Origin of the sequence: Ornithinimicrobium sp. F0845 (assembly GCF_023015765.1) — a bacterium.
Lineage (GTDB): Bacteria > Actinomycetota > Actinomycetes > Actinomycetales > Dermatophilaceae > Ornithinicoccus.
In genome coordinates, this window is the sequence record NZ_JALKAL010000007.1 from 114213 (window position 1) to 227213 (window position 113001).

Sequence of the window (113001 nt, forward strand, 5' to 3'; positions counted from 1 at the left end):
CGGCCCTCGACGGGGTCGTCGACAAGCTCCGGGCCGGGGCACATGTCGCCGACATCGGCTGCGGCCACGGGTCGTCCACCGTGCTGATGGCGCACGCATTCCCGCAGTCCCGGTTCATCGGCTACGACTACCACCCGGAGTCGATCGCCATCGCCCGGCAGCGGGCCCAGGACGCGGGGGTCGCGGACCGGGTGCGGTTCGCGGTCGCCACCGCCCAGTCGCTCCCCAGCGGGGACTTCGACCTGATCACCATGTTTGACTGTCTCCACGACATGGGTGACCCCGTGGGTGCCGCCGAGCAGGTGCACCAGGCGCTGCAGCCGGACGGGACCTGGATGGTGGTCGAGCCGATGGCCGGTGAGCACGTCGAGGACAACCTCAACCCGGTCGGCCGGGCCTACTACGGCTTCTCGACCCTGCTGTGCACCCCCGCCTCGCTCTCCCAGGACGTCGGGCTGGCCCTCGGCACCCAGGCCGGACCGGCCAGGATCCGCGACGTCGCGACAGCCGCCGGCTTCACCCGGTTCGGCACGGTCGCCCAGACCCCGTTCAACCGGGTCATGGAGATCCGCCGTTGACCCTCCTCACCGTCCCGGACCGGGCGCATACTGGGCAGATGGGCCGGAGCGACCCGAGTCCTCCCTGGCCGCCGGACCGCACCGGGACCGCGGTGCGGGACGGCGTCCGGATCCCGTATGCCGTGCACGGCGAGTCCCGCACGCCGACCGTCGTGCTGCTGCCGACCTGGTCGATCGTCCCGTCCCGGATCTGGAAGCACCAGGTGCCCACCCTGGCCCGCGACTTCCGGGTCGTGACGATTGAGGGACGGGGCAGTCCCAACGGTGACCAGCCGCGTGGGCCGGACGCCTATCTCGCCACGGAGATGGCCGCCGACGTGCTGGCGGTGATGGACGAGGTGGAGGTCACGCAGGCCGTCCTCGTGGGGTTCTCCATGGGTGGCCCGTGGGCCGCCCGGCTCGCCGCCGAGCAGCCCGAGCGGGTGAGCGGCCTGGTCCTGCTGGCCTCGTCCGGCGGCGGGATCAGGGACGAGGTCCGCGCCGACCCCTTCGACGCACGTCACCCGGACCCGCAGGGATGGGAGAAGTACAACCTGCACCACTGGACGGAGGGAGGCTGGCACGACTTCGTCCGATTCTTCTTCGACCGGATGTTCCCCGAGCCGCACTCGACGAAGCCGCTCGAGGACGCGATCCGGTGGGCCGACGGCGCCGACCCGCTGCGGATGGTGGACACCATCCTGGCCCTCCAGCGTGACGGCGGCGCAGCCGTGATGGAGGAGCTGTGTCGCCGGGTGCAGTGCCCGACCCTGGTGGTCGAGGGCCGGGTGGACCGGATCCGGCCGTGGCGCAACGGCGAGCGCCTGGCCGCGTGGACCGGCGGGCGACTGGTGGTCGCCGAGGGCAGCGGGCACGCGCCGCACGTGCGGGACCCGGTCATGATCAACCGGCTGCTCAAGGAGTTCGTGCTGAGCACGGACACCTCCAGCACAGGCACGTCCAGCACGGGCACCTCCAGCACCGGCACGTCCAGCACGGACACCTCCAGCACCGGCACGTCCAGCACAGGCACGACGCGCACCTGGGTGCGGGCCCGCAGCAGACCGCGCCGAGCGCTCTACCTGTCCTCCCCGATCGGTCTGGGGCACTGCCGCCGCGACCTGGCCGTGGCCGGCGAGCTGCGGCGGCACCATCCTGACCTGGAGATCGGCTGGCTCACCCAGGAACCAGTGACCCGTGTGCTGCGGGACGCCGGCGAGCGGGTGCACCCGGCGTGCGCATGGCTGGCCAACGAGTCCTCGCACATCGAGGAGGAGTCCGGCGAGCACGACCTGCACGCGTTCCAGGCGATCCGGCGGATGGACGAGATCATGGTCAACAACTTCATGGTCTTCGCGGACGTCGTGGAGGAGGGCAGCTACGACCTGGTGGTGGGCGACGAGGCGTGGGACGTGGACTACTTCCTGCACGAGAACCCCGAGCTCAAGCGGTTCAGCTTCGCCTGGATGACGGACTTCGTGGGGTGGGTGCCGATGCCCGACGGTGGCGCGGAAGAGGAGGCGCTGACGACGGACTACAACGCCGAGATGATCGAGCAGCGGGCGCGCTATAGGCGGGTGCGGGACGCGTCGGTCTTCGTCGGCTCGGCGGAGGACGTCGTGGACCTGCCGTTCGGGCCGGGGCTGCCGGGCATCCGCGCGTGGACCAAGGAGAACTTCGACTTCGCCGGCTACGTCACCGGGTTCGTGCCGCCGACCGAGGCCGAGCGGGCCGCGACCAGGCGACGCCTGCGCGTGGGTGAGGACGACCTGCTCTGTGTGGTCACCGTCGGCGGGTCGGGTGTCGGCGGGTCGCTGCTGCGGCGGGTCCTGGACGCCGTCCCGGCCGCCCGCCGTCTGGTCCCCGACCTGCACTTCCTCGTGGTGACCGGTCCTCGGCTCGACCCTGCCAGCCTGCCGCGGCGGCGGGGCGTGACCTACCGCGGCTACCTGCCCGACCTCTACCGTGAGCTCGCGGCGTGCGACCTGGCCGTGGTGCAGGGCGGGCTCACCACCTGCATGGAGCTGGCGGCCGCGGACCGGCCCTTCCTGTATGTCCCCCTGCAGCACCACTTCGAGCAGAACGTCCACGTCCGGCACCGCCTCGAGCGCTACGGCGCCGGGACCTGCGTGGAGTATGCCGACGCCTCCGACCCCGACCACCTCGCCGAGGCGATGGCCAAGGAGCTGCGGCGTGAGACGCGCGGGCTGGCCGTGGAGACCGATGGCGCCGCTCGCGCCGCATTGCTCCTGGCTCAGCTGCTGTGATGCTGGCCGGCACTGACCCGGTCCTCGGCCACGGCCTCGCGCTGGTCAAAGGGCGCTCTCCGGGGACGTGACATCGGTGCACCGTATGCACCAGAGTCGCTGGTGGTGCACACGCTGCACCAGGGTTGCCGCTGGTGCAGACGCTGCACCAGGGTTGCCGCTGGTGCACACGCTGCACCAAAGTTGCCGTTGGTGCACGCGGCGCACCAGTGTCACGTCCCCGGCAGGCCCGTGCTCTGCGCCGTCTCAGACGGTCGGTCCCGGCGCTCCGAGTCAGGCGGGACGCAACTTGCTGCTCGACGGACGTCGAGTCCGCATCACGCAAACGGGTCGATGACTGCGGCGTCCAGGGCAGCCACATCGGCCTCCACGGCCCGCGGGGCAGGCCCGTTCCACACACGGGCCAGGGCGGACCCAGTCACCCACTGACGGCGGTGGGCCGGGGACAACCCTGCCACTGGTCGACCCGCGACGGTCACGGTGAAAGACTCCCCTGCCTCGACCCGCCGCAGCACCTCTCCCACCTGGTTACGGAGAACCTTCTGCGGGATCACGTCCATGACACATGACGGTAGCGCTTCTGCCACCGACGTGCCTGGGCGTGCCATCTCGTCGACACGCCGCAACGCTGCCGGAAGGCAGGACAAGTGGGCACCCGCAGGCCACCCGCGGAGGTGCGTGACGGCATACTCTCGGCATGCACCCCCGCAACGAAGAGGTCCGCGCCGCGCTGCTGGAGGCCGGTGTCGACTCCCCGATCGTCGTGCTCGACGTGCACGCCCGCACCGCCGCGCTGGCCGCCGACCAGCTGGGTTGTGAGGTCGCCGCGATCGCCAACAGCCTGGTGCTGCTGGCTGACGGCGAGCCGCTGCTGGTGATGTCCAGCGGCGCCGCGCGCATCGACCCGGCCGTCGTCGCCGAGGCGGCCGGGGTGTCGGAGGTGACGATGGCCAAGGCCCCGGACGTGCGGGCGGCGACCGGCCAGGCGATCGGTGGAGTCGCGCCGACCGGCCACCCGAGCCGGCTGCGGGCGCTGGTCGACGAGGACCTGCGGGCGCACGACACGATCTGGGCGGCCGGCGGCACCCCGGACACGGTCGTCGAGCTGACCTTCGACCAGCTGGTGTCAGTCACCGGTGGCACCGTGGTGCGGGTCCGCTGAGATGGCTGGCGTCACGGTCCGGCAGGTGACGTCGGCGGATCTGCCGCACCTGGAGGAGCGCTGGCCGGTGCCCGGTGACGTCCACGCCGCTCACCTGCGTGCCCAGGAGCATGCCGCGGCGACCTTCCTCGTCGCGTGGTCCGGCGACGAGCCGCTCGGGTCGGCGAAGGTCCAGTGGGGAGGGCCGGTGGGGGCCGCGGCTCGCGACGCCTATCCGGAGGCGGTGGAGGTCAACCACCTGCAGGTGCGCGAGGAGCACCGCGGTCGCGGCGTGGGCACGGCGATCATCGCGGCCGCGGAGGAGCTGTGCCTCGCGCGTGGTCGACGCCAGGTGGCCGTGGGCGTCGGGCTCGAGAACGACGGCGCGGCGCGGCTCTACGAGCGGCTGGGCTACCGGCGGACCGGGGCGGTGGACACCAGTGAGTACGACTGGGTCGACGCCGACGGCACCGTCCACCACGAGGTGGAGCAGGACGAGCTGCTGGTCCGAGCACTCTGACCGTCACCCCCACGTCCTCGTCGAGCTCCCCGAGCGGAGGTGTCGACGTAGTCGATCACCGCCTCTGCTCCGCCACGAGGTCGCTCACGCTCCCGGCGACCTCGACGGGCGGCGGCCTTCGCCCGTGACGGCGTCCGGGTGACACGCGGCCTGCTGCGACGAGCCGCTCGAGCGACTGCCTGCTGATGGCGCTGTGCATTCGACCTAGCGTAGCCACGATTCACCACTCCGGACACGGTCGTCGACGGAATGTCCCTCGAAGTGTCTCGGACGGCAACCTCCGACGGGGCCGTTGTCCACAGCGATGCTTGGTGGGCCGTCGTGACGCACAGACCCGCGGCGGGTCCCGTGCCGAGTGGCCACGTTGTCAGCCCCGGCTCATAGGGTCAGGGTCATGACCTTGTTCGTGCACCGCGCGGTGAGCACCGACGTGCTCGCCGACGGCCTCGCCGAGCTCCTGTCGACGCCGCTGGAGGACCCGTTCGCGCAGGAGGTCGTCGCGGTGCCCGCCAAGGGCGTCGAGCGGTGGCTGGCCCAGCGCCTGTCGCACCGGCTGGGCGCCGGCGCGGGACGCGGCGACGGGGTCTGCGCGGGGGTGCGTTTCCTCAACCCGCACTCCCTGGTCTCCCTGGTGCTGGGCATCGAGCGGGACGACCCGTGGCACCCCGAGCAGGTGGCCTGGCCCGTGCTCCAGGCGATCGACGAGTCCCTCCAGGAGAGCTGGGCCAGCGCCCTGGCCATCCACCTCGGGGCGGCGGGCGAGGCCGAAGAGACCGAGCGCGGGCTCCGCCGCGGACGGCGTTATGCCGTGGCCCGCAGGCTGGCAGGACTCTTCTCCTCGTATGCCGTGCAGCGGCCCGCCCTCATCGCCGACTGGCGCGCGGGAGGCGCCGGGGACGGCCTGGGCGCGATTCTGCCCGACGACCTGGCCTGGCAGCCCCACCTGTGGCGGGCCGTGCTCGAGCTCGTCGACGCCACGCCGCCCGACGTCCGGCACCAGCAGGTGGTGGCGGCGCTGCGCGGCGGTGGCGACCCCGCGGGGCTCGAGCTGCCCGGCCGCCTCTCGCTGTTCGGCCACACCCGCATCGCGGCCAGCGAGATCGAGGTGATCGCCGCGCTCGGCGAGCACCGCGACGTGCACCTCTGGCTGCCGCAGGCCTCCCCGGCCGCCTGGGACGCCCTGTCGGGGGTCGTCGCCGAGGGCCCGGTCCTGCGCGCAGACGACCCGTCCGTGGACCACGTCAACCACCCCCTGCTGGCCTCCCTGGGCCGGGACGCCCGCGAGCTGCAACGCTCCCTCGCTCCCACCGGTGCGCGTGATGCCCGCCTGGGCGCGCTCCTGCCCGCGCCCGGCACGCCCGGGCCCGCCCCCGGTGACTCGGCACCTGGGTCGCTGCTCCAGTGGCTGCAGTATGACGTGGCGCGTGACTACGTCCCCACCGCCGCCGAGGCCGCGGGCCGGGTCCTGGCGGTGGGCGACGACTCCGTCCAGGTGCACGCCTGCCACGGCCGCGGCCGACAGGTGCAGGTGCTGCGTGACGTGCTCAGCGCCCTGCTGCAGGACGACCCCGACCTCGAGCCGCGCGACATCCTCGTCATGTGCCCGGACATCGACGCCTACGCCCCGCTGGTCCACGCCGGCTTCGGGCTGGGCGAGGTGGTGCGCGAGGAGTCCGGCGACGGGCACCCGGCCCACCGGCTGCGGGTGATGCTCGCGGACCGGGCCCCACGGCATACGAACCCCCTGCTCGCGCTGGCCGCCCGCCTGGTGGAGCTCGCGGGTGGACGGTTGACGGCGAGCGAGGTGCTCGACCTGGCCCGCTCTGAGCCGGTCCGGCGACGCTTCGGCCTGGACGACGACAGCCTGGACCGGATCGCCGGGTGGGTCGAGGACGTGGCGGTCCGGTGGGGGCTGGACGCCGAGCACCGGGCGACCTACGACCTGGGGAGGTTCCCGCAGAACACCTGGCGCACCGGGCTGGACCGGGTCCTCACCGGCGCCGCCCTGGACGGCAGGGACCTCACGCACCTCGGGCAGACCGTGGCGCTGGACGACCTGGACAGTGGCGACATCGATCTCGCCGGGCGGCTCGCCGAGTTGGTGGAGCGACTCGGCTCGACCCTCACCGCGCTGCACGGCTGCCGGCAGGCGGGCGACTGGAGCCGCACGCTGCGGGCCGGCGTACTGGGGCTGGCCACCACCACCGCCACGGACGCCTGGCAGGTGACCCAGCTGGAGCGCGAGCTGGCCCGGATCGAGGCGTCCGCGCGACGCGGCACCAGCTCCACCGAGTTGGCGCTCTCCGATGTCCGCGCCCTTCTCGAGGAGCACGTCACGGGCCGGGCCACCCGCACCAGCTTCCGCACCGGCACGCTGACGGTCTGCACGATGGTGCCGATGCGTTCCGTGCCGCACAAGGTGGTGGCCCTCGTCGGGATGGACGACGGCATCTTCCCGCGCACCACCACCCCGGACGGCGACGACGCCCTGGCCCGCACGCCCGTGACCGGCGAGCGTGACACCCGCGCCGAGGACCGGCAGCTGCTCCTCGACGCGGTCATGGCCGCCAGGCAGACGCTGGTCATCACCTACACCGGCGCTGACGAGCACAGCGGGGCCGAGCGCCCGCCGGCCGTGCCGCTGGGTGAGCTGCTGGACACCCTGGCGGAGACTGCCCAACGTCCCGCCGGTGCGCCCCCGCTCGTGCGCCGGCACCCGTTGCAGCCCTACGACGCCCGCAACCTCGGGGCCACCGTCCCCGGTGAGCCCGCCCTCCTGCCCGGTGACCAGCCGTTCAGCTTCGACCCCGCCGCGCTCGCCGGCGGCCGGGCGCACCAGGCGCGGCGCGCGGAGCCCCCTGCGGTGTCCGAGCCCGCGTCCGAGCCCGTGTCCGCCGCCCTGCTGCCCGAGCCCCTGCCCCCGCTGGCAGCTCGGGACCTCGCGCTCGAGGACCTCCAGCGATTCCTGGCCCAACCGGCCCAGGCCTTCCTGCGCCAGCGCCTCGGTCTGCTCCTCCCGGACGAGCCGGAGGAGCCCTCCGAGGGCATCCCGATCGATCTGGACGGGCTGGAGAGGTGGCAGATCGGGGACCGGATGCTGCGGGCGGTGCTCGACGGCACGCCGCCCGAGCGCGCACGGCAGCACGAGCTCTGGCGCGGGAGCGTGCCGCCCGGCGAGCTCGGCCGCGCGGTGCTGGACGAGATCTCCGGCCACGTCCGGGGCATCCACCTCGCCTCGCTCGCCCTCCACGACGGGCCCGCCTCGAGCATCGACATCGACGTCGAGTTGCCCGACGGCCGGCGTCTCATCGGGACCGTCCCCGGGCTCTACGCGTCGGCTCGCTGCGTCGTCACCAGCACCTACTCCTCGATCAAGGCCAAGCAGCGGCTGCGTTCATGGGTCACGGTGCTGGCGCTGGCCGCTGCCGGCCACGAGGACGCCACCAGCCACGTCGTCGGTCAACTCAGACGTGGCCGCAAGCCCGGCGTCGGCCACTACACCCACGGTCCCGTCCCGCAGGACATCGCGCTCACGCTGCTGGGGCAGCTCGTCGACCTGTACGACCGGGGCATGACCGCACCCCTGCCGCTCGGCGTGCAGACCGCCTGCGCGTTCGCCGAGTCCTTCCACGCAAGTGGCGACGAGCGCAGTGCGCTCTTCGACGCCGAGAAGTCGTGGAAGAGCAGCACCGGCGCCTTCTCCTTCACGGGCGAGCAGGACAACCCCGCCTTCGTGCGGGTCCTTGGGGCCGGGGCGAGGCTGGCCGACGTCGCGGGCACGCCGGCCGAGGACGAGCGGTGGGTCAAGGGACTCAGCACCCGGTTCGGGCAGCTGGCGTTCCGGGTCTGGCAGCCGCTGATCGCCACGGACGTGGAGCGGAGGGAGTGGGTGTGATCCAGGAACGCACGGTGGGCGACTTCTCGATCACCGACCCGCTGCCCTCCGGGACGGTGCTGCTCGAGGCGTCGGCCGGCACCGGCAAGACGTGGACCATCGCCGCCCTCGTCGCGCGCTACGTCGCCGAGGGCCACGCCCTGCTCACCGAGATGCTCATCATCACCTTCGGACGGGCCGCCAGCCAGGAGCTGCGCGCCAGGGTGCGGGAGCAGCTGGTCGAGCTGGAGCGGGCGCTGCACCACCCCGGGAAGTCAGCCGCGGGGAGCGGCCCCCTGCTCGACCTGCTGCTGGACGTCGACGACGTCGAACGCAGCCTGCGGCTCGGTCGGGTCCGCCGCGCGCTGACCTCCTTCGACGAGGCGACGATCGCCACCACCCACCAGTTCTGCCACCAGGTGCTGCGCTCGCTCGGGGTGGCGGGCACCTCCGACGCCTCCGCCCACCTGGTCGAGGACCTCGACGACCTGCTGGTGGAGGTCGTGGACGACCTCTACCTGCGCGGTTTCGTGGGCTCACGTGAGGAGCCCTTCTTCACCCGCAAGGAGGCCCTCGGCATCGCCCGCGCCGCGGTGGAGGACATCCACTCCCAGCTGCGGCCCGACCCGGACACCGGTGACCGTTCCTCCCCACCGGTGCGGCGTGCGGTCTTCGCCCAACGGGTGCGCGACGAGCTCGACCGGCGCAAGCGCCGGCTGCAGGTGATGCACTACAACGACCTCCTCACCCAGCTCGCTGGCGCCCTCCAGGATGCCGACTCCCTGGCCGCGCAGCGGATGCGCAGCCGGTGGCGGGTCGTGCTGGTCGACGAGTTCCAGGACACCGACCCGATCCAGTGGGAGGTCCTGGACCAGGCCTTCCGTGGCCACGCGACGATGGTGCTGATCGGCGACCCCAAGCAGGCGATCTACGCCTTCCGCGGCGGCGACGTCGTCACCTACCTGCGCGCCGAGGCGCACGCCGGCGAGCGCCGGACGCTGCCCACCAACTACCGCAGCGACGCACCGGTGGTCGACGCGCTCCAGGCGACCCTGCGCGGGGCCGCCCTCGGCGACGAGCAGATCACCGTCGTGCCGGTCAGGGCACACCACAGCGGCTCGCGACTCGCGGGACTGCCCCACCCCGGAGCCGTCCGGTTGCGGCAGGTCCTGAAGAAGGAGCACCTGCGCAACAGCACCACGATCGGCCCGACCCGCACCCACGTGTCGCGCGACCTGGCACTCGACATCGCCGCGCTCCTGGCCTCCGGCGCCACCTTCGACGAGCGCGCGCAGGATGCCGCCGGCGCGCCGCTGCCGCCCCGGCCGATCCAGGCCCGGGACGTCGCGGTCCTGACCTACGCCAGCCGTGACCTGCTCAACGCCCAGGCCGAGCTGCGGCGGGTCGGCATTCACGCGGTCAGCGCCGGTGGCGCCAGCGTACTGCGCAGCGAAGCGGCTCAGGAGTGGCTTGCCCTGCTCGACGCGATGGCCGCACCGCACCGCTCGATGCTCACCCGGGCCGCCGCCCTGACCAACCTGGTGGGTCTGACCGCCGCAGAGCTGGACAACGGCGGTGACGACCTGGACGACGAGCTCGCCGCCCGGATGCGCCGCCTCGCCGACGTCTACGCCAAGCAGGGGGCGGCCGCCGTGCTGGAGTCCCTCACCATCGGCGGCCTGCCTGCCCGGGTGCTGGGACAGGTCGGCGGCGAGCGTCAGCTCACCGACCTGCAGCACGTCGGCGAGCTGCTGCACGAGACCAGCCAACAGTCCTCCGGCGGCGGCCGACTGGGCCTGGCGACTCTCATCGAGTGGTTGCGGGCCCAGATGGCCGACGACGCGCCCCTGGTCTCCGGGGCACGCAGCCGGCGCCTGGACTCCGACGCCGCCGCCGTGCAGCTCGTGACGATCCACGCCAGCAAGGGTCTGCAGTACCCCATCGTCTACTGCCCCGCCCTGTTCGACCGCTGGGTCAGCAAGACACCGACCATCCCGCTGTTCCACGAGGACGGCGAGGAGCGGCTCCGCTGCCGCGACGTGGGCGGTGAGGACCCGGCCAACCCGGGGTGGGCCGAGTCCGTGGCCCGCCACAAGGCCGAGGACGCCGGCGAGGCCCTGCGCCTGCTCTACGTCGCCGTCACCCGCGCCCAGTCCCAGGTCGTGCTGTGGTGGTCACCCACCAACAACACCGGCAACTCCGCCCTGCACCGACTGCTGTTCGGCCGCGAGCCGGGCGGCGAGCCCCGGGTCCCCGACAGCGTCCCGGTCCCGCGCAACGACGCGGAGGCCTCCGCTCGTCTGCAGGAGTGGGCCGACCGGGGGGCCTTCACGCTCGAGCTGGCCGACCACGCCACCGCGACACCGGCCCCGCCCGCCGCCACCCGGCCCCACCTGTCCATCCGCGCACTGGACCGGGCCATCGACACGACCTGGCGGCGCACGTCCTACACCTCACTGTCCACCCCACGGGACACCGAGGGGCACGAGCTCACTGGCGGGGTCGGCAGCGAGCCCGAGGTCGCGCCCCGCGACGACGAGCCGGACACACCTCAGCCGGCTGCGGCCGTCGAGCCCGCACTCCCCGGCCTGGCAGCGGTCATCCCGGGCACCGACGTGCCCAGCCCGATGGCGGATCTGCCGGTCGGGGCGACCTTCGGCTCGCTGGTCCACGGCGTGCTCGAACACGCCGACCCGCAGGCGCCCGACCTGCGCGCCGAGTTCCTCGAGCACATCCACGAACAACGCGTGTGGTGGCCCGTCGACCTCGATCCGGAAGAGCTCGCCGACGCCCTGGTCGCCGTCTGTGACAGTCCGCTCGGGCCGCTCGCAGGCGATGCGACCCTGCGTCAGATCGGGCGACCGGACCGGCTGTGCGAGCTCGACTTCGAGCTGCCGCTGGGCGGCGGCGACGTGCGCGCCCGTCCCTCCGGCGCACGGCTGGGTGATCTCGCTCCGCTGCTGCGCGAACACCTGCCGCCGGGCGACGCCGTCCGCGCCTGGGCCGAGGTGCTCGACGCACAACCGGCACTGGCGGACCAGGACCTGCGCGGCTACCTGACCGGGTCGGTCGACGTGGTCCTGCGCACCGGCGGCCGCTACCTGGTGGTGGACTACAAGACGAACTGGCTCGGACCGTTCGGTGACCCGGAGCAGCCACTGACTGCCGCGTCCTACCGGCCGGAGGCGCTGGTCGAGGCGATGGGCCACTCCTCCTACCCGCTGCAGGCCCTGCTGTATGCCGTGGTCGCTCACCGGTTCCTGCGCTGGCGGGTCCGGGACTACACCCCGCGACGGCACCTCGGCGGGGTGCTCTACCTCTATGTGCGCGGGATGTGTGGGCCGCGGACTCCCGAGATCGACGGCAACCCGTGTGGTGTCTTCTCCTGGAAGCCACCGGTCGCGCTGGTGGAGGCGGTCTCCGACCTGCTGGACGGTGCCGAGGAGGGAGCGGCATGACCGAGACGACAACAGGGCCGAGTGGCTCACCCGGCCCGACCGGCGTTGCCCCGCTCGAGCTGTTCGAGGCCACCGACGAGCACGACCGCCGGATCGCGCGCGGGGCCAGTGGGGTGCTCGGGCAGCTCAACGCGGCGTGCCTGCTGACGTCCGCGGATCTGCACGTCGCCCGCACCCTCGCGCGGGCGGCAGGCGGGATCGAGGAGTCCTCGGTCGACGCCGCGCTGGTGGCTGCGGCCCTGGCGACCCGCGCCGTGCGCACCGGCTCGGTGGCCGTGGACCTGTCCCAGCTGGACCCCGCGCTGCGCACCCTGGACGAGCCGCCCGACCTGCCCTGGGCGGACTCCGCAGACTGGACCCGCCAGCTCCTGGACAGCTCCCTGGTCCGTCAGGGCGCCCTCGTCGTCGAGCACGGACTGGTCTATCTGCAGCGCTACCACCACCAGGAGGTCCAGGTCGTGCACGACCTGGTGACCCGGGCGGCGCAGCCACCACCGGTGCTGGACACCGAGCGCCTCGAGACCGCCCTGGCTCGCGTCTTCCCGCAGGGTTGGGAGGAACAGCGCGAGGCCGCGCGGGTGGCCACGGCCTCGTGGACAAGCGTCATCACCGGCGGACCGGGCACCGGCAAGACGAGCACGGTGGCAGGAGTGCTCGCGCTGCTCGCCGAGCAGGCCGGCACCGACCAGCTGCTGCGGGTTGGGCTGGCTGCTCCGACCGGCAAGGCCGCCGCCCGGATGCAGGAGGCCGTCGCCGAGGCACTGCAGGACATCCTGGCGCGCACCGACGACCCGGCCGCCCGCGCGGCCATCGAGCCGCTCCGCGACGTCACCGCGGTCACCCTGCACCGGCTCCTGGGGTACCGCCCAGGCTCCTCCACGCGCTTCCGCCACGACCGCGAGCACCACCTCCCGCACGACGTCGTCCTCATCGACGAGACCTCGATGGTGTCACTGACCCACATGGCTCGGTTGCTCGAGGCGTTGCGCCCGACCGCCCGGCTGATCCTGGTCGGCGACCCGAACCAGCTCGTCTCGATCGATGCCGGGGCGGTGCTGGCCGACCTGGTGGCCGGGGACGTCGAGGTCAAAGCCGTCGAGGACTCCCGGCCAGGTTCTGGGACCCCAGCCGGTTCCGGGACCAGAGCCGGTGCCGCTCCCCCGCGTCCGGTGACCGTGGCCCGGCTGCGCACCTCGCACCGCTTCGGCGAAGAGATCGGCACCCTCGCGGAGGCGCTGCGGGTGGGCGACGCGGACGCAGTCCTGGACGCCCTGCGCTCCGGCCACGGGAGCGACGGCCAGGTGACCTGGGTCGAGGATCCCGACCCCACGGCATACTTGCGGCCGTTGCTGACCCGACACGCCCTGGGCGTCTACCGCGCGGCCCAGGCGGGCCAGAGCCTGGAAGCCCTCGACCTGCTGGCCGCACACCGGCTGTTGTGCGCCCACCGCGAGGGACCGTGGGGTGTGCGGACCTGGAACCGGGCGGTCGAGGGCTGGCTCACCGAGGAGACCGGCGACGGGCTCTACGACCCGATGTATGTCGGGCGGCCGCTGCTGGTGACGGCCAACGACTACGCGACCGGCGTGTTCAACGGGGACACGGGGGTGGTCGTGGCCATCCGTCGGGAGGACGGACACAGTGGTCGGGTCGCGGTGGTGCGGGGCAGCGAGGGTGACCAGACCTTCGGGACCAGCCGCCTGGGCGACGTCGAGACGATGCATGCCATGACCGTGCACAAGGCGCAGGGCAGCCAGGCAGAGGAGATCACCGTGCTGCTGCCGCCGGAGGAGTCTCCTCTGCTGACACGCGAGCTCTTCTACACCGCCGTGACCCGGGCGCGGACCCGCGTGCGGGTGGTCGGCAGCGAGACCGCGGTCCGGGCTGCGGTCGGACGTCGGGTCCAGCGGGCCAGTGGGCTCCGACAGCGGCTGGCAGAGGTCACCGGCAGGTAGTGCGGTCTGGGGCGGTGTCGACCTGACGGTCACCCTCGCGGTCCGCTCAGCGGTCGCAGGGCCCGGTCCGGTCAGCGTCCGCAGTGCGCGGTACCCGTCAGCGGCCGTAGCGGTCCTTGAGGTCCCGGATCTGGTCCCGCAGCTGCTGCTCCTGGGCGCGCTCCTCCTCGGTCGGCTCCGTCCCCCCGAGGCCGACGGTCACCTCGTCCAGGAAGTTGTCGACCTCTTCCATGTCGTAGCCGCCGCGCCGGGTCGCGAAGCGCGCCCCGAGGATGTCGGGCACCGGGGCGCCAGTCGCCAGCGCGGTGAACAGTTGGTCCACGAAGGCGTCGACGTCGTCCGTGGCGTAGCCGGCTTTGAGGAAGCCGGCCGTGCGGAAGGTGGGGCGTCCTGCGGGATCGGTCATGGTCCTCTACTCCGTCGTCGTGTGGTCGTCGGTCAGACCGTGGTCGTCCGGGACGCCGACGGCCAGGGGCTCGAGCCGATAGCGGAGCTCGTCGCCGCTGACCTCGGTCACCACGACCCGCACCCGGTCCACGGGCTGGCCGAAGGCGTCCTCGTCGACGAGTTCGACCGTGCACACCGCCACGGTGCCAACGGTCGCCTCGACACCGGTGGGGCAGGTGACCGACTGCACCTCGATGCCCTGGGTGGCCAGGCCGTCGCGGACGCTCTGCTGCACGTCCGCCGCCGACACCTCGCCCCCGGCGCAGCCGCCCAGCAGCAGCGCGGCAGCCGCCACCACAGCACTGATCAGCCCGCGCTTCCGGCGCACGATGCCTCCTCCTGGCTTCCCTGACCTCGCCAACAGGGTAGGCCAGCCCAGGTCATCGGCGACAGCCGTCGCGGTCGGGGTGTCTCGGCGTCACACGGTCCCGGGGTGACTCGGCATCACAGGGTCGCGCTGGACCAGACGTTGCCGGACTCCGCGACGAGGTCGACGCCCTCGACGCCGGGGTCGGCGATCACCCAGCTGTTGGGCCGGTCCGCGTCCAGGGTCCACTGGCCCGCGTCCTGCGTGCTGCCGTCCAGCAGCCGCAGCCGGCACAGATAGCTGCGCCCCGGCTCGCCCGAGGCGATGTCCACGACCAGCATCGGCTCACCGTGGCTCCAGCTGCGGGAGACCGTCCCGACGCGGGCACCGTCCGCAGTCATCAGCGCTGCGCCGGAGGACACCTCGGGCCCTATCGACCCAGGGCTCTCGGTCGGTGCCTGCCGATCGGCCGTCGACGGCTGCTCGGTCGCGGGTGCTCCCCCGAGCCCGTCCCCGAGCGCCAGGGTCAGGCCCGACCCCGCCCCAAGGCCGATCACGGCGGCGGCCGCGACCCCCGCCCAGGGCGGCACCCGGCGGGAGCGGGGTGTGGGCACCTGCTTGGCCTGACCACCGACCAGCCCAACGGGCCGCGGACCCGCCGGTTCCCCACCGCTCATGCCGAGCCGGTCGAGCACGGCTGCGGTGAACCCGGTGCCGGGCTCCGCGCGGGGCACCGCGGGCAGGGTCGCCTCGACGGCGACGGACAGCGCGTCGAGGTCGGTGCGGCAGGCGGGGCAGTCCGCGACGTGCGCCACCACCGCGTCCCGTTGGGGCCCGGTGAGGTGCCCGAGAGCCAGGTCGACGAGCACCTCGGGGGCTGGGTGGTCGGTGTAGGGCCCGGCGTGCTCGGTCACGGGATCACCTCCTCCGGGTCGCTGCCAGCGTAGGCCGCGCGCAGGCGTTGCAGACCGTCCCGGATCCGGGTCTTGGCCGTGCCGAGCGGGATCTGCTCACGCTCACTGACCTCCCGTGCGGTGCAGCCGCCGACCACCGCGAGCACGACGGCGCGCGCCTGGCTCGGGGAGAGCTGGTGCAGCCGCTGGACCGCCCGCTCAGTCTCGAGGCGGTGGGCGGTGGTCTCAGCGAGGTCCGGCGAGCCGAGCGTGTCTTCCACGAGCTGGTCGAGGAACTCGCCGTCCGTGGGCACCGGGCGCCGGGCTCGGACGGCGTCGATCGCTGTGTTCCGGGTGATGGTGAGCAGCCAGGTGAGCACCGAGGCCCGCCGGATGTCGTAGCTGTCAGCAGCACGCCATGCCTTCACGAACACCTCCTGACTCACGTCCTCCGCCAACCCGGGGTCCCGGGTGATGCTCAGCGCCAGGCCGAACACGGCGCCCTGGAACCGCCGCACGAACGCGTCGGCCGCCTGGGGGTCGGCCAGCGCCAGCCCCGCGAGCAGCGAGGCATCGGCCGCCCGGTCGGCTCTCGGAAGGCGCGGCATGTCAGGGGATACGGGCGCACGACCCGGAGGGATTGGCCAATCTCCACGGCCACCCGGGGCCGTACCACCCTCCACGACAACTCCTATGACTGGAGGAACCATGAACCGCACACGCACGATGTTGCCCGCGACGGCGCTCATCGCCGCGACGGCGCTGGCCGCCTGCGGGAGCGACGACCCAGACCAGTCTGGCACCAATGCCACACCACCGGCCGAAACCACCACCGAGGAGATGACCGACGACGCGACGACGACGGAGGACATGACCGACGACGCGACGACGACCGAGGACACCGACGAGTCCACCGCCACCGACGACATGTCCGGGGAGACCGGCGGCGAGGCGATGGGTCCCGGGCCCGTGGTCGCGACGGCCGACACCGACCTGGGGACGATCCTGGTCGACGGCGAGGGGATGACCCTCTACCTGTTCACCCAGGACAGCCCGAACACCTCGGTGTGCTTCGACGACTGCCTCGCGGCCTGGCCCATCCTCGAGGGCGAGCCAACCGCCGGCGAGGGCACGGACGACAGCCTGCTCGGCTCGTTCGAGCGCGAGGACGGCACCGTCCAGGCGACGTATGACGGGTGGCCGCTGTACTACTTCGCCCAGGACCAGGCACCGGGTGACGTCACCGGCCAGGCCGTCAACGACGTCTGGTGGGTCATTGACGCCGACGGTGCGGCCATCACCGAGGCACCTCAGAGCGGTGGTCTGGGCTACTGACCAAGATCGCCCTGCCGAGCCCGGGCTCTGCCGCACGTGGGCCGTCGCCGTGGCTAGCCGGTGCTAGTCCGTGGCTGGGCGGGTGCGCTCGCGGCTGGCCTCACACCGCGGCCAGCCCAGCCGCGGGCGCCGTCCGGGCCGCCCGCCGAGCCGGCAGCACCGAGGCGAGCAGTCCCGCCGCGACCGCGACCGTGAGGATGACGACCAGTTCGGTCAGCGGGAACGCCAGGACCGTGCCCGTCCCGTCCGGTATGAGCGTCCGAACCCCGAACCAGGCGTAGGTGACGCCCAGCCCGATACCGAGCAGGGCGCTGACCACAGCGAGCAACACTCCTTCGACGGTCAGCATGCCGCGCAGCTGCGAGCGGGTCAGGCCGAGCGCACGGAGCAGCGCGTTCTCCCGGGTGCGCTCCAGCACCGACAGCGCCAGCGTGTTGGCGATCCCGACGACGGCGATCAGCACGGCCACCGCGAGCAGTCCGGTGGTCACCAGCACCAGGATGTCCAGCGCGTTGGAGAGCTCCTGGCGGGCCGCGGCGCCGCCATCGACCCACGCACCGTTGTCCACCGCCTGCCGGATGTCGGCGACCACGCCCCCGATGTCGGCGTCGTCGGTGAGCCGGATCAGCATGCCGGCCTCCACCGCCTGGGCATCCAGGGCCGCCAGGTCATCGACCGGCAGGACGATCTCGCCCAGCCCGAGCGTCACGATGGTGGCCTCCCGGCTCCCGTCCGGCCCGTTCACCGTGACCGTGTCACCCTCCTGCAGGGGACTGCCCTCCAGGTAGTCCTCCGGCAGACCGATCGTGCCCGGAGACAACGCCTGCACCGCCGTGGCGTCCCGCAGGGCCGGCGCGACGGCCACCGGATCGAGCCCGTAGGCCGGGCCTTCGATCTGCCAGCTGCCGTCCGGAGCCTCCAGCTCCAGCCAGCCCGCACGGAAGGGCACCGACACGGCCACACCGTCCAGCGCGGCCACCGTGGCGGTCAGGGAACGATCGAGCGGTTGCGCGACCATCCGTTCACCAGACGCGTCGAAGGGGTTGCCGCTCGGTTCGTCGGAGGATGTGCCGCTCAGTTCGTCGGCGGAGTTGCCACTCGGTTCGTCGGAGGACGTGCCGGTCGGTTCGTCGGACGGGTTGCCGGTCAGCTCGAAGGAGGGAAAGACCATCACGTCGGCGGGATACTGCCGGTCGATCTCGTCCTCGGCCGTGCGCTCCGCGGAGGCGGCCCCGACCGAGGTCATCGTGATCAGGGTGACACCGATCAGCAGCGCGGCGCTGGTTGCGGCCGCGCGGGCCGGGTTGGCGACAGAGTTGCCCACCGCCAGTCGGGACGGGGTCCCCCGCAGCACCGAGCCGAGGGCGCGGATCCCGGCCGGGACGAAGAACACGGCGGCCACCAGCACCCCGACGAAGCTGAGCAGGCCCGCGGCCACGCCGATCACCACGTCGTGCGAGGTGGCGGCCAGCACGAGCCCGGCGCCGCCGGCCCCCAGCAGCAGCACCGACAGGACGATCCGCACCAGGCCCGGGCGAGACGCCACGGCCGGTGCGCTCGCCGGCTGCAGCGCAGCCATCGGAGCGATGCGGGTCGCGCGGCGGGTGGGCCACCACGCGGCCGTCAGGGTGACGGCGACCCCGACAGCCCACGGCACGAGCAGGGAGACCGCTTCGAGTCCCGGGCGGAGGGTGATCGGCGTGCCCAGGTTCACCTCGCCCAGCAGCGAGGCCGTCGTCCAGGTGAGGCCGACGGCGAACAGCACGCCAGCCGTGGCCGCTGCGACACCCAGCAGCCCGGCCTCGGTCAGCACCGTGCGCCGCACCTGGGACCGGGTGGCCCCGACGCACCGCAACAGCGCCAGCTCCCGGGTGCGTTGGGCCAGCACGATCGCGAAGGTGTTGGCGATCACCAGTGCGCTGGTGGCCACCGCGACGGCACCGAAGCCGAGCAGCACGGGCCCCAGGACATCCAGACCGCCCGTGGCCTGACTCACCAGCAGGTCAGCCGCCTCCGTGCCGGTCAGCACCTCGACGCCCGGTACGATCGACTCGATCGTGGCACGCGCCGTGGCCTCGTCCGCCCCGGCGACATCGAGGGTGACCAAGGTCAGCGTCAGGTCCGGCTCCCACGTCCGCAACTGGCTCTCGTCGACGACCAGCACGTCCTGCCAGGTGAACCGGGGGGAGTTGCCGACGTCGAGGATGCCCACGACGGAGAGCGGCTCGACCGCCGCCGAGTCCCCCTCCACGAGGTAACGCTCGAACGCCACCTCGTCCCCCACGTCCAGGCCGCTCTCCGGAGGCACGGCCACCTGCCCCGGGTGCTCGGGCAGCACGCCCTCGACAAGCTCGACCCCGGGGCCGCGCGGTGCGGTGGTGGCCATCGCAGGCTCCCCGTCGGTCGTGCCGAGCACCTCCGCACCCACCTGTTCCACGACCAACCCGTCGGCACCACGCAGCTCGTCGAGCTCGGCGAAGCCGACCGAGCCCTCGGTGGGCAACAGGACCAGGTCGCGGTGGACCACGTCCCCGGCGACGGCCTCCCCGACACCACGCTCCATGGCGTCCAGCGCCAGCATCGTGGTGGCCACGAACGCCACGCTGAGCATGATTGCCAGTGCGGTCGCGCCGAGCCGTCGGGCGTGCCCCCGCAACCCGGCGAGCGCCAGTCCCCCGGTCCTCATGCCAGCGCCCCCAGCACCGTCTCGACGGTGGGGTCGAGGATCTCCCCGGACACCTGGCCGTCGGCCAGCAGGATGACCCGGTCGGCGTAGCCCGCCGCGACCGGGTCGTGGGTGACCATGACGACCGACTGGCCCCACTCGTCGACACTGCGCCGCAGGAGGGTCAGCACCTCCGCACCGGTGGTCGAGTCGAGGGCGCCGGTCGGCTCGTCGGCGAAGATCACGTCCGGCCGGGTCACCAGCGCCCGGGCCAGCGCCACGCGCTGCTGCTGACCGCCGGACAGCTCACCGGGTCGGTGGCTGAGCCGGTCCTCCAGGCCGAGCCCGGTCACCACCTGCCGCAGCCACGCCGGGTCCCCCTGCGACCCGGCGAGCTGCAGCGGCAGGCGGATGTTCTGCTCCGCCGTCAGGGTGGGCAGGAGGTTGAACGCCTGGAAGACGAAACCCACCCGCGAGCGGCGCAACCGGGTCAGGGCGGTGTCCGTCAGCCGGGTCAGCTCGGCGTCGCCGAGGAACACCCGTCCGCTCGTCGGGGTGTCCAGCCCGGCCAGCAGGTGCATCAGCGTGGACTTGCCCGAGCCGCTGGGCCCCATGATCGCGGTGAACCGGCCGGCCTCGATGCCCACGGACACCCCGTCGAGGGCACGCACCGCCGTCTCCCCGTGGCCGTAGGTCTTGGTGAGGTCGATGGCGCTCGCGGCCAGCGTGGTCCCCGGGTTCTGCGCCCGCTGAGTCGTCGTCTGAGTCATGACCGGAACGCTACGGACCGAGGGTGACCCGGCGCATCGGACCGCGGGCTGGACCGCAGGTCAGGTGCGGTGCGTCGGCAGGTGCACCCCCGTCATACTGCAGTATGACGACGGCTGGCCCCGCCGTCACAGTCCTGGGCGGACGGTCTTGCGACGGTGGTCACCGGGTTCGTCTACGGCGCGGAGTCCCAACTGGCTGGGAGTAGCCTTCGACCGTGGCATCGCGTGGCCGGTCGGCGATCTATGCACGCCGTCGCAAACGGCGGATGGCGAAGGTCGTGCAGGACCTGACGGACGGGCAGTGGGCGGCGCTCCTGGCCGCCTGGGACGGCTGCGCCTACTGCGGCGTGAGCGACGCCCGACTGCAGAAGGACTGCATGCTGCCAATCTCCCGGGGAGGGCGCTACACGGTCACCAACGTCGTGCCGGCGTGCGGTGGGTGCAACGCCAGCAAGTGCAACACTGAGGTCACCGTGTGGATGCGACGGAAAGGGCTGGATGAGCGCACCTTCCTGACGCGCCAGGTCCAGATCGCGGAAGCAGTCACCACTCCGGGGCACTGACGATGACCCCGGGCGTCACACGAGCCTCAGCCGTGTAGTTGCACTGCCCACTGCTGCACCAGACCGGCTGCCGCCTCGGGGCGGTCGAGATGGGCATTGTGGCCGGCGCCGTGCAGGGCTGTGTATGTGGCGTTCGGGTAGCTCCGGGCAGCGAGACGGAACTGGTCTTCATAGCCAACGATGTGGTCCTGGCGCCCAGTCAGGATCAGTGTGTGTCCGGAGAAGGGCGCTACGTCGTTGACCTCGTCGGAGTCGTCGTTCAGGAAGTACCGCTGTGCCAGGCGCGCCATCGCATCGGTGTCGGCGGCCCGGATGCCCGGCAGTGCGAACCGCCGGAACAACTCCCAGCTCTCGCGTGTCTGCATGGCTGCCATCGCGGTGAAGTCGGCGTGGTCCTCAGCGGATAGGGACGCCAGCAGCTCATCGTCGCTCCCGATCACCCTGAAGGCCGGCAGGGTCCGAAGCGACACATCAGGGTTGACGACTGGCGCGATCAAGGCGACCCCGATCAACTGATCCGGGAACGCGGTCTGCACGGCTCTGGCGAGAAGCCCACCGAGCGAGTTCGCGAGAAGAGCGAACCGTCGGTCCGCGACGAGGCTGCGGACCTGACCGATGAGCCACTCAGCCAACTCGGGTAGCCCGGCGACTCCGGCCAACCGCGGCGTCCGTCCGAATCCAGCAAGGTCGAGGTAGGTGCGTTCCAGCCCGCCAGCGGCGTCTAGCGCAGGGTCCAGGGCGAGCAGGAGTCGATGATCAACCCCGTTGCCGTGCACCGCAATCAGCGGCACCCCGGAACCCCGCCTCACGACGTGCGCCTGAGGCAGAGTGGCCGGACCAGGAGCAGGCATGGGCAGACCCTACTGTGAGCGCAGAACGTCTACCGCTGATGGTCCATGCGGCAGATCATGTTGCCCGTGAACGTGAACCACGACGTTGTGCCCGCCGCTGTCGAGCTTGGCGTCACAAGTGTGCAGCGGACTTTCGAGCGCTTCGGCCAGGGCGAGGTAGGCGGCGGCGTAGCTCCTGTACTGGTGATGCAGATCCCAGATACGTCCGGCCAGGGGCGCCGCCTCGTCGCCGGACAGTGCGTCCAGTTGCCCCTCCTCCACGTCCCGACCGACCAGCGCCTCGACCATCGCCGAGGCGTCGACGACGATTATCGGCGGGACTGCGCAAGGGCATCGAGGATGTCAGCGCTCGTGGGCCCTTCGCTGCGATCCAGCCGTCGGAGACGTTCCACGATCTCAGTGTTGGTGGGTCGCGACGCGCTGCGCCCGAGTTCAGCCGCGACATAGGCAGAGAGTGACTTGCCCTCTGCCGCTGCACGCTTCTTGAGGGTGGCCATCACCTCGACGGGAACGTCGCGCACGTAGAGTGTGGTCATCGATTTGACGCTGGCAGTTTGCAAGCGAGCGGGCCGAGATAGAGCTCCTGAAGTGAGGTGATCTGCATGGCAACAGCGAACATCAACGACATCGAGAAAGTGCTGGACAACCTTGACCCGGCAACGGTCCAAGCTCGCGACGCCGTTCACTTCCGCCGGATCATCGCGGCAAAGGAAGGAGTGGCTCAGGCCGAGCGCGAACTGCACGATGCCGTTCGTGCAGCACGCGAAGCCGGTGACTCCTGGTTGAGTATCGGTCTAGCGCTCGGCGTCACGAAGCAGGCCGCACAGAAGCGCTTCGGCCGCTAATCGTGTGCCACGTCGCGGCACGCCGCGTGTGAACGATTCGTCGGTTGCTGCTCGCCGACGTGGCCGCGCCCTCGTGCCCTGACCGACCTGCAGCTCAGGACACCAGGCCGGTCTCGTAGGCCGTGATGACCATGTGCACCCGGTCGCGGAGCCCCAGCTTGTGCAGGATCCGGCCGATGTGGGTCTTGACGGTGGCCTCGGCCAGGAACAGCTCGGCTGCGATCTCACTGTTGGACAGACCCCGGGCGACGGCGAGGAGGACCTCGCGCTCCCGGTCGGTGAGGGGCTCGAGGCGCGCCGCCGCGTCCGCGGCATCAGGCTCGTCCGCGCCACCGGGAAGGTGCTCGGCGAACTGGTCCAGCATCCGCCTCGTGGTGCTCGGCGCCACGACCGCGTCCCCGTCGTGCACCGCGCGGATCGCGGCGAGCAGCTCGGCCGGCCCGGCGTCCTTGAGCAGGAAGCCGGCGGCACCGGCCTTGAGCGCGGAGAAGGCGTACTCATCGAGGTCGAAGGTGGTCAGCACGAGCACCTTCGGCCGGTCGCCCACCGCGGACAGCCGCCGGGTGGCCTCGACGCCGTCCATGCGCGGCATCCGGATGTCCATCAGCACCACGTCAGGACGCGTCGCGGGCACGGCGGCGAGCGCCGCCGCACCGTCACCGGCCTCGCCCACGACCGTCATGTCGTCCTGAGCGTCCAACACCATCCGAAAGCCCGCCCGCACCAGCTCCTGGTCGTCAGCCAGGAACACCCGGATCGGCGCCTCGTCCATCGACTGCTCAGTCACTCCTGGCTCCTTCCGGGGCACTCTCGGTCACAGGCACCGGGTCCGCGTCGACGACCGGCACCGAGGCGCTGACCTCGAAGCCACCTCCAGCTCGTGGGCCCGCGTGCAGTGTGCCACCGAGGAACTCCACCCGCTCCCGCATCCCGATGATGCCGTTGCCCTGACCGTCGGGCACCGCGGCGCCCCGCCCGTCGTCGGTGACCCGCACGAGCAGCACCGCGGGGGTGCGCAGCACGTCGACCGTGACGCTGGCGTCCGGTCCGGCGTGCTTGAGCACGTTGGTCAGCGACTCCTGCACGACGCGGTAGGCCGCCAGGTCCACCTCCCGCGGCAACCGGTCGACCGCACCGCGCACCGCGAGCGCCACCGGCACCCCGGAGTCGCGCACGCGCTGCACCAGCCCCTCGAGGTTGTTCAGGCCCTGGGTGGGCTCGAACTCGGCGGCACTGCCACGGTCCCGCAGCACGCCCACCAGCCGGCGGGTGTCGGTCAGCGCCTCCCGGGCCGTGGTCGCCAGGGTCTCCAGGGTCTGCGCCGCCCGCTCCAGGGCGACCACGTCGCCGCCGGTGCCGCGGTCGAGGGCGGTGCGCGCGGCATACGCCCCGCCGTCGGCCTGGACGACCACCACCGAGAGGGAGTGGGCCACGATGTCGTGCATCTCCCGCGCGATCGTCGCGCGCTCGCCCTGGGCGGCGAGGGCGGCCCGCTGCGCCTGGTCCCGGGCCAGCGCCTCGTTCTGCTCACGGAGCCGCGCCACGACCGCCCGGCGCCGACGCACCACATCCCCGAGCACCCAGGCCACCGCGACCGACATCCACATGAACAGCAGCGTCGGCAGGAGCGTGACCAGCACGGACACCCCGTCGGGCTGGTACCTCATCTCGCGGACAAGCATCCAGTCGCCCACTCCCAGCACGGACCCGCAGAGCCCCGCAACGCCCACCGCCAGGGACTGCCAGCGCTCCTGCCCGTAGGCGGCGGTGGCGTAGACGATCGCCAGGGCCGAGACGTTGGAGATGAGCGGCAGATCGAGGGTGATCACCTGCAGCAGGCAGGCGGCGGCGATGACCATCGCGGCCGCGAACGGCTCGGTGCGCCGCCACGCGAGCGGCAGCACCTGCGCGGTGACCAGGAAGAGGGTCCAACCGTCGGCCGAGCCCCCCAGGACCAGAAAGGCGAGCCACGCCATCCCGGCCAGCACCGCATCCACCACGAACGGGGATCGGCTGGTCCAGTCCAGGGCACGCCGGATCAGTCGCATCCCCCGAGAGTATGGCGAAGGGCCGGGTCAGCGCGTCAGCCACCGGTCGCAGGTCGGTCCAGCGATGCTACGACCAGGGTCGTAGTCAGGCGGAGGAGTTCGCGAGCTGCAGCGACCCGAGGCGCCGCGGTCGTCACCATCGAAGGCGTAGACAAGGACCTTCGTGTCCAGGACTGTCTTCAACCGCGTTCATGGATCTCGTCGCGCGTCCACGCGCGACCCCCTGTGGCCTGCCCGTGGTCAGTCGCGCCAGGCAGACTGTGGCCATGGGCGAGCGACTGGTCACCGATGCCGAGCGACGCGCACGTCTCGGGCGTCGGCACGCTCTTGCTCCGCGGCACCGAGTTGCCACACCCGAGGACGCCACGAGGACCATGACGGTGCTGCACGCCACGGAGGCCCCGACGGTCTACCTGTCGGTGGCGGCGCGCAGCGATGCGACGGTCGGGGCCGTGGATCGGGCGCTGTATGACGATCGCTCGCTGGTCCGCCAGCTCGCCATGCGCAGGACACTCTTCGTCTTCCCCAGGGACCTGCTGCCGGCGGTCTGGGGTTCGGCCGCCGCCCGGGTGGCTGACATCGAGCGTCGCAAGATCGCGCGCAACGTCGAGGACGACGGTCGGACCGAGGACGGTCTCGTCTGGTTGGACGCGCGGGCCACGGAGATCGAGTCCCTGCTGCACGAGCGGGGCACCCTGTCTGCCAGGCAGATCCGGGAGGCGCTGCCGGAGCTGGACGGCAAGGTCGCGACGTCGACGACCAGTCCCTGGGGCGGCCCGACGCCGGTCGCACCGCGGGTGCTCACCATGCTCGGTGCCTCCGCGCTGCTCGTGCGCGGCCGCAACGCGGGGCACTGGCGGGTCAACCGGCCGACCTGGACCGTCATGGACGACTGGCTGGGTGCGGTGCCCGAGGCCCTGCCCGCCCGCGAGGGGTATGCAGAACTGGTCCGTCGGTGGCTGCGGACGTTCGGCCCGGGCACCGAGACGGATCTCGTGTGGTGGCTGGGGTCCACCAAGACGGCCGTCCGGCACGCGCTGGCGGACGTGGGTGCGGTGGAGGTGGACCTGGAGGACGGCTCCCCGGGCTGGCTGCTCCCCGACGACCTGGACGCCGAGCCGGCGCTCGACCCGTGGGCAGCCCTGCTGCCGACTCTGGACCCGACGACCATGGGGTGGAAGCAGCGGGACTTCTACCTAGACCCGGACCACACGCCATACCTCTTCGACAGCAACGGCAACGCCGGCACCACGGTGTGGTGGGAGGGCCGGATCGTCGGCTGCTGGGTGCAGGACCCGGACGGCGTCGTGGTCCCGGTGCTGCGCGAGGACGTCGGGGCCGACGGCGACGCCGCGATCGCGACCGAGGCGGACCGGCTCACCCGGTGGCTCGACGGCCAGGTGGTCAGCAGCGTCTATGCCTCGGCGCAGATGAAGCAGGCACGCCTGCCCTAGCGATGGGCAGACTGTGTCCGCGCACGAAATCGCGCATCGAGCCTGGCAGCGCGTTGACGCAGACGACGACCCGAGGCATCAGGTCAGCCCCAATCTGTGCGCCTCTGCTCCCAGATCATCCGCCACCACGACCGCACGATCCGCTGTTGAGCAGCTGGTTCCCCATCATCAGCGGTCACCACTCGTGATCCGGATGGGGTCCCGGGCTGAAGGGGTCCGACTCGGGGCCGTACCACTCGCTCGTGTCCACGCGGTAGTAGCCCGTATCCCGGAAGTTGGCAAGCCACCGCCGCGCGTCCCTGGCCAGGTTGCTTTCGAGCCGGTCGCCCAGATCCCGCCGCTCAATCTCCCTCGCCAGGTCGTCCCGCAGATCGACGGTGCCCGTGGCCTCACCCAGCCGGATCACCAGGCCCGCGATCGCCAGGAGCTCCTCGTCCTCGAGACCGGGTATGCCGCGGCGCACCTCAGGCGCAGGAAGGTGGTTGACGACGGGACGCGGAGGAGGCGTGGCTGCCAGGTGGTGCTCCCAGTCGTAGTCATCGTCCTCTGTCAGCACCCGGTGGAGGTGCGCGGTGATGCGATCCTCCGGGACACCGCGCTGGTCCAGGGGCAGGAGCCGTTTGGCCCGCAGCAGCACGGCTCGCTCCTTGCGCTCCAGCGCCTCGGCGAGCTCGGTGATCGAGGCACCCTCGCGACACCGGCCCACGAGAAGCTCGTAGTCCTCCGTGGTCCACGGCTCGCCACTGCGGCTCGGCGTCGGCGCTGCCGGACGATGCCGGCGGTTCGGTCCCGGAAATTGATGAAGACTCACCCCGCGACTGTGCCGCAGACGCCCGGACCTGCGCAGGAGTTGTCCACGGACCCCGGCCGCCGGCTCGGGTGCCCGCGGTCAACGGGAGTGAGGGGTCGACCGCGAGCGAGGGGCCGACGTGGCCCACGTGAGTGAGAGGACGACGCGAGTGAAAGGCCGACGCGGGTGAGAGTCTGGGGTCATGTCGCGTGCTCCGGTCGTGGTGCTGGCCCCCGACTCGTTCAAGGGATCGCTCACAGCGGCCCAGGTGCGCGGGGCCCTGGCCGAGGGGCTCCTAGCCGCCGCGCCCGATGTGCACGTGGTGGAGATGGCGGTCGCCGACGGGGGTGAGGGCACCGTGACCGCGGTCGTGGAGCACGGCTGGCAGCCGATCAGCGCGACGGTCTCCGGCCCATGGGGCGACCCGGTCCCAGCGACCTGGGCCCGACAACCCGACACCTCCACGGCGCTGGTCGAGCTGGCCGAGGCCTCGGGCATCGCGCTGGCCCCCGCGCTCGTGCCGTCCCGCCCCGCCGACGGGCCGACGAGAGCCCTGACCGCCTCGACCCGCGGGACCGGCGAACTGGTCATCTCAGCCCTCGACCACGGGTGCCGGCGCATCGTCCTCGGACTCGGCGGCAGCGCCACCAACGACGGCGGCGCGGGGATGCTGGCTGCCCTGGGGGTCCGGCTGCTCGGGCCCGACGGTCAGCCGGTCCCCGACGGCGTCGAGGGACTGGAGTCCCTCGCGGAGGTCGACCTGTCGGGACTGGACGCGCGACTGACGGAGACCGAGGTGGTGCTGGCCAACGACGTCGACAACCCGCTGCTCGGCGAGCTTGGTGCAGCGGTGGTCTTCGCGCCGCAGAAGGGGGCGGACGAGCAGACCGTCGCGCGCATCGACGCGGCGCTGGCCCGCTGGGCCCACCTCCTGGACGCGGCACTGGGCACGAGCCCCAACTCGCGCGTCACCACCCCCGGCGCGGGTGCCGCGGGTGGGACGGGGTATGCCGTGCTCGCCGCCCTGGGCGCGGGGCAGGTCCCGGGCGTGGAGCTCCTGCTGGACCTCGTCGGGATGGACACCGCGCTCGCGGGCGCAGACCTCGTCGTCACCGGGGAGGGGCGGCTGGACGAGCAGACGCTGTCCGGCAAGGCGCCCATGGGGGTGCTCGCCCGGGCGAGGGCACACGGCATACGGACTGTCGCGGTGGCGGGCCACTGCGCCCTGTCACCTGCGGTCGCCCGGGAGGTCGGCTTCACCGCGGTCCACGCGCTGACCGACATCGAGCCGGACGTCGAGCGGTGCCTCGCCGAGCCGGGGCCGCTGCTGGGGCGGATCGGGGCGACGCTGGCCGACCACCTGCCGTGATGGCAGGCCTTCGTGGGGTGCCTCAGACCTGCAGCGTCTTCACGATCGGGACGCCGATGCGGTAGGGGATGTGCAGGTAGCTCGGAGCGCTCACCACGGCCAGGTCGGCCCGGGTGCCGACCCGGACCACGCCGATGTCCTCGCGACGGAGTGACTGTGCCGCCACGACCGTGGCGGCGCGCACCGCCTCGGCCGGGGTCATCCCCATCTCCCGGACCGCGAGCGCGATCATCAGCGGCATCGAGGAGGAGTTGCAGGTGCCCGGGTTGCAGTCGGTGGCCAGCGCCACGGTGACCCCGGCGTCGATCAGCGCCCGCGCGTCCGGATAGGGCGACCGCGTCGAGAACTCCACGCCGGGCAGCAGCGTCGCCACGGTGTCCGACCCGGACAGCGCCTCCACGTCGGCGTCGGACAGGAAGGTGCAGTGGTCGACGCTGGCGGCCCCGAGCTCCACGGCCAGCTGCACGCCCGGGCCGTGACCGAGCTGGTTGCCGTGGACCCGCAGACCCAGCCCGGCGTCCTGACCGGCCTCGAGGATCGCGCGAGCCTCCTCGCCCGTGAACGCGTGCGGGGAGTTCGGCTCGCAGAAGACGTCGACCCATCGCGCGTACGGCGCTGCGGCGTCCATCATCTCGCCTGCCACCAGGTCGACGTAACCGGCGCGGTCGTGCCGCCACTCCGGCGGGACCACGTGCCCACCCAGGAAGGTGGTCTCTTCGGTGACCTCGTGCGCCAGCCGCAGGTGGCGCACCTCCTCCTCGACCTCCAGGCCGTAGCCGCTCTTGATCTCGACCGTCGTGGTGCCCTGGGAGCGCATCTCGTCGATCCGTGCCGTCAGCAGCGACCGCAGCTCACCGTCGGAGGCATCGCGCGTCGCCTCGACCGTGGTGGCGATGCCTCCCCCGTCGTAGCCCTCGCCCGTCATGCGCGCGGCGAACTCGGCGGACCGGTCGCCGGCATAGACCAGGTGGGAGTGGCTGTCGACGAAGCCCGGCAGGAGGGTCTGCCCGCCCAGGTCGAAGGACCAGTCGGCCTCGGGAGCGCTGACCGCGGGGCCGATCCACCGGATGGTCGTGGGCGAGTCCTCGAACTCCGCCCCCACGACGACCGCGGCATCACGCAGTATGCCGAGGCGCTGGCTCTGGTCAGCGCCCTCCAGGGTCTCGTCGCAGGTGACCAGTTCGCTGATGCCGGTGATGAGTATCGCCATGGCCGTTAGTTAAGCACCCTGCCGCCATGGCATTGCCAGTCCTGAAGCTCGAGTCGTCGCTCGCCGAGAAGAGCTCCATACTCACGACCTGGCCCCAGCACTCACGATCAGGGGCGGGTAGTCGTCGATGGTCGCGAAGACGCGCCTCAGGTGGTCAAGGCCGGTTGACGTAGCGACGAGTGTGATCAGAGCGCTCGCCGACGGCGTGGAGTGTCCCCGCGATGAGTAAGTCCCGATCTCGCGCCATGAGTGCCGTCACGGGGCGTCGAAGAAGATGCGCCCGTCGTTCAGGTCGATAACAACCGGGCCGGTGCACAGTGTGGTGTCTATCTGCACGGTCCAGTGCGTCCCATCCTCCGATCGCCAGACTGACACCTGCGGTGCGCCGCTGACCTCGCTCATGAGATGTAGTTGGCGGAATGCCCTGACAGACACTGGTCCGGCTGGTCCACAGTTGCACTTCTACGCGCCGCTCATGCTCGCGTCCATCCTGACACTCCCTTGATCTCTAACAGGGTCACCATGCCTGCCTGTTGCAGAGCGTTGACTATGCGAGCAGGGTTCGACACGCCGGTGACGGCGAACATGTTCACTGGCCCCGCGCCATAGATCTGTTCGCACAGGTACGCGATGAACCGTGCCGCCTCGTGGTCTGTCTCGGCCACCGTCTCAAGAAAGCTCCACCCCCGCCTGGGGACAAACAGCTCAGATTCGGGGTGGAAGGCGCGCCAGGCGGTCAAGGAAGCTCTGAACGGGTCTATAGATCCCGGCGCCTCGCGCGTCTGGTACGGAACCTCGGACCAAGCATGACGGCCACGGTGCTCCTCGCGATCGCGGGCCCTCCGTTGAGTGCGCTCCCGGTCGGCGGCCTCCTGCTCCGCCGCTTCACGCTGACCCATGATCGCCGCGTGCTCGTCCATGGCCTCCCTGAGCCCCGGCACCAAAATGCCGGCGCCGGTCATAGGGCAGTCATCGAGGAGAGACCACGCTTCAGTTGAGTGACTTCTCACGCCCAAGGCGACATCCTGGTCGATCAGGAGGGCCCAGCCGCGCACTGCTTGTTCTCGGCCTGCTCCCGTTCCAGCGTGGGGCCCGTAGAGCCACGTGACTTGGTCGACTGACTGTCTGTACAAGGCATCACGATCCGTCCATGATGCGTCGGTCAGGGAGCTGAGTTGCACCTCGATGGTGTGCGAGAGCCCGTCCACAAAGACCTGCAAATCCGCACGTCCACCCCGGTCGAAGGTGTGTTCGATGCGCGCGGTGAGGCCTTGATTCTTCAGCCAGGCAACCAAAGCGTTCTGGTAGTGAAGGTGCTCGTAGGAGCGCCCTGCGTACTCGGGGCGTTGTCGGTGCCTGCAGGAGACGTCGCTCTGGGCGTGCGCGAAGTAGGGACGGCGAACTTCGCCTGCCTTCAGCAGCAATGGGCCCCCGCAACCCCCCGAATGGGTCGAACATCAGAACACGTTTCGGTGCTTCTGGCGCAGGGCTCGCGCGGCAGTCGCATCTGCGGTGACTCTCACGACTTCGGTGCCCCCGGGGCTATCGCAGACCGCGACGCATAGTCGAGGCCGTTGCTGTGCCTCGGGGGTCGCGTGGACCGCTAGCACATGTTGCAAGCTGCGTGTAGAAATTGCGCCGTGGACAGCGGGAAGCTCCATGGCCGGACCAGAGTGACGACACCGACAATGGCGATGCTTGCCTCCTCCGACCCGCATCGTCGGTGTCCCCCGCTCGTCCGCCAGCGCAATCAAGCATGGGAGTTGGCGCATGCCAGAGGCACTGACCGACGTTTCACGGTTTCGGGACCTGTGGACAAGTCCTGTGACTGTCGGCCCTTGGAGGGCACTGCGGGGCCTCTGAGGTATCCAGCGCGGCCGACCTGCCCGCCGCATCGGCGCTGCGGATCAGCCACTTCCCGCACCCGCACACCTGACGCTACCCCCCGCTCATCCCGCGCCACCAGACACGGCCGGGCCCGGCAGGGGCCAGCGAGCGTCGCCGTGTCGGAGCCGTCAAGGTAGTGTCGACAACCGACACCCCGACGGACCCAGGAGCCCATCTGGTTGCCCGAAGCCTACCCGCACCGATCGAGAGGCCGGGCGCTCGACCGGTGAAGTCGGCTTCCACACCGGAAAACCCCCGCTCGCCAACAAACATCCTCAAGGAGTCTCGCAGCCCTCTCAGGCCCCCAAGAGGATGCCGGACCGAGCCCCGAGGCAGTCAGGCGAGCGCGCAGGCCCCGTAACGCGACGTCATGGGCAGGCTGATCTGCAACACGCTGTGATCGATCCCGAATCACTCTATTGATGCCCTCGCCGCCACCCGAATTCGCGTTCGGGCAAAAGGCTGCCCAGTAGGGCGTCGCTGATAGGAGGTGCGGACGCTGACGTACGACTTCAAGCGCGAGGTGCTCGGCGGCGACTACGACGCAGCCCACCCTGTACGGAACTGGCTGCTGTACAAGCTGTCCGGCCGGGACTGCGACAGGATTGCCCTGGCCGCCCAACTGGCCTAGGTGCAGGCCACCGGGTTCCTCGCCTCGGCTGACTCGATGCACTCCTTCTGGACGACGTACAAAACTGCACTCAAACTCTGGTACGGCGAGACCTTGGGTTCAAGGAGTGGTTGCAACACCTCTGAGTTAGGGAGTGTTGTGATGGCACGGTTGAATCGTCCGAATCTGCCTACCGATCGGGCGAGGCGTCCGCGGTTGCCCACGGAGGTGGAGTACCGGTTCTGGGACTGGATCCGTCAGGGGTTCAGTGTCGGGGAAGCGGCGGCGCTGGTGTCGGTGAGTCAGCAGAGCGGGCACCGGTGGATGCGGGAACGTGGTGGTGTGCGACCACGTCAGCCGGTTAAGCCTCAGCGGTGTTTGTCCTTCGCCGAGCGAGAGGAGATCGCGCTGCTGCATGCTCAGGGGCACTCGGCGCGCGAGATCGGTCGCCGGCTGGGCCGTGACGGCAGCACGATCAGTCGGGAGCTGGCCCGGGCCAAGCAACGGCTCGGGCCGGGGACCCGGCGGGTGGCCCGGTACAAGGCCACGGTCGGGCAGGCCGATGCCGACGCCAAGAAGCGCCGGCCGAAGGCTGCGAAACTGGCGACGAACCTGCGGTTGCGGCGCGAGGTCAAAGCCAGGCTGGGACGGAACCACAGCCCCGAACAGATCGCCGCCCGGCTGAAGGTCGACTTCCCCGACGATCCGGAGATGTGGGTGTCTCACGAAGCGATCTACCAGGCGCTGTATGTGCAGGGCCGCGGCGCGCTCAACCGCGAGCTGACCAGGCATCTTCGTACCGGGCGGGCCATGCGTAAACCACGCCGCAAGACCGACCAGCGCTCCGGGCGCATCCCGGGGATGGTCAATATCGCCGACCGTCCCAAGTCGGTTGAGGACCGTGCCGTCCCCGGGGACTGGGAGGGCGACCTCATCCAGGGCTCGACCACCAGTACCCCTAACCAGACACGCCCGAGGGTGGGGCCAAATCAAACCAGCACAGTGGGGCCAAGTGGACTTGTCATTCTCACTTCAGAAACACCGACAACCAACAACGCCGGATACGGTGGTCCTGCACCCGCCAACACCGGCGGGCCACAGCCAAGGCGCCAAAGGTGCCCGCTCAACTCTGATGAGCCGGATTGCCACGCGGGGATGTGTCAATCGCGGCGATAGGACCCACCTCGACGCGCGTTCACGCACCAGTGGGCCTGGCGCGAGGCTCTGACAGGACGTGCAGGTGGAACTACGGGGAGTCGGTGCGGCAGTCCATGCAAGTTTCGCGCGCCACAGACAAGGGCCGTTCGCGAGGATCTTTGCGTGTCGGATGGGCACAGAGGGCACTTAGGTTGCGCTCTTGGTGGCAGCCTCAAGGGGAATCTTCAACGTGGCAGCCAAACCTTTGAACGATAGGGACGCGGCCGGCGGCAAGGCACCCACGTGCCTCTCTCGATGCTTCCAGGAGTCCTTGAGCGCAGTGCGAAGGACCGTGAAGCACTCTGATATTGGGACCGGTGGAACCGACCACTTATCAGCAAATTTTCTTTGACGTCCAAAGAAGGCGGCTGCCTTCGCCGATAGGTCCATCTGCCGACTCATCGTCTCAATTGCCCGGACAGCCAATTCGTACAACTCGACCTTCGATGGTTCCGTCAGAGTGAGTAGGTTCCCACCTATATTGGCCAAGGCTAACTCGGCGTGCTGAGATGAGGGTGCGGGAGTGTTCGTAAGATCGCTCAGGGAGATCGCCGATAGCCAGATTGCCACGTGTCGATTCCCCAAGGTTCCCTCAGAAGACGCCCATTCGTAGTAGAACGCCCTGAAATGATGCGGCTTGCCTTCGTAAGTGGCCAGATTCAGGCACGCTCGTTCGCAGATGAAGGAAGCTTCTTGGGCCCGCTCGTCTATGCGCAAGACGTGAGCCAGATTGTGCACGTAAGCCAAAATGTGGGGATCTTCTTCGACGGCCGCCCGAGCGGTAGCGATGGCAATGCTTGAATTCGTTGTTTCAAATCGTCTACACAGATATGTGAACCGTTCGTAGCCGGCAATGAACTCGCGACGGCCGACCTGAATCGCACTGCGAGTGATGGATCCGTATACCTCGGGAAGGTCCGCACCAAACTCCTCCGCAATGTCCACGACTGCTTGGGCGATGAGTGCGTGACGCGTCCACACCAGATCTTGCTTAGATGCAATGACGGCCTCGTCACTCAGGGGCATGATCACCGAGGATCGCACCTCCCCACCAGATACACCTAGCACGTTCGCTAGGATGTTCGGAGTCAACTCGACCTCGGCAAAGTGCGCAGCTGAAATGTGGAGCAGGGCCGTCGCCAGACTACCTTTGCCCACTCTCCTGCCCGCTAGAGAGCGCAGGAGCGTGCGCATTCGGTCCATTAGAAGTTCCCCGAAGCGAACGTGAAGCATGCCTCCGAAGAAGGCGCCCTCATCGGTCGTGGCCTGTTCTCGAGTGGCCTCGAGGAGCTTGGCAACGCGCTCACCTTGCACAACATTTGCAAGTGTCCCAAGTCCCACATCGCCCTGAGATGCCCACGCGTTGACGATAAGCTTTGCGTCCTCCTCGTCCAATCCTCTCAGCACCACCTGGCGAAATCCAACAACAGTCCGCCAAGGAAAGGTGGCCCCTCCAACAGCGGCCCAGTCCACAGTGCGGCTGGCCACCACAAAAGAGATATCCGGCCTCTTGTCGGTTGTCAGGAACTTGTATATCGTGGGGGCAATCTCATCACCGTCATCGGAAAAGACGAAGTAGTGGGAGCCAATCGGCAGTCCTTGCAGTTGCTCTGCTTCCAAAGAAGCGCCTGTGGGACGCCAGAGGACGGTACCCGCCCCGGTTAAGGCGAGATTACGGGCAAGTTGCATAAGGGCTGTTGACTTTCCTTCGCCACTCGGCCCCAAAAGCACGACCAAGCGGCCAACACGCTGCGATGGAGAGAGCTGCTCCAAATGAGCCTGGAGTTCGGCCACCACCCCGCGCTGCGGAGCAACTTCGGCCACGATGTCAGTCCAGTCCGGAGGGCGCCCATCGAAGTAAGACAGCGCGCTCGCGCTATCGGATTCCAACGACTTCGCGCGGTCAAGAAAATGCGAATCAACTGTTTCCCAATTGGCAGCCATCTAGCCGCTTCCCTCCGCTAGGGGCGTGGCAACACGCAAGGTCACCATCACGCGCTCCGGGCACTTATGTAACGCACGTCTGTCAACCCGAAGTGCGCGATGGGTTCAACGTCGAATGACTCTATCCGTCCATCGGAGCGACGAACCCAATACCTTCCGGACTGGTCTGTGAACGCGAGCTCAAGCGCAAGGCGTACATCCGAGCGCGCGGACGACAGCGGCATCAACCCCACTCTCCATCGGCCGGGCGGGAGGACGTCGACGGCCTGGATACCCGCTGCCGCATTGCTCGCGGCGAGCTCTTCGCTCGTCCTTTGTCCACTCACATCCGGGGCTACCAGGAAGACGAGGACTTGATACACCACCGAGGTGGATGCGTTATTGAGCGCCGCGGCGCGGAGGCCAGGGGCGAAGTCTTGCACCTCAAGCCACGCCGTAACCTGCTCAGCCTGCGCTCGCAGACGCTCTTCGATCCGTTGCTTCTGAGAGGCCAGTCGGAGGCGTCTTTCTCGGTAGATGAGCGCGAGTGTCACTATGAGAGTGATCACGACTCCGACCGATCCGACCCACGTGGCCCAATCGCCCTGCGGCATACAGAGTTGCCCGAGGAAGCAGGTATCGGGGTCAGGCGATGGGGCGTCGGTCATGAGTCCAGCATGACTTATCGATCCCGTGGATATGACGAGGCCGAGCGAGACGGCGCGGCCCAGCCCTGGGGGAACCATGCGGTCACCGGTCAAGTCCCACAGTGGGCTACTAGAGACTGGACGCAGGGTCGGTGTCTGGCCAGACTCGATCCAGGTGCCCGGCGGGACGCTCTCTTTTGGGCTGCCCACCCCCGGTGAAGAGCAGGGGGTGTGGCTCACTTTCGGTCTGCAGCCCGTCGGGCGCTGCTGACGAGGCGTGGCTCAAGAAGGGACTGCCCTGCTCGTAGTAGCACTGCCCACCTCGCCGTCCACATCGGTACGAGCGGCAGGTTGGGAGAAGAGTCATGGGACAGGTCATCATCGGGGTCGATCCCCACAAGCTGTCGGCAACCATCGAGGTCGTCGACCAGCAGGAGAAAAGGGTCGGCGCGGGCCGGTTCAGCACCGACCAGGCCGGGTACGCGGCGATGCGCAAGTACGCCAAGTCGTGGCCCGATCGCGTGTGGGCCGTGGAGGGCGCCAATGGTGCTGGGCGTCCGCTCGCGCAGCGGTTGCTCGAGGCCGGTGAGCACGTCGTCGACGTCCCGGCCAAGCTCGCCGCTCGGGTCCGGTTGTTCGACACCGGGCACAACCGCAAGACCGATGCGCTGGACGCGCACTCGATCGCGATCGTCGCCGTCCGCACCGAAGGGCTGCGGGTGCTGAAGGTTGACGGCGAACTCGAGGCGCTGCGGATGTTGGCCGACCGACGCGAAGCGCTCACCCGGCGACGCGTCCAGAGCGTCAACCGGTTGCAGGCGCTGTTGGCCGAGCTGCTGCCGGGACAGGGCAAGAAGGACATCACCACAGGTCAGACGAAGGCCCTGCTCGCCTCGGTGCGTCCGCGTGACATCGCCGGCAGGACCCGTCGGCGGATCGCGGCCGAGGAGCTGGCGGAGCTGGTCGCGGTGGAGGCCAAGATCAAGAAGGCCACCGCCGAGCTCAAAGCGCCGGTGTTGGAGCGGGGGTCGACCTTAATGGACCTTCACGGTGTCGGGCCCGTTGTCGCCGCGCGGATCCTGGCCGATGTCGGTGACATCGCCCGGTTCGCCGACCGGAACAGGTTCGCGTCCTGGACCGGCACCGCCCCTTTGGACGCCTCGTCAGGAGAGCAGAACCGGCACCGGCTCTCCCGGGCGGGGAACCGGCGGATGAACCACATGATCCACATCGCCGCGGTGACCCAGTTGCGGTTGCCCACCGAAGGCCGGGCCTACTACCGGCGCAAGCGATCCGAGCACAAGAAGCCGATGGAAGCACTGCGCTGCCTCAAGCGCCGCATCTCGGACGCGATCTACCGGCAGCTGGTGGCCGACGCACAACGCGCCGCCGCAGCCAGGTCCGAGGCGGGTCCGGGAGGGCACTGCGGGGCGTCACTTGAATCCAGCGCGGTCGACCTGCCCCCGCACATCGACACTTCGGATCAGCCACTTCCCGGACCCGCACCCACGACGCTACCCCTGACCACGCCCACTGCGAAGCCCCTCCCGGGACCGGCTCCCCAGCCACCGCAACGACGCGCCAGAGCCGTCAAGGTGCAGCGCCCCACCGGACGAACGACCTTGACGGCGACAAGCGCCGGCGCACACTCGAAAGAGCCGATCCCGACCCCTTGACAACAGAAGGGAGCCGAAGTGACGCACCGGCGAGGGCTGCATTGCCAAGCCCCGCCGCTTCGCCGTGTCCGATCGCCCGGACGGTGTGGGTGACGACCTGTGGGCGGCAGAGCGTGATGTGACGCCCTCCCAAGTCGGTGACTTTGAATCCCACTCACTCCTGGGGAGGGCGGGCGAGATCGGAGAGCTTGGCGGCGATCTCGGCGTCACGGCCCTGAGCGGCGTGCTGGTAGCGCAGCGCGGCGGCGACGGTCGAGTGGCCGAGACGTGCCTGCAGCTCGGCCAGCGTGGCGCCGGTCATGGCGGCCATGGTGGCTCCGGTGTGCCGCAGGTCGTGGATCCGAAGGTCCTCACGGCCGGCCGCGGCTCGGGCTTTTCGCCAGGCCGTGTGCAGCACCGTGGGTTGGAGATGACGCTGATGGTCGCGCATCGAGGGGAAGAGCAGTGCATTCGCTTCCTGCCCCACGTGGATCTCCAGGTGCTGCTCCAGGGCGGGGACGATGTGCGGCGGCACGCTCACCTCACGGGTGCCGGCGGCCGACTTGGGTGTTCCGATGATCGGCTTGCCGCGGACCCATGACACCGCCCGTGTCACTTTGACGACGCCGTGGTTCAGGTCGAGGTCGCGCCGGCGCAGCTCGAGCACCTCCCCCACCCGCAGCGCGCACCAGGCGCACAGGAGGACGAGGGCACCGAGCTGGTCGGGCATCTCCTTCACGAGCACGTCCAGCTCGGCGAGCGTGGCCGGACGGATCTCCTTCTTGGTCGGCGGGTTGGAGGCAGCTCGGACGCGGCCCGGGTTGCTGGCGAGGAGCTCGTCGGTGACCGCGGTGGTCAAGATGGCCCGCAGCAGCGCGTAGGCGCGGGCGTTGACCGTGGGGTGGTCCGGCGACAGGCCGGCCCACCACCGGCGCACGAGGGCCGGCGTGAGGTCGGAGACGAGCAGGTCGCCGAACTCCGGCTCGAGGTAGCGCCGCAGCAGGTGCTCGTAGCCCTCACGTGTCCGCGGCTTGAGGGACCGGTCGGTGAGCCATTGGCGGGCGAACTCGTCGAACGTCGGTGGTGCCAGCCGCTCTGCGAGCTCCACCCGCCGCTTCGGCGCGACCCAGCCGTCGCTGTTCACCAAGGCACACTCCTTGGCCAGCCAGGCCTCGGCATCAACCTTCGCGAGGAAGGTGTGCGGAGCAGTGTGGCGCGCGAGGTCAGGCCCCACGTAGGTGGCCTGCCAACGCTTGGAAGGCAGCCGCCTCAGCGTTCCGAAGCCTCGTCTCGATGCCATCACGTCCCCATTTCGTGCATCATCCGTGCACTAAGGGTGGCACTTCGTGCCCACTTCTGACAACACGTGACCACGCCAGCTCAGGACACACCTGCCGCGTTTCCCCAGGTCAGAGGGGTGAAACCGCTGGTCACGAGGAGAGCTGGCGAAGGGACTCGAACCCTCAACCACCTGTTTACAAGGCAGGTGCGCCCGCGCCCCAGGGCGCATCTGCACGCAACCGCCCGGGTGCACCATGCCGGGCGGTTGGAGGGATCGCCTGAGCCAATGGCCGTGGCAAGGCCTCAGTGGGCCCCCTCCCAGAGGGGCTCGATGGCCTCCGCGAGCTGGGCCCCCAACCGCCGCCCGTCCTCGAGGCGGTGCCGCCCGTCCGTCACCACGACCTGACCGTCGACGATGACGGTGTCGACGTCGGCGGCGGTGGCCGACAGCAGGACCTGCGCGGGGTCGGAGCCCGCCGTGCGCGGGCTGTCCAGCCGCACCGCGACAAGGTCGGCCCGGGCCCCCACCTCGAGTCGGCCGGCGTCAGGCCAACCGATCGTGTCGTGCGCGGTGGCCGCCGCGAGCAGCTCCCCGGGCGAGAACCGCCCGCGCTGCAGGCTGTCCAGCCGCTCGTGCATCTCCAGCGCCCGCGCCTCCTCGATGAGGTCGATGACCGCGTGCTGGTCGGAGCCGAGCGAGAGCCGCACCCCGGCGTCGGCGAGCGCGCGGGCCGGCCCGATGCCGTCGGCCAGGTCCCGCTCGGTGGTCAGGCAGAAGCACGCGGTGGCGTGCGCGCTGCCCAGCAGGCCGATATCCGTCTCGGTCAGGTGCGTGGCGTGAACGGCGGTCAGGTTGGGTGCGAGGACGCCCTCCTCCGCCAGCAGCTGGGTCGGCGTCAGGCCGTGGGCCGCGAGAGTGGCCTCGTTCTCCGCCGGCTGCTCCGAGAGGTGGATGTGTAGGGGATCCGTGCCGTCGGCGACCCCGCAGTCGGGCACCAGTGCCAGCTGGTCGCGCGGGACCGCGCGCACCGAGTGGATCGCGCCGCCCAGCCGCAGGTGCGCCGGCCCACCGGAAGTGTGGTCGGACAGCCCGGACACCCGCTCCGCCCACCGCTGCACGTCGCCGTCACCGAAGCGCAGCTGCGGGCCCTCGAGGGGCACGTGCCCGTCGGCGGTCAGCCCGCCGGAGAGATAGAGCGTGTCGAGCAGGGTCAGCCGGACGCCCGCCTCGGCCGCCGCCTGAATCAGCGCCTGGCCCATCGCGTTGGGGTCGTCGTAGGGCGTGCCCTCCAGCTGGTGGTGCAGGTAGTGGAACTCGCCCACCGCCGTCACCCCGGCCAGCGCCATCTCGGCATAGGTCGCGCGGGCGAGCCCGAGATAGCTGGCGGGGTCGAGCCGGGAGGCCACGGCATACATCCCCTCGCGCCACGTCCAGAAGGTCCCGCCGCCGTGGTGGGTGCGGCCGCGCAGCGCCCGGTGGAAGGCGTGGCTGTGGCAGTTGGCCAGGCCGGGCAGCACCACGCCCGGCAGCCGCTCGGCGCCGTCGGCCGCCGCCTGCTGGGCCGGCACCCCGGACGTCACCGCGACGAACCGCCCACCGTCCACGACGAACACGACGTCGCGGGCCAGACCAGTGGGCAGGTGCGCCCACTCCGCGTGCCACTTCCGCTCACCCATTCTTGGGGAGGTTTTGTCCGCCCCCCACGCATTTTCGGGGAGGTTTTGCCCGCTCATCGCGCACGCTCCCGGCCGGCAACGGACCCGCCGACCTCCGGGGCCCGTCCCGGGGCGACGCCGATGACCTCGAGGAGCTCCGCCACGGCGTCCTCGGGCGAACCCGTCGTCACGATCTCGTGGTCCGCGGCGCGTCGCAGCAGCGGCTCCACCTCGGCCTGGTCCGCCAGCACCTTGACCTCCTCCTCCGGGGTCTTGCCGAAGGGGTTGGTCAGCCGGTCGCGCAGCCGCTGCCGCACCACGTCCGGCGGGGCGCTGAGCAGCACGATCTGGTCGAAGTCGTCGTGGAAACGCCCCTGGTTGCTCGCGCACCCCGCGACGAACAGCACGTCCTCCGGACTGTCGAGCACCTCGCGCACCCGGTCCTCCAGCCAGAGCACCTCGCCCGGCAGCCCGACGCTCTCGGTGGTGCAGCCGTCGTCGAGGTCGACGGCGGCTAACCCGCGCTCGCGCAGCAGACCGACGATCGTCGACTTGCCGACCGCAGACATCCCGGTGAGCAGTATGCGGGTGCGCCCGGTCCGCGCACCCGTGGCGGCGGGTGCGGGGCCGGCTGAGGGGGTGGCCGATGGGCCCGCTATTGGGCCGGCCGATGGGGTGGCCGTGGGGGTGGCGGTGGCCGAGGCTGAGGACGCGGCCGAGGGAGTGGTCATGAGGTCACCAGGTCCGTCACGCACGTGGTCAGCGCGACGACGCCGGCGTGGCAGTCGTCGCGCTCGGCGTGCTCCTCCGGGCTGTGCGACACACCGGTCGGGTTGCGCACGAAGAGCATGGCCGAGGGCACCCCCGCCGCGGCCAGGATGCCCGCGTCGTGCCCGGCGCCGGTCCCGAGCACCGGCACGCTCAGGGCGTCGTCGCGGCCCAGCACTCCCCGCAGCCGGTCGCTGAGCGGCTGGTCGAAGCGGGTGGTGCCCGTCCAGGACTCCTCGGTGACGGTGGCCCCGAAGTCGGCGGCGCGGGCCCGCAGCTCCTCGACGGTGGCGCGCACCTCGCCCTCGTCCGGTCCGCGGCTGTCGAGCCAGCCCGTCACGTGGCTCGGGATCGCGTTGACGCCACCTGGGGTGACGGCGACCTTCCCGACCGTGGCCACGCACCCGCGCAGCTGCGCGGTCCTGCGGGCACCGAGCACCAGGTCGGCATAGCCGAGCATCGCGTCGCGCCGGTCCTCGAGCCGGGTCGTGCCGGCGTGGTTGGCCTCCCCCGGGAAGTCGAAGCGCCACCGGCCGTGCGGCCAGATGTCGCTGGCCACCGCGACCGGGACCCCCAGGTCGACCAGGCCCCGCCCCTGCTCCACGTGCAGCTCGACGAAGGCACCCACCCGGCCCAGCGTCTCCTCGTCCCGGCCCAGCGCCTGCGGGTCACGGCCGGCGGAGACGAGAGCCTCCGACATACTGACGCCGTCGGCATCGGTGAGCCCCAGCGCCCGCTCCGCGGTCATCGCCCCGGTGATCACCCGCGACCCGGCGCAGGCGACGCCGAACCTCGCCCCCTCCTCGTCGACGAAGTTGACCACTGCCAGGGGCCGGTCGGGCCGCACCCCGGCCGTGCGCAACCCGTCCACGGTGGCGAGGGCGGAGACGACACCCAGCGGTCCGTCATACGCCCCGCCGTCCGGGACCGAGTCCAGGTGGGAGCCGATCGCGACGCCGGGGTTGCCCGCGGCCACCGCGTCGTCGACGCTGCCCGGACCCTCCCACCACCAGGCCCACTGGTTGCCCATGCGGTCCTCGACCAGGTCCAGGCCGCGGCGTGCGCACTCGGCGGCGAACCACTCGCGCAGGGCGTGGTCCTCGAGGGTCCAGGCGAACCGTCGGTAGCCGCCCGAGGAGACGCGGCCGACCGGCTCGAGGTCGGACCACATGCTGTCGAAGGAGGCGGTGACGTCCGGCGAGGTCATCCTTCGACTCTAGAGGGGCGGGCGGCCGTGCGGCGGTGCGGACGATCGCAGTGGTGTCCCACGGACGGGACACCTGTCGTGGCCGGACCATCTGCGGGTGACCTTCGCCGTGGCAGCCGCGACAGCGCCTCTCCGGCTCTTCTCTCCGAGAAGTCGCATCAAGAAGAAATAGAGGACAGAGCCTGTCCGCTACCCTCTCTACCGTGGGAGATGACCGCACCACCAACGGAAGGACGCGGACATGATCCACGCGGAGGGACTGACGAAGGACTTCGTCGGCCACAAGGAGACGGTGCACGCCGTGCGCGGCATCGACCTGCACGTCGAGCGCGGCGAGACCGTCGCCGTGCTCGGCCCCAACGGGGCGGGCAAGACGACCACGATGCGGATGCTCACCACCCTGACCACGCCGACCGCGGGCACGGCACGGGTGGCGGGCTTCGACGTGCAGCGCGACCCGGCGCAGGTGCGGCGGCGCCTGGGCTACGTCGGCCAGGGCAACGGGGCCGGGCACGGGCAGCGCGCCCTGGACGAGCTCTACAGCCAGGGCGTCACCTTCGGCCTGGGCCGCCGGGAGTCCCGCGCCAGGGCCCAGGAGCTCATGGACGGGCTCGACCTGGCCGGCAAGGAGCGGACCAAGGTCTCCGACCTCTCCGGCGGTCAGCGCCGCCGGCTCGACGTCGCGATGGGCCTGATGCACGCGCCCGAGCTGCTCGTGCTCGACGAGCCGTCCACCGGGCTCGACCCGCACAACCGCGCCAACCTCTGGGAGCACATCGGGCAGCTGCGCCGGGAGCGGGCGATGACGCTGCTGCTGACCACCCACTACCTGGACGAGGCGGACGCCATGGCCGAGCGCGTGGTCATCGTCGACCACGGCAGCATCATCGCCGACGACACCCCCGAGCGGCTCAAGAGCCAGCACGCCGGTGACCGGCTGACCGTCACCGCCGGCGGCACGGAGTATGCCGTGCGGCTGGCCGAGCTGCTCTCCTCCTGGACGGGCACGGGGCAGGTCGAGGTCGCTGGCGCGACCGTCACCGCCGGTGTCGCGGCCGGGTCCACCCGCGTCGCGGAGCTGGTCCGCGCGGCGGACGCACACGGCATACTGCTCGCCGACATCCAGGTCCGGCGACCCACCCTGGACGACGTCTTCCTGACCCTCACCGGCCGCAGCCTGCGCGAGACCGGCGCCACCCACGAGGCCGAGGAGGCCGCAGCATGAGCACCACGACCCTGACCCAGTCCCCCGCCCCGACGGCCGAGCCGACCACCGAGCCGCCCCGGCGTTCGCTGGCCCGCGACACCGGCATCGTGCTGGCGCGCGAGCTGAGGCCGGTGCTGGGCGACCCGTTCTCGGTGATCTTCTCGCTGATCCAGCCGCTGTTCTTCCTCGGCCTGTTCGGGCCTCTGCTGGTCGGCAACCTGGAGGCCGGGGTGCCCGGCGGGAGCGTGTGGCAGTGGTTCGTCCCCGCGATCATCGTGATGATCTCGCTGTTCGGCTCCAGCACCGTCGGCGCCAACCTGCTCTTCGAGCTGCAGACCGGCGCCCACGAGCGGATGCTGGTGACCCCGCTGGGCCGCTCCTCGCTGCTGGTCGGCCGGGCGCTCAAGGAGATCGTCACCCTCGTCGTCCAGGCGCTGATCATCGTCCTGGTCATGCTGCCGTTCGGGTTCACCCTCTATCCGGTCGGCGCGGTGCTCGGCCTGGCGCTGCTCGCGGTGCTGGGCGTCGGGATCAGCTCGCTGAGCTATGCCCTCGCGCTGGCCGTGCGCAAGCAGGACTGGATGTTCTGGATCGTCCAGCAGACCCTCGTGTTCCCGCTGATGATCCTGTCCGGCATGCTGCTGCCGCTGGAGGGCGGGCCGGGCTGGATGCAGGCGCTGGCCAAGGTCAACCCGCTGACCTACATCGTCGACGCGGAGCGGGCGCTGTTCGCCGGTGACCTCGGGGCGCCCGCGGTGCTCTGGGGCTTCGTGGCCGCGGGGCTGACCGCCGTCGTCGGTCTCTGGCTGGGCATCCGGTCGATGCGGCACAGCGACTGACCGGGAGGATCTGAGATGCCCACACCCGCAGGACGCCTGCTCACTCTCCTGTCCCTGCTGCAGGCCAGGCGCGACTGGAGCGGCTCCGACCTGGCCGGACGGCTCGAGGTGAGTGCCCGCACGGTCCGGCGGGACGTGGACCGGCTGCGGGAGATGGGCTACCCGGTCCAGACGACCAAGGGACCCGACGGCGGCTACCGCCTGGCACCGGGGTCGGACCTGCCGCCGATGCTGTTCGACGACGACCAGGCCGTCGCCGTCGCGGTCGCCCTGCAGACCGCGGCGGGCAGCATCGGCGGGATCGAGGAGGCCTCCCTGCGGGCGCTCACCACGATCCGGCAGGTCATGCCCTCGCGGTTGCGCCACCGGGTCGACGCGCTGCAGGTCACCGCCGTGGGTTCCAGTGCGGGTCCGCCACCGGTCGACGCCCAGCGGCTGCTCGCGGTGGGCACCGCCTGCCGGGACCACGAGGTGCTGCGGTTCGGCTACACCGCCAAGGACGGGGTCGAGTCGGTCCGGCGGGTCGAGCCGCACCGGCTGGTGAGCTGGGGACGCCGCTGGTATCTCGTCGCCTGGGACCTCGAGCGCGACGACTGGCGCACCTTCCGGGTCGACCGGCTGACTCCCCGCGTGCCGACCGGGCCGCGGTTCACGCCGCGGGAGCTGACCGACGAGCGGGTCGCCGAGCTGGTGCGACCCCCTGAGTCGGCCTCGCCCTGGCAGGTCCGTGGGACGGTCCTGATGCGGGCGCCTGCCTCGCTGGTCACCCAGTGGGTGCCGCCCTACCAGGGCAGCGTCACGGCGGTGGACGAGGAGTCGTGCCTGGTCGACGTCGGCTCCTGGTCCTACCCGTCCCTGGCCGGGTGGCTACTGCTCTTCGAGGCCGACTTCGAGGTGATCAGCCCGCCCGAGCTGCGGTCCGCCCTGGACGACACCGCCGCCCGGCTGGCGCGGGCAGTGGCTGCCTCGGCCGAGAAGCCTGCGCGTCCCTGAGCGATGCTGCTGCTGTTCGTCTATGCACGACGCTCGTCTTCCAGCGGAAGGCGGCCGATGAGGCCCGCGGAACTCGACACCGCTGCCGACCGCGAGGCTCATCGCTCGTAGACATCACGACGATGGCCGAGCGTGACGACCACGACGAGCAGTCTGGTGTCCTCCACCGTGTAGATGATGCGGTAGTTGCCGACGCGGATGCGCAGGCCGTCCCGACCGCGGAGTGCCCTTGCTCCGGGCGGTCTCGGATCGGCAGCCAACAGAGCGATGGCTCCACGGATGCGGGCCTGGTGCTGTCGATCGATGCGTTTCAGCGCGCGTAGGGCGGCGGGTCGCACCTCGATCTCATACGCCACCAGTCACCACCCGAGGTCGGTCTTAACCTGCTCCCACGGGATGTTCGGGCCCTCTTCGGCCATCGCTGCGTCGAAGGCAGCGACATCCTCCGCCTCCTCCGCCGCTTCCATCAGTCGGTGGTATTCCGCAGGGCTGATCACGACTGCCTCAGTCTCGCCCCGGCGCTCAACGAAGACCGCCTCGTGCTGCGCGGTCTCAATGACGGCGGCAAATCTCTTGCGTGCCTCAGAGGCGGAAATGGCTGACATGCGCCAATTGTACAAAATCTGCAGTGAACTGTACATATCGACTCGGTCCCGTCTGCGCGTCCCTGAGCGATGCGACATATTGTGCGGCGTGCGTCAGGGACCGCACTCGGCGCACGATATGTCGCATCGCTCGGTGAGGTGCCAGGCCGCCAGCCGCTCCACGTCGAGCCGGGCAGCCGCCCAGCAGGAGGCATCGGGTCACCGGAGGGTGTCGACCCACTCGATGATGCTGGCTGCGGACTCCGCCGGGGACACCCCAACGGTGTCGAGGACGAGGTGCGGGTGCTGGTCGAGGAGCTCGCTCGCCACATGGTCACCGTCGGCCGAGGTCATCTGCCACGTGGCCTCCATCTGCCGAACGTTGTCGTCGGACCACTCGAGGTCCCGCTTCGACGCCTTGTGCAGGAGCCGTTCCTCCGTGCGGTTGCGAGCCAGCCGGGTGTCCAGGTCGGCTCGCAGCTCGACGAAGGCGACGCGCTCGAAGATGCCGACGTAGTCCTCCACCTCCACCAGATCGTCCTGGCTGTCGAGCGCCCAGACGACGGAGAAGATCAGGTCGACGTCATGCCTGGCCGCCTCCTCCAGCACGCGCCGCCGGAACTCCCGGTTGAGCGTGGTGAAGGGAGGGGTGCCGTAGCCGAAGGTCTCCAGCAGGGGCTCGATCGTCATGTGGTTGTGGAACAGGCGGAAGGAGCTGCTCTCCGCGACCGCCCGGCCTATGGTCATCTTGCCCACGGCCGGCGGACCGAAGAGCACGAGAAGCATGTGCCGCAGCATGGCACAGTGGCAGCGTGAAGCTGCTGCTGACCTCCGGTGGCGTGACCAACTCGAGCATCCACGCCGCCCTCGACCGCCTCCTGGGCCAACCGGTTGCCGAGTCCCATGCCCTGGTCGTGCCGACCGCGCAGTGGGGGCACCCGGCGTGCGGACCGGCCTCGGTGCAGGGACTGGTCGCGGCCGGCGACCGATGGCAGCAGCTGACCGGCCTCGGCTGGGGATCGCTCGGTGTCCTCGAGCTCACCGCGCTGCCCACGATCGGTGCACAACGCTGGCTCCCGTGGGTCCGGCAGGCCGACGTCCTCCTCGTCGACGGCGGCGATGCGACCTACCTGTGCCACTGGATGCGGGCGTCCGGCCTGGCCGACGAACTCGACTCGCTGACCGACACGGTGTGGGTCGGCGTCAGCGCCGGGAGCATGGTGCTGACGCCCCGCATCGGCACCCTCTTCGTCGAGTGGTCCGACGCACCCGACGACCGGACCCTCGGGGTGGTGGACTTCTCGATCTTCCCGCACCTGGACGCCTTCCCGACCAACACCCTGGCCGAGGCGGAGCGGTGGGCCGCACACCTCGGCGCTCCCGCCTACGCCATCGACGAGCAGACGGCCATCACGGTCGTCGACGGCACGGTCGAGGTGGTCTCCGAGGGACGGTGGAAGGCCTTCGGTTTCTAACCGCCCGGCCTCCGGGCGGTAGCGCCCCCATCACCGGCCGCGCAGCCGCAGGGCCAGCGCCCCGACACCGGCGAACCCAGCCACGGCCCGCAGCAACGAGGCACCAACCGTGGCCCAGTCGACCGAGGCCTGGCCGACCAGGTCGTTCGGCACGAGCAGGGTGACCGCCAGGAAGGTGCCCCACGCGGCCAGCGCACCGGTGCCCACGAACGCCGCGACCACGGTGACGCGCCCCGCACCGGGCCGCGTCAGGCCCATCAGCGCCAAGGCGGCGACGCCGCTGATCACGAGGTCGACGAGCCGGTTGCTCAGCGGCACGTCGGAGAGCACGAGGTGGGCTGCACCGGCCAGCACGGCGAGCGCAGCCGCGGCCCGCAGCGCCGCACGGGACCTCGGGCCCGCCACGGGGAGCGGGCGCCCGCCCCACCGCTGCCAGCCGTAGATCGCGAAGGCACCGAGCAGCCCGATGCCCAGGCCGGCGAACCCGGCATACACCATCCCGTAGACCCAGCCGTCGATCGGCGGCACCTCCCCGGTCGTGGGCTGTGCCGGGCTGACCGCCTGCCAGACCAGGTTGATCGGCAGCGTCACGAGGATCTGGCCGAGCAGACCGGCGCCGATCCACATCGGCGGCAGCACCAGCCACAGCGGCGCCCGGATGCCGCGGCGGAAGAAGAAGACCCCGGCCAGGACGAGCGCCACGACGTCGAGCCCCATGGTGAGACTGTTGAGCAGCGTCAGCCCCGCGCCGTGGCCGAACTCGGGGTCCTGCAGACCGACCCGCGAGCCGGACAGCCAGGCGATCTTGAGCACCAGGTAGGGCAGGGTCATCACCGCCGCGAACGCCGCCAGCGAGCGGCGGGCCGGCCCCACGGGTGGCAGGTCCGCGGTGGACGCGTTCCGGGCAGAGGGCATGGTGGTCGGGTGAGTGGGTGAAGAGGTCTGTCGCGTGTTCATGAGACCACCGTCCCCGCAGTATGCCGACGCTCGCCTCACCCGCACTGGTGGTCCTGCTCCCTCGCTCGGGTGAGCAGGTGCGGGCCACGGGCTGGGAGGATGGGGACATGGTCACCCGCTGGACGAAGGGACTGCTCCACCTCCTGGTGGGCGGTGCCTGCGCGGCTCTGGTGGCCTGGCTGGTCTTCGGGTTCAGCCAGACGGTCGTCCACACCTCCGGCCCGGTGCAGATCACGATGGCGGCCCTGGTGCTGCTGACCCTCGCCCTGGTCGGGTGGCTGCTGCTCACGCCACCGGTGCGCCCGGCCGAGGTGGCGCTGGCCCGCGCCCTGCTCGACGTCGAGCTGCCGGAGCCGGTGGACACCACCTCGTGGGGCGCCCGCGGCCGGGGCCCGGTGTGGGCGAGCGCCGTCATCGTGCTGGGCGGGCTGTCCCTGCTGGCCCTGCTGTGGTGCCTGCCCCAGGGCCTGGCGATGGTCGTCCTGGCGTTCAGCGACGACTCAGCCGCGCTGCTGCCCTCCGGGCTGGACGACCTGCCTCCGCTCGTGCTGGTGCCACTCGGGCTGCTGGTGGCGGCAGCGGGACTCCTGGTCCAGCCGCTGCTGGTCGTCCTGCTCCGGCGCCTCGCCCGGCCGATGCTCGGGCCGACCGCGCAGGACCGGCTGGCGCACGCCGAGCACCAGCGGCGCGAGCTGCTGCGTGCCCACGAGCTGGCGCGCGAGCTGCACGACTCCGTGGGGCACGCGCTGACGGCGATCGGGGTGCAGGCCGAGGCAGGTGCTCGGGTCGCCGGTGCAGATCCCGGCTTCGCCCGGGAGGCGCTGGAGCAGATCTCGGTGACCACGCGGGCGGCGGTCGCCGAGCTGGACGAGGTGCTCGGCACCCTGCGCACGGGGGCGGAGTCCCGCCACGCAACGCGCTCGGCGGGGGTGGAGTCGAGCTCGGCGGGGGTCGACTCCCGCCACGCGACGCGCTCGGCGGGGGTGGAGTCGCGCCACGCGCTGCAGGCACTGCTGGCTCCGTTCGGCCCCGCCGGCTCGGGGACCGTCCGGACCGACCTCGACGGTGAGGTCGCGGAGCAGGCCGGGCACACGGCATACCGGGTCGTGCAGGAGGCCGTGAGCAACGCCCGCCGGCACGGCTCCGCAGACCCCAGCGGACACGTGCGGCTGCGGGACGGCTGGATCGAGGTGCTGCTGGAGAACCCGGTGCCAGCCGACGCCCCGACGACTCACTCGGGCGGGCGCGGCCTGGTCGGGATGCGTGAGCGGCTGGCCCTGGTGGGCGGCAGCCTGGACGCAGGACCCGCGAGGGTCGACGGTCAGGACGGGTGGCGGCTGGTCGCCAGGATCCCGGCGCGGGAGGTCTCATGACCCGGGTGCTCGTCGTCGACGACGACGCGATGGTGCGCTCCGGCTTCGCGGCGATCCTCGGCGCCGAGCCGGACCTGGAGGTGGTGGGGCAGGCGGCCGACGGGGCCGAGGCGCTGACCCGGACCCGGTCGCTGGCTCCGGACGTCGTGGTGATGGACGTGCGGATGCCCCGGGTCGACGGGATCGAGGCCACGCGGCGCCTGCTGCGGCTGGACCCGGCGCCGCGCGTGCTGGTGGTCACGACGTTCGAGCACGACTCCTATGTCATGGAGGCGCTGGAGGCCGGGGCGCACGGGTTCCTGCTCAAGCGGGCCGGCGCCGACCAGCTCGTGCACGCCGTGCGCACGGTCGCCAGCACCGACGGGCTGCTCTTCCCGGAGGCGATCCGCGACCTGGTGCGTGCGGCCCGACCCGCGTCCGCGAGGCAGCTGCCCGAGCTCTCCGACCGGGAGGCCGAGGTGCTGCGGCTGCTCGCCCGCGGCCTGTCCAACGCCGAGATCGCCGGGGAGCTCTATCTCGGGCAGGAGACCGTCAAGACCCACGTGCGGTCCCTGCTGGCCAAGCTCGCGGTGCGCGACCGCACGCAGGCGGTGGTGGCGGCCTTCGAGTCGGGCTTCGTCGGCTGACGCACGGGCACCGGCCCGCGTGCGGGCTCATGGGCCGGGAGCCGGGTCAGGACGAATTGGAGTCGGTGTCCTCGCCGGGCGCTCGGTCAGGGCCGGCGTCGGTGCGCGCCGTCGGCGGTGCACCGGTCACCGACGCTGGGTCAGGGCCGGCGTCGGTGCGCGCCGTGGGCGGTGCACCGGTCACCGACGCGGGCTCCTTCAGCGGGCCGGCGCTGAGCTGCTTGAGATCGGGCACGCCGTTCTCGGAGTGCTCGACGACGATGGCGATCTCCTCGTCGCCGTGCGTCGCCACGCCCGTCACCACCGCCTGCCGGAGCATGTCGACGGCCTTCTCGCGGCGCCGCATCATCGGGTCGTTGCGCAGGTCCATGTGCAGCGCCAGACACAGGCCGGCCATCACCAGGACGAACGGCAGCGCCGACAGGATGGTGATGTTCTTGAGCCCGTTGAGCGCGGCACTGGGGTTGTCCCCCGTGCCGGCCATGAGCATCACCGCGGCCACGCCCCCGGTGAGGGCACCCCAGAAGATCACGGTCCTGCGCGAGGGCTCCAGCGTCCCCCGCTCGGACAGCGAGCCCATCACCATGGACGCCGCGTCGGCGCCCGAGACGAAGAAGATGCCGACCAGGACCATCACCAGGACGCTGGTGATGCCGGCGAGCGGCAGCTGGTCCAGCATGCTGAACAGCGCCAGGTCGAAGGAGAGCGGTCCGACCTCGACGGGGGCCGAGGTGTCCGCGATGGCACCCGTGGCCTCCTGGATGCGGATGGCCGCACCGCCGAAGACGGCGAACCAGATGACGCTGACGATGCTCGGCACCAGGATCACGCCGGTCACGAACTCGCGGATGGTGCGACCACGGCTGATCCGGGCCAGGAACATGCCCACGAACGGCGTCCACGACACCCACCAGGCCCAGTAGAAGACGGTCCATCCGGCCAGCCAGGCGTCCATCGCGTCGCCGCCGCTGGCGTTGGTCCGCGAGGCCATCTCCGTGAGATCGGTGAAGTACTGACCGATCGAGGTCGGCACGATGTTGAGGATCGCGACGGTCGGGCCCACGAGGAAGACGAAGACCGCCAGCAGCAGCGCCAGCACCATGTTGGTGTTGGACAGCCACTGGATGCCCTTGGCCACGCCGGAGACCGCGGAGGCGATGAACGCACAGGTCAGGATCGCGATGATCACGACCAGCACCGGCGTGCCGACCGTGCCGAACCAGCCGTTGAAGGTGAGCCCACCACCGATCTGCAGGGCGCCCAGGCCCAGCGAGGCGGCCGACCCGAAGAGGGTGGCGAAGATGGCCAGGATGTTGATGACCTTGCCGACCCAGCCGTTGGTGCGCTCCTGCCCGAGCAGGGGCTCGAAGACCGAGGAGATCAGCTGCGGGCGTCCCTTGCGGAAGGTGCTGTAGGCCACCGCGATCCCGACCACGGCGTAGATCGCCCAGGGGTGCAGCGACCAGTGGAAGATCGTGGTCGCCATCGCCTGCTCGAGGGCGGCCGCCTGCTGGGCCGGGGTCTGGAGCAGGCCGTCCGCGCCGACGTAGTTGGCCGGGTCGTAGGCGGTGCCGGGCGGCACGATGTAGTGGTAGAGCGGCTCGGCGACGCCGTAGAACATGAGGCCGATGCCCATCCCGGCGCTGAACATCATCGCGATCCAGGAGATGGTCCGGAACTCCGGCTTCTCGTCGTCCTTGCCGAGCGGGATGGTGCCGTAGCGGCTCGCCGCCAGCCACAGCACGAACACGACGAACATCGAGGCCAGGAGCACGAAGACCCACCCGGTGTTGCGCATCGCCCACCCCAGCGCCGTCTCGGCCGAGCTGCCGAGCGACTCGGTGCCCAGGAAGCCCCAGGCCACGAACGCCACCGCGATGACGGAGGCCACGCCGAAGATCACCCGGTCGACACCGCCACCGTGGTGGCCGGCCTCCTCGGCGGTGCTGAACATGTGCTCGAGCAGCTCGTGCTCGGTCTCCGCGGTGGGCCGCTCCTCCTCGCGGCGTGCGTCGGTGCTCTCCTCGGTGGGCGTCGTCTCCGTAGCCACCATTGCCTCTCAGCCCCCGCTCAGGGAGCGCGTATCACTTGACCAGCCTCTCCACAGTGTCGGAATCGACGTGGGACGGCAACCTGGTCTAGCCCTCGGCGGTCACGTCGGCGACCTGCGCGCCGAGGGCCAGCAGGGCCGCACCGGAGGCCACGGTGAGGCCCACCCCGTGCGCGCCGCCGCCCATCGAGATGGGCCGGTCCGGCTCGGCCACCAGGGTGTCGGCGATGACCGGCCAGGCCGTGGTCGACCCGAACGGCGTGATCGTCCCCCGCTCGTATCCGGTCGCGGCCAGCGCCGTGTCGGCGTCCGGCATCGACAGGCGGCTGACACCGAGCAGGGCGCGCAGCTTGGGCCAGGAGATCTCGCGGCCGCCGGGAACCAGCACGAACAGGTAGTCGCCCTCGGCCCGCCGCACGACCAGCGTCTTGATCAGGTCGCCCGGCTCGACACCGCGGGCAGCCGCCGCCTCCTCCAGGCTCCGGACCCGCCCGTGGCGCGTCACGGCATACTCCAGACCGGCGGCCTCGACCGCCGCGATCGCGCTCTCCTCAGCCATCCCGCCACGATACTGGCGCCCGCCCCGTGGTGCGGGGGCGGACGCCAGCGATCGGGTCAGGCCTGCGGGGTGAGCGTGAAGCCCACGCCCTCCTCGGTCTGCGCGGCGTCCAGCATCTGCCCCTCCAGCATCGGGGCGGCGTCCTCGGCGAGGTAGACGTGGCCGGTGCCCGCCTCGACCGACACGTCGGTGGGCTGCGGCTCCGGGACGACGCTCACCTCCAGCCGACCCTGGTCGGGGCCGAGCGCCAGGCGCAGGCCAGCGGTGTCGGGGAGCTCCTCGGCGTCGGTCAGACCCTTGACGACGGCCTGGGCGTTCTCGGAAATGGTGAGCATGTGCGACTCCTGTCTTCGGTGCGGTCGCCGGCGGCTGCCGACGTCGACGCTTACGACCACCTCGCGGGGCAATGCGCACGCGCCTCGGACACCTCCACCCTGCGCGACCACCGGGGGGTGGAGTCAAGTCGCCCGCCGATATGAGCGTCTGGAGTATGCCGTGGAGCAGGTCAGCCATGGCCAGGGCGCCCCAGTGCACGGTTCCCTTGAGTCATGAGCACCTTCTGGGCCGACGCCTCACTCGTCGGAGCGACACTGACCACCGGACTGACCGCCGGGCTGCTCTACGCCTTCGCGCACTCGGTCATGCCCGGGCTGGGCACCCTCGGTGACACCGACTCTCTCCGGGGCTTCCAGCGCATCGACGCGGCCGTCGCGAACCCCTGGATGGGCCTGGCCTTCCTGGGCAGCCCGGTCCTGGCGCTCGCCGCGCTGCTCCTGCACCTGCCGGAGGGCGGGGCCGTCCTCCTCTGGCTGAGCATCGCGGTGGCCCTCATCGTCGTCACCCTGGCGATCACCGTGACGATCCACCTGCCGCTCAACGCCCGGGTCCAGCAGGCCGCGCCGGAGTTTCCGGCCGCGGCGGCCCTCCGGGAGGCCTTTGAGAGTCGGTGGGTGCGGTGGAACCTCGCCCGCACCGTCACCTCGGTCGCGTCCCTCGTCTGCCTGTTGGTCACCCTGCTCCTGACGCACCGGGCCGCCTGACCCGACCACTCGCCATACTCCCCCCGCTCCCACCACCCATCACGAAGGAGACTCCTCATGCACCTCACCGTCTTCGGAGCCACCGGCAGCGTCGGCTCCCTGGTCGTCGACCGTGCCCTCGCCGCCGGGCACACCGTCACCGCCCACACTCGCGACGCCGCGAAGGTCCGGCAGGAGCACGAGCACCTCCGCGTCGTGGAGGGCGATGTCACCGACCCGGCCGACTGCCGCACGGCCCTGGTGGGCGCCGACGCCGTGATCATCACCCTCGGCAACGGCCGGCACGGGACCGTCCGCGAGGCGGGCACCCGTGCTGTGGTCGAGGCGATGCACGACGTCGGCGTCCGCCGGATCATCTGCCAGTCGACGCTCGGCGTCGGCGCGAGCCGGGACAACCTGAACCTGCTGTGGCGCTACGCGATGTTCGGGGCGCTGCTGCGCCAGGCGTATGCCGACCACGTGCGGCAGGAGGAGGTCGTCACCTCCAGCGGCCTGGACTGGACGATCGTGCGGCCCAGCGCCTTCACCGACCAGGCGGTCGAGGGGGTCCGGCACGGCTTCGGCACCGACGCCCGGGGCCTGGCGCTGAAGATCTCCCGTGGGCAGGTCGCCGACTTCCTCGTGGCCCAGCTCGACGAGGACGGTCTCCTGCACCGGCACGTGGCCCTGTCGGCCTGATGGGCGACTTGGCGGACGCCGATAGCCTGATGGCTGTGGATGTCCTCGAGGCCCTGCTCGACGGACCGCGGGCCCGCGGCGCGTTCCTGCTGCGGGCCGTGCTGGACCCGCCGTGGTCCCTGCGCATCGAGGACGACGCGCCGCTCACCCTGATCGCACCCCTGCACAGCTCGCTGTGGGTGCGCCCCGACGACGCCGAACCCGTCGCGGTCCCGGAGGGCGGCGTGGTGGTCGTCCGCGGACCGGAGCACTACACGGTGACCGACACCCCCGGCATACTGCCCGATGTCGTGGTCTATCCGGGTGGCCGCTGCACCAGCGTCGCGGACGGCCGCGGCCTGTGGGACGAACGCTCCTTGGGCGTGCGCACCTGGGGTGTCCCCGGCGGCGCCGCGCAGATCCTGGTGGGCTCCTACGAGGGCCACGGCGAGGCGAGCCGGCCGTTGCTGTCGGCGCTGCCCCGGGTCGCGGTGCACGATCCCGGGGACGCGGGCAACCCGCTGCTGGACGTGCTCGTCGCCGAGCTGGCCGTCGAGTCGCCCGGCCAGCGGGCCCTGCTCGACCGGCTGCTCGACGTGCTGCTGATCTCGACGCTGCGCAGCTGGTTCACCGCGCAGGCGGACCAGGCCCCCGGGTGGTTTCGCGCCCAGCAGGACCCGGCGGTCGGGGCGGCCCTGACGCTGCTGCACCGCGACGTCGCCCACCCCTGGACCGTCGAGGAGCTGGCCGAGCGGGTCGGCGTCTCGCGGGCCTCGCTGGGGCGGCGGTTCACCGGCACCGTGGGCGAGCCTCCGATGAGCTATCTCGCGAGCTGGCGACTGGCCCTGGCGGCAGACCGGCTGACCTCCTCGGACGCGACGGTCGCGGCCATCGCCCGACAGGTCGGCTACGGGACGCCGTTCTCGTTGAGCACGGCGTTCAAGCGGGCCTACGGGATGAGTCCGCAGCAGTACCGCCAGGCGCCTCCGCCCTCGGTCGTGTCCGGCGCCTGAGCTCGCCCGGGGGCGGGCTCATCCCGTGCATCCAAGCGGTGCATCCCAATCCGGGATGTAGTTAGGTATGCTGGTCTCATGACCAAGCAGATCGCGATCCGACTGCCGGACGAGCTCGTGGCTTTTCTCGACCGCACTGTCGCCGAGGGTCGGGCGTCCAGTCGCGCATCCGTGGTGAGTTCCGCGCTGGAGCGCGAGATCCGCCGTCAGCTGGCCGAGCGGGACGCGGAGATCCTGCGTGCCGTCGGGCCAGAGGACGACCTTGACGACCTCGTCGCCTGGACAGTCCCCCACGCCGTGACCGAGGACTAGCCGATGCGTGAGATCTGCCTGGCCCGACTGGACACGACGCGACCGGTCCTCGTGCTGACCAGGGAAGCAGCCAGGGGCACGATGTCGAAAGTGACTGTCGCTCCGATCACCTCCACGGTCAAAGGCCTCGCCAGCGAGGTCCCCATCGGGCCCGGGAACGGGCTTGAGCACCCCTCGGCGGTCTCGCTGGACAACGTCCTCACCATCCGGTCCGAGCTCCTGGGCCGCACCATCGGGTTTCTCCACGACCGCGAGGAGCCCGCCCTGGCACGGGCCATCGTCGTGGCCTACGACCTGGACGTGCCCCTCCCACACTGACTGTCATTCACCGAACCCTGGTCAGGCACCCATCAGGGGCAGCTACGTCGCACCGCGACTGACCTCGGGCAGGGTCCGACTCACGAGCACCCCACCCAGACCGAGTATGCCGAGGAAGAGCAGGGCGACCTCCTCACCCAGGAGCGCCAGACCTCCCGAAAGCGCCCCGGCCACCAGCAGGAGGACCCCCATCGCGGTGTTGGCGACCGCGACATACTCCGTGCGCTGGTCGCCCTCGGCCAGGTCGACCACATAGGTCTTGCGCGCCACCCGCACCCCGGTGTGGGTCAGGGCCAGCAGCAGGTAGGTCACCGGATAGAGCCACCACCCCTCGCGCAGCGCGGGCACCAGGAGCAGGAGCAGGAACCCCGCGATCACCGCGGATGCTGCCCCAGCACCCCAGACCATCAGGTCCCGCGAGGACCGGTCGGCCAGGCGCCCGAAGGTCCGGCCACCGATGAGCCCGGCGATGCCCTGGGCGATCACGAATGGGCCGAGCCCGGACAGCCCGCCGCCGCCGGACTGCGCCGCGAGCGCCACCACGAAGGGCGGGCTCAGCGCCGAGACCAGCAGCAGGGTGCGGGCCAGGACGAACCGCCGGAAGGTGCGGTCCTCGCGCAGCAGCGCCACCGCACGCCCGGCCCAGCCCGAGGTCTCGGTGCCGGGGGTCGGCTCCTCGTCCGGCTCACGGATCCCGAGGAAGACCACCAGTGCCAGCACCCAGAGCACGGCGGCGATCGCGAGGAGCCAGGCGAGCACACCGGCACCGGCCCCGTCACCGCCGAGCAGCCGTATGCCGACACCCAGGCTGATCGCGACCGCGCCGGACAGGACCGTGGTCACGCCGGTGATCTGACCCCGCTCGCCCTTGGGCACGGTGCGGCCCAGCACATCCTTGCCGGCCAGTGAGGTGAGTGCCCTGGCCAGGGCGAAGACCGCGAGCGCCACCAGGATGACCAGCCCCGCAACGAGACCGTCCAGGACTGCGGCAGCACCCGACATACTGGCTGCTCCCAACGCCTGGCCGGCGGCCCCGAGCACCCAGAGGTGTCGGCGGCGGCGGGTCCGCTCGACCCACGGGGCCAGCGCCGCCTGCGGCAGCATCGACCCGGACTCCCGGATCGGCACCAGCAGACCGGTCAGGCCGGCGGGCACCCCGAGAGCGGCGAACAGCCACGGCAGCACGGTCTTGGCGTTGACCACCTGGTCGCCCGTGGCCTGGAGCGCCTCCGCGACGATCTGGCGCGTGCCGTTGGCCGCCACCTCGCGCTGCTCGTCGCGCGACTGGTCACTGCGGTCGGCACGGACGAGGCGCTGATAGACCGAGGTGAGGCTCACCGCCCCAGTGTGCCCGCGCCGTCGACCTCAGCGCGCCAGGTCGGCGGGCCGGAAGCTCACCGGGAAGGGCGCGTCAGTCTCGAAAAGGCCGTCGCCCTGGACGACCTGATCCGACTCGTAGGTCTCACCGACCAGCCGGAAGACGCGGATCGCCGGGTGCAGCGGATCGACCACCCAGTAGTGCTCGACCCCGAACCGGCCCAGCACCTCGGGCTTGCGCACCAGGTCGGTGCGACGGCTCGACGGCGACAGGATCTCCACCGCCAGCACTGGTGGCTGTGCCACGTACTTCCCGGACCGCACCTCCCGCGGGACGACCATGAGATCGGGCTGCAGCATGCTGCGCTCCCCCGCGAGCAGGTCGAGCGGGGCGGCGAGCACCCGAAGGCTTTCCGGGACCGCCCGCGCGAGAACGACGAAGAGCTCGCTACTGACGACTTGATGGGTCACACCGGGGCTCGGTGACACGACCAGCTCACCCTCGATGAGCTGGACGGTCATGTCGTCCCGCTGTTCCCGGTACGCATACAGGTCCTCGACCGTGTAGATGCCGACCTCGGTCATGCTCATGGTCTCCATGGTGCCCCTCCCGATTCATGGCGTCCACCGTGACACAGAGCGGCACACCACCTCAGGAGTTGTCCACACCCTCGCGGTCAGCGCGCAAGATCAGCCGGACGGAAACTCACCGGGAACGGCACCGCGATCTCGAAAAGGTCGTCGCCCAGCACGACCTGACCTGACTCGTAGGTCCCGCCGACCAATCGGAACGGCCGGATGGCCGGGTGCACCGGGTCGACCACCCAATAGTGCTCGACCCCGAACTCGGACAACACCTCTGGCTTGCGCACCAGGTCGGTGCGCCGACTCGACGGCGACAGGATCTCCACCGCGAGGATGGGCGGGGTCGTGACCTCAGCACCGCGACGATCGACGTCGTCGATCACGAGGATGTCAGGCTGCACGACAGTGCTCTCCCCCGCCCTCACGTCGAGCGGGGCAGACAGCACGAGGACCCTCCCCGGGGCCGCGGCCAGGAGGACGCCGAACAACCGCGAGTGGACGACCTGATGGACGACGCTCGGGCTCGGTGACACGACCAGCTCACCCTCGATGAGCTGGACTGTCATGTCGTCCCGCTGCTCGCGATAGGCATGCAGGTCCTCGACCGTGTAGATGCCCACCTCGGTCATGCTCATGGTCCCCATGGTGCCCCTCCCGGTTCATGGGGGCCAGCGTGCATGATCTCAGCCTGCGGGGTCAGACGTTGTCCACAGCAGTCGGCACGGCCTGTGCCGGGCCCGGCGGTCAGGCTCCTCCGACACCATCCGGGTGCTGCGTGCGCGTTCGCATCTCACGTTCGAACGGCGGTTGCTGATCGAGGCGCTCACCACTGCTCAGGTACGAGGCCCCGCCGAGGCGAGCCCACGGCATACTCACTCCTCGCGCATCGGCACCCGCACGCCGCGCTCGTCGGCGACCTCCTCGGCCAGGTCGTAACCGGCGTCCACGTGCCGGATCACGCCCATGCCCGGGTCGTTGGTCAGCACCCGGGCCAGCTTCTGCGCGGCCAGCTCGGTCCCGTCCGCGAGGGAGACCTGGCCGGCGTGCATCGAGCGGCCGATCCCGACGCCACCGCCATGGTGCAGCGACACCCACGAGGCGCCGGAGGAGGTGTTGACCAACGCGTTCAGCAGCGGCCAGTCGGCGATCGCGTCGGAGCCGTCGGCCATCGACTCGGTCTCGCGGTAGGGGCTGGCGACCGAGCCGCAGTCCAGGTGGTCGCGCCCGATCACGATCGGCGCCTCCACCTCGCCGCGGGCGACCATGTCGTTGAACTTCAGGCCCGCCTTGTCCCGCTCGCCGTAGCCGAGCCAGCAGATCCGCGCCGGCAGCCCCTCGAAGGCGACCTTCTCCCCCGCCCCACGCAGCCACTTCTGCAGGTGGTCGTTGTCCGGGAACAGGTCCATCACCGCCCGGTCGGTCGCGGCGATGTCGGCCGGGTTGCCGGACAGCGCGGCCCACCGGAACGGGCCCTTGCCCTCGCAGAACAGCGGCCGGATGTAGGCCGGCACGAACCCCGGGAAGTCGAAGGCCCGCTCGAAGCCACCCTTGCGCGCCTCGTCCCGGATCGAGTTGCCGTAGTCGAAGACCTCGGCCCCGCCGTCCAGGAACCCGACCATCGCCTCGACGTGCTTGGCCATCGACGCCTGCGCCCGGTCGGTGAACTCCTCGGGCTTCTTCTCGGCATACTCCGCCCACTCCCCCAGCGCCACGCCCTCGGGCAGGTAGGACAGCGGGTCGTGCGCGGAGGTCTGGTCGGTCACGATGTCGATGGCCACGCCACGGCGCAGCAGCTCGGGGAAGACCTCAGCAGCGTTGCCGACGACGCCGATGGAGACGGCCTCGTGCGCCTCCTTGGCGGCCAGCGCCCGCTCGACGCCGGCGTCCAGGGAGTCGGCGACCTCGTCCAGATAGCGGCTCTTCACCCGGCGCCGCAGCCGCGACTCGTCGACGTCCACGATCAGGCAGACGCCGCCGTTGAGGGTCACGGCCAGCGGCTGCGCACCCCCCATGCCACCGCAGCCGCCGGTCAGGGTCAGCGTGCCCGCGAGGGTGTCGTTGAACTTCTTGGCGGCGATGGCCGCAAACGTCTCATAGGTGCCCTGGAGGATCCCCTGCGTGCCGATGTAGATCCAGGAGCCGGCGGTCATCTGGCCGTACATGGTCAGCCCGAGGTGCTCCAGGCGGCGGAACTCCGGCCAGGTCGCCCAGTCCGGCACCAGGTTGGAGTTGGCGATCAGCACGCGCGGGGCCCACTCGTGGGTCTGGAAGACACCGACGGGCCGGCCGGACTGCACCAGCATGGTCTCGTCCTCGCGCAACGTGGTGAGCGTGCGGACCATGGCGTCGAAGGACTTCCAGTCCCGCGCGGCACGGCCGGTCCCGCCGTAGACGACGAGGTCGTCCGGCCGCTCGGCCACCTCGGGGTCGAGGTTGTTCATCAGCATCCGCAGCGGGGCCTCGGTGGCCCAGCTGCGCGCGGTGAGGGTGGTGCCGCGTGCTGCGCGGACGGGGCGGGCGCCTTCCATGGTGCTCTCCTTTGAGTATGTCGTGAGGCTGGGTCTGCGGGTCAGGTTCCGGTGGTCGGTGGGTGCGTCGGTGATCTCGGACGATCGGCAAAACCACTACGAAAATGCGGGCCCGGCCGACAAAACCACTATGAAAATTGGGGGGTCAGTGGAGGGGGCCGGTGACTGACTCGGCGGCGCGGCGGACCGCGCCGTCGGCGACCAGGTCGACCACCGTCTCGATCTCGGGGGCGAGGAAGCGGTCCGGGCCGGGGCCCTGGACCGGGTCGTAGCCAGCGCCCTCGATCTCCTCGGTGCCCTCACCGGGCACGTGGCCGGTGCGCAGCAGCGAGACCACCGCAGCGGTCGCGGGGGCCGGCGTGAGGGGTGCCCGCAGATCCAGGGCGCGGGCGGCGGTGAGCACCTCGACGGCGAGGACCCGGGTGAGGCCGTCGACGGAGCGGCGCAGCTTGCGGGCGGCGGACCACCCCATGGAGACGTGGTCCTCCTGCATGGCCGAGCTCGGGATCGAGTCGACGCTGGCCGGGTTGGCCAGGCGCTTGAGCTCGGAGACGATGGCCGCCTGGGTGTACTGCGCGATCATGTGCCCGGAGTCGACACCGGGGTCGTCGGCCAGGAACGGGTTGAGGCCGTGGTTGCGTGCGACGTCCAGGAACCGGTCGGTGCGGCGCTCAGAGATGCTGGCCACGTCGGCCGCCACGATCGCCAGGAAGTCCAGGACGTAGGCGACCGGTGCGCCGTGGAAGTTGCCGTTGGACTCGACGCGGCCGTCGGGGGTGACGACCGGATTGTCGACGGCCGCGGCCAACTCGCGACCGGCCACGGTGGCGCAGTGGCTCATCGTGTCGCGGGCGGCACCGTGCACCTGGGGGCTGCAGCGCAGGGAGTAGGCGTCCTGCACGCGGGTGCACGCCTCGGGGTCGCGGTGACTCTCCCGGATGGCGCTGTCCGCCATCAGGGCGCGCAGGTTCGCGGCGGACAGTGCCTGGCCGGGGTGGGGACGGAGCGCCTGGAGGTCGGCGGCGAAGACGTCGTCCGTGCCGAGCAGACCCTCGACGCTCATCGCGGCCGCGACGTCGGCGGTCGCGAGCAGGGTGTCCAGGTCGGCGAGGGCCAGGACGAGCTGGCCGAGCATCCCGTCGGTGCCGTTGATGAGGGCCAGCCCCTCCTTCTCGGCGAGCTGGACCGGCTCGATCCCGGCAGCGGCAAGCGCCTCGGCGGCCTCGGTGATGTCGCCGTCGTCGTTGCGCACCAGACCCTCGCCCATGACCGCGAGAGCGCAGTGGGCGAGCGGGGCGAGGTCGCCGGAACAGCCGAGCGAGCCGTACTCGTGGACGACCGGTGTGATGCCCGCGTTGAGCAGCGCGGCATAGGCCTGCGCGGTCTCGACGCGGACGCCGGTGCGGCCGGTGGCGAGCGTGGACAGTCGCAGCAGCATGGTCGCGCGCACCACCTCGCGCTCGACCTCCGGACCGGACCCGGCGGCGTGGCTGCGGACCAGGCTGCGCTGCAGCTGGGCGCGCAGCTCGGCGGGGATGTGCTTGGTGGCCAGGGCGCCGAAGCCGGTCGAGATGCCGTAGTGCGGGACCGGGTCCTCGGCCAGCGCCTCGATCACCGCGCGGCTGGCGGCGATGCCCTCCAGCGCCTCGGCAGAGATCTCGACCGGCACGCCGTGCCGGGCCACGGCGACCACCTCGGCGGGACTCAGGGGCCCTGCCTCGATCGAGACGGTGGACGGGGCGTCGGGGGTGGCGGTGCGGCTCATGGTGACATTCCACCGTGCCCAGGACCGCCCGACCAGCGGTCATGACCTCTTGGTGTCCCACATGTGGGACAACGTCGCCTCTCACGTGGTCGTGGCGCGTCGTGCAGGCAGACTGGGGTCAGGAGGTAGGAGATGACACACGACCCGGACCACGACATGCGCGCCATGCACCCCGGTCTGCGCAACGGGCTCGGCGACCGCAGGCTGGACGAGGCCTACCGCGCCGCGCAGGAGGGGCGGGGCGCGGAGCAGGTGCCGTGGGAGCTTCGCGGCACACGACGCCCCGCGTCCTCGACCACCTCACGCCGGCCGCGGGGTGGGCACTCCGCCACCACGCGGGTGATCCTTGCGCTGCTGCTGGTCGTCGCTCTCGTCGCTGCGCTCGTCGGCCGCTGGTAGCCAGGGGACAGGTGAAGGGCCCTTCGGCAGTATGAGTGCCAAAGGGCCCTTCGGGTGACAGGGTCAAGGGTGACGGTCCTGTCGATCCCACCGGCTTCCGTGATCCCACCCGCCCCGTCACCTGGGCTGGTGCGACGAGCGAACCCGTCGGATGGATCACCTTTTCCGGTGTATCCCACCGTCCCTTGCGGGATGGCGTGAGACATTTCTAGGTCACCGGGAAAGGTTCCGCAAGGGGTTTGGCAAAGATTTTTCGACGAATTTCTTTGTCCACAGGTTTATCCACGTCGCGCACCACTTTTCCACCGGTTTCAGGCCCTTATCCACGCCGTGTCCACACCCGCCTGTGGACAGACATGCCCAGGGCAGGGCCCCGCGCCAGGGTCAGAGGTACTGGCCCGTGGGGCCGGTCTCCTCGTCTCCACCGACGCCCGGTTGCCCCGGCCTTCCGGGGGCGCCCGGGACCTGCCCGGGAGCCTGGCCCGGGACGACGGACCCGCCCGGGAGCGCCAGCCGGATCTGCTGCAGCTGCTGCTGGGCGGCCATCTGCTGGGCGACGATCGCGGTCTGGATGCCGTGGAACAGCCCCTCCAGCCACCCCACCAGCTGTGCCTGGGCGATCCGGAGCTCGGCCTCGCTCGGCGCGGTGTCGGTCAGCGGCAGGGTGATCCTCTCCAGCTCCTCGACCAGCTCGGGGGCGAGCCCCTGCTCGAGCTCGGTGATGGAGCGGCGGTGGATCTCCGCCAGGCGGGCCCGCCCGGCCTCGTCGAGCGGCGCCTCACGGACCTCCTCGAGCAACTGCTTGACCATCGTGCCCAACCGCATCACCTTGGCCGGCTGCTCGACCAGCTCGGAGGGCTTGCGGCGGGCGGACTCCTGGCCGTCCTCGGGCTCGGCCACGCCCATCCCGTCCTGGGTGACCACCACGACCCGGCGCTGCTGCCCGTCGCCCTGGTCCTGGGGACTGCGGTCCTCGGGGGCCTGGGGACTGCGCTCCTCGGGGGCCTGGGGACTGCCGTCCTCGGGGGCGGGAGACTCTCCCTCTGGCTTCGGGGCGACGGATTCCGGCGGCTGGTTCTCGGTCATGCTTCCATCCTGCCAACGTCGAGCAGGATCTTCCCGATGTGGCTGCTTGTCTCCATCAGCCGGTGGGCCTCGGCGGCCTGCTCCAGCGGGAAGCGCTGGTGGACGATCGGCTTCACCCGACCGGCCGCGACCAGGGGCCAGACGTGCTCGCGCACCGCCGCGACGATCGTGGCCTTCTCCGCCGCCGGGCGGGCCCGCAGGGACGTGGCGATGACGGCGGCACGCTTAGCCAGCAGCCGCCGCAGGTCGAGCTCGGCCTTGGCGCCACCCTGAAGCCCGATGACCACCAACCGACCGTTCTCGGCGAGCAGGTCGGTGTTGCGGTCCAGGTACTTGGCGCCGACGACGTCCAGGATCACGTCGGCCCCGTGGCCCTCGGTGGCCGCCCGGAGCTCCTCCACGAAGTCCTGCTCCCTGTAGTTGACCAGGATCTCCGCGCCGAGCTCGGCGCAGGCGGCGAGCTTGTCCTGCGACCCGGCGGTGACGCCCACACGCGCTCCGACCTCGCGGGCGAGCTGGATCGCCATGGTGCCGATGCCGCTGGACCCGCCGTGGACCAGCAGCACCTCACCGGGCTGCAGGTTGGCGGTGAGGAAGACGTTGCTCCACACGGTGCAGGCCACCTCGGGCAGCGCCGCGGCCTCGGCCACGTCGACGCCCTCCGGCACCGGCAGGACCTGCCCTGCGGGGACGGCGACCTGCTCGGCATACCCACCACCGCTGAGCAGCGCGCACACCGGGTCACCGACCTGCCAGCCGTCCACACCGTCGCCGAGCTCGCTGATAGTGCCGCTGACCTCGAGACCCGGATACTCCGAGGCCCCCTCGGGCGGCGGGTAGAAGCCCTTGCGCTGCATGACGTCCGCCCGGTTGACACCGGCCGTGACGACGTCGATCAGCACCTCCCCGGCCCGCACCTGCGGGGCGGGGACGTCTGCGAGCACGAGGGCGTCGGCCTCGCCGGGCTCGGGAATGGTGATGGCGCGCATACCCCGACCCTACGGGGCCGACCGACGGCGCCCCCACGGCATACTCCCGTCGGCCGGAGGCCGTGCCGTCAGCTCTCGGCGGAGCCGCCCAGCCGCCGCGTCAGCTCGCCCGCGCACCACCGGGTGGCCGCCACCAGCTCGGCCCGGCCGGCCTCGTCGACCTCGCCCACGGGATAGGTGACCGCGATCCCGGCGACCGGGTGGTCGTTGTGCTCCTTGGCGGCCGAGGCCACCGAGGCCAGGCCCGGCGTGACCGAGTCCGACTCCGTCGCAAAACCGGCCGCCCGCACGTCCGTGAGGATCCGGCGGAGCCGGCTGAGTGAGGTCGGCCCCTGCCCGTGGCGTTGGACGAAGGCCTCCGCCGACGGATAGAGCGCGCGGACCTGGGCGGCCGGCAGCGCCGCCAGGATCGCCAGGCCGCTGGCCGTCAGCGTCGCGGGCAGCCGGACTCCGACGTCGGTGACCAGGGAGGGCCGGCCGACGACGCGCTCCTCGATGACGTAGAGCACGTCCCGTCCGTGCAGGACGACGAGGTGGGCGTTGTGCCCGGTCCGGTCGGCGAGCCTGGTCAGGAGCGGCCGGGCGAGGCGCTGCATCGGCTCCTGCCGGGAGTAGGCCGACCCGAGCTCGAAGGCCGCGACGCCCAGCCCGTAACGCCGCTCCTCGGGCAGGTGGGTCACGAAGCCCTGGTCCGCCAGGACGCCGAGGAGGCGGTAGGTGCTGGACCTCGGCAGGCCGAGCGACCGGGCGATCGAGGCGGCGGGCATCGGCCCGGCGTGCCGGCTGAGCAGCTTGAGCACCGCGAGGGCGTGCCCGGCGGCCGGGGCCTGCGAGGTGACCACCGCGCCAGTATGCCGTGTCCACAGTGTCCTGTGGACCGCCGGTGGATAAGGGGCGGGATCCGGTGGAAAAGGACGCATTCCTGTGCACAAACCTGTGCACAGAAAATTGACTGAAGAAATTCTCGCCGAACCCCTTGCGCTACCCGCTTCGGGTGACATAGAAATAACCCACGCACTCCCGAGAGGGAAGGCGGGATGGACCGGAATACTCGATCCGCAACGTAGGGCTTGCCCCTTCGCGACGACGGGCTCGCCTGTCGCACCAGCACGGTGACACCGCTGGTGGGAGTAGAGAGACCCGGCTCCATCGATGGGATGTCACCCTCGTCCCCATCACCCTGAAGGGCCCTTGGCACTCATACTGCCAAGGGCCCTTCACCTGTGTGGGGGCAGCTCTGTGTGGGGGCGGCACGTGTGCGGGGGCACGTGCACGGGACCGCCCCGGAGCTCCAGACCGGGACGGGCCTGCGGGCGGGAGGAGTGGGCTACTCGAACAGGATGTACTCCGGCTGGGGGTCCAGGCCGAGGACCTCCTCACCGGTCATGATCGGCCCGAGCACGAGGTCCTCCTCGTAGAAGAGCTTGAAGCCGGGGACCACGTGCTCCGGCTTCGTCTCGTTGACCAGGTCGTAGGTCTTGATCTTGTCCGACGGGGCACCGATGCCGTCGACCGACTTGATCAGCACGACCCCGTCGTGGTGGCGCAGGTCCTGCTCGTCGCGCACGACGCCGGGGTGCACCTGGTGATAGACCATGACCTTCTCCGGCAGCGCGTGCTCCTCGACGAGGCTGGCCAGGTAGGCGGCGACCTCGTCCAACTCCTCCCCGGTGGTCCGGCCGTAGACCCGCCCGGGGATCTGCCCGTCCTCGACCGCCCACTCGGGGTCGAGGGCGACGCCCACATCGGGCTCGACCAGCCACTTCTCGTAGTGCTTGACCTCGTCGATGAAGTCCGCCCGGCCGGGCTGGATGTTCAGCAGCAGTATGCCGTCGTGCCGGCGGGCGGCGTCCAGGTGATCCTGGATCACCGACTCGGGGATGTAGGTGCGGAACATCCCGTCGGCGCCGGGCGTCGCGTGGACGACGGTGGCGATGAGCTCCAGGACGGGCAGGAGGTCCCGCCCCCCGGCATACTCCTCACCACGCTCCTCCATCTCGACCACCCGCTCGTCCAGGTCACCGATGCCCATCCGGCCCATGCCGGGCGAGCCGGGCAGGCCGGAGTAGCCGAACAGCCGGAAGCGGGGGAAGATCTCGGTCCCGCCCCGCGGCAGCTCGATGGCCTGGGGGGCCTCCGTCGTCACCTCGACGTCGTCCGGGGGCGGCTGCTGGGTGGGCCCGGCCGTGGCGTCGCCGCCGTCCTGCTCGGGAGCGGCGTCGGCACGCGAGGTCGCCGGCGGCTGCGTGCCCTCGGGGGCCGCGTCCGAACAGCCGGTCAGCAGCACGGCGAGCGCGCTGCCTCCGGCGAGCAGGACCCTCCACGACCTCCGGCTCATGATGCCTCCTCCACCAGGCGCCCCGGCGCCGGCTCGTGGTCCACGCTGCCGGCGAGTTCCAGGATGCGCCGGGTCTCGTGGTCGGTCTCGGTCAGCTCGGCCGGGCTCCACCACCGCGCCTTGCGGGCCTCGGTCGCCAACGCGACCTGCGGACGTTCCGCGACCCGGACGCGGTAGATCACGTCGATCTGCTGTGTCGAGGCGTGCACCCCGACCGCGATCGGGTCGCCGGGCTCGATGTCCAGCCCGACCTCTTCGCGCACCTCGCGCCGCACGGCGTCCTCGGGCTCCTCCCCGCGCCCCAGCAGACCGCCGGGCAGGCTCCAGCCGAGCCGGTGGGGCTGCCACAGCAGCAGGACCTCCCCGTCGTGCTCGACCAGGCACACCGCCCCGACCGTGTAGCTCGGGGTGCCCGCCCGCACCAGCGTGCGCTTCAGCGGCCCGGGGATCCTGCGGAAGCCGACCAGCGCCGCCGTGCCGACCTTGCGCCGGAGCACCGACAGGTCCATCAGCCCCTCCGCAGGGAGGAGACGAGCGCGATCGTGTCCGGGCTGCCGAAGTAGTCCCGCACCAGGACGCCCAGGTCCAGGTCGTGCCACACCTGGGGCGTCATGGCGGCCTCCTCGGTGAGGCTGCAGGTCGCCCGCCAGGTCTCGTAGGTCACAGTCCGGCCGTTGACCTCGCTCTGCGTCGTGGTCAGCGGCAGGCCCTCCGCCGAGGTCACGAGCAGGTCGACCTCGGAGTCGTCGGGGGTCGTGGGCGCCTCGGTCATCGCCGCCGCGTCCGGGGTGCTGGTGACAGTCGCGGCGTCGGCGATGCCGCCGTCGTCGGCGAACGGACAGGGCAGGGGGCCGGGTGTGGTGTGCCAGCCCTCGACCTGGCGGGGGGAGTATGCGGTGCCCGCGTGCCCGGGCAGCCAGTCCGGGCCGGCGGCGAGCAGCACCCCCGCGCAGCCGTCGATGGCCGGCAGCTCGTCGGCCGGCACCAGGCACCACTGCTGCGGCAGCGTGGCGCTCGGGTCTGGTGGCTCGGTCCGCTGGGCCGTGCCGAGCTCGACGATCGACCACGTGTCTGGCATGTCGAAGGCGATCCGGGTGCCCCCGGGGACGTCCAGGACGGTGGGCACCAGGGTCGCCGTGGTGGGGGCCGCGTCCGTGACCTCGCCGTCCGTGGGCTCAGGAGCCTGCGTGACCTCCTGGGTCACCACGGTCGTGCGGCCCGCCGCGTCCGTCGTGGTGATCTCGACCGACTCGCCCTCACCGTCACCCAGCGTGCAGCCGCTGCACACCAGGGCGGTGACCGCCAGTCCGAGACCCATCCCACGCATGGACTCATGCAACCACACGCAAGCGCCCCTCCGGGCGCGCGCAGCGAGGGACACCACCGGCCGACACGATGCTCCACTGCTTGTCAGGCGGTGGGGCCGGCGCCCGCGACACGAGGTGCCGGGTGGGCCGGCCGCCGCGACACGACGCGCCCGGTGGCGGCGGTGGGCCGCCCCGCCCGAGCCCTGGCCGTCAGCCCAGGTCCGTATGGACCGTCCGGCCGGCGGCGCGGCCGCTGAACAGGCAGCCGCCGAGGAAGGTGCCCTCCAGGGACCGGTAGCCGTGCACGCCACCGCCACCGAAGCCGGCGACCTCGCCCGCGGCGTAGAGCCCGGGGACCGGGTCGCCGTCGACGCCCAGGGCACGCGAGCCCAGGTCGGTCTGCACGCCGCCGAGGGTCTTGCGGGTCAACACCCGCAGGCGCACAGCGTGCAGCGGACCCTTCTCCACGTCGAGGAACCGGTGCGGCGCGGCCGTGCGGATGAGCCTGTCCCCGCGGTAGCGCCGGGTCGCCCGGACGAGAGCGACCTGGGCGTCCTTGCCGAACTCGTTCTCCAGCTCGGCGTCGCGCGCCTCGATCAGCGCCCGGATCCTGCTCGCCTCCAGCAGCCGGTCGCCGGTCAGCTCGTTCATCGCGGCGACCAGCTCCTCCACGGTGTCGGCGCTGACGAAGTCGATCCCGTCGTCGATGAACCGCTGGACGGGTCCCGGCGCTCCCGGCCGCACCCGGCCGAGCACCTGCGCGATGCTCTTGCCGGTCAGGTCCGGGTTCTGCTCCGACCCGGACAGCGCGAACTCCTTCTCGATGATCGCCTGGGTCAGGATGAACCAGGAGTAGTCGTGCCCGGTCTGCCGCAGGTGGGCCAGCGTGCCGAGCGTGTCGAAGCCCGGATACAGCGGCGCGGGCAGCCGGCGACCCTCCGCGTCCAGCCACAGCGACGACGGGCCGGGCAGGATGCGGATGCCGTGGTGGTCCCACACCGGCGAGTGGTTCTGGATCCCCTCGACGTAGTGCCACATCCGGTCCCGGTTGACCAGGCGCCCGCCGACGCCCTCGACCAGGGGCAGCATCGAGCCGTCGACGTAGGCCGGGACACCGGCCACCATGTTCTCCGCCGCCGGCGGTGTGCCGAGTCGCTCCGGCCAGAACTGCCGCACCATGTCTAGGTTGTGCCCGATGCCCCCGGAGGTCACCACCACCGCCTGGGCGGTGTAGTCGAAGTGGTCGACGACGCTGCGGGTGCTGCGGACACCCCGCCCGACGCCGTCGGTGGACAGCACCTCGCCCCGCACCCCCGTGACGGTGCCGTCGGTGGTGACCAGCTCGGTCACCCGGTGCCGACCGGCCAGGGTGAGGCGGCCCTCGGCGGCGGCCTGACGGCATACTGCCTCGAAGGGGGCGACGATGCCGGGGCCGGTGCCCCAGGTGATGTGGAAGCGCGGCACCCCGTTGCCGTGGCCGTCGGCCGTGCCGTCGCCGCGCTCGGCCCAGCCGACGACGGGGAAGAAGCGGACGCCCTTCTCATGGAGCCAGGCTCGCTTCTCCCCCGCGGCCCACTCGACATAGGCACGGGCCCAGCGCACCGCCTGGCTGTCCTCGTCCTCGAGCCGGTCGAACCCGGCAGTGCCGCGCCAGTCCCGCCAGGCCAGGTCGAAGCTGTCCTTGATGCCCATCCGGCGCTGCTCGGGGCTGTCCACCAGGAACAGCCCGCCGAACGACCACCAGGCCTGGCCGCCGAGGTGATCGGCCGACTCCTGGTCGACCAGGATCACCGACCGCCCCGCCTGGACCAGCTCGGCGGCGGCCACCAGCCCCGCCAGGCCCGCCCCCACCACGATGACGTCGGCCGACTGCTCTGTGTCCTTGGCCGGGGCGTTCCTGTCCGAGGGGTTCGTGTCCGGGGTGTTCCTGTCGGGGGTCGGGCTCACGTCCGGCTCCTCTCCTCCGCCTCGAGGCGGTATTCGTCGCTGTGGCACCTAAGATTCCAGACGCGATGACTCAAGCGGAAGAGCCCGTGACCCGCAGCACCGCCCCACCCCGTGCGTGGGCCGGTCGGCTGCGTGCCGTGCTGACCGTCCTGGTCCTCGCCGTCGTGGGCTACGCCGGGGGGATGGCGACCACGAACCTGTGGCCGATCACGACCGAGACCGACAACTTCAGCGCCGCCGTGCGGGTCTCCCCCTCGCCGTTCCAGGCCAACGTGGTCCACACCCCCACGGTCTTCGGTGACATCGACCTGCACTTCGCCGGACCCCTGCCCGCGCCCGGCATCGAGGCCCGGCTGCAGGTCAAGGAGGAGATCACCGACCTGTTCACCCGGGGGCGCGTGGACGTGGACGCGCTGACCCCGCAGGAGGGTGAGGTGCGCGAGGCGATGAACAGCGGCCTGCGCAACCTGGCGCTCAAGTTCGTCGGCGGTGTGCTCGTGACCCAGGCCGCGGTCGTTGGGCTGTGGCTGCTCGGGCGCTCGCACCTGCCGTGGCGACGGTCGGCGACCGCGGTCGGCGTGGCGACGGTCCTGGCGGTGACGGTGCCGTCGCTGGCCGCGATCACCACCTACCGCGCGACCAACTTCGCCGCCTTCGAGGCGACCAGCCTGCTCGGCACGGTCCGGGGCAGCGGCGGCATGTTCACGGACATCCAGGGCCAGGCCCAGCGCGCGACGCCCTACGTGCAGAACCTGCTGGCGCTCTCGGACGCCCTGCAGAACGAGTTCGTCCCCGCCGAGACCGCGGCCGACCCCGGCGCCCGTTTCCTGCTGATCTCCGACGTGCACGGGATGAACTACTACCCGCTGGTGCAGCAGATCGTCGAGGACGAGGAGATCACCGCGGTCATCGACACCGGCGACATGCTCAACTTCGGCCGGGTGCAGGAGGGCGAGCTGGCCGGGATGTACTCCGCGATCGCCGACCTCGGCGTCCCGTATGTCTTCGTCCGCGGCAACCACGACGCGCTCAACGCCACCGACGAGTCGCTGCTGCGGCGGCTGGAGCAGATCCCGAACGTCATCCTGCTCGAGCCCACCGCCGGGCAGTATGTCGAGGCGGACGTCGCGGGGGTACGGATCGAGGGGTTCAACGACTGGCGCTACTTCGCCGAGGTGAACGACGACTTCGGCGCGCAGCAGGCGGCCGCGGCCGAGCGCTTCGCCGAGGGCACCCAGGGCTGGCCGCTGCCGGACGTCCTGGTGAGCCACCAGCCCTATGCCCTGCGCCCGCTGGACACCGGCGGCGTCAAGGTCAACGGCCACATGCACGCCCCGGACCTCGACGGCAACCGGATCCAGGTGGGGACGTTCACCGGCGGCGGCCTGGTCAACCACTTCCAGGTCCCCGAGACGACCGGTGAGGACGAGGAGACCGCCGGTGAGCTCGTGGGTCAGCCCTACGCCTTCGACATCCTGGCCTTCGGCACCGACTGCTCGGTCCAGTCGCTGACCCGCTACACCTACCGCAACCTGGTCTCCGGACGGCCGCAGTTCGACAATGTCACGGTCATCAACGGCAACCGGGTCGCGGCCGACCCCGAGGAGGGCCGGACCTGCGGGGCCGACCTCGGCGTCAGCACCCAGGAGATCGTGCCCGTGCCCGAGGAGGAGCTGAGCCAGGAGGTCGACGACGATCCGGCCGTGCTGCTCGAGCCGCCCGTCGCGGACCTGCAGGAGCCCGCCGTGGTCGACCCCGCAGTCGTCGACCCCGCAGTCGTCGACCAGGCACCGGCGACGGCCCGACCGGCGGGAGCAGCCCCGTGAGCGACCACGCGAACCCCAACCTGCCCTCCTCCGACCTGGCGCGGACCTCCGCCTTCTACGCCGCGCTCGGCTTCGTCGAGACCTGGCACGACGACGGCTGGCTGATCCTGGAGCGGGGGGAGCTCCGGCTGGAGTTCTTCCCGTGGCCGGACGTCGACCCGCTCACCAGCGCGTTCAGCTGCTGCCTGCGGCTGGACGACCTGGATGGCTTCTACGCCGTATGCCGTGGCGCCGGTCTCCCCGAGGCCACCACCGGGCACCCCCGCCTGCACCCGCCGCGCGTCGAGGACTGGGGCGGCCGCGTCGGCGCGCTGATCGACCCCGACGGCACCCTGCTGCGCCTGATCCAGAACTGACCTCCAGGGAGTCGGGGTTTGTGTCCTGCAGCCCCAGGGTCAGGGCCCTGCAGTTGCAGGACATAGCGGGGGTCTCCGGCGCCTGCAAAACCACTACGAAAAGGCGTGTGGGACCTGCAAAACCACTACATTTTTTGGGGGGAACCGAGGGAGAAGGCGTGGCGCACCTCGTAGCGCGGGGACCGGCCGGGCCCCTCCCCCAGGTGGGACTCGATGAGCACGACCTCGTCGACCAGGAACTCCGGGGACTCGTAGGCGTCCAGCGACTGCACCCACCGGCCCGCCTTCACCCTCCGCGGCGACCGGGCCACGGTGATGTGGGCCGTGAACCGCTGCCCGTCGACGTCCGCGCCGGCGTGGCTCGACAGGTCGCGCAGGGCCCGTGACCAGCCCGCCAGCTCACGGCCGACCTCCTCGTCGGTGACCCCGATCCACATCACCTTCGCCGCGCCCGGGTCGGGGAAGGCGCCGGCCCGGCCCCACCGCATACTGACCGGTCGTTGGCGGCCGGCCCACTCGGTGGCGGAGGCGGCCAGGTCGTCCTCGCGGTGGTCTGGCAGGTCACCGAGGAAGGCGAGGGTCAGGTGGAGGTGCTGGACGCGGGTCCACCGCCAGGTGTGATCGGTGTCGGCCTCCCGCCTCGGCTCGAGGTGGGCGGCCAGGTGGTCGAGGACGTCGGGCGGCGGCAGCACCGCGAAGAACGCGCGCATCCACCCATCGTGCCAGTGCGCGTGGCGTGCGCCGCGTCGCTGGTCGGGGCCGCCGGTCGCGGCCAGGATGGACCCATGGTCGACGTGGAGGTCCTCGGACCCGCTTCCTGGAACACCCTCATCCACCTGGACCGGCTGCCCGAGCCACGGCCACAGACGGTCTTCGCCCGGTCCGCGGTCGAGACGCTCGGCGGCACCTCCGCCGGCAAGGCGCTGCACCTGGCAGACCTGGGGCGCCCGGTGTCCCTGACCACGGTGGTCGGCGACGACCCCGCCGGGCGGTCGGTGACCGACGCCCTGGATCGCGCCGGCCTCGCCGTTGACCGCGTCGCGGCGGTGGCCGGGACCGAACGGCACACCAACCTGATGACCCGGGAGGGTGCCCGTCTCTCGATCTACCTGACCCTGCCCGAGCCTGCCCCCGGGGCCCTGGGCCAGGTCACCACCACCCTGGCGGGACGGCTCGCCTCGACCCGCGCGGTGGTGGCCGACCTCGCCGGTTGGACCCTCGAGGTGGCGCGCCGCGCCAGGGTGCCGCGGGAGATGCTGTGGACAGACCTGCACGACTACGACGGACACGCCGAGTTCCACGGGGCCTTCGCCGACGCGGCCTCCCACGTCTTCCTCAACGCCGACGGCACGGCCAGCCCCGGGGACCTGATGCACCGGTTGGTCGATCGTGGCGCCCGGGTCGTGGTCTGCACCCTGGGCGCGGACGGTGCCCGGGCCGTCGACGCCGACCACCGCGAGTGGTCCGTGCCCGCATCGCCGGTGGCCGAGATCGTCGACACCAACGGCGCGGGGGACGGCTTCCTGGCCGGCTTCCTGCACGCCACCCTCGACGGAGCGGACATCGGTGCGGCCCTCACCGCCGGGGCCCGCCAGGCCGCGCGGGCGCTCGGCTCGTGGCACCTCAACCCGCTGCTGGACGCCGGCGACTGACCCCCGCCCCGGCGTGGGAACCCGCACGCGTCGGGTGGGCACCCGACATACTCTCCCCATGCGGATCGTGGTGGCGCTGGGTGGCAACGCGCTGCTCCAGCGCGGGCAGGTGCCCGACGCCGAGTCCCAGGTGGCCAACATCCGGCTCGCGATGCGGCAGCTGGCGCCGCTGACCGACGACCACTCGGTCGTCATCACCCACGGCAACGGCCCGCAGGTCGGGGTGCTGGCGATGGAGTCCGCGGCGGACCCGCGGCTGACCAAGTCCTACCCCTTCGACGCGCTCGGGGCGATGACGCAGGGGCTCATCGGGTACTGGATCCTGCAGGCGATCGGCAACGAGCGGCCGTATCGCCAGTTCGCCTCGATCATCAACCAGACCCTGGTGGACGTCGACGACCCGGCGTTCGAGGACCCCACGAAATTCGTCGGGGAGGTCTATCACGAGCAGCAGGCCCGCGAGCTCGCCGAGCGGCACGGGTGGTCGGTGAAGGCCGACGGCGACGGGTGGCGGCGGGTCGTCCCCTCCCCTCGGCCGCGGGAGATCATCGAGACCCAGCTGATCGACCACCTGCTCGGCGAGTCGATCATCGTCGTCTGTGCCGGCGGAGGGGGTGTGCCGGTCGTGCGCACCGAGACCGGCGACCTGCGCGGGGTGGAGGCGGTCATCGACAAGGACCGCTCGGCCGCACTCCTCGCCCGGCGCCTCAACGCCGACCGGCTGCTGGTGCTCACCGACGTGGAGAACGTCATCGAGGGCTTCGGCTCCGACGACCCGCACCCCATCAAGCGCACCACCCCGGAGCACCTGCGCACCCTCGACCTGCCGGCCGGCTCGATGGGCCCCAAGGTGGAGGCGGTGTGCCAGTTCGTCGAGGGGGGCGGGCACGGTGTCGCGGCCGCCATCGGCAGTCTCAGCGAGGCGGCGGACCTGGTGAACGGCGAGCGCGGGACGTTTGTGACCCGCGTCTGAGGTGCCCCGCACAAGGACGGGTCAGGTCTCGCGCTCGGGCGGCGAGCGAGGGGCGACCCGCTGCTTGCGGGCGTCAGCCTCGCTTGCTAGCATCCTAAACATGACCGACAAGGCGCAGTTCAACGTCTATCTGCCCAAGGACCTGATCAAGGAGCTCAAGCACCGCGGCATCGACGAGGGCATGAGCATGTCCGCCCTGGTCGAGAAGATCGTCCGCGCCTACCTCGAGGAGGAGCAGAAGTGACCCACCAGCTGGCCGCACGCCCGATCCGTTTCACCGCCGACACGGCCGCGCACCGCCGGTGGCTGGAGACGCTCGGCGCGACGGTGGTGACCGACGCGCCCGGGTGGACCGTGCTGGCCATCGGCTCCGGCCGCCTGGCCCTGCACGCCGCGAGTGAGGACCGGCCCGCCGGGCTCACCACGCTGGGCTGGGAGGTGGCCGACCTCGACGCGTGGCACGCCCGGACCCGGGCCACGGTGCCGGGGACGCTCGGCGAGGCGCCCCACGGCAGGGCCGTCACCGTCACGGCCCCGGACGGCACCACCTTCACCGTCGACCCGGTGGCCGCGCCGGAGCAGCCGGCACCCGCGGACCCGGCGCTGTCGGTGCTCCCGATCTGGGTGACGCAGGACGTGGACGGCGCACGCGACATACTGCGCGGGATGGGAGCCCAGGGTCGACTGGTCGCGGACAGCAATGTCTGGACCGACTACACCCTCCCCGGCGGCGGGATGGTCGCGGTGCACGACACCGACGGGGAGCCCGAGGTGGAGCTGGCGTTCGAGTTCGACGGCGACGTGGAGACCCTCATCCCGGCGCTGCGGGAGGTCGGGGTCGAGGCGCTGCTCATCGACGAGACCTACGGCCGCACGCTGCAGGTGCCGGACCTGGACAACCCCGGCCGGACGATCTGGATCAACGAGGCCCAGCGCGACCTCTACGGCTACCGGCGGATGGGCTGACTCAGGCGATGCTGCCGATGACGACGTCCCACTCGCGGACGTCCACGGACTCGATCAGCCCCTGCTGGGCGAACGGGTCCTCGCGCAGCAGCTCGCGGGCCGCCTCGGCGGAGTCCTGCTCGAGCAGGATCAGCGCGCGGGACTGCCCGTCGCCGAGCAGCGGCCCCGAGGCGACGACGGTGCCCTCGTCGGCGAGCCCGCCGAGGAAGGCGCGGTGCGCGGGCCGGTGCTCGTCCCGGCCAGCCGTGTCGTCGGAGTAGGTGTAGACCACCGCAAAGAGGCTCATGCAGGCAGTATGCCGTGTGCTCGCCGTCGGCGGGTCGGGCCCGGTGGCCGATGATGCCGCTGGCCCGCTGTTGCGGGGTCAGGCCTGATCGAGGGCGCGGGACAGGTCGCGCCAGAGGTCCTCGACGTCCTCAATGCCGACGGACAGCCGGATCAGCGACTCGGGCACCGTCTCGACCTCGAGCGGCTGGGCGCGGCGGCGCTCGAGCTGTGACTCGACGCCGCCGAGGCTGGTCGAGTGGGTCCACAGCCGGGTGGCGGCACAGACGCGGTCCGCGGCGTCCGGGCCGTCGCCGACCTCGATCGAGACCATCGCGCCGACGCCGGGGTAGCGGACCCGGCTCACCGCGTCGTGCGCCTCGAGCCGCTCCACGAGGACGCGGGCGTTCTCGGAGGCGCGCTCCAGACGAACGGCCAGGGTGCGGATGCCACGGAGCACGATCCAGGCCTCCATCGGGCCGGGGATCGCGCCGTGCAGCGAGCGCCGGGTGAGGATCCGCTCCCGCAGCGCCCGGCCCTGCTCCGTGGGTGCCGTCACCACCGCGCCCATCAGGACGTCCGAGTGGCCGGAGAGGTACTTCGTCGCCGAGTGCACCACGAGGTCCACGCCGTCGGCGAGCGGCGTCTGGAGCAGCGGGGTGGCGAAGGTGTTGTCGACCGCGGTGAGTATGCCGCGTGCCCGGGCCTCCCTGACCAGCACCGGGATGTCGGCGACCTCCATCATCGGGTTGGTCGGCGACTCGATGTAGAGCAGGTCGCGACCGCCCGCCATTCCGTCGAGTGCGGACACCACCGCGTCGGTGTCGGAGATGTCGAGCGTGACGACCTCGAGCCGGCCCTCGGCGGAGGCCTCGCGCAGCAACCCGGTGGTGCCGTTGTAGGCGTGGCCCGGCGCGATGACGCGGCCACCCGGCGGCACGAGGGTCAGCACCGCGTCGATCGCGGCCAGGCCCGAGGCGAAGACCAGGGCGTCACCACCCTCGAGACCGCCGAGCACCTCCTCGAGCGCGGTCCACGTTGGGTTGCCGACGCGCGCGTAGGTCACCGACCCGCCCGCGACATAGGTCGAGGTGAACGTCACCGGCGGCGCCACCGCCTCCCCCGGCTCCCGCTCGGGTCGGCCGAGGGCGACCGCTCGGGTGGCTGGGGTCAGGTCGTCGTGCGGGTCCATGACCGCAGGGTAGGGCACGCCCGCGCGTCCCGTCGGTGGGGCTGGCGACCGGCTCAGTCAGCAGCCTGCCGTCGCAGGTGCTCCCGCAGGTAGGGCAGGGCGAAGTCGACCAGGCCGTGACCTGCCGGGGCGATCAGCTCCCGCTGGATCAGCCGGGTCCGGAAGACGTTGGCGTGCTGGGCCGTGAGGCCGAGCCGCGCCGCCACGGCGCCGGTCGACGACGCGCCATCGTCCTGGGCCATCGCTGCGAGGTAGGACCGCTGCGCCTGCGGGACCTCTCGCAGCGCGGGCTCGTGGACCAGCCGGCCCATCCGCTCGGACAGGAGCGGAGTGGTCCGGCGGACGTGGGCCTCGGTGATCGGGCTGTCCGCCGCCTCCCGCCAGGCGCGGTAGCCGGCGAGCTGCAACAGGTAGGGGTAGCCGTGCACGACCTCGACGAGCACGTCCAGGCCCTCACGGGAGATCGAGCCCCCGGCGTCCTCGATCGTGAGCCGCGCTGCCTCGGTGACGTCCGACGCGTTGAGTGCTGTGAGTTGGACCCGCTCGGCCCGCCGCAGGAAGGTCGTGCCGCTGTGCTGCAGCAACTGGTCGACGCCGACCGGCAACCCAGCGGCCGCCAGGGCGACGTCGCGCTCGTCCCGCACGAGGTGCTGGTAGAGCGAGGCGAAGGCGGCGACCGCGTCACGGTCGACGGCCTGCAGCTCGTCGAGGGTGAACAGCACGCCCGTGCCGTGGCCCGCGAGGACGTCGAGCAGGCGCTCCAGCAGCGTGGAGGCCGACTCCCGGACGGGATAGCGCTCCTGCGCGGTCGTCGTCACCGAGCCCACGCCGGCCACCCCGGCGCCGGTCACCCGGCGGCGGACCGACCGCTCGCTGTCGTGCTCCGCCAGCAGGCGCGGCAGCAGCGTGGAGGCCAGCTCCTCGAGCAGGTCGCCGGTCTCCGGCAGCCGGATCACCAACCACCCCCGGGTGCGCGCCGCCTCCTCCAGCTCGTTGAGGATGACTGTCTTGCCCATGCCCCGGGCACCGCTGACCAGGACGGAGCGCAGCGGTGAGCCCGGCCCCTCATCGAGGGCGGTGTCGAACTCCTCGAGCAGCTCGTCACGCCCGGCGAGGACCCGGGGCGAGACGCCGAAGCCGGGACGGAACGGGTTGGCACCAGCCACTGCGACTCCTCTCAGCCCATCCACGCGGACTGCCGATCGTGGCGGCGACCCACCCACGTGAGACTGCCGATCGTGGCGGTCAGCCCATCCATGCCGGACTGCCGATCGTGGCGGTCGCGTTGTTATATCTGTTATACACCACCAGTGGCGTTATAGTTGTTATACCTTGCTGCGCCTGGCCCGGTAGGCCTGGGCGGCCATTCGGTTGGTGCAGCCCGCATCGCAGTAACGTCGGGACCGGTTGCGCGACAGGTCGATCAGCACGTTGTCGCAGTCGTCGGCGGCACAGACCGCCAGGCGCTCCAGCTCACCCGAGCGGATCACGTCGACCAGCGCCATCGCGGCCTCGACGGCCATCCGCTCCCCCAGCGGCTGGTCATCGCGGGTCGCGTGCAGGTGCCAGTCCCACTCGTCGTGCCGGACCAGTTGGGGCAGCGCCCGGCAGTCCTGCAGCAGCCGGTTGACCTCGGCGACGAGCGTCTCCTCCGGCGCCAGCCACATCGCCTGCAGCCGCCGCCGCAGCCGCAGCACCTGCTTCAGCTCGGCCTCGTCGTGGGTCCGACTGCCCGTCCACCGCCACTCCGTCACGAAGGCGTCCAGCTCCTCGGTCGAGGTCAGGCCGACCGGCTCGTGGGCCGTGTTGATCAGCGCCACCGTCGAGGCGAGGGAGACCTCGGTGTCATGAGCAAATATCATCTTGACTCCTGACGTGGGGGAAGCGTACCGTCATCAGTGTAACTTCCGTTGACCCATGACGACCGTGTCTGGGCCGGCACACCATCCGTGAGGAGGATCCCATGCGCTCGCGCACGCTCGTCGGCCTCGCCCTGGCCGTCCTGTCGGCCATGACGTTCGGCACGTCCGGATCAGTGGCCAAGGGCCTGCTGGACACCGGCTGGTCGCCCGGCGCGGCGGTGACCTGGCGCGTGGGTGTCGCGGCTCTCGTCCTGCTGGTGCCGGGCGCCCTGATGATGCGGGGCCGCTGGCACCTGCTGCGCCGCGGCTGGGTCAGCATGGCGCTGTTCGGCCTGCTGGCCGTCGCGGCCTGCCAGCTCAGCTACTTCATGGCGGTCGAGCGCATCTCGGTCGCGGTGGCCCTGTTGCTGGAGTACCTCGGCATCATCCTGGTCGTCGGCTGGCTCTGGCTGCGCCACGGCCAGCGGCCCCGCCCCCTGACGGTTATTGGCGCCGCTGTCGCCGTGGCAGGACTCGTCTTCGTGCTCGACGTCTTCGGCGCGGTCCAGGTCGACATGATCGGCGTCCTCTGGGGGCTGTGCGCCGCGGTCGGGCTGGCCGTCTACTTCGTGGTGTCCGCCGACGACAGCACGGGACTGCCGCCCCTGGTGCTCGCGACGGGCGGCCTCACCATCGGCACGCTGGCACTGATCGCCGCCGGGCTGGCCGGGATCGTCCCGATGACCATCGCGACGACCGACATCACCCTGGCCGGGGCCAACCTGCCCTGGTGGGTCGCGATCCTGCTCCTGGGCGTCGTGGCCGCGGCCATCGCCTACGCCACCGGCATCGCCGCCACGCGTCGCCTGGGCTCCAAGCTCGGCTCGTTCGTCGGGCTCACCGAGGTGATGTTCTCCTTCGTGTGGGCCTGGGTGCTGCTGGGTCAGATGCCCGCAGCCATCCAGCTCCTGGGCGGCGCGCTGATCCTGACCGGGGTCGTCCTGGTCAAGCTCGACGAGCGGCCCGCGGACCTGCAGCCGGGCGAGCCGCAGCCCCGGGTGGAGGAGCACCCCGAGCCGGTCGGCGTCTGAGCCCCCGGGATGCGATCCCGGGATGCGACCTCGGGGACGTGGCCCGGGGAGGCAACCTCAGGGCATACTGCCTGGTCAGTCCCGGCCGTAGAGGTCCCGGGTGTAGAGCTTGTCCCCGAAGACTGCGGTGGACGGGTCGAGCCGGTTGGCGATGATCACGTCGGCGGCGGCGTCGAACTCCTCGAGGTCGTTCAGCACCCGGCAGCCCTGGAAGGTCGGCTCGTCGAGCGTGGGCTCGTAGATGACGATCTCGACGCCGCGCGCCTGCAGGCGGGACATCACGCCCTGGATGCTGGAGGCGCGGAAGTTGTCGGACCCGGCCTTCATGATGAGGCGGTAGATGCCGACCCGACGAGGCTTGCGCAGCAGGATGTCCGCGGCGATGAAGTCCATCCGGGTGGTGTTGGCGTCCACGATCGCGGTGATCAGGGTCTGCGGGACGTCGCCGTAGTTGGCGAGCAGCTGCCGCGTGTCCTTGGGCAGGCAGTAGCCGCCGTAGCCAAAGGACGGGTTGTTGTAGTGGGGGCCGATCCGCGGGTCCAGCCCGACGCCTTCGATGATCTGGCGCGTGTCCAGGCCGCGGGTCGCTGCGTAGGTGTCCAGCTCGTTGAAGTAGGCCACCCGCATCGCCAGGTAGGTGTTGGCGAACAGCTTGATCGCCTCGGCCTCCGTCGGCCCGGTGAGCAGGACCGGGACCTCCTTGTCGAGCGCGCCCTCCAACAGCATCTCCGCGAAGTGGCGCGCCTGCTCGGTGGTGTCGCCGACGATGATCCGGGAGGGGTGCAGGTTGTCGTAGAGCGCCCGGCCCTCGCGCAGGAACTCCGGGGAGAACAGGATCGTGGTGCCGGGGTGCTGCTCCCGCGCGCGTTCGGTGTAGCCGACCGGGACCGTCGACTTGATCACCACCGTCGCCCCGGGGTTGCGGGCCGTGACATCGGCCAGGACCGACTCCACGCTCGAGGTGTCGAAGAAGTTGGTGTCGGTGTCGTAGTCGGTCGGCGTCGCGATGAGCACCCACTCCGCACCGTCATAGGCCTCGGCGGGGTCGGTCGTCGCTCGCAGGCTCAGCTCCCGGTTGGACAGATAGTCCTGCAGCTCGGGGTCCACGATGGGGCTCACCTTGTTGTTGAGCTGCCCCACCTTCTCGCTGTTGATGTCGAGCGCCACGACCTCATGGTGCTGCGCCAGCACCACCGCGTTGGACAGGCCCACATAACCGGTGCCGACGACTGCGATCTTCATGAGGTCTCCTTCGGATAACGACCGGACGAGCAAGTATGGCCCGGTCTTCAGGAGAGTCCCGTGAGAACGGGCGCTCCGCACCGCCCCCGCTAAAGTGCCGCCATGGCACCGACGGTGAACGTCCGCATACCCCGTCGTGCCGTCGCTGGCTATGCCGCCGGCAGCGTCGGAACCGGTGGGTTCGGCACCCTGCCCGGGCTGGTGCTGGCGTACTACCTGACGGACACCCTGGCGGTGCCCGCGCTCCTGGCCACGCTGGTGGTCATCGTGCCCAAGGTGTGGGACGTCCTCATCGACCCGGCCGTCGGCGCCCTGAGCGACCGCGAGGCCGGGCACCGCCACACCCGCACCCGGCTGATGGCCCTCGGGGCGGTCACCCTGCCGGTCGGTTTCATCGGGATGTTCGCGGCGCCCGACGGTCTGTCGCCGGTGCTCGCCGGGCTGTGGGTGCTGGTCTTCTTCGTGCTCGCGACCACCTCGTTCAGCCTGTTCCAGGTGCCCTACATCGCCCTGCCGGCCGAACTCACCGGCGACTACCGCGAGCGCACCCGGCTCATGGCCTGGCGGATCGCGGTGCTCGCGCTGGCCATCCTGCTCGTGGGTGCGGGTGGCCCGGCGGTGCGCGACGCGGCCGGCGGCGGTGCGGGCGGCTACCTCGTGATGGGAGTGGTCATCGCGGCGCTGCTGCTGGGCGGGATGCTCGGCACGGTCCTCGGCGTGTCCCCCCGCATTTTCCGAGTGGTTTCGTCGCCCCGACCCGGTTTTTTTCAGGGCTTTCGCAGGTCGCACGGGGATACCCCGGCCAGGTTCGCGGAGTACCGGGCCGGGCTGGCCGCGCTCCGGGACCACCCGGCATACCGGGTCCTGCTGACCGCCTTCGTCCTGCAGGCGCTGGCGACCGGCGTGATGCTCGCCGCGGCGCAGTACGTCGCCACCTACACCCTCGCCGACGAGGCCGCACTGACCTTCCTCTTCGCTGCGCTGGTCGGCCCGGCGCTGCTGGTCATGCCGCTGTGGACGCGGTATGCCGGGCGCGTGGGCAAGCCGGCCGCGTTCACCGCCGCGTCGGTCCTGTTCGCGGTGGCCGCGCTGGCCATGGTCGGTCTGGTGTGGGCGCCGGGGGCGTGGGTCTACCTGCCGGTCGCGCTCGCCGGCGTGGGCTATGCGGGGATGCAGCTGTTCCCGCTGGCGATGCTGCCCGACGTCATCACCGCGGCTGGCCGCGAGCGCGGCGGGGCGATGAGCGGGCTGTGGACGGCCGGTGAGACGACCGGTCTGGCGCTCGGCCCGGCGGTCGTGCTGCTCCTGCTGGCGGTCGGCGGGTTCCGCTCGAGCACCGCTGATGAGGTGCTGACCCAGCCGGATGCCGCGCGGCTCCTGATCGTGGTGGCCTTCTCGCTGCTGCCCGCGGTGCTGGTGGGTGCCAGCCTGCTCGTGCTGCGGGCCTACCGTGATCCCGTCTCCTCCCGACCGAGCGCGAAGGTGAGCCCATGACTGACGGCCCCGGACACGAGGCATCGGCACAGCCCGTCGACAGCGAGGCCGTGCTGGCGCGACTGCAGACCTACCGCGCGCACGACGCCCCCACACACGGCGGGTCGGTCCTCTCCTATGTCTACGACAGCGGCCTGGCCGCCCTGGACGACCTGGCGGCTCGGGCAGCGGCGCTGGCGCTGCCGGTCAACGGGTTGGACCCGACCACCTTCCCGTCCGTGGCGCTCATGGAGGCCGACCTGGTCGGCTTCGGGCGCACCATCCTGCACGGGCCCGCTGCTGTGGGGTCGGTGACGTCCGGCGGGACCGAGAGCTGCCTGCTCGCGGTCAAGGCCGCCCGCGACCGGTGGGCCCGTGCGCGCGGCGGTGGTGCGGGCGGCGCGGGGGTCACGGCCGCCACTGGCCCGCAGATCGTGCTGCCCTCCTCGGCGCACGCGGCCTTCCACAAGGCTGCGCACTATCTCGGTCTCGAGGTGGAGGTGGTGCCGGTGGATCCGGCCACCGGCGTGCCCGCGGCGACCGACCTCACGGGTCGCTTCTCCGACCGGACGGCCCTGGTCGTGGTCTCGGCACCGAGCTATCCGCACGGCGTGCTCGACCCGGTGTCGGAGGTCGCCGCGGCGGCGGCCGCGCAAGGCATCCCCTGCCACGTCGATGCCTGCATCGGCGGTCTGGTGCTGCCGTTCTGGGCGGACGCCGGGGGCACGGAGCTCCCGCCCTGGGACTTCCGGGTGCCGGGCGTCAGCATCATCTCCGCCGACCTGCACAAGTTCGGCTACGCCCCCAAGGGCGCGTCCCTGCTGCTCTTCGCCGACCGAGAGCTGGACCTGGCGCGCTACTTCGCGCTGACCGACTGGCCGGGCTACCCGGTCGTGAATCCCACGATCCTGGGATCCCGGTCGGCCACCTCGTTGGCCGCGGCCTGGGCGGTCACGACAGCACTCGGGCCGGAGGGATACACCAGCCTCACCGCTCGGGTCGTGGCTGCCACCGGGGAGGTCGCCCGCTGCGTCGGGGAGATCCGCGGTCTGCGCGTCCTCGGTGAGCCGGCCGGCCCGCTGCTCGCGGTGGTCTCGGACGAGACCGTGACACCTGGGGATCGCGTCCATCCCCACCTGTGGGCCGCGGCGAGCGCCCGGCGGGGGTTCGTCCTGCAGGGCCAGCCGTCCCTCCGGCAGTCCGACGGGTCGCTGATCCCTCGGTCCACGCACCTGACGATCACCCCCGCGACCCACGACGTGCTCGGCGCCCTCACGGCCGTGCTGCACGAGGCGGCCGACGAGGTGCGCGGCGCCACCGTTGAGTTGCCGGCCGACCTCCCGGTGCCGGACCCCGCCACCCTCGCCGCTGCCGCTCGAGAGTCCGGCGACCTCGACCTGACCCAGGTGCTCGCCCTGATCGAGCAGCTCCCCCGCGAGGCCACCGCGGGACTGCTGGCGCGGTTCCTGCAGGCCTTCACCGCTCCCTGATCCGGCACACCGCGGGCGGCTGGACGGTCCACCTGTGCTCCAGCGCCGGAAGCGGACCGTTGGGAGGACCTGGGGTGCGTCAGGGGAACCAGAGCACGACCGTGAGCAAGTAGCGCTCTGGACTCCACCAGCGGCTCGCCAACCGACAGAAGCCGCCACGTGGTCCGCGGCATGTCAGTGTGTGTTGCCGGCTGTGACTGGGGTCCAGAGTCGGTCGATGGGCATGACGTGGAGGCGGTCGGCGTAGGTGTAGGAACGCGTGCCTGTGGTGAGGATGGTCCCCCCGGCGAAGCGCGGTCCGAGGGTGTCGCGGAGCTGGGTCAGGCCGCGGAAGTCGGAGCTGGGGGCGCGTTCGTTGGCCTTGACCTCGAAGGCGAGGACTGTGCCGTCCTCATGCTCGACGATCAGGTCGACCTCGGCTCCGTCGCTGGTGCGCCAGTGCCCCAGGGCGACGGGTGCCTCCAGCCAGGAGGCCTGCTTGCGGAGCTCTCCGACGACGAAGGTCTCCAGCAGGTGTCCGAAGTCGGCCAGAGCTGCCGGGTCCAGCCCGGTGATTTTGTCGGGCGTGAGCCGTAGCAGCCGGGCGGCCAGGCCGGAGTCGACCACGTGCACCTTGGGCTTCACGCTGACGCGTGAGCGAAGCGTCCTGCCCCATGCGGGCAGGCGCACCACGAGGAAGAGGTCCTCGAGCAGCCGCAGGTGGCTCTCGACCGTCGGCCTGCTCACGCCGAGCTTGTCGGCGGCGGCCGAGACGTTGAGCAGTTGCCCTGTCTGGGCCGCGAGCAGGCCGAGCAGGTCGGTCATGGCCTGCCGCTCACGGATCCGGCTCAGCTCTAGGGCGTCCCGCTCGACGGAGGCACGGACGAAGTCGTCGAACCAGCGCGCCCGGGCGGCGCTGGAGCGACGCAGCGCCAGAGGCAGGCCGCCGGCGCAGACACGATCCACGTAGTCCGCGCGCGTGGTAGCCGAGGTCGGGACCTGGCGGACGGTGCCCTCAGGATCGAGTCGCAGCGCCTCGAGCAGGTTCTCCCGCACGCCGTCGATCTCCCCCTGGGACAGGGGCCAGATCGTGAGCGCGTGCAGCCTCCCGGTCAGCGCCTGGGCGGTGGCGGGCAGGGCGTCCTGCCTGGTCGAGCCGGTGATGACGGCGGTGCCGGGCAGGCTGCCCTCACGGTTCAGCCGTGCCTTGAGCGCATCCAGGACGTCGGGCACGCGCTGGTACTCGTCGATGCACACGGGCGCCTGGCCACCGGTCACCGAGGACAGATTGCCCACGACCGCCTCGCGCACCTCGACGTCGTCCATATCGAGGACCGATCCACCCGACCCGGCAGCGAATCCGCGCAGCACCGTCGACTTGCCGACCGACCGTGGCCCGTGCAGCGCGACCACCGGCTCGACCTGCACCAGGTCGGCCAGCAGCCCGCTCACTCTCCGAGGCACGAGCGAATCGAGGATCATGTTCTCAACCTAGCAGGCCGCCGTCTTCGCACTATACAAACGTGAGGCAGTAAACCTTACGAACATGACTGATGGAACCTGCACTCTTGACGGCGACACTCGACAAAAGCACGGGCTGACGTGAGCCTGCCCAATGACGACGACAACTGCGGGCGGCGATAATGACTCTGCGTCACTGCCCCTGTCGACCCAGCTGAGGGACCCACTTCGTGAACAAGCTGACCCGCTTCAGCGTGCACAACCGTGCGCTGATCGCCCTGACGACCCTCTTCGCGATCTTCTTCGGGCTCAACGCCATGAGCTCGCTGCCGCGGGAGCTGTTCCCCTCCCTGCAGTTCCCGATCCTGGCTGTGGCCACGCCGGTGCCGGACGCGAGCGCCGCGGTCGTCGAGGAGCAGGTCAGCGACCGGATCGAGACCGCGGCGCAGGGTCTGGACAACGTCGTCGAGGTGCAGTCGCAGTCGATGGAGGGCTTCTCGGTCGTGACCGTCGAGCTCGACTACGGGACCGACCTGGGCGCCGCCCAGACGGACCTGCAGCGCTCGGTGCTGGGACTGCAGAACCTGCCCGAGGGCGCCGAGCCACAGATCGTGGCGGGCAATATCGACGACTTCCCGATCATCCAGCTGTCCGCCAGCGGCGGGGAGGACCCGGAGGACCTGCTCGAGCGGCTGCGCACGGTCGTGATCCCGGAGCTGGAGGACCTGGACGGGGTCCGCGACGTGCAGCTCACCGGCATCGCCGACCAGATTGTGCGGGTCGACCTGGACCCCGCAGCCGCGGCGGAGGCCGGGGTCAGCGCCGCCACGGTCGCCCAGCTGCTGCAGGCCAACGGCGTGCTGGTGCCTGCCGGCTCCGTCACCGACGACGGCGAGGAGCTGCTCGTGACGGTCGGCACCCGCCTGACCAGCGTCGAGGAGATCGCCGCACTGCCCCTCGTGACGCCGCCCGCCGCACCACCCACCGACCCCGCCGCGCCCACCGACCCGGCCGAGCCGGTCCCCCCGCTCACGCTGGGGGACGTCGCGGAGGTGGAGCTGACCGAGCAGGAGGTGACGGCATACTCCCGCACCAACGGCGAGCCGAGCGTCGGCCTGTCCATCACCAAGACCCCCGACGGCAACGCCGTGAACGTCTCGCACGCGCTGACCCAGATCACGCCCGAGCTCGAGGAGCAGCTGGGCGGCGGGGAGCTGCGGATCATCTTCGACCAGGCGCCGTTCATCGAGCAGTCGATCGAGGGGCTGACGACTGAGGGGCTGCTGGGGCTGGCCTTCGCGATGATCGTCGTGCTGCTGTTCCTGCTGTCGCTGCGGCTGACCCTCGTCACGGCCATCAGCATCCCGCTCTCGCTGCTCGTGGCGATGCTGGGGCTGCAGGCAGCCGGGTACTCCCTCAACATCCTCACGCTCGGCGCCCTCACCATCTCCATCGGGCGCGTGGTCGACGACTCGATCGTGGTCATCGAGAACATCAAGCGCCACGCCAGCCTCGGCGAGGACCGCACGACCGCGATCCTGCGCGCGGTGCGCGAGGTCGCCGGCGCGATCACCTCGGCGACGGTCTCGACGGTGGCGGTCTTCCTGCCGATGGCCTTCGTCGGCGGCCAGATCGGTGAGCTGTTCCGGCCGTTCGCGCTCACCATCGCCATCGCGATGGGCGCGTCGCTGCTGGTCGCGCTGACGATTATCCCGGTCCTCGGCTACTGGTTGCTGGGTCGCGGAGCCGACGTGCCGGAGCCGGCTGCCGAGGGCGAGGGCGAGGGCGAGGGGCAGTATGCCGTGGCGCGCGACGGCGAGCAGCTCGCCTCTGACGCGGGTCACCCGGCGCCGCTGCTGGCGGCCGATGCGCCGGACCGTCTGCAGCGCGGCTATCTCCGGGTGCTGCGGCCGGCCCTGGCGCACCCGGTGTGGTCCCTCCTGCTGGCGGTCGCGATCCTGGCCGGCACGGGCGCGGCAGCCACCCAGCTCAAGACCGACTTCATCGGGGACTCGGGCGCCGACAGCCTGACCGTGAGCCTCTCGCTGCCCTCGGGCAGCACCCTGGAGGAGACCGACGCCGCCAGCCGGGAGGTGGAGTCGTGGTTGTCCGGCCGGGAGGAGGTCGAGTCCTACCAGGCGACGGTCGGGTCCACCGGCGGCATCGAGGCCATCTTCCTGGGGAGCGCGGCCAACACCTCGTCCATCGCCGTGTCGCTGGCCGAGGGCACCGACGGGGACGTGTTCAGCGACGTGCTGAAGGACGAGGCACCCGTCCCGGCAGATGCCGACCTCACGGCCACCTCTGCCAATGCCGCGCCGGGTGCGACGCAGCTCGAGGTCATCGTCACCGGTCAGGACCAGGACGACCTGGCGGCCGCGGCCGACGACGTCGCCGGGGTGCTGACCGACGTGGGCGCCGAGGACGTCACGAACAATCTCACCGACACCATCCCGGGGCTCGACGTGACGGTCGACCGTTCCGCCGCCGCCGAGCTCGGGGTCACCGAGACCCAGATCGGGCAGACCGTCGCGGCCGCGATGGGCGGCAGCACCGTCGGGCGGGTCACGCTCGGCACGGCTCCCCTGTCGGTCGTGGTGCACCAGGGCGAGCCGCCCGCAGACCTCGCGGCCCTCGAGAACCTGACGGTCGCGGCGGGTCCGGCCGGCGAGGTCGTGCTGTCGGACGTGGCCAGCCTGGATCGCGTCGACCAGCAGGTGCGGATCACCCGCATCGACGGGTTGCGCAGCGCCACCATCACCGCCACGGCCACCGGCGACGATCTCGGCGCCCTGACCGCGGACGTCCAGGAGGGGCTCGACGGGCTGACTCTGCCCGAGGGTGTGCGCGCCACGATCGGCGGCGTCAGCGCGGAGCAGGCCGACGCCTTCGCCAGCCTGGGCCTGGCGCTGCTGGCGGCGATCGCCATCGTCTACCTCGTGATGGTCGCCACCTTCAACAGCCTGGTGCAGCCGCTGCTGCTCATGGTCTCCGTGCCGTTCGCGGCCACCGGCTCGCTGGCGATGCTGCTGCTGACCGACACGCCGCTGGACGTGGCGGCCATGATCGGCATGCTGATGCTGGTCGGCATCGTGGTGACCAACGCGATCGTGCTGATCGACCTGGTCAACCAGTACCGCCGCCGGGGCCACTCGGTGCACGACGCGCTGATCGAGGGTGCCAGGCACAGGTTCCGGCCCATCGTGATGACGGCGCTGGCCACCATCGGCGCGCTGACCCCGATGGCGCTGTCCATCACCGGCGGCGGGGCCTTCATCTCCCAGCCGCTGGCGCTTGTCGTGATCGGCGGCCTGGTCAGCTCGACCGCGCTGACGCTGCTGCTGGTGCCCGTGCTGTACCGCCTCGTCGAAGGCTGGACCGAGCGCCGCCGGGCACGGCGGGGCAAGCACGCACCGGAGGTCGTGGCCTCCGGCTGACCTCGACCAGCTCCACCACATACGGCTGTCGCCGGACCTGACGACCCGGCCCGCCGGCATACCCCCTCGGGAAGCCTTGCGACAGAAACCTTCCCAGGCGGGTACCGGTAGCGCTACTGTCGAGGATTGCAAGCTGCGGGTGACTGTCGACCGCTGAGAGCCTGCAGCGCCTCGGCTCGCGGGCACGAGTCGACATGCACCAGAAACGTCGTTGGGCAGCAGTTGCAGCAGTCGTCGGCCTAGGGATGGGAAGCGGCGTCGCGATCGCCGCGAACTCGGCCTCTGAGGTCATCTACAACGGATGCGTCAACCCGGCAGGTCTGCTCCGGGTCATCGACGCCGGTGAACAGTGCAAACGCAACGAGGAGCCGATCACCTGGAACGCGACGGGACCCCAGGGCCCTGAGGGTCCGACGGGCGCGACCGGTCCGACGGGCGCGACCGGTCCGACGGGCGCGACCGGTCCGACGGGCGCGACCGGTCCGACGGGTCCCGCGGGCCCGACCTTCACGGCGTCGGGCTTCGTTCTAGCCGACGGCACAATAATGGGTTTCAGCGGAGCGATTCCGACAATCGAAAAGGTTGGTCCCGGCCACTACACCTTTGCCATCTCCGGTCTCGGCTCCGGCTGCGTCGTGCCTCAGCTCACGTCCGTGAACCACACGAGAACGATGTACTTCAACGGTGGCACCTGCGCTGCTGGCCAGGTGAGCACGCATGTGTTTGTCGACGGAGCGGTGGACAGCCCCTGGGCCTACCTCATCGTCGGTGCCGACACTACCCAGACCCTGAGGACGACGTCCGAACGGATCCAACTGCCGGGATCTCCATGACCGTGCGCTGGCCTTCCTCGCCTCCACGCGGGTGAAGGGCGTCCGGCAGCGGCGAGGCACTCGTGGGTGCCTCGCCGCTGCTGGGCCGGACGCCGGACACGGTTTAGGGTCGGTGCGGTGACCATCTCCTTCGCCCGACTTGACCCCACCGGCACCGACCGGGTGGACCTTGTGGACTTCATGGCCCGCAACGAGTTCCCGTTCCACGTCCGGAGCAGGCCGACACGGGAGCAGGTCGAGGCCTCGATCGCCGAGGGTGCCTTCCGGGACGACGACAACGACTCGTTCTGGATCGAGCACGACGAGCTGGGCCGGATCGGCTTCTTCCGGCTCGAGGACCTCACCGACGGGGCGCCGCTGTTCGACCTGCGGCTCGACGCGCCGTTCCGTGGGCGGGGCCTCGGGCAGGAAATCCTGCGGGCGGCAGCCGACCATGTGTTCGGCACGATGCCGGAGGTCAACCGGTTCGAGGGGCAGACCCGCGAGGACAACATCGCGATGCGCAAGACGTTCCTGCGGTGCGGCTGGGTCAAGGAAGCGCACTACCGGCAGGGCTGGCCCGTGGATAGCGGCGCCCCCGTGGCCTCGGTGGCCTACGGGCTGCTGCGGCAGGACTGGCAGAGCGGCCAGACCACGACGTTCGAGTGGGAGGACCTGGCGGTCTGACGGGTCGTCAGCCAGATCGACGACTCCCAGAGCGGGGTACGAACCGCGCCCCCGAGAATGCAAGCGGAGCGTACTGACCCCCAGGAGGGCGTGGAGAGGCACGGTCCACGGCCTGGAGCTCGTGCTGCGGCTGGCGGCTGACCCATCGCACGGCAGTGCGTGGGATTGAGTCCCCCCAGTGGAACGATTCCCACGCAATGAGAGAACCGCATCGGGGCCAGCACCGAACTTGCCTAGACTGCGACCGGAGCGGACCGAACCTGCCCAAGACTGCGAGCGGGGCGACCCGAACCTCCCCCAGAATGCGAGGGGGAGGGTACAAACCTCCCCAAGAAGGCGTGGAGTGCACAAAACCTCCCCAAAAATGCGTGGAGTGCCTACAAAACCTCCCCAAGAATGCGGAGAGGGAGAACCACTACATCTTGAGGGGTGGGACCGTGCCCCAGCCGTCCGGCCCGGTCGAGCCGGCGGCATACTCCTGCATCGGCACCTCGTCGGCGCGCCAGGCGGCGAGGACCGGCTCGACGATCCGCCAGGAGTCCTCGGCCACGTCCCCGCGGATCGAGAGCAGCGGGTCACCGTCCAGGATCCGGTCCAGGACCTCGCCGTAGGGCAGCATCCGGGAGTCCCCGAGCGTGGCGTGCAGCTCCTTCTGCTCCAGGTCGAACGGGTCGCCCTCGGCGTTGACGGTCAGCGACAGGATCATCTCGGCGGGCTTGAGCTCCAGGACGAGGGTGTCCGGGGCGTCGGTGCCCGTCAGGCCGGTCGGCACGTGCGTCGGCGCCTTGAAGAAGACCTCGATCCGCTTGCCGGTGACGCCGAGCGCCTTGCCGCTGCGCAGGATGAACGGCGTGCCCCGCCAGCGGGAGTTGTCGATGCCGACGATCATCTCGGCGAGCGTCTCGGTGTCGAGCGCGGGGTCGACCCCCTCCTCGTCGACATAGCTGGGGACACTCCGCTCCCCGATCGTGCCGGCGGTGTAGCGCGCCCGCCGGGAGGCGGTGGCCGGGTCGTTGCCCCAGACCGAGGTCGCGCGCAGCACCTGGGCCTTGAGGGACCGGACCTCGTCCTGGTGCAGGGACGCCGGCGCCTCCATGGCGAAGAACGCCAGGATCTGCAGCAGGTGGGACTGGATCATGTCGACCAGCGCCCCCGCCTTGTCGTAGTAGCCCGCGCGACCCTCCAGCGCCAGGTCCTCGTCATAGCTGATGACGACCTTCTCGATGTGCTCCGAGGACCAGACCGGTTGCAGGATCCGGTTGGCGAACCGGACGCCCAGCAGGTTGAGCACGGTGCTGCGGCCCAGGAAGTGGTCGACCCGGAAGATCCGGTTCTCGTCCACGACCTTGAGCAGCTGCTGGTTGAAGTCCCGGGCCGAGGGCAGGTCGGTGCCGAACGGCTTCTCCAGGGCCAGGCGGGTCTGGTCGGAGACGCCACGCTCCTCGAGCAGCCTGCACACCGCGACGCTGACCGCCGGAGGCAGCGCGAAGTAGAGCACCAGCGGGTCACCCAGGCCGCTGAGCAGGCTGTCCAGCTCCTCGGCGACCATGAGGTCGGCCTTGACGTACTCCGTGTCGGCGACCACCCGCTCCACCACATCCTCCGGTGCCCCGACCGAGGACAGGGCGGTGCGCACGGTGTCGGCCCAGGCCTCCTGCGTCAGGTCCGCGCGGTCAGCCCCCACGACCCGGACCGGCCGCTCGGCCTCCACCTCCAGCAACGACCCGAGCCCGGGCAGCAGCAGCCGCTTGGTGAGGTCGCCGGAGGCGCCGAGGATCAACAGGGTCGTGGTGGGCTCGCTCATGGCGCCAGTGTTCCAGCCAGCTCGACGATCGGCACCCCGGTCCCCCGCGTGACCCGGCGTCCCTCGCGTCACCCGGTCCGCCACGTGACCCGGCGTCCCCCCCGCGTCACCGGCGTCGGCGGCCACGCTCTGGCAGGGCAGTACGCCGGAACACCAGCACGAGGGCCCGTGCCGCCAGCACGAACCCGAAGAGGAACAGCGTCGCGCCCAGGAGCGGGTAGAGCAGCAGGTCCGGGGCCAGGGCCGGACCGGTGTCGGAGACGACGAGCATGATCCCGGCGATCGCGCAGGCCCCCGCGAGCAGCGTCATCGTCAGCTGCTGGACGAGGCCGGTGACGAAGGACCGGTCGCGCGCGTCGGCCAGCAGTCGCACGTTGACCGACAGCTCACCGCGGTGCAGGGCCTCGGCGAGCGCGTCGACCCGTCGCGGCAGCCGCTGCAGGAGCGGCAGCATCCGGGCGACCTGCTCCTCCAGGGTCCCGCGCAGCGCGTCCGGGGTGAGCTGCTCCCGGGCGAACTCCCGGCCGCTCGCCCGGCTGGCGGTGCCCAGGTCGGCCGCGGGGTCGATCTGCCGCAGCGTGCCCTCCAGCGCGCCCAGGGCGCGGAACACCGCGGCGATCTGCGGCGGCACCGACAGCCCGTGCCGCACGACCATCGAGAACAGGTCGGGGAACAGCCCGGCCGACCCGGTGCTGCCGAGGTGTCCCACCCGGGAGATCAGCGCCCCGACCTCGCGCTCCAGCCGCTGGTCGTCCAGCCCGGGGCCACGGTCCAGCACCTCCAGGAGCGCGTCGGTGGCTGCGATCGAGTCGCGCCGGTCGACCGCCAGGAGCAGCCGCCCGATGCCACCCCGGCCCGCGGCGTCCAGGCGCCCGACGGACCCCAGATCGAGCAGCACGAGGCTCCCGTCGTCGGCCAGGAAGACGTTGCCGGCGTGCAGGTCGGCGTGGAAGACACCGGTCCCCAGCACCTGCCGCAGCACCGACCCCAGCAGTGCCTGGGCGAGGTCCGCACGCCGGGCTCCCGGCATACTGTCGAGTCGGTCCCGGGCCCTGGAGACCGGCGCGCCCCGGACCTCCTCCATCACCAGCAGCCGGGGGCCGGACAGCTGGGAGTATGCCGTGGGGACGCGGACCGTGACCCCCTCCCGCGTGGCTCGGGTCGCCTCCGCGACGGCCGCCATGTTGGCCAGCTCCGTGCGGTAGTCCAGCTCCTCGGTGAGGCTGGTGGCGAACCCCTCGGCCAGGGTGCGGACGTCCATGCTGTGGCCCCAATCGGTCACGCGGTCGAGCCAGCGGGCCAGGCGCAGGACGATGTCGAGGTCAGCGCTGACCTGGGCCTGGGCATCGCTGCGCTGCACCTTCAGGACGACGGCGGTCCCGTCGAGCAGCGTGGCGCGGTGCACCTGGCCGACGGACGCGGCCGCCAACGGCTCGGGCTCGACGTGGGCGAAGACCTCCTCCGGCGGGCGGCCCAGCTCGGCGACGAGCGTCGCGCGCACGACCTCCCACGGCTCGGCCGGGACGTCGGACTGCAGCTGCCCGAGCTCCCGCGCGAAGGCCTCGCCCACCAGGTCGGGCCGGGTGGCGATCATCTGGCCGAGCTTGACGTAGGTGACGCCGGCCTCGGTCATCGCCTCGCGCAGGGAACGGGCGACCTGGGGCGCCTGGTCGCCGAGGTCGGTCCGGGCCCGGCTGGAGAGGAAGCCGCCCAGGCCGTGCCGGACGGCGAGCGCGACGATGCGGGCGTAGCGCTTGCTGCGGCGGCGCCGGGCGGGCAGGTCGCGCAGGAAGCGGGTCAGGCTGGGCACGGTCCCGGTGGGCACCAAGGCCTCGAGGATGACGAGGACGCCGAGGCCGAGCGCGATCCCCCAGGCGTAGATGAGGAGCAGCACGGCTGCGGCCAGCCCCTGGTTGGACGGCTCGAGGACGGCGCCGTCCTGGTCGACCACCACACCGAGCGCCTCGGCGACCGGCCTCATCACGGCCCCGCCTCCCGTGGCGAGCACCAGGCTGACGAGGAAGGTCCGGATCCAGCCGACGGGCACCCCGAGCAGCCGCCAGGACACCAGGCCCAGCAGGAGGGTGTAGCCCACGACCGATGCGATGACGAGCAGCGGCATACGCTCCATCCTCGCAGGGACGGCGTCAACACGACGCGCTCGCTCGCTCTCAGGGACGCGACACGAGGCGCTCGGTGGTCTGGGGACCGCGGCCTCGGGCCGCGTAGCGTCAGGGGGTCGCCACGCGGCGGCCGAGCAGGCCCAGCAGCTCCTCGTCGGGGTGGGCGTCGGCGCCGGTGGGCACGGGCGGGCCGAAGCGGTGCGGTCGGTCGGCCTCGGACACCAGCAGCGGCGCGTAGCTCAGCAGGTCCTCGGCCAGTGCCGTCGGGATCGGGTGGCGCAGCCTGCAGGCCTGCGCGACGTCCCAGCCGTGCACGGTGATCTCCAGCGCCCCGGCGGAGGCGAGCAGCCCGGCCTGCAGCTCGGAGCCGCCGACCCGGAAGATCGGGGGCGCGTCCCCGCCCAGCCACGATTCCAGCAGCGAGCACGCCCGGGTGGTCAGCAGCCGGACCTGGTCACGCACGCCGAGGTCGCCGCGCGAGCTCGCCGGCGGGTCGAACAGCGCGATGCCGCCGACCATGGCCGCCTGGTCCAGGGTCCTCAGCGAGGCGTTCATGTGGGTCAGCAGGTCATCGAGCGTCCAGCCCGCACACGGCGTGGGCACCTCCCCCGGCACGTCGAGCGCACCGACGAGCGCGACCCGGGTATACCCGACCGCCCGCTCCAGCAGCGCCAGCTCGGGCAGTGTCCCGGCTGGTGCGGCGCTCACGGAGCCGGGTTCCGGTGCGCGGGGACGGAGCCACTCAGGCCGGGGTCACGCAGTCCGGGGCCACTCTGGACAGAGCCACTCAGGACGGCGTCGGCCGAGATCGCCCCGGAGGGCAGGGACCCTGGCGGCAACGACTCCGGCAGGCCGCACAACCCGAACAGCGTGGTGTCGAAGAACGCGCCGACGTGGGAGACCTTCTCCTCCTGCAGCGTCAGCACCTGCAGGTGGAACGGCACGAACGACCCGTCGTCCTGCTTCATGTACAGCCCGAAGGCCGGCTGCCCGTTCGCCGAGGTGGGGACCATGATCATCTCGTGGACCTGGCCGGGGCACTTGCTGTCGATCAGCCGGACAATCGACTCGGGGCCGGTGTACCACTCCGGGAACGGCGGCATCTCCCAGACCGCGCGGTCGGTGAACAGCCCCACCAGGGTGTCCACGTCCTTCTCCCAGAACGCCTGCACGTAGCGCCGCAGCAGCGCCTCCTGCTCCGGGTCGAGCTCACCCGGCGCCTGGTCCCGCTCCAGCTGGGCAGCCTTCACCGCCGCGCGCGCCCGCTGCAGCGCCGAGTTGACCGCAGCCGTGGAGGTGCCCACGGCCTCGGCGACCTCCGCGGCACGCCATTGGAGCACGTCACGCAGCACCAGCGCGGCGCGCTGCCGCGGCGGCAGGTGCTGCAGCGCCGCGACGAAGGCCAGCTGGACGCTCTCGCGACGCTCGGCGGCGTCCTCGGGCCCGTCGCCGCCCATCGAGTCCGGCAGCGGGGAGAGCCACGGCACCTCGGTCGGCTCGGACAACGGGGTGTCGGGGTCGGAGCTGGGCTGCCCCAGCCCGGTGGGTAGCGGCCGGCGCGCCTTGCCCTCCAACGCGGTCAGACAGACGTTGGTGGCGATGCGGTAGAGCCAGGTGCGCATCGAGGAGCGGTCCTCGAAGTTGTCATAGGCCCGCCAGGCCCGCAGATAGGTCTCCTGCACCAGGTCCTCGGCGTCGTGTGCCGATCCCGACATCCGGTAGCAGTGCGCCAGCAGCTCCCGCCGGAACCGGTCGGCGCGCTGCATGAACTCGTCGTCCCCCGACGTCGCCGACTCCGCGGGCAGGTCCTGTCGGGTCCCGGTTCCTGAGGTGCTCATCGATCGCCCTTCCCTCATCCTCTTCCAGTATGTCGTGAGGCGCCGTCCGCGCGCCCGGTGGAGTTGACCTGTGGTCGCCCGGGAACTCATCGGTCGCACCTCAGATGCGGCGCCGGTGCGTCGCCGATCGGGCCCGGAGGGACGGCACCGGGGAGTGGCCGATCGGCCCGGACGGACGGCACCGGGGAGTGGCCGATCGGGCCCGGACGGACGGCGTCGGCGGGCCCCAAAGGTCACAGAATGGCCAAAATCTTTGCCAAGACGTGATCTTGCACGGCAAGCAACACTGTTGACCTGCTAAATCGTGACATGAATGTGACCAACATCACCACAAATGTGTGCAACATCTCCTGCGGGAGGGTGTAGGCGAATCGGCTCGCGGGGTTGCAGTCTCCAACGGGCCTTGGGTTCACTGGGTCCGGCCCGCTCCGGGTTCACCAGGTCAGCCCGCCCCGGGTCTGCCCCCTCCACTTACCCCTTGGAATGCCCATGCCCAGCCCCCGCCATGCCCAGCCCTCTGCCTTCCGCCGTGTGCTCGACAACCGCCCGCGGCACGCAGTGAGCGCCTCCGTCCTCGCGGCCGCCATGACCCTGCCGGTCCTGGCCGCCGCCCCCAGCTCCGCGGCCCCGGTGCCGGCCCCGACCTCACCGATCGTCGTGCCGATGGACACCCCGTCCACGACCCAGTACGCCCGGACCAACGTCAACGTGCGCTCCGGCGCCGGCACCGGCCACTCCATCGTCGGCAGCAAGGCGAAGGGCACCAAGGTCACCGGCACGTGGACCAGCAGCGGCTGGCTCAAGATCGGCAGCAACCAGTACATCTCCGGCAGCGTGCTGACCTCCACCCCGCCGTCGAGCAACACGGTGACCCGCTACGCCCGGACCAATGTCAACGTGCGCTCCGGCGCCGGCACGGGCTACTCCATCGTCGGCAGCAAGACCAAGGGCACCAAGCTCACCGGCACGCTGACCAGCGGCGGCTGGCTCAAGATCGGCAGCAGCCAGTACATCTCCGGCACCGTGCTGACCTCCACCCCGCCGTCGAGCAACACGGTCACCCGCTACGCCAGGACCAACGTCAACGTCCGCGCCGGTGCCAGCACCAGCCACGCGATCGTCGACCGGGAGACCCAGGGCACCAAGCTCACCGGCACCCTGACCAGCAACGGCTGGCTCAAGACCGGCTCCAGCCGCTATGTCTCGGGCGCCGTGCTCTCGACGACCCACCCGGGCGACGGGGGCGGCAACGACGGTCTCACCGGCGACGCGATCCTGGCCGAGGGCCGCAAGTACTTCGGCATCATGTACCGCTCCGGCGGTGCCTCGCCGAGCACCGGCTTCGACTGCTCCGGCTACACGCAGTACGTCTTCAAGCAGCTCGGCGTCACCCTGCCCCGCACCACCACCGGCCAGAAGGCAGCCACCACCCGGGTCAGCAACCCGAAGCCCGGCGACCTGGTGTTCTGGGGCTCGACCCCCTACCACGTCGCGATCTACGCGGGCGACGGCTACATCTACGACTCCGGCAAGCCCGGCCTGCCGGTCCAGAAGCGCAAGATGTTCTCCGGCGTCTCCAGCTACGGCCGCGTCGGCTGACCGAGCGCGCACACAGCACTCTCACGGCACCGGTCGGGCGTCCAGCCCGGCCGGTGCTGCACTATGTGTGCCATGCGCACACGTGAGATCGCCGAGGAGCTCCGCCCCGACCTGGTTGCCCTGCGGCGCGAGCTGCACCAGATCCCCGAACTGGGGCTGCACCTGCCGCTGACCCAGCGCAGGGTGCTCGACGCCCTGGCAGACCTGGACCTCGAGATCACCACCGGCGAGGGCCTCTCCTCGGTCGTGGCCGTGCTGCGCGGCCACGCGCCCTCCCCCGCGGGACGGGAGGACCGGCGCCCAGTCGTCCTGCTCCGCGGCGACATGGACGGCCTGCCGGTCACCGAGGAGCTGGAGCACCTCGACTACCGGTCCGGCCACCACGGTCAGATGCACGCCTGCGGGCACGACCTGCATACTGCCGCCCTGGTCGGCGCGGCGCGCATCCTGGACCGGCTCCGCGACCAGCTCGCCGGCGACGTGGTGCTGATGTTCCAGCCCGCCGAGGAGGGACCCGGCGGTGCCGAGCCGATGCTGGCCGAGGGGCTGCTGGGCGCGGCCGGACGCCCGGTGGAGGCCGCCTACGCGATGCACGTGTCGTCCTCGGAGTACCCGCTGCGCCAGTGGTTCTCCTGCCCCGGCCCGATCATGGCCGCCGCGGACACGGTGCACATCGAGGTCACCGGCCGGGGCGGGCACGGGTCCCAGCCGCACTTCTCGCTCGACCCCGTCCCGGTGCTGTGCGAGATCGTCCTCGCCCTGCAGACGATGCTGTCCCGCAGCTTCGACCCCTTCGACACGGTGGTGCTCACCGTCGGTCGGATCGCGGGCGGCACGAAGGACAACATCATCGGGGACACCGCCGACCTGTCCGCGACGCTGCGCACCTTCTCCCCCGAGACGCGCACCCTCGCCCTGGCCAACATCGAGCGGGTGGCGCACCACGTGGCGGCCGCGCACGGTCAGACTGCGCGGATGTGGACGACCGAGGCCTATCCCGCCACGATCAACGACCGCGCCGAGTACGACCTGGCCCGGCAGGTCGTCGAGGACCTGTTCGGGACGGATCAGTATGCCGATCGGCCGGCTCCCGAGATGGGTTCCGAGGACATGTCGTTCGTCATGAACGAGGTGCCCGGCGCCTACTTCTTCGTCAGTGCCTGCCCAGCGGAGGACTACGTCAACGCCCCCACCAACCACTCGCCGCGCGCCGAGTTCGACGACGTCGTCGTGCCGGATGCCGCGGCCTGGTACGCGGAGGTCGCGCTGCGCCGCACGGCACAGGGTTGACGGACCGCAGGCTGAGCTCAGTCCCTGGTCTCGACGAGCCCGGCGGCCTCGAGATCCGTGATCACGGTGCGCAACAGCTCGACGGCGTCGCCGGGCGGGGCGCCGTGCCGCTGCGCCAGTCGGTCGCCGAGCTCCTCCAGACCGATCCAGTCGGTCGCGAACTCCCGCAGGCTGTGCGCCAGGGCGCTGACCCGCAGCACCTGGCCGCCGACGAGGACGACGGCCTCGTCGCCGCGGACCACCTCGTCGAGCACCGTGACGGAGCGGACCCTCTTCGAGCCCAGGTCGCCGGTCACGGCACCCTCCCGCAGATCTCGTCGACGAGCGGCGCCAGGTCCTCCGCCGCGCCGTACGTGACCCGGACCGCGCCCCCCGTGCTCTCCAGCAGGTCGGCGAGCCAGGTGAGCGGGCGGTCGGTCCCCATGAACCCGGAGGTCTCGGGCGCCAGGTCGGTCAGCGCCTCGAGCGTGTCGAGCGGCGTGACCTCCGGCTCGCCCTCGCGGCCGTCCTCGCGCCGCAGCAGGACGACGCCGGCGGGCCGTGCGGGCACCGACGGCGCCACCAGCCCCAGCGCCGACGGCGCCACCTCGTCCTTGATGCCGGCCCAGTCCGGGCGCCGGGTGGAGATCGGCTTCAGGTAGGGCGCGATCGTGCCGTCCCGGCGGATGCCGACGGTCTCGTCGCTCAGGTAGCTGCGGGCCGGCCCTAGGACCCGGCAGGCGGTCGACTTGCCGGTGCCGCCGGGCGCGACGAGGACGACCGCGGCCCCCGTGACCGGATGGGCCAGGGCCCCCGCGTGGAGCATCAGCAGGTCACCGGTCCGGGCGTGGATCGCGGCCCGGGTCACCTCCTGGGTCAGCCGCTGGAGCAGCGAGCGCTCGTCGGTGCCCCGCAGGACCCCGTCGGGACGACCCTGGCCCCCGCCGCCCAGCTCCACCTCGACGCTGACCGGACCCTCCTCCGCCGGTGCCCCCACCGCCGGTGCCCCCACCGCCAGGGCCGCCACGGCCAGGTGCCACCGCTCGGCCACGGTCCGCGCGAACGCGCCCGCCCCCTCCCCGGAGACGACGACGTCCACGTCCGTGTCGAGGACCCGCAGGGGCACGACGGCCGTCTCCACGGCACTGTCCGTGGCGCTCCCCACGGCGCGGTCCGCGGCTCCCTCGGCGGCGCTTTCCCAGGCGGTCTCCACAATCCCCAGCCTAGAGACTCGCACGTCAACGCCGGGAACAGCACCTCGACGACTACGCCTCGCGGAGGTGGCCACGTACCCTGAGGGCGTGGACCTGACCCCTGCCCTCACCGCCTGGCTGCTGCTGGCGGCCGTCCTGGTGGCCAGTGGCGTCGGCAAGCTGCGGCACCCGGAGGGGACCGCGGAGGCCATGATCGCCCTCAAGGTGCCCGACGCCCTCAACCGGCCCTGGCTGCTGCGCGCCCACCCGTGGGCGGAGATCGTCCTGGCCGTCCTCCTGCTCACCCTGCCCCACCCAGCCTCCCTCGGGGTGGCGGTGGTCGCACTGGCCCTCTTCACGACGTACCTGCTTCTTGTATGGCGTGTGGTCGCCTCCGGCGAGGAGGCCTCCTGCAACTGCTTCGGCAGTCTCGGGTCGGGGACCGTCGACGGGTGGACCGTCACCCGCAACGCGGTGCTCGTGGCCGTGGCCCTGGTGACCGTGGTCGACGCGGCGACCGGCGGCTCGGCCATCGCCCGGTTCGGCGACCTGGGCACCGACTGGTGGTGGGTGCTCGGGCTGGTCGTCACGGCGGCGGTGACCTACCTCGTGGTGCGCGAGGGTGACGCCCCGGCCGCGGACGAGCTGGAGGTGATGGAGCCGGAGGAGGACTACCTGCGGCTGCCGATCCCCGACGTCCCGGTGCGCGCCCAGGAGGGTGGCGCCGAGACGTCGCTGCGCGACCTGGCCGGCGAGCGCGCGCAGGTGCTGCTGCTGCTCAACCCGGGGTGCGGGCCATGCAAGATGATCACCGGCCGGGTGGCCGACTGGGCCAGGGAGGTGCCCGAGATCGACTTCCGGGTGCTGCACGCGATGACCCACGAGAATGCGCGCGAGCTGGTCCCGGCGTGGGACCCGTTCTACGTCCAGGAGGTCGGCGGCGCGGTCGGCAGCGTCTTCGGACAGCCGGGGCGCCCCGCGGCCATCCTGTTGGGCATGGACGGCCTGCTCGCCGGCGGACCGGTGCAGGGGCACCAGGCCGTGGAGCAGCTGGTCGCCGACCTGACCGAGCAGATCACGGCGGCACGCGAGGCCAACGCCGAGGCCGTGCGTCTCAACGAGGAGCACGCCGCCGAGGCCGAGCGGCTGGAGTCCGAGCGGGTGGCGCAGGAGTGGGCCCAGTCGGAGGAGACGACGGACGGGGCGACTGAGGGGAGCGAGTCCGACTCGGCCTCCTCCCGGTCGGCCGGGGCGCGCTGAGTGGAGGGTCTGCTCGACGGACCGTTCTGGATCGCCCTGCTCGTCCTCTTCCTCGGGGCCATGGTCCGGGGTCAGGCGACCTACTGGCTCGCCCGCGTGGTGACCGAACAGGCCCTGGCGCACACGCACCCGGTGCAGGGGTGGCGGGCCAGCGTGCACGACTGGCTGCAGGGGGAGGGACCGCAGCGGGGCCGCGCCGCGATCGAGAAGTGGGGGCTGGTGATGATCCCGCTGTGCTATCTCACGGTCGGCTTCCAGACCCTGGTGATCGCGGCGGCCGGGATGCTGCGGATCCGCTGGCCGCTGTTCACGCTCGTGCAGATCCCCGGTGCCGTGGCCTGGGGCCTGCTCTACGCCACCATCGGCTTCGCGATGTGGGGTGCGGCACTGGCGGCCATCGCCGGCTCGCCGCTCGCGCTGGCGGGACTGCTCGCCATCCTGCTGGTCGTGGTCGTGACCATGGTCCTCGCCCACCGCAGGAAGCAGGACCGGCCCACCGACGTCTGACAAGCGGGATGTCGGTCACGGGTGGCAGGATCGGGGGCTATGCCGGAAGCCACGACCGCCACGCCGCCGTCCGCCCCACGCGACACCGTCCAGGCACCGCCGGACGCCGCGCCAGCCAGCGACGCGCACGACGTCATCCGCGTGCGCGGTGCGCGGGAGAACAACCTCAAGGACATCAGCGTCGAGATCCCCAAGCGGCGCCTCACCGTGCTCACCGGGGTCTCCGGGTCGGGCAAGAGCTCGCTGGTCTTCGGCACCATCGCCGCGGAGTCGCAGCGACTGATCAACGAGACCTACAGCACCTTCGTGCAGGGCTTCATGCCCACCCTGGCGCGGCCCGACGTCGACCACCTCGAGGGGCTGACGACCGCGATCATCGTCGACCAGGAGCGGATGGGCGCCAACATCCGCTCGACCGTCGGCACCGCCACCGACGTCAACGCGATGCTGCGCATCCTGTTCAGCCGGCTCGGCCAGCCGCACCTCGGCTCGGCGAAGGCCTTCTCGTTCAACGTCGCCTCGATCTCCGGCGCGGGGGCGGTGACCCTGGACAAGGGTGGTGAGAAGGTCAAGGAGCGTCGCGAGTTCAGCATCACCGGCGGCATGTGTCCCCGCTGCGAGGGCACCGGCAATGTCACCGACTTCGACCTCACCGCGCTCTATGACGACAGCAAGTCGCTGCGCGAGGGGGCCCTGACGATCCCGGGCTACAGCATGGATGGGTGGTACGGCCGGATCTTCATGGGCAGCGGCTTCCTGGACGCGGACAAGCCGATCAGGGACTACACCAAGAAGGAGCTGTCCAACCTCCTCCACAAGGAGGCCACCCGCATCAAGGTGGAGGGCATCAACGTCACCTACGAGGGGCTGATCCCCCGCATCCAGAAGAGCTTCCTGTCCAAGGACCGCGAGGCGATGCAGCCGCACATCCGGGCCTTCGTCGACCGGGCCATCACGTTCACCACCTGCCCGGAGTGTGACGGCACACGGCTCAACGAGGGCGCCCGCTCCTCCAAGATCAAGGGCCTCAGCATCGCCGACGTCTGCCAGATGCAGATCAGCGACCTCGCCGGGTGGATCCGGGACCTGGACGAGCCGTCGGTCGCTCCGCTGCTGGAGGGACTGCGCGACACGCTGGACTCCTTCGTGGAGATCGGGCTGGGCTATCTGTCGCTGGACCGCCCCTCCGGGACGCTGTCGGGTGGCGAGGCACAGCGCACCAAGATGATCCGTCACCTCGGGTCGGCGCTCACCGACATCACCTACGTCTTCGACGAGCCCTCGATCGGGCTGCACCCGCACGACATACAGCGGATGAACACCCTGCTCCTGCAGCTGCGCGACAAGGGCAACACCGTGCTCGTCGTCGAGCACAAGCCCGAGACGATCGTCATCGCCGACCACGCCATCGACCTCGGCCCCGGCGCCGGGACCGACGGCGGCCAGGTGGTCTTCGAGGGGACGGTCGAGGGACTGCGTGCCAGCAACACCCTCACCGGGCAGCACCTTGACGACCGGGCCAGGCTGAAGGACTCGGTGCGCACGGCGACCGGTGCCCTGGAGATCCGCGGCGCCGACACCCACAACCTGCAGGACGTCGACGTCGACGTGCCGACCGGGGTCCTCGTGGCCGTCACCGGCGTCGCCGGCAGCGGCAAGAGCTCGCTGATCCACGGCTCGCTCGCCCGCCAGGACGGCGTGGTCGTCATCGACCAGACCGCGATCAAGGGTTCGCGCCGGAGCAACCCGGCGACCTACACCGGCCTGCTGGAGCCGATCCGCAAGGCGTTCGCCAAGGCCAACGGGGTCAAGCCGGCGCTGTTCAGCCCCAACTCCGAGGGCGCCTGCCCGACGTGCAAGGGCGCCGGTGTCGTCTACATGGACCTGGCGATGATGGCGGGGGTGGCCTCGACCTGCGACGAGTGCGACGGCAAGCGGTTCCAGGCGTCGGTGCTGGACTACACCCTCGGCGGGCGCAACATCAGCGAGGTGCTGTCGATGTCGGTGGGCGAGGCGGAGGACTTCTTCGCCGAGGGCGAGGCCCGCATCCCCGCGGCCCACAAGATCCTGACGCGGCTCGAGGACGTCGGGCTGGGCTACATCACTCTCGGCCAGCCACTCACGACGCTTTCCGGCGGCGAGCGCCAGCGGCTCAAGCTGGCCGCCCAGATGGGTGACAAGGGCGAGGTCTACATCCTCGACGAGCCCACCACCGGTCTGCACCTGGCCGACGTCGAGAACCTGCTCGCGCTCCTGGACCGCCTGGTCGACTCCGGCAAGTCGGTCATCGTCATCGAGCACCACCAGGCCGTCATGGCGCACGCCGACTGGCTCATCGATCTCGGTCCCGGCGCCGGCCACGATGGCGGGCGGGTCGTCTTCGAGGGCACGCCCGCCGACCTGGTCGCCGACGCCTCGACGCTGACCGGGCAGCACCTGCGCGACTACGTGGCGTGACCGCTCACCGTTCGCTGGTCGAGGCCGTCCGGGAGGCGCTCGCCGCAGCGGCCGACCCCGAGCGTGCGGCCGGGCAGCAGCGCTACATGAAGTCCGCGATGCCCTTCCGTGGGCTGACCAGCCCCGTGCTCAGGGCGACGCTGAAGCCGATCCTCAGCGACTCGTCATACTGGCTCGGCGATCGGGCCACCTGGGAGGCGACCGTCCGAGCGCTGTGGGACGAGGCGACCTACCGGGAGGAGCGCTACGCCGCGCTGGCGCTCGCGGGGCACCGGCGCTATCGGGAGCACTGCGGCGTCGGCACCCTTGAGCTCTACCGCTATCTGGCAGAGACCGGTGCGTGGTGGGACCTGGTCGACGACATCGCCAGTCACCACGTGGCACCCGTGCTGCTGCGGCACCGCGAGGCGGCGACGCCGGTGGTGCGGGCGTGGGCCGAGGACGACTCGCTGTGGGTGCGGCGGGCCGCGATCCTGTCCCAGCTGCCCGCCAAGGGCGAGACTGATCGGGCGCTCCTCGGGCACTGCCTGGAGGTTAACCTGCCGGGCAGTGAGTTCGGGTCGGAGTTCTTCATCCGCAAGGCGATCGGGTGGGCGCTGCGCGAGCTCGCCAAGACCGACCCGGAGTGGGTCCTGGACTTCGCTGCTGCCCATGAGCTCAGTCCGCTGAGCCGCCGGGAGGCCCTGAAGCACCTGGGGTAGGGGTGTGCTCCGGTCGTGTGCACAGGGCTCTCCGGTCGGTGGCCACCGCAGTGGCGGGGCCTTGTCGATCGCGCAAGAATTTCTGTGCCGGGTCTGTCGATCTGGATCCGGCCCGTTCGACCAGAGAGTGAGAGGGACCACCGAGGTCACTCCACGACCCAGGAGCAGAACGATGAAGTACATGCTGATCATGCGCTCGACCGACGAGGCCGAAGCAGCCTTCGCGGATGTCGACTTCACCGAGGTCATGGACTCCATGGGCAGGTACAACGCTGACCTGATCTCCGCGGGTGTCCTGGTCGCCGCCGAGGGTCTGGACGATGCCGCGAAGGGCGTGGTCGTCGACTACTCCTCGACCCCGCCCGTGGTGACCGACGGTCCCTACGGTGAGACCAAGGAACTCTTCGGCGGCTTCTGGATCCTCGACGTCGCCTCCCAGGAGGAGGCTGTCGAGTGGGCCAAGCGTGCACCCTTGGCCGGCCCGGGCACGAAGGCCGAGATCCGTCGCGTCCCGAGCATCGACGAGTTCCCTGCTGACAACAAGTGGATCCAGAAGGAGCGGGCGTGGCGGGAGTCGACCGGCCAGCTATGAGGGTCCGTGCCCCAGGAGTCTGATCCCCGAGCTGCCGTCGAGGCGGTCTGGCGCATCGAGTCAGCCCGCCTCGTCGGCGCGCTCGCCCGCGTCACCGGGGACTTCGCCCTGGCTGAGGACCTGGCCCAGGAGGCGCTCGCCGAGGCCCTCATCTCCTGGCCGCGGGACGGGGTGCCCCAATCGCCGGCCGGATGGCTGATGACAGTGGGCAAGCGACGGGCCATCGACCACTTCCGCCGGAGCTCCGCCCTCACCGACCGCTACGCCGCGCTCGCTCGCGACCTCTCCGAGGGTGAGGCGGCGGCTGGAGCGTCCAGAGGTGCGGCCGGACCGCTGGCTGGCTCCTGGGAGGGTGCGGGTCCCGGTGGCGTCGGTGCTGGCGCAAGCCACAGCGATCTGCTGTGGGACCCGGACCGCATCGACGACGACGTCCTGGCCCTGATCTTCGTGGCCTGCCACCCGGTGCTCTCCCGGGAGTCCAGCGTGGCCCTGACACTCCGCGTGGTCGGCGGGCTCGGCAGCGAGGAGATCGCGAGGGCTTTCATGGTGCCGACCGCGACGGTCCAGGCACGCATCACCCGGGCGAAGAAGACCCTCGCGGCGGCTCAGGTCCCGTTCGAGGTTCCGGCAGAGCAGGACCGGCCCGAGCGCCTCAGCCAGGTGCTGTCCGTCATCTACCTCATCTTCACCGAGGGATCGACCGCTACGGCTGGATCGACCCTGATGCGCACCGACCTGGCGCACGAGGCGATCCGACTGTCCCGGGTGCTCGCCCAGCTGTTGCCGCAGGAGGCCGAGGTCCACGGTCTCCTCGCCCTGCTCGAGCTGACCGCCGCACGCTTCCCGGCCAGGCTCGACCCGGAGGGGCGACCCGTGCTGCTCGACCACCAGGACCGGCGACGCTGGGACCGGTCCGCCATCCGGCGTGGGAGCGCGGCGCTCCGACGAGCGGCGACAGTGGGACGCGGTCTGGGTGCGTACGGTCTCCAGGCCGCGATCGCGGAGTGCCACACGACCTCGCCGCGTTTCGAGGACACGGACTGGGATCGGGTCGTGGTGCTGTATGAGGCGCTCGGACAACTGGCTCCCTCCCCGGTCGTGGACCTCAACCGTGCTGTGGCGGTGTCGATGGCCGAGGGACCGGCCACGGCTCTCCGCATCGTCGACCGGCTGAGGACGGACAAGACCCTCCAGGGTTCACACCTGCTCCCCACTGTGCGAGGTGAGCTGCTCACTCGCCTGGGGCGGGCCAACGAAGCGCGCGAGGAGCTGGAGGAGGCGCTGCGGCTCTGCGGCAACGAGGCGGAGCGCCAAGTCCTGAGGACCAAGTTGGACGCACTGCCGGCCAGCACCTGACCGAGGTTGCACCGAGAGTGCAAACGGCCCGAAGGTGGGGCAGCCACCGCTCGGCACAACGTCGCACGTCACGGCAGCACCGACTGGGCAGGCACTCGAAGGCAGGCAGCACCGACTGGGCACTCGCGTCACACGTGCTGCAGTGCTCGGTCACTCCCTCGGCTGTTCGGCCCCGGCCGCGCGACCCGCAGGTCAGGCGGCCGAAACTTCTCGATGGTCGCGGGGATAGGTCACCCACTGCTGGCCATAGGGGTCGGTCCAGATCACGCGACCGTCCTCAAGCAGCTCGGCCCGCCAGGCGGTGGCGTGCTTGAGACGGTGATGGTGCCGACACAGACAGATCAGGTTGCGCGCCTCGGTCGGGCCCGCGGGCCAGGGCACCACGTGGTCGATGTCGCAGCGCTCCGCGCGTCGAGAGCAGTTCGGGAAGCGGCACGTGGCATCACGCAGCCGCACGAATCGGGCAATGCCTGCCGGCGGCCGATAGCCCGTCGCGCGGGTCTCGACGGTCGTCCCGGTCTCCGGGTCGATCAGCATGCGGGTGATGGAGACCCCCAGGTCCGCGGCCATCGACAGGACCAGGGGCACGGGGATCACGCCGATCCCGGGGACCTCGACCCCCACGCCGTCAGGGTCGGAGGGGGCCAGCTGCGGCCAGTACTGCTCCCACGCCGAGCCGGCGGGTCCGGTGCAGTCAGGAGCGCGGGGGCCGCCAAAGGCCTCGGGCACGAGGTCACCCTCACCGGTCTCGGCGTCGCCGGCAGGAACCTCGGCACCGGCGTCGGTCTCCGTGGCCGTGCCGGTGACGGGAACCGCCAGCGTCAGCGCCGCCTTGATCGTGGCGTTGCCCAGGATCAGGTCCAGCAGTGCGTCGGCGCGGCACTGGTCGAGACTGCGCTCGGGGTCGTCGAGCTTGCTCTGGTGGGCGAGGGCGTCGATCGCGGCCCACGCCTGGGCCGACTCCGCCGCGGGCAGTTGCGCCATCCACTGCGTCATGCCGGGCAGGTGTGAGGCGCGCGTGCTCACGAACCGCTCAAGGCGCGCCCGGGCCGCGCGCTGCCGCACGGCGTCAGGATCGATGTCGGCGAGCTCCTTGCGGATGCGCGAACGGATCCGGCCGGGCGTCTTCGAGTGCGACCACGGGTGGATCTTCTCCTCCACCGCCGCGCAGACGTCATGACTGGCCTCGGCCAGCTCTCCGCGATCACCTGCGCGCGGAAGAGGTCAAGGTCCCCCGCGGCCAGCGCGGCCAGCGTCCGCGGCAGGTCAGCGGCCAACTTGGCCGACGTGCGCACGCGGGTCGCCGCCGGACCGTGCGACATCCCCAGCAGCGGCGCGAGGGTGTCGGAGGCGAACTCGTCGACGAAGCCCACCCCGCGGTCCACCCGCTGCAGACCGGTGTCGGTGTCCACCAGGGTCCGGGCCGCGAACTGGGCGATCCGCACGACCTGAGCAGCCTGGGCGGACCCGGCCATGATCTGCAGGCCACGGATCTGACCAACGAGGTCGGAGTCCGTCAACCACTCCCCTCCATCGACCGCCTCGTCGAAGACCTCATGAGCGCCCCCGCTCAGCTCGGAGAGCAGCTCAGGGACGGGCAGCCGCACCGCGGCGCCGTCCTCGCTGAACCCCTCGACCATCATGCGAACAAGCGTATGACGAGCCACCGACACTCGCCCTCAACTGTCCACAACCGGCCTAAGTCCCAGGGGTGGGTGGGCTCCTTCCGGCGCCCGCGACGCAAGCCCGGTCAACCGTCGCGCGCCGGCACGGCACCAAGGGTCACCACGCCGGCCGGCCCGGAGACGGTCACCACGTCCTGCAGCTCGGCCCCGTCTGCGATGGCGGGCAGCGTCTCCTCCTCCACCGCGAAGTACACGTGGTTGCGCGGCGCCCAGGGCCACCAGGCATCGCGCCACATCACGACACCTCCGTCGGACGGACCGTTCGCGTCGGACACCGAGAGGAAGACCATGCCCTCCGCGTCCACCAGCTGCGGCCAACCCTGGCCGTCCGCCGACACGACATAGGTCTCACCGAGCACCACCACCCGGCCCCCGACATCCACCGGGTCGACCTCCACTCCGGCAACGGTCGGGTCGTCGAGGTCCTGGTCGTGCCAGGCCAGCGCATCGACGGACCACTGCACTCCCGTGGCGTCAGTGCCCGCCTCCCAGTCAAAGACCGCCAGGTCCGCCGTGGCCAGCTCACGGGTCTGCACGACCGGGCCGGCCACGACACCGTCGGGCTCGCCGTCCTCCGGGAACAGCTGACGCGCAAACACCGCCTCCTGCGGCAGCCTCGCCGCCGTGAACACGCCGCCCACGCCGACAGTGGTGTCCACCTCAAACAACGTCTCATCATCGGCAACGCCGATCATGCCCAGGTCCGGCAGTTCGAACCCGGTGAGATCGACATCGCCGTCGCGCAGCTCCACCGTCTCAGCCACCTGTCCACCCGCCGTCCAGACCCGATCACTGTCGTGGAAGACGATGTCGCGCGGCGTGTAGTCCGCGGCCCCGAGGGTGTACCAGTAGGTCAACTGGTCGCCATCGGCCTCGACCGTGCCCAGCGACGACGAGCCGTAGGTCGTGGGAGCGACCACGCTGCCCGGCTCCCCTGCCGGGGTCCGCCAGATCAGGACCGTGGCGCGCTCGCCGACGAACAGGTCGGCCCCACCGGCCATCGGCCGACCTACCACCGTCTCCTCATGACCGCTGACCACGAAGGTGGCGGACGAGCCCTCCGGTCCCTTGGTGACGGTGAGCGGAGCGACCTCGCCACCCCGGGTCACCCCGTCGAGGATCGTCACGGTCGTCGGCTCATCCACCTGCCAGGTCACGCTGGCCGGTGTGATCTCCTCGGCGCCGAGCAGCCCGCTCCCCGGCCCGACGCCCCACCAGAGGGCACCGGCGGAGGCGGCGATCGTCATACTGCCGGCCAGGACGCGGCGGCGACGCACCCGTCGGCGCCCTGTGGCCACCACCCCCGGCACGTCCACGTCCAGGTGCGGGGTGTGCGCCGCGACCCGCTCCAGCAGCGCCGTCACATCACGATCAGACACGGTCGTCCTCCTTGAGCGAGGCCCGCAGGGCCGCCAGCCCGCGGGAGGTGTAGCCCTTGACCGCCCCGACGCTGACACCCATCGTCTCGGCGGTCTGCTTCTCCGACAGGTCCAGGTAGTGCCGCAGCACCACGCTCTCCCGCTCACGGGGACCGATGGCCTGCAGCGCGCGCACCACGTCGACGACCTCGGTGTCCAGGGAGTTGGTCAGTATGTCGTGGGGCTGGTCCACGAGCACCTCGCGGCGGGTGCGTCGCCAGCGGTCGGTGTGCAGGTTGGCCAGGACGCGGCGGGCGTAGGCCGTTGGCTGCTGACCCCCGATGCGCGGCCACTTCAGATAGACCCGGACCAGCGTCTCCTGGACGAGGTCCTCCGCGGCGTGCCGGTCGGCGGTGAGCATCCACGCCGTCGTCAGGAGCCACGGCTTGACGGACGTCGCGAACTCGACGAACGACTCCTCCTGCGCCCGGCGCACCTGACACCTCCCTTGCCGCTGGCCACTCTGCCCTGTCGACCGTCCCTAACGCAGCACCCGGTCAGAAGGTTGTAGCCCACGCGGCCCCCGCGGGATCCGTAGGCTGACAGGGTGAGCCCTGCTGAGGACGCGCTCGACGCGGAGGACCGGCTGGTCCGTGCCGCCGCCACCCAGCTGTATGCCGGAGCACCGGCGGACTTCATCGCGACCCGGACCGCTCTGGTCAAGTCCGCGAAGACCGAGGGAGAGAAGGGCGCCGCCACGGCGATCGGCGCGCTGCGCCGACCGAGCGTCGCCGCCTGGGCGCTCAACCAGCTGGTGCATCGTGGAGAACCCGTCATCGAGGAGCTGGCTGATCTCGGTGCGCGGTTGCGGCACGCCACCTCGGCGCTGGACGCGGCCGGTATCGCCGGCATGCGGGGCGAGCGCGACGCGGTCCTCGCCGCGCTCGTGGCGGCGGCCGCCCGGGTCGCCGGCGAGGAGGGGCAGAAGCTCACGGCGACCGTCGAGGCCGAGGTGCGCGACACCGGCATCGCTGCACTGGCCGACGAGGCTGCCGAGGCGGTGCTGCGGTCGGGCACGCTGACGCGCGCGCTGAGCTATTCGGGGTTCGGCGAGGTCGACGTGTCCGAGGCCGCCGCCACGACGAGCACGGGCGTGGTGCTCACGTCCATCCCGGGTGGGCGGACCGGACGTGAGGCGGCTGCCCCGGAGCCTGACGCCACAGAGTCGGAGAGCTCGGAGCCCGATGCAACGGAGCCTGACAGGGCGGAGTCCGACAGCGCGGAGTCCGACAGCGCGGAGTCCGACAGCGCGGAGTCCGACACGGATGCGGAGGGCGGTGACGCTCAGGGTGAGGGCGACCACGTGGAGGCCATTGCGGAGGCGGCGGCCCAGGAGCGTGAGCGCGAGATCGCCGAGGCAGAGAAAGCCGTGAGCGTGGCCGAGCAGGAGGTCGGTCGGCGACGGGCCTCGGTGGAGGCCGCCCGCAACCGCACCGAGGCCACGCGACAGCGCCTGCAGAAGCTGGAGCAGCAGCTGGAGACCGCACGGGCCGAGGACGACGACGCCCTGGAGAAGCTGACGTCGGCGGTTAGCAGCGCCAAGCGGGCGGACGCCGAGCTCAAGGACGCCCGCGACCGACTTGACCGAACGCTGGCCGAGACTTGACCTGAACCCTGTGGAGTCCTCCGTCGGACCGACCTAGCCTGCGCCTATCGGGAGACCGATTGGCAGACCCCAACCCCCTTTCAAAGGACTCACATTGATGACGCGCGTCCATGCTCGACGCCTCGTGGTGCCGCTCACGACGACGGCTTTGCTCGCCACGCTCTGCGCGGCCCCCATGGCCACCGGAGCCGAGGTCGCTGAGGCCTACGACACCCTCGAGCTCCAGGCCCGCACCAACCTTCTGGTGAACGACGAGGGCTTCAACCTGCCGCCGGGCAGCAGCTTCAACAGCATCACCCCGGACATCAACGACGCCGCACAGGTCGCGTTCCGGGTGCAGTACACCGCAGCCGAGGGCAACCCGTCCTCCGGTGCGCCAGGCATCTGGTTCGGTGGTGACGGCACCGGCTCCATCGTCCACCGTGGCACCGAGAGCC

At 71.3% G+C, this 113001-nt stretch carries 106 protein-coding genes, 1 tRNA gene and 1 pseudogene (2 of these 108 running past the window's edge); 49 read left to right on the forward strand and 59 right to left on the reverse strand.

From position 1 onward, the window contains the following. Positions 1–578 carry the 3' end of a class I SAM-dependent methyltransferase gene (locus MWU75_RS11720; RefSeq protein ID WP_247090833.1) on the forward strand. It extends 595 nt beyond the left edge of the window, so 578 of the gene's 1173 nt are visible here — the last part of the coding sequence; the start codon falls outside the window, past its left edge; it ends in the stop codon at positions 576–578. Between the two features lie 38 nt (positions 579–616). Further along, positions 617–2824 carry an alpha/beta fold hydrolase gene (locus tag MWU75_RS11725; protein WP_247090841.1) on the forward strand — a complete coding sequence of 736 codons (2208 nt, stop codon included), beginning with the start codon at positions 617–619 and terminating at the stop codon, positions 2822–2824. 317 nt (positions 2825–3141) lie between these two features. On the opposite strand, the gene MWU75_RS11730 is transcribed toward MWU75_RS11725, so the two are convergent. Further along, a complete protein-coding gene (locus tag MWU75_RS11730) occupies positions 3142–3384 on the reverse strand; it encodes a type II toxin-antitoxin system prevent-host-death family antitoxin (protein WP_247090843.1) in 243 nt (80 codons plus the stop codon). 137 nt (positions 3385–3521) lie between these two features. Between MWU75_RS11730 and MWU75_RS11735 the strand changes: the two genes are divergently transcribed. From MWU75_RS11735 to recD, 5 genes are all read left to right on the forward strand, one after another. Then, positions 3522–3986 (forward strand): YbaK/EbsC family protein, encoded by a 465-nt coding sequence (locus tag MWU75_RS11735; protein ID WP_247090845.1) that lies wholly within the window; start codon positions 3522–3524, stop codon positions 3984–3986. A 25-nt stretch (positions 3987–4011) separates the two neighbouring features. After that, positions 4012–4485, forward strand: coding sequence for a GNAT family N-acetyltransferase (locus tag MWU75_RS11740; RefSeq protein WP_247090847.1), 474 nt, complete (start codon positions 4012–4014; stop codon positions 4483–4485). A gap of 394 nt (positions 4486–4879) precedes the next feature. Continuing rightward, a complete protein-coding gene (gene recC, locus MWU75_RS11745) occupies positions 4880–8380 on the forward strand; it encodes an exodeoxyribonuclease V subunit gamma (RefSeq protein ID WP_247090849.1) in 3501 nt (1166 codons plus the stop codon). Continuing rightward, entirely contained in the window at positions 8377–11817 is a 3441-nt protein-coding gene (locus MWU75_RS11750; RefSeq protein ID WP_247090851.1) for a UvrD-helicase domain-containing protein, read from the forward strand. The genes recC and MWU75_RS11750 overlap by 4 nt, the downstream gene beginning before the upstream one ends. Beyond that, positions 11814–13772: an exodeoxyribonuclease V subunit alpha gene (recD, locus tag MWU75_RS11755; protein WP_247090853.1), complete on the forward strand. Its 1959-nt coding sequence runs from the start codon at positions 11814–11816 to the stop codon at positions 13770–13772. Before MWU75_RS11750 ends, recD begins: the two co-directional genes overlap by 4 nt. Before the next feature lie 97 nt (positions 13773–13869). Here the strand turns inward: recD and MWU75_RS11760 are convergent, their stop codons facing one another. The 4 genes from MWU75_RS11760 to MWU75_RS11775 form a co-directional block, all read right to left on the reverse strand. Further along, the gene (locus MWU75_RS11760) at positions 13870–14178 is read right to left on the reverse strand and encodes a DivIVA domain-containing protein (RefSeq protein ID WP_247090855.1); all 309 of its coding nucleotides are present in this window, start codon (positions 14176–14178) and stop codon (positions 13870–13872) included. A 6-nt stretch (positions 14179–14184) separates the two neighbouring features. Beyond that, positions 14185–14547 carry a DUF4333 domain-containing protein gene (locus tag MWU75_RS11765; RefSeq protein ID WP_247090857.1) on the reverse strand — a complete coding sequence of 121 codons (363 nt, stop codon included), beginning with the start codon at positions 14545–14547 and terminating at the stop codon, positions 14185–14187. A gap of 116 nt (positions 14548–14663) precedes the next feature. Further along, the gene (locus MWU75_RS11770) at positions 14664–15440 is read right to left on the reverse strand and encodes a hypothetical protein (RefSeq protein ID WP_247090861.1); all 777 of its coding nucleotides are present in this window, start codon (positions 15438–15440) and stop codon (positions 14664–14666) included. Further along, entirely contained in the window at positions 15437–16027 is a 591-nt protein-coding gene (locus tag MWU75_RS11775; protein WP_247090862.1) for a sigma-70 family RNA polymerase sigma factor, read from the reverse strand. The genes MWU75_RS11770 and MWU75_RS11775 overlap by 4 nt, the downstream gene beginning before the upstream one ends. Before the next feature lie 100 nt (positions 16028–16127). Between MWU75_RS11775 and MWU75_RS11780 the strand changes: the two genes are divergently transcribed. Next, complete coding sequence (locus MWU75_RS11780) at positions 16128–16754, forward strand: hypothetical protein (protein WP_247090864.1); 627 nt, start codon at positions 16128–16130, stop codon at positions 16752–16754. A 100-nt stretch (positions 16755–16854) separates the two neighbouring features. Here the strand turns inward: MWU75_RS11780 and MWU75_RS11785 are convergent, their stop codons facing one another. Both MWU75_RS11785 and MWU75_RS11790 read right to left on the reverse strand, forming a co-directional pair. Further along, positions 16855–19440 (reverse strand): FtsX-like permease family protein, encoded by a 2586-nt coding sequence (locus tag MWU75_RS11785; RefSeq protein ID WP_247090866.1) that lies wholly within the window; start codon positions 19438–19440, stop codon positions 16855–16857. Then, entirely contained in the window at positions 19437–20189 is a 753-nt protein-coding gene (locus tag MWU75_RS11790; RefSeq protein ID WP_247090868.1) for an ABC transporter ATP-binding protein, read from the reverse strand. Before MWU75_RS11790 ends, MWU75_RS11785 begins: the two co-directional genes overlap by 4 nt. A 215-nt stretch (positions 20190–20404) precedes the next feature. Here MWU75_RS11790 and MWU75_RS11795 point away from each other — a divergent pair, with 215 nt between their 5' ends. Next, on the forward strand, positions 20405–20752 hold the full coding sequence (locus MWU75_RS11795; protein ID WP_247090870.1) for an HNH endonuclease: 348 nt from the start codon (positions 20405–20407) through the stop codon (positions 20750–20752). Between the two features lie 26 nt (positions 20753–20778). On the opposite strand, the gene MWU75_RS11800 is transcribed toward MWU75_RS11795, so the two are convergent. The 3 genes from MWU75_RS11800 to MWU75_RS11810 form a co-directional block, all read right to left on the reverse strand. Further along, entirely contained in the window at positions 20779–21543 is a 765-nt protein-coding gene (locus MWU75_RS11800) for an alpha/beta hydrolase (protein ID WP_247090872.1), read from the reverse strand. Between the two features lie 69 nt (positions 21544–21612). Further along, the gene (locus MWU75_RS11805) at positions 21613–21891 is read right to left on the reverse strand and encodes a hypothetical protein (RefSeq protein WP_247090874.1); all 279 of its coding nucleotides are present in this window, start codon (positions 21889–21891) and stop codon (positions 21613–21615) included. Positions 21892–21911: 20 nt separating this feature from the next. Continuing rightward, positions 21912–22139, reverse strand: a complete 228-nt coding sequence (locus MWU75_RS11810; RefSeq protein WP_247090876.1) for an antitoxin — start codon at positions 22137–22139, stop codon at positions 21912–21914. A 66-nt stretch (positions 22140–22205) separates the two neighbouring features. Here MWU75_RS11810 and MWU75_RS11815 point away from each other — a divergent pair, with 66 nt between their 5' ends. Continuing rightward, positions 22206–22448: a hypothetical protein gene (locus MWU75_RS11815; RefSeq protein WP_247090878.1), complete on the forward strand. Its 243-nt coding sequence runs from the start codon at positions 22206–22208 to the stop codon at positions 22446–22448. A 94-nt stretch (positions 22449–22542) separates the two neighbouring features. On the opposite strand, the gene MWU75_RS11820 is transcribed toward MWU75_RS11815, so the two are convergent. Next, positions 22543–23220: a response regulator transcription factor gene (locus tag MWU75_RS11820; protein ID WP_247091218.1), complete on the reverse strand. Its 678-nt coding sequence runs from the start codon at positions 23218–23220 to the stop codon at positions 22543–22545. A gap of 7 nt (positions 23221–23227) precedes the next feature. Continuing rightward, positions 23228–24496: a histidine kinase gene (locus tag MWU75_RS11825; RefSeq protein WP_247090880.1), complete on the reverse strand. Its 1269-nt coding sequence runs from the start codon at positions 24494–24496 to the stop codon at positions 23228–23230. A gap of 266 nt (positions 24497–24762) precedes the next feature. Between MWU75_RS11825 and MWU75_RS11830 the strand changes: the two genes are divergently transcribed. Continuing rightward, entirely contained in the window at positions 24763–25950 is a 1188-nt protein-coding gene (locus MWU75_RS11830) for a winged helix DNA-binding domain-containing protein (RefSeq protein WP_247090882.1), read from the forward strand. Positions 25951–26125: 175 nt separating this feature from the next. Here the strand turns inward: MWU75_RS11830 and MWU75_RS11835 are convergent, their stop codons facing one another. Further along, complete coding sequence (locus MWU75_RS11835; protein ID WP_247090885.1) at positions 26126–26656, reverse strand: hypothetical protein; 531 nt, start codon at positions 26654–26656, stop codon at positions 26126–26128. 286 nt (positions 26657–26942) lie between these two features. On the opposite strand from MWU75_RS11835, the gene MWU75_RS11840 reads away from it, so the two are divergent. Beyond that, a complete protein-coding gene (locus MWU75_RS11840; protein WP_247090887.1) occupies positions 26943–28109 on the forward strand; it encodes a glycerate kinase in 1167 nt (388 codons plus the stop codon). Between the two features lie 22 nt (positions 28110–28131). Here the strand turns inward: MWU75_RS11840 and hutI are convergent, their stop codons facing one another. The 3 genes from hutI to MWU75_RS11855 form a co-directional block, all read right to left on the reverse strand. Beyond that, positions 28132–29319, reverse strand: coding sequence for an imidazolonepropionase (gene hutI / locus MWU75_RS11845; RefSeq protein WP_247090889.1), 1188 nt, complete (start codon positions 29317–29319; stop codon positions 28132–28134). A 255-nt stretch (positions 29320–29574) separates the two neighbouring features. Continuing rightward, positions 29575–29721, reverse strand: a complete 147-nt coding sequence (locus MWU75_RS11850) for a hypothetical protein (protein ID WP_247090891.1) — start codon at positions 29719–29721, stop codon at positions 29575–29577. A gap of 71 nt (positions 29722–29792) precedes the next feature. Then, the gene (locus MWU75_RS11855) at positions 29793–30743 is read right to left on the reverse strand and encodes a competence protein CoiA family protein (RefSeq protein ID WP_247090893.1); all 951 of its coding nucleotides are present in this window, start codon (positions 30741–30743) and stop codon (positions 29793–29795) included. A 953-nt stretch (positions 30744–31696) separates the two neighbouring features. On the opposite strand from MWU75_RS11855, the gene MWU75_RS11860 reads away from it, so the two are divergent. After that, positions 31697–31837: a hypothetical protein gene (locus MWU75_RS11860; protein ID WP_247090896.1), complete on the forward strand. Its 141-nt coding sequence runs from the start codon at positions 31697–31699 to the stop codon at positions 31835–31837. A gap of 351 nt (positions 31838–32188) precedes the next feature. After that, positions 32189–32770, forward strand: a pseudogene (locus MWU75_RS11865) (IS30 family transposase); the annotation flags it as partial. Positions 32771–33160: 390 nt separating this feature from the next. Here MWU75_RS11865 and MWU75_RS11870 read toward each other — a convergent pair. Further along, complete coding sequence (locus MWU75_RS11870; RefSeq protein ID WP_247090898.1) at positions 33161–34957, reverse strand: hypothetical protein; 1797 nt, start codon at positions 34955–34957, stop codon at positions 33161–33163. A gap of 47 nt (positions 34958–35004) precedes the next feature. Beyond that, positions 35005–35604: a hypothetical protein gene (locus MWU75_RS11875; RefSeq protein WP_247090900.1), complete on the reverse strand. Its 600-nt coding sequence runs from the start codon at positions 35602–35604 to the stop codon at positions 35005–35007. A gap of 344 nt (positions 35605–35948) precedes the next feature. On the opposite strand from MWU75_RS11875, the gene MWU75_RS11880 reads away from it, so the two are divergent. After that, positions 35949–37259, forward strand: a complete 1311-nt coding sequence (locus MWU75_RS11880) for an IS110 family transposase (protein ID WP_247090902.1) — start codon at positions 35949–35951, stop codon at positions 37257–37259. Between the two features lie 154 nt (positions 37260–37413). On the opposite strand, the gene MWU75_RS11885 is transcribed toward MWU75_RS11880, so the two are convergent. The 5 genes from MWU75_RS11885 to MWU75_RS11905 form a co-directional block, all read right to left on the reverse strand. Beyond that, positions 37414–38472: a site-specific integrase gene (locus MWU75_RS11885; RefSeq protein ID WP_247090903.1), complete on the reverse strand. Its 1059-nt coding sequence runs from the start codon at positions 38470–38472 to the stop codon at positions 37414–37416. Positions 38473–38681: 209 nt separating this feature from the next. Then, positions 38682–38747 (reverse strand) — tRNA-Thr (locus MWU75_RS11890). 75 nt (positions 38748–38822) lie between these two features. Further along, complete coding sequence (locus tag MWU75_RS11895) at positions 38823–40196, reverse strand: formimidoylglutamate deiminase (protein WP_247090905.1); 1374 nt, start codon at positions 40194–40196, stop codon at positions 38823–38825. Positions 40197–40249: 53 nt separating this feature from the next. Continuing rightward, complete coding sequence (locus MWU75_RS11900) at positions 40250–40906, reverse strand: AAA family ATPase (protein WP_281497150.1); 657 nt, start codon at positions 40904–40906, stop codon at positions 40250–40252. Further along, entirely contained in the window at positions 40903–42150 is a 1248-nt protein-coding gene (locus tag MWU75_RS11905) for an allantoate amidohydrolase (protein ID WP_247090909.1), read from the reverse strand. Before MWU75_RS11905 ends, MWU75_RS11900 begins: the two co-directional genes overlap by 4 nt. Positions 42151–42391: 241 nt before the next feature. On the opposite strand from MWU75_RS11905, the gene MWU75_RS11910 reads away from it, so the two are divergent. The 3 genes from MWU75_RS11910 to MWU75_RS11920 are packed head-to-tail and all read left to right on the forward strand — an operon-like array spanning position 42392 to position 45189. Further along, positions 42392–43375, forward strand: coding sequence for an ATP-binding cassette domain-containing protein (locus tag MWU75_RS11910; RefSeq protein WP_247090911.1), 984 nt, complete (start codon positions 42392–42394; stop codon positions 43373–43375). Beyond that, positions 43372–44196, forward strand: coding sequence for an ABC transporter permease (locus MWU75_RS11915; protein WP_247090913.1), 825 nt, complete (start codon positions 43372–43374; stop codon positions 44194–44196). The genes MWU75_RS11910 and MWU75_RS11915 overlap by 4 nt, the downstream gene beginning before the upstream one ends. 15 nt (positions 44197–44211) lie before the next feature. Beyond that, positions 44212–45189 (forward strand): YafY family protein, encoded by a 978-nt coding sequence (locus tag MWU75_RS11920; RefSeq protein WP_247090915.1) that lies wholly within the window; start codon positions 44212–44214, stop codon positions 45187–45189. Positions 45190–45287: 98 nt separating this feature from the next. On the opposite strand, the gene MWU75_RS11925 is transcribed toward MWU75_RS11920, so the two are convergent. The 3 genes from MWU75_RS11925 to MWU75_RS11935 all read right to left on the reverse strand — a co-directional run bounded on the left by MWU75_RS11925 (position 45288) and on the right by MWU75_RS11935 (position 46559). Continuing rightward, the gene (locus tag MWU75_RS11925; protein ID WP_247090917.1) at positions 45288–45545 is read right to left on the reverse strand and encodes a type II toxin-antitoxin system RelE/ParE family toxin; all 258 of its coding nucleotides are present in this window, start codon (positions 45543–45545) and stop codon (positions 45288–45290) included. Between the two features lie 3 nt (positions 45546–45548). Beyond that, complete coding sequence (locus MWU75_RS11930; protein WP_247090919.1) at positions 45549–45794, reverse strand: type II toxin-antitoxin system Phd/YefM family antitoxin; 246 nt, start codon at positions 45792–45794, stop codon at positions 45549–45551. Positions 45795–45992: 198 nt separating this feature from the next. Then, a complete protein-coding gene (locus MWU75_RS11935) occupies positions 45993–46559 on the reverse strand; it encodes an AAA family ATPase (protein WP_247090921.1) in 567 nt (188 codons plus the stop codon). Between the two features lie 26 nt (positions 46560–46585). Here MWU75_RS11935 and MWU75_RS11940 point away from each other — a divergent pair, with 26 nt between their 5' ends. Continuing rightward, the gene (locus MWU75_RS11940) at positions 46586–47248 is read left to right on the forward strand and encodes a Type 1 glutamine amidotransferase-like domain-containing protein (RefSeq protein ID WP_247090923.1); all 663 of its coding nucleotides are present in this window, start codon (positions 46586–46588) and stop codon (positions 47246–47248) included. 30 nt (positions 47249–47278) lie between these two features. Here the strand turns inward: MWU75_RS11940 and MWU75_RS11945 are convergent, their stop codons facing one another. Beyond that, the gene (locus tag MWU75_RS11945) at positions 47279–48163 is read right to left on the reverse strand and encodes a hypothetical protein (protein WP_247090925.1); all 885 of its coding nucleotides are present in this window, start codon (positions 48161–48163) and stop codon (positions 47279–47281) included. Positions 48164–48225: 62 nt separating this feature from the next. Here MWU75_RS11945 and MWU75_RS11950 point away from each other — a divergent pair, with 62 nt between their 5' ends. Continuing rightward, positions 48226–49578 (forward strand): histidine kinase, encoded by a 1353-nt coding sequence (locus tag MWU75_RS11950; RefSeq protein WP_247090927.1) that lies wholly within the window; start codon positions 48226–48228, stop codon positions 49576–49578. Further along, on the forward strand, positions 49575–50204 hold the full coding sequence (locus MWU75_RS11955) for a response regulator transcription factor (RefSeq protein WP_247090930.1): 630 nt from the start codon (positions 49575–49577) through the stop codon (positions 50202–50204). The genes MWU75_RS11950 and MWU75_RS11955 overlap by 4 nt, the downstream gene beginning before the upstream one ends. A gap of 46 nt (positions 50205–50250) precedes the next feature. Here the strand turns inward: MWU75_RS11955 and MWU75_RS11960 are convergent, their stop codons facing one another. From MWU75_RS11960 to MWU75_RS11970, 3 genes are all read right to left on the reverse strand, one after another. Next, positions 50251–52158, reverse strand: a complete 1908-nt coding sequence (locus MWU75_RS11960; RefSeq protein ID WP_247091220.1) for a BCCT family transporter — start codon at positions 52156–52158, stop codon at positions 50251–50253. A 184-nt stretch (positions 52159–52342) separates the two neighbouring features. Then, positions 52343–52813 carry a YbaK/EbsC family protein gene (locus MWU75_RS11965; RefSeq protein WP_247090932.1) on the reverse strand — a complete coding sequence of 157 codons (471 nt, stop codon included), beginning with the start codon at positions 52811–52813 and terminating at the stop codon, positions 52343–52345. A 56-nt stretch (positions 52814–52869) separates the two neighbouring features. Continuing rightward, positions 52870–53148 (reverse strand): hypothetical protein, encoded by a 279-nt coding sequence (locus MWU75_RS11970; protein ID WP_247090934.1) that lies wholly within the window; start codon positions 53146–53148, stop codon positions 52870–52872. A 213-nt stretch (positions 53149–53361) separates the two neighbouring features. Here MWU75_RS11970 and MWU75_RS11975 point away from each other — a divergent pair, with 213 nt between their 5' ends. The 5 genes from MWU75_RS11975 (at position 53362) to MWU75_RS11995 (ending at position 56153) form a co-directional block, all read left to right on the forward strand. Further along, complete coding sequence (locus tag MWU75_RS11975; protein ID WP_247090936.1) at positions 53362–53853, forward strand: anthrone oxygenase family protein; 492 nt, start codon at positions 53362–53364, stop codon at positions 53851–53853. Positions 53854–53910: 57 nt separating this feature from the next. Next, positions 53911–54531, forward strand: a complete 621-nt coding sequence (locus tag MWU75_RS11980) for an SDR family oxidoreductase (protein ID WP_247090938.1) — start codon at positions 53911–53913, stop codon at positions 54529–54531. A 35-nt stretch (positions 54532–54566) separates the two neighbouring features. Next, positions 54567–55523 (forward strand): AraC family transcriptional regulator, encoded by a 957-nt coding sequence (locus MWU75_RS11985; protein WP_247090940.1) that lies wholly within the window; start codon positions 54567–54569, stop codon positions 55521–55523. Between the two features lie 78 nt (positions 55524–55601). Further along, positions 55602–55835 (forward strand): YlcI/YnfO family protein, encoded by a 234-nt coding sequence (locus tag MWU75_RS11990; protein ID WP_247091229.1) that lies wholly within the window; start codon positions 55602–55604, stop codon positions 55833–55835. Between the two features lie 3 nt (positions 55836–55838). Beyond that, the gene (locus MWU75_RS11995; RefSeq protein WP_247090942.1) at positions 55839–56153 is read left to right on the forward strand and encodes a type II toxin-antitoxin system PemK/MazF family toxin; all 315 of its coding nucleotides are present in this window, start codon (positions 55839–55841) and stop codon (positions 56151–56153) included. Positions 56154–56195: 42 nt separating this feature from the next. Here the strand turns inward: MWU75_RS11995 and MWU75_RS12000 are convergent, their stop codons facing one another. From MWU75_RS12000 to hutH, 5 genes are all read right to left on the reverse strand, one after another. Continuing rightward, positions 56196–57491, reverse strand: a complete 1296-nt coding sequence (locus tag MWU75_RS12000; protein ID WP_247090944.1) for an MFS transporter — start codon at positions 57489–57491, stop codon at positions 56196–56198. 27 nt (positions 57492–57518) lie between these two features. Next, positions 57519–58061: a Uma2 family endonuclease gene (locus tag MWU75_RS12005; RefSeq protein ID WP_247090946.1), complete on the reverse strand. Its 543-nt coding sequence runs from the start codon at positions 58059–58061 to the stop codon at positions 57519–57521. A gap of 86 nt (positions 58062–58147) precedes the next feature. Continuing rightward, positions 58148–58690 (reverse strand): Uma2 family endonuclease, encoded by a 543-nt coding sequence (locus tag MWU75_RS12010; protein ID WP_247090948.1) that lies wholly within the window; start codon positions 58688–58690, stop codon positions 58148–58150. A gap of 237 nt (positions 58691–58927) precedes the next feature. Beyond that, positions 58928–60583: a urocanate hydratase gene (gene hutU, locus MWU75_RS12015; RefSeq protein ID WP_247090950.1), complete on the reverse strand. Its 1656-nt coding sequence runs from the start codon at positions 60581–60583 to the stop codon at positions 58928–58930. A 145-nt stretch (positions 60584–60728) separates the two neighbouring features. After that, positions 60729–62348: a histidine ammonia-lyase gene (gene hutH, locus MWU75_RS12020; RefSeq protein WP_247090952.1), complete on the reverse strand. Its 1620-nt coding sequence runs from the start codon at positions 62346–62348 to the stop codon at positions 60729–60731. A 132-nt stretch (positions 62349–62480) separates the two neighbouring features. On the opposite strand from hutH, the gene MWU75_RS12025 reads away from it, so the two are divergent. Next, entirely contained in the window at positions 62481–62747 is a 267-nt protein-coding gene (locus tag MWU75_RS12025; RefSeq protein WP_247090954.1) for a hypothetical protein, read from the forward strand. A 384-nt stretch (positions 62748–63131) separates the two neighbouring features. Here MWU75_RS12025 and MWU75_RS12030 read toward each other — a convergent pair whose 3' ends face one another. The 7 genes from MWU75_RS12030 to MWU75_RS12060 all read right to left on the reverse strand — a co-directional run bounded on the left by MWU75_RS12030 (position 63132) and on the right by MWU75_RS12060 (position 70414). Beyond that, complete coding sequence (locus MWU75_RS12030) at positions 63132–63833, reverse strand: bacterial proteasome activator family protein (RefSeq protein ID WP_281497152.1); 702 nt, start codon at positions 63831–63833, stop codon at positions 63132–63134. Next, complete coding sequence (locus MWU75_RS12035) at positions 63830–64822, reverse strand: NAD(P)H-quinone oxidoreductase (RefSeq protein ID WP_247090956.1); 993 nt, start codon at positions 64820–64822, stop codon at positions 63830–63832. The genes MWU75_RS12030 and MWU75_RS12035 overlap by 4 nt, the downstream gene beginning before the upstream one ends. A gap of 68 nt (positions 64823–64890) precedes the next feature. Further along, the gene (locus tag MWU75_RS12040; protein ID WP_247090958.1) at positions 64891–65664 is read right to left on the reverse strand and encodes an IclR family transcriptional regulator; all 774 of its coding nucleotides are present in this window, start codon (positions 65662–65664) and stop codon (positions 64891–64893) included. Positions 65665–66149: 485 nt separating this feature from the next. After that, the gene (locus tag MWU75_RS12045) at positions 66150–67160 is read right to left on the reverse strand and encodes a hypothetical protein (protein WP_247090967.1); all 1011 of its coding nucleotides are present in this window, start codon (positions 67158–67160) and stop codon (positions 66150–66152) included. Further along, positions 67157–67669: an NUDIX domain-containing protein gene (locus MWU75_RS12050; protein WP_247090969.1), complete on the reverse strand. Its 513-nt coding sequence runs from the start codon at positions 67667–67669 to the stop codon at positions 67157–67159. The genes MWU75_RS12045 and MWU75_RS12050 overlap by 4 nt, the downstream gene beginning before the upstream one ends. Next, a complete protein-coding gene (locus MWU75_RS12055; RefSeq protein WP_247090972.1) occupies positions 67669–68487 on the reverse strand; it encodes a hypothetical protein in 819 nt (272 codons plus the stop codon). Before MWU75_RS12055 ends, MWU75_RS12050 begins: the two co-directional genes overlap by 1 nt. Positions 68488–68677: 190 nt before the next feature. After that, positions 68678–70414, reverse strand: a complete 1737-nt coding sequence (locus MWU75_RS12060) for an FAD-binding dehydrogenase (protein ID WP_348647765.1) — start codon at positions 70412–70414, stop codon at positions 68678–68680. Positions 70415–70479: 65 nt separating this feature from the next. On the opposite strand from MWU75_RS12060, the gene MWU75_RS12065 reads away from it, so the two are divergent. Together MWU75_RS12065 and MWU75_RS12070 are read left to right on the forward strand one after the other, a co-directional pair. Then, on the forward strand, positions 70480–72240 hold the full coding sequence (locus MWU75_RS12065) for a metallophosphoesterase (RefSeq protein WP_247090975.1): 1761 nt from the start codon (positions 70480–70482) through the stop codon (positions 72238–72240). After that, entirely contained in the window at positions 72237–72596 is a 360-nt protein-coding gene (locus MWU75_RS12070; protein WP_247090977.1) for a bleomycin resistance protein, read from the forward strand. Before MWU75_RS12065 ends, MWU75_RS12070 begins: the two co-directional genes overlap by 4 nt. Positions 72597–72721: 125 nt before the next feature. Here MWU75_RS12070 and thpR read toward each other — a convergent pair whose 3' ends face one another. Then, a complete protein-coding gene (thpR, locus tag MWU75_RS12075; protein ID WP_247090979.1) occupies positions 72722–73306 on the reverse strand; it encodes an RNA 2',3'-cyclic phosphodiesterase in 585 nt (194 codons plus the stop codon). A 75-nt stretch (positions 73307–73381) separates the two neighbouring features. On the opposite strand from thpR, the gene MWU75_RS12080 reads away from it, so the two are divergent. The 4 genes from MWU75_RS12080 to MWU75_RS12095 all read left to right on the forward strand — a co-directional run bounded on the left by MWU75_RS12080 (position 73382) and on the right by MWU75_RS12095 (position 76187). Then, positions 73382–74248, forward strand: coding sequence for a carbohydrate kinase family protein (locus tag MWU75_RS12080; RefSeq protein ID WP_247090980.1), 867 nt, complete (start codon positions 73382–73384; stop codon positions 74246–74248). 58 nt (positions 74249–74306) lie between these two features. After that, positions 74307–75221 carry a carbamate kinase gene (locus MWU75_RS12085; protein WP_247090982.1) on the forward strand — a complete coding sequence of 305 codons (915 nt, stop codon included), beginning with the start codon at positions 74307–74309 and terminating at the stop codon, positions 75219–75221. A 100-nt stretch (positions 75222–75321) separates the two neighbouring features. After that, complete coding sequence (locus MWU75_RS12090) at positions 75322–75465, forward strand: CopG family transcriptional regulator (RefSeq protein WP_247090984.1); 144 nt, start codon at positions 75322–75324, stop codon at positions 75463–75465. After that, positions 75462–76187, forward strand: coding sequence for a hypothetical protein (locus MWU75_RS12095; protein ID WP_247090986.1), 726 nt, complete (start codon positions 75462–75464; stop codon positions 76185–76187). Before MWU75_RS12090 ends, MWU75_RS12095 begins: the two co-directional genes overlap by 4 nt. Before the next feature lies 1 nt (position 76188). Here the strand turns inward: MWU75_RS12095 and MWU75_RS12100 are convergent, their stop codons facing one another. From MWU75_RS12100 to MWU75_RS12115, 4 genes are all read right to left on the reverse strand, one after another. Further along, complete coding sequence (locus MWU75_RS12100; RefSeq protein WP_247090988.1) at positions 76189–76473, reverse strand: YciI family protein; 285 nt, start codon at positions 76471–76473, stop codon at positions 76189–76191. 78 nt (positions 76474–76551) lie between these two features. Beyond that, positions 76552–77643, reverse strand: a complete 1092-nt coding sequence (locus MWU75_RS12105; RefSeq protein WP_247090990.1) for a PLP-dependent aspartate aminotransferase family protein — start codon at positions 77641–77643, stop codon at positions 76552–76554. A gap of 53 nt (positions 77644–77696) precedes the next feature. Further along, positions 77697–78809, reverse strand: a complete 1113-nt coding sequence (locus tag MWU75_RS12110; protein ID WP_247090992.1) for an ATP-binding protein — start codon at positions 78807–78809, stop codon at positions 77697–77699. A gap of 159 nt (positions 78810–78968) precedes the next feature. Continuing rightward, entirely contained in the window at positions 78969–79505 is a 537-nt protein-coding gene (locus MWU75_RS12115) for a CGNR zinc finger domain-containing protein (RefSeq protein ID WP_247090994.1), read from the reverse strand. A gap of 101 nt (positions 79506–79606) precedes the next feature. On the opposite strand from MWU75_RS12115, the gene MWU75_RS12120 reads away from it, so the two are divergent. Then, complete coding sequence (locus MWU75_RS12120; RefSeq protein ID WP_247090996.1) at positions 79607–80575, forward strand: DMT family transporter; 969 nt, start codon at positions 79607–79609, stop codon at positions 80573–80575. 75 nt (positions 80576–80650) lie between these two features. Here MWU75_RS12120 and MWU75_RS12125 read toward each other — a convergent pair whose 3' ends face one another. Further along, on the reverse strand, positions 80651–81817 hold the full coding sequence (locus tag MWU75_RS12125; protein ID WP_247090997.1) for a nucleotide sugar dehydrogenase: 1167 nt from the start codon (positions 81815–81817) through the stop codon (positions 80651–80653). 102 nt (positions 81818–81919) lie between these two features. Between MWU75_RS12125 and MWU75_RS12130 the strand changes: the two genes are divergently transcribed. Further along, positions 81920–83311: an MFS transporter gene (locus MWU75_RS12130; RefSeq protein WP_247090999.1), complete on the forward strand. Its 1392-nt coding sequence runs from the start codon at positions 81920–81922 to the stop codon at positions 83309–83311. Further along, the gene (locus tag MWU75_RS12135; RefSeq protein WP_247091000.1) at positions 83308–84780 is read left to right on the forward strand and encodes an aminotransferase class V-fold PLP-dependent enzyme; all 1473 of its coding nucleotides are present in this window, start codon (positions 83308–83310) and stop codon (positions 84778–84780) included. The genes MWU75_RS12130 and MWU75_RS12135 overlap by 4 nt, the downstream gene beginning before the upstream one ends. 174 nt (positions 84781–84954) lie before the next feature. Here MWU75_RS12135 and MWU75_RS12140 read toward each other — a convergent pair whose 3' ends face one another. Beyond that, a complete protein-coding gene (locus tag MWU75_RS12140) occupies positions 84955–86241 on the reverse strand; it encodes an ATP-binding protein (protein WP_247091002.1) in 1287 nt (428 codons plus the stop codon). Between the two features lie 209 nt (positions 86242–86450). Here MWU75_RS12140 and MWU75_RS12145 point away from each other — a divergent pair, with 209 nt between their 5' ends. The 3 genes from MWU75_RS12145 (at position 86451) to MWU75_RS12155 (ending at position 91156) form a co-directional block, all read left to right on the forward strand. Continuing rightward, positions 86451–89657: an efflux RND transporter permease subunit gene (locus MWU75_RS12145; protein ID WP_247091004.1), complete on the forward strand. Its 3207-nt coding sequence runs from the start codon at positions 86451–86453 to the stop codon at positions 89655–89657. A gap of 194 nt (positions 89658–89851) precedes the next feature. Then, the gene (locus MWU75_RS12150) at positions 89852–90490 is read left to right on the forward strand and encodes a collagen-like protein (RefSeq protein ID WP_247091005.1); all 639 of its coding nucleotides are present in this window, start codon (positions 89852–89854) and stop codon (positions 90488–90490) included. A gap of 117 nt (positions 90491–90607) precedes the next feature. Further along, positions 90608–91156, forward strand: a complete 549-nt coding sequence (locus tag MWU75_RS12155; protein ID WP_247091007.1) for a GNAT family protein — start codon at positions 90608–90610, stop codon at positions 91154–91156. Between the two features lie 415 nt (positions 91157–91571). Here MWU75_RS12155 and MWU75_RS12160 read toward each other — a convergent pair whose 3' ends face one another. The 4 genes from MWU75_RS12160 to MWU75_RS12175 form a co-directional block, all read right to left on the reverse strand. Next, complete coding sequence (locus tag MWU75_RS12160; RefSeq protein WP_247091009.1) at positions 91572–92960, reverse strand: glucose-6-phosphate dehydrogenase; 1389 nt, start codon at positions 92958–92960, stop codon at positions 91572–91574. A 106-nt stretch (positions 92961–93066) separates the two neighbouring features. Continuing rightward, positions 93067–95082, reverse strand: a complete 2016-nt coding sequence (locus MWU75_RS12165) for an AarF/UbiB family protein (RefSeq protein ID WP_247091011.1) — start codon at positions 95080–95082, stop codon at positions 93067–93069. Positions 95083–95191: 109 nt separating this feature from the next. Beyond that, a complete protein-coding gene (locus MWU75_RS12170) occupies positions 95192–95791 on the reverse strand; it encodes a maleylpyruvate isomerase family mycothiol-dependent enzyme (RefSeq protein ID WP_247091013.1) in 600 nt (199 codons plus the stop codon). Continuing rightward, entirely contained in the window at positions 95788–96921 is a 1134-nt protein-coding gene (locus MWU75_RS12175; protein WP_281497153.1) for a sigma-70 family RNA polymerase sigma factor, read from the reverse strand. Before MWU75_RS12175 ends, MWU75_RS12170 begins: the two co-directional genes overlap by 4 nt. Positions 96922–97410: 489 nt before the next feature. Here MWU75_RS12175 and MWU75_RS12180 point away from each other — a divergent pair, with 489 nt between their 5' ends. Both MWU75_RS12180 and MWU75_RS12185 read left to right on the forward strand, forming a co-directional pair. After that, positions 97411–98520, forward strand: coding sequence for an NlpC/P60 family protein (locus MWU75_RS12180; protein ID WP_247091015.1), 1110 nt, complete (start codon positions 97411–97413; stop codon positions 98518–98520). Between the two features lie 72 nt (positions 98521–98592). Further along, the gene (locus MWU75_RS12185; protein WP_247091017.1) at positions 98593–99810 is read left to right on the forward strand and encodes a M20 family metallopeptidase; all 1218 of its coding nucleotides are present in this window, start codon (positions 98593–98595) and stop codon (positions 99808–99810) included. Positions 99811–99827: 17 nt separating this feature from the next. Here the strand turns inward: MWU75_RS12185 and MWU75_RS12190 are convergent, their stop codons facing one another. Beyond that, on the reverse strand, positions 99828–100106 hold the full coding sequence (locus tag MWU75_RS12190; protein WP_247091019.1) for a hypothetical protein: 279 nt from the start codon (positions 100104–100106) through the stop codon (positions 99828–99830). Further along, a complete protein-coding gene (locus MWU75_RS12195; RefSeq protein ID WP_247091021.1) occupies positions 100103–101002 on the reverse strand; it encodes a hypothetical protein in 900 nt (299 codons plus the stop codon). The genes MWU75_RS12190 and MWU75_RS12195 overlap by 4 nt, the downstream gene beginning before the upstream one ends. A gap of 88 nt (positions 101003–101090) precedes the next feature. Here MWU75_RS12195 and MWU75_RS12200 point away from each other — a divergent pair, with 88 nt between their 5' ends. The 6 genes from MWU75_RS12200 (at position 101091) to MWU75_RS12225 (ending at position 107855) form a co-directional block, all read left to right on the forward strand. Further along, on the forward strand, positions 101091–102242 hold the full coding sequence (locus tag MWU75_RS12200) for a MauE/DoxX family redox-associated membrane protein (protein WP_247091023.1): 1152 nt from the start codon (positions 101091–101093) through the stop codon (positions 102240–102242). Then, positions 102243–102749 (forward strand): VTT domain-containing protein, encoded by a 507-nt coding sequence (locus MWU75_RS12205; protein WP_247091025.1) that lies wholly within the window; start codon positions 102243–102245, stop codon positions 102747–102749. Between the two features lie 39 nt (positions 102750–102788). Then, complete coding sequence (locus tag MWU75_RS12210; protein WP_247091027.1) at positions 102789–105206, forward strand: excinuclease ABC subunit UvrA; 2418 nt, start codon at positions 102789–102791, stop codon at positions 105204–105206. Then, complete coding sequence (locus MWU75_RS12215) at positions 105203–105907, forward strand: DNA alkylation repair protein (RefSeq protein WP_247091029.1); 705 nt, start codon at positions 105203–105205, stop codon at positions 105905–105907. The genes MWU75_RS12210 and MWU75_RS12215 overlap by 4 nt, the downstream gene beginning before the upstream one ends. 172 nt (positions 105908–106079) lie before the next feature. After that, positions 106080–106499, forward strand: coding sequence for a YciI family protein (locus MWU75_RS12220; RefSeq protein WP_247091031.1), 420 nt, complete (start codon positions 106080–106082; stop codon positions 106497–106499). Between the two features lie 6 nt (positions 106500–106505). Continuing rightward, a complete protein-coding gene (locus MWU75_RS12225) occupies positions 106506–107855 on the forward strand; it encodes a DUF6596 domain-containing protein (RefSeq protein WP_247091032.1) in 1350 nt (449 codons plus the stop codon). Positions 107856–108047: 192 nt separating this feature from the next. Here MWU75_RS12225 and MWU75_RS12230 read toward each other — a convergent pair whose 3' ends face one another. The 4 genes from MWU75_RS12230 to MWU75_RS12245 all read right to left on the reverse strand — a co-directional run bounded on the left by MWU75_RS12230 (position 108048) and on the right by MWU75_RS12245 (position 111394). Then, the gene (locus MWU75_RS12230; protein ID WP_247091225.1) at positions 108048–108968 is read right to left on the reverse strand and encodes an HNH endonuclease signature motif containing protein; all 921 of its coding nucleotides are present in this window, start codon (positions 108966–108968) and stop codon (positions 108048–108050) included. After that, positions 108878–109498, reverse strand: a complete 621-nt coding sequence (locus MWU75_RS20330; RefSeq protein ID WP_247091034.1) for a hypothetical protein — start codon at positions 109496–109498, stop codon at positions 108878–108880. The genes MWU75_RS12230 and MWU75_RS20330 overlap by 91 nt, the downstream gene beginning before the upstream one ends. 107 nt (positions 109499–109605) lie before the next feature. Beyond that, a complete protein-coding gene (locus MWU75_RS12240; protein WP_247091036.1) occupies positions 109606–110919 on the reverse strand; it encodes a hypothetical protein in 1314 nt (437 codons plus the stop codon). Further along, positions 110912–111394 (reverse strand): SigE family RNA polymerase sigma factor, encoded by a 483-nt coding sequence (locus MWU75_RS12245; RefSeq protein ID WP_247091037.1) that lies wholly within the window; start codon positions 111392–111394, stop codon positions 110912–110914. Before MWU75_RS12245 ends, MWU75_RS12240 begins: the two co-directional genes overlap by 8 nt. Before the next feature lie 111 nt (positions 111395–111505). Here MWU75_RS12245 and MWU75_RS12250 point away from each other — a divergent pair, with 111 nt between their 5' ends. Together MWU75_RS12250 and MWU75_RS12255 are read left to right on the forward strand one after the other, a co-directional pair. After that, positions 111506–112564: a hypothetical protein gene (locus MWU75_RS12250; RefSeq protein ID WP_247091039.1), complete on the forward strand. Its 1059-nt coding sequence runs from the start codon at positions 111506–111508 to the stop codon at positions 112562–112564. 175 nt (positions 112565–112739) lie between these two features. Then, a protein-coding gene (locus MWU75_RS12255; RefSeq protein WP_247091041.1) for a cell wall-binding repeat-containing protein crosses the window boundary here: on the forward strand, positions 112740–113001 show its beginning. 1841 nt of this gene lie beyond the right edge of the window; the window shows 262 of its 2103 coding nt (coding positions 1–262); it begins with the start codon at positions 112740–112742; its stop codon lies off the right edge, out of view.

What these genes read in the sequence shown, in the direction of transcription:
- MWU75_RS12135 (WP_247091000.1), top strand. Translation starts at nt 83,308, where the DNA reads ATGACTGACGGCCCCGGACACGAGGCATCGGCACAGCCCGTCGACAGC.
- MWU75_RS12140 (WP_247091002.1), bottom strand. Translation starts at nt 86,241, where the DNA reads ATGATCCTCGATTCGCTCGTGCCTCGGAGAGTGAGCGGGCTGCTGGCC.
- thpR (WP_247090979.1), bottom strand. Translation starts at nt 73,306, where the DNA reads ATGCGCGCGTTCTTCGCGGTGCTGCCGCCGCCCGACGTCCTCGACCAC.
- MWU75_RS12115 (WP_247090994.1), bottom strand. Translation starts at nt 79,505, where the DNA reads ATGATATTTGCTCATGACACCGAGGTCTCCCTCGCCTCGACGGTGGCG.
- MWU75_RS11875 (WP_247090900.1), bottom strand. Translation starts at nt 35,604, where the DNA reads ATGACCGACGCCCCATCGCCTGACCCCGATACCTGCTTCCTCGGGCAA.
- recD (WP_247090853.1), top strand. Translation starts at nt 11,814, where the DNA reads ATGACCGAGACGACAACAGGGCCGAGTGGCTCACCCGGCCCGACCGGC.
- MWU75_RS12050 (WP_247090969.1), bottom strand. Translation starts at nt 67,669, where the DNA reads ATGGACCTGTCGGTGCTCCGGCGCAAGGTCGGCACGGCGGCGCTGGTC.
- MWU75_RS11810 (WP_247090876.1), bottom strand. Translation starts at nt 22,139, where the DNA reads ATGACCACACTCTACGTGCGCGACGTTCCCGTCGAGGTGATGGCCACC.
- MWU75_RS12100 (WP_247090988.1), bottom strand. Translation starts at nt 76,473, where the DNA reads ATGAGCCTCTTTGCGGTGGTCTACACCTACTCCGACGACACGGCTGGC.
- MWU75_RS11825 (WP_247090880.1), bottom strand. Translation starts at nt 24,496, where the DNA reads ATGCGACTGATCCGGCGTGCCCTGGACTGGACCAGCCGATCCCCGTTC.
- MWU75_RS12010 (WP_247090948.1), bottom strand. Translation starts at nt 58,690, where the DNA reads ATGAGCATGACCGAGGTGGGCATCTACACGGTCGAGGACCTGCATGCC.
- MWU75_RS11915 (WP_247090913.1), top strand. Translation starts at nt 43,372, where the DNA reads ATGAGCACCACGACCCTGACCCAGTCCCCCGCCCCGACGGCCGAGCCG.
- MWU75_RS12005 (WP_247090946.1), bottom strand. Translation starts at nt 58,061, where the DNA reads ATGAGCATGACCGAGGTCGGCATCTACACGGTCGAGGACCTGTATGCG.
- MWU75_RS12035 (WP_247090956.1), bottom strand. Translation starts at nt 64,822, where the DNA reads ATGCGCGCCATCACCATTCCCGAGCCCGGCGAGGCCGACGCCCTCGTG.
- MWU75_RS11830 (WP_247090882.1), top strand. Translation starts at nt 24,763, where the DNA reads ATGGGCGAGCGACTGGTCACCGATGCCGAGCGACGCGCACGTCTCGGG.
- MWU75_RS12180 (WP_247091015.1), top strand. Translation starts at nt 97,411, where the DNA reads ATGCCCAGCCCCCGCCATGCCCAGCCCTCTGCCTTCCGCCGTGTGCTC.
- MWU75_RS11950 (WP_247090927.1), top strand. Translation starts at nt 48,226, where the DNA reads ATGCCGACGCTCGCCTCACCCGCACTGGTGGTCCTGCTCCCTCGCTCG.
- MWU75_RS12105 (WP_247090990.1), bottom strand. Translation starts at nt 77,643, where the DNA reads ATGGACCCGCACGACGACCTGACCCCAGCCACCCGAGCGGTCGCCCTC.
- MWU75_RS11815 (WP_247090878.1), top strand. Translation starts at nt 22,206, where the DNA reads ATGGCAACAGCGAACATCAACGACATCGAGAAAGTGCTGGACAACCTT.
- MWU75_RS12175 (WP_281497153.1), bottom strand. Translation starts at nt 96,921, where the DNA reads ATGAGCACCTCAGGAACCGGGACCCGACAGGACCTGCCCGCGGAGTCG.
- MWU75_RS11820 (WP_247091218.1), bottom strand. Translation starts at nt 23,220, where the DNA reads ATGGACGAGGCGCCGATCCGGGTGTTCCTGGCTGACGACCAGGAGCTG.
- MWU75_RS11805 (WP_247090874.1), bottom strand. Translation starts at nt 21,891, where the DNA reads ATGGTCGAGGCGCTGGTCGGTCGGGACGTGGAGGAGGGGCAACTGGAC.
- MWU75_RS11850 (WP_247090891.1), bottom strand. Translation starts at nt 29,721, where the DNA reads ATGAGCGAGGTCAGCGGCGCACCGCAGGTGTCAGTCTGGCGATCGGAG.
- MWU75_RS12150 (WP_247091005.1), top strand. Translation starts at nt 89,852, where the DNA reads ATGCACCAGAAACGTCGTTGGGCAGCAGTTGCAGCAGTCGTCGGCCTA.
- MWU75_RS11945 (WP_247090925.1), bottom strand. Translation starts at nt 48,163, where the DNA reads ATGCCCTCTGCCCGGAACGCGTCCACCGCGGACCTGCCACCCGTGGGG.
- MWU75_RS11935 (WP_247090921.1), bottom strand. Translation starts at nt 46,559, where the DNA reads ATGCTTCTCGTGCTCTTCGGTCCGCCGGCCGTGGGCAAGATGACCATA.
- MWU75_RS11870 (WP_247090898.1), bottom strand. Translation starts at nt 34,957, where the DNA reads ATGGCTGCCAATTGGGAAACAGTTGATTCGCATTTTCTTGACCGCGCG.
- MWU75_RS11880 (WP_247090902.1), top strand. Translation starts at nt 35,949, where the DNA reads ATGGGACAGGTCATCATCGGGGTCGATCCCCACAAGCTGTCGGCAACC.
- MWU75_RS12090 (WP_247090984.1), top strand. Translation starts at nt 75,322, where the DNA reads ATGACCGACAAGGCGCAGTTCAACGTCTATCTGCCCAAGGACCTGATC.
- MWU75_RS12120 (WP_247090996.1), top strand. Translation starts at nt 79,607, where the DNA reads ATGCGCTCGCGCACGCTCGTCGGCCTCGCCCTGGCCGTCCTGTCGGCC.
- MWU75_RS11975 (WP_247090936.1), top strand. Translation starts at nt 53,362, where the DNA reads ATGAGCACCTTCTGGGCCGACGCCTCACTCGTCGGAGCGACACTGACC.
- MWU75_RS11730 (WP_247090843.1), bottom strand. Translation starts at nt 3,384, where the DNA reads ATGGACGTGATCCCGCAGAAGGTTCTCCGTAACCAGGTGGGAGAGGTG.
- MWU75_RS11780 (WP_247090864.1), top strand. Translation starts at nt 16,128, where the DNA reads ATGAACCGCACACGCACGATGTTGCCCGCGACGGCGCTCATCGCCGCG.
- MWU75_RS12160 (WP_247091009.1), bottom strand. Translation starts at nt 92,960, where the DNA reads ATGAGCGAGCCCACCACGACCCTGTTGATCCTCGGCGCCTCCGGCGAC.
- MWU75_RS11920 (WP_247090915.1), top strand. Translation starts at nt 44,212, where the DNA reads ATGCCCACACCCGCAGGACGCCTGCTCACTCTCCTGTCCCTGCTGCAG.
- MWU75_RS11955 (WP_247090930.1), top strand. Translation starts at nt 49,575, where the DNA reads ATGACCCGGGTGCTCGTCGTCGACGACGACGCGATGGTGCGCTCCGGC.
- MWU75_RS11905 (WP_247090909.1), bottom strand. Translation starts at nt 42,150, where the DNA reads ATGACCTCGCCGGACGTCACCGCCTCCTTCGACAGCATGTGGTCCGAC.
- MWU75_RS11960 (WP_247091220.1), bottom strand. Translation starts at nt 52,158, where the DNA reads ATGTTCAGCACCGCCGAGGAGGCCGGCCACCACGGTGGCGGTGTCGAC.
- MWU75_RS12065 (WP_247090975.1), top strand. Translation starts at nt 70,480, where the DNA reads ATGACTCAAGCGGAAGAGCCCGTGACCCGCAGCACCGCCCCACCCCGT.
- MWU75_RS12080 (WP_247090980.1), top strand. Translation starts at nt 73,382, where the DNA reads ATGGTCGACGTGGAGGTCCTCGGACCCGCTTCCTGGAACACCCTCATC.
- MWU75_RS11735 (WP_247090845.1), top strand. Translation starts at nt 3,522, where the DNA reads ATGCACCCCCGCAACGAAGAGGTCCGCGCCGCGCTGCTGGAGGCCGGT.
- MWU75_RS11900 (WP_281497150.1), bottom strand. Translation starts at nt 40,906, where the DNA reads ATGACCACTCCCTCGGCCGCGTCCTCAGCCTCGGCCACCGCCACCCCC.
- hutH (WP_247090952.1), bottom strand. Translation starts at nt 62,348, where the DNA reads ATGAGCCGCACCGCCACCCCCGACGCCCCGTCCACCGTCTCGATCGAG.
- MWU75_RS11725 (WP_247090841.1), top strand. Translation starts at nt 617, where the DNA reads ATGGGCCGGAGCGACCCGAGTCCTCCCTGGCCGCCGGACCGCACCGGG.
- hutI (WP_247090889.1), bottom strand. Translation starts at nt 29,319, where the DNA reads ATGGCGATACTCATCACCGGCATCAGCGAACTGGTCACCTGCGACGAG.
- MWU75_RS11930 (WP_247090919.1), bottom strand. Translation starts at nt 45,794, where the DNA reads ATGTCAGCCATTTCCGCCTCTGAGGCACGCAAGAGATTTGCCGCCGTC.
- MWU75_RS12025 (WP_247090954.1), top strand. Translation starts at nt 62,481, where the DNA reads ATGACACACGACCCGGACCACGACATGCGCGCCATGCACCCCGGTCTG.
- MWU75_RS12085 (WP_247090982.1), top strand. Translation starts at nt 74,307, where the DNA reads ATGCGGATCGTGGTGGCGCTGGGTGGCAACGCGCTGCTCCAGCGCGGG.
- MWU75_RS12165 (WP_247091011.1), bottom strand. Translation starts at nt 95,082, where the DNA reads ATGCCGCTGCTCGTCATCGCATCGGTCGTGGGCTACACCCTCCTGCTG.
- MWU75_RS12030 (WP_281497152.1), bottom strand. Translation starts at nt 63,833, where the DNA reads ATGACCGAGAACCAGCCGCCGGAATCCGTCGCCCCGAAGCCAGAGGGA.
- MWU75_RS11990 (WP_247091229.1), top strand. Translation starts at nt 55,602, where the DNA reads ATGACCAAGCAGATCGCGATCCGACTGCCGGACGAGCTCGTGGCTTTT.
- MWU75_RS11790 (WP_247090868.1), bottom strand. Translation starts at nt 20,189, where the DNA reads ATGACTCAGACGACGACTCAGCGGGCGCAGAACCCGGGGACCACGCTG.
- MWU75_RS12125 (WP_247090997.1), bottom strand. Translation starts at nt 81,817, where the DNA reads ATGAAGATCGCAGTCGTCGGCACCGGTTATGTGGGCCTGTCCAACGCG.
- MWU75_RS20330 (WP_247091034.1), bottom strand. Translation starts at nt 109,498, where the DNA reads ATGATGGTCGAGGGGTTCAGCGAGGACGGCGCCGCGGTGCGGCTGCCC.
- MWU75_RS11910 (WP_247090911.1), top strand. Translation starts at nt 42,392, where the DNA reads ATGATCCACGCGGAGGGACTGACGAAGGACTTCGTCGGCCACAAGGAG.
- MWU75_RS11760 (WP_247090855.1), bottom strand. Translation starts at nt 14,178, where the DNA reads ATGACCGATCCCGCAGGACGCCCCACCTTCCGCACGGCCGGCTTCCTC.
- MWU75_RS12055 (WP_247090972.1), bottom strand. Translation starts at nt 68,487, where the DNA reads ATGCGTGGGATGGGTCTCGGACTGGCGGTCACCGCCCTGGTGTGCAGC.
- recC (WP_247090849.1), top strand. Translation starts at nt 4,880, where the DNA reads ATGACCTTGTTCGTGCACCGCGCGGTGAGCACCGACGTGCTCGCCGAC.
- MWU75_RS12130 (WP_247090999.1), top strand. Translation starts at nt 81,920, where the DNA reads ATGGCACCGACGGTGAACGTCCGCATACCCCGTCGTGCCGTCGCTGGC.
- hutU (WP_247090950.1), bottom strand. Translation starts at nt 60,583, where the DNA reads ATGGAAGGCGCCCGCCCCGTCCGCGCAGCACGCGGCACCACCCTCACC.
- MWU75_RS11970 (WP_247090934.1), bottom strand. Translation starts at nt 53,148, where the DNA reads ATGCTCACCATTTCCGAGAACGCCCAGGCCGTCGTCAAGGGTCTGACC.
- MWU75_RS11785 (WP_247090866.1), bottom strand. Translation starts at nt 19,440, where the DNA reads ATGAGGACCGGGGGACTGGCGCTCGCCGGGTTGCGGGGGCACGCCCGA.
- MWU75_RS12220 (WP_247091031.1), top strand. Translation starts at nt 106,080, where the DNA reads ATGAAGTACATGCTGATCATGCGCTCGACCGACGAGGCCGAAGCAGCC.
- MWU75_RS11840 (WP_247090887.1), top strand. Translation starts at nt 26,943, where the DNA reads ATGTCGCGTGCTCCGGTCGTGGTGCTGGCCCCCGACTCGTTCAAGGGA.
- MWU75_RS11980 (WP_247090938.1), top strand. Translation starts at nt 53,911, where the DNA reads ATGCACCTCACCGTCTTCGGAGCCACCGGCAGCGTCGGCTCCCTGGTC.
- MWU75_RS11895 (WP_247090905.1), bottom strand. Translation starts at nt 40,196, where the DNA reads ATGGGTGAGCGGAAGTGGCACGCGGAGTGGGCGCACCTGCCCACTGGT.
- MWU75_RS11995 (WP_247090942.1), top strand. Translation starts at nt 55,839, where the DNA reads ATGCGTGAGATCTGCCTGGCCCGACTGGACACGACGCGACCGGTCCTC.
- MWU75_RS12185 (WP_247091017.1), top strand. Translation starts at nt 98,593, where the DNA reads ATGCGCACACGTGAGATCGCCGAGGAGCTCCGCCCCGACCTGGTTGCC.
- MWU75_RS12045 (WP_247090967.1), bottom strand. Translation starts at nt 67,160, where the DNA reads ATGAGCCGGAGGTCGTGGAGGGTCCTGCTCGCCGGAGGCAGCGCGCTC.
- MWU75_RS12210 (WP_247091027.1), top strand. Translation starts at nt 102,789, where the DNA reads ATGCCGGAAGCCACGACCGCCACGCCGCCGTCCGCCCCACGCGACACC.
- MWU75_RS11965 (WP_247090932.1), bottom strand. Translation starts at nt 52,813, where the DNA reads ATGGCTGAGGAGAGCGCGATCGCGGCGGTCGAGGCCGCCGGTCTGGAG.
- MWU75_RS11775 (WP_247090862.1), bottom strand. Translation starts at nt 16,027, where the DNA reads ATGCCGCGCCTTCCGAGAGCCGACCGGGCGGCCGATGCCTCGCTGCTC.